The sequence below is a fragment of the Providencia sp. PROV236 genome (assembly GCF_033676985.1).
Lineage (GTDB): Bacteria > Pseudomonadota > Gammaproteobacteria > Enterobacterales > Enterobacteriaceae > Providencia > Providencia manganoxydans.
In genome coordinates this window covers 1,038,087-1,153,429 of sequence record NZ_CP096297.1, presented here as the reverse complement: position 1 = coordinate 1,153,429, position 115,343 = coordinate 1,038,087, and the positions used below count along the sequence as shown (strand labels likewise).

At 39.4% G+C, this 115,343-nt stretch carries 100 protein-coding genes, 1 tRNA gene, 2 rRNA genes and 1 pseudogene (2 of these 104 cut by a window edge); 42 read left to right on the top strand and 62 right to left on the bottom strand.

Annotated elements, in window-relative coordinates; all coding sequences use genetic code 11:
• On the bottom strand, positions 1-1,149 hold the 5' portion of the coding sequence (cueO, locus tag M1E96_RS05030; RefSeq protein ID WP_272580240.1) for a multicopper oxidase CueO. It extends 483 nt beyond the left edge of the window; the window shows 1,149 of its 1,632 coding nt (coding positions 1-1,149); the start codon lies at positions 1,147-1,149; its stop codon lies off the left edge, out of view.
• A 384-nt stretch (positions 1,150-1,533) separates the two neighbouring features.
• On the opposite strand from cueO, the gene M1E96_RS05025 reads away from it, so the two are divergent.
• On the top strand, positions 1,534-1,881 hold the full coding sequence (locus tag M1E96_RS05025; protein ID WP_272580241.1) for a YacC family pilotin-like protein: 348 nt from the start codon (positions 1,534-1,536) through the stop codon (positions 1,879-1,881).
• Between the two features lie 155 nt (positions 1,882-2,036).
• Here the strand turns inward: M1E96_RS05025 and M1E96_RS05020 are convergent, their stop codons facing one another.
• Positions 2,037-3,092 carry an AbrB family transcriptional regulator gene (locus M1E96_RS05020; protein WP_272580242.1) on the bottom strand — a complete coding sequence of 352 codons (1,056 nt, stop codon included), beginning with the start codon at positions 3,090-3,092 and terminating at the stop codon, positions 2,037-2,039.
• Between the two features lie 151 nt (positions 3,093-3,243).
• On the opposite strand from M1E96_RS05020, the gene M1E96_RS05015 reads away from it, so the two are divergent.
• Positions 3,244-3,663, top strand: coding sequence for a GNAT family N-acetyltransferase (locus M1E96_RS05015; protein ID WP_272580243.1), 420 nt, complete (start codon positions 3,244-3,246; stop codon positions 3,661-3,663).
• A gap of 165 nt (positions 3,664-3,828) precedes the next feature.
• On the opposite strand, the gene M1E96_RS05010 is transcribed toward M1E96_RS05015, so the two are convergent.
• Positions 3,829-4,455 carry a TetR/AcrR family transcriptional regulator gene (locus M1E96_RS05010; protein WP_272580244.1) on the bottom strand — a complete coding sequence of 209 codons (627 nt, stop codon included), beginning with the start codon at positions 4,453-4,455 and terminating at the stop codon, positions 3,829-3,831.
• A gap of 423 nt (positions 4,456-4,878) precedes the next feature.
• Between M1E96_RS05010 and M1E96_RS05005 the strand changes: the two genes are divergently transcribed.
• Together M1E96_RS05005 and M1E96_RS05000 are read left to right on the top strand one after the other, a co-directional pair.
• On the top strand, positions 4,879-6,099 hold the full coding sequence (locus M1E96_RS05005) for a Tm-1-like ATP-binding domain-containing protein (RefSeq protein WP_272580245.1): 1,221 nt from the start codon (positions 4,879-4,881) through the stop codon (positions 6,097-6,099).
• A 135-nt stretch (positions 6,100-6,234) separates the two neighbouring features.
• The gene (locus M1E96_RS05000; protein WP_070927751.1) at positions 6,235-7,062 is read left to right on the top strand and encodes a phosphoenolpyruvate hydrolase family protein; all 828 of its coding nucleotides are present in this window, start codon (positions 6,235-6,237) and stop codon (positions 7,060-7,062) included.
• A 50-nt stretch (positions 7,063-7,112) separates the two neighbouring features.
• On the opposite strand, the gene M1E96_RS04995 is transcribed toward M1E96_RS05000, so the two are convergent.
• The gene (locus tag M1E96_RS04995; RefSeq protein WP_070927753.1) at positions 7,113-7,844 is read right to left on the bottom strand and encodes a hypothetical protein; all 732 of its coding nucleotides are present in this window, start codon (positions 7,842-7,844) and stop codon (positions 7,113-7,115) included.
• Between the two features lie 153 nt (positions 7,845-7,997).
• Positions 7,998-8,894, bottom strand: a complete 897-nt coding sequence (locus tag M1E96_RS04990; protein WP_140185824.1) for a diaminopimelate dehydrogenase — start codon at positions 8,892-8,894, stop codon at positions 7,998-8,000.
• Between the two features lie 226 nt (positions 8,895-9,120).
• Between M1E96_RS04990 and M1E96_RS04985 the strand changes: the two genes are divergently transcribed.
• Both M1E96_RS04985 and M1E96_RS04980 read left to right on the top strand, forming a co-directional pair.
• Complete coding sequence (locus M1E96_RS04985; protein WP_070927756.1) at positions 9,121-10,467, top strand: MATE family efflux transporter; 1,347 nt, start codon at positions 9,121-9,123, stop codon at positions 10,465-10,467.
• Positions 10,468-10,672: 205 nt separating this feature from the next.
• Positions 10,673-11,986: a serine dehydratase subunit alpha family protein gene (locus M1E96_RS04980; protein ID WP_140181497.1), complete on the top strand. Its 1,314-nt coding sequence runs from the start codon at positions 10,673-10,675 to the stop codon at positions 11,984-11,986.
• A gap of 91 nt (positions 11,987-12,077) precedes the next feature.
• On the opposite strand, the gene yjiA is transcribed toward M1E96_RS04980, so the two are convergent.
• The 4 genes from yjiA to M1E96_RS04960 all read right to left on the bottom strand — a co-directional run bounded on the left by yjiA (position 12,078) and on the right by M1E96_RS04960 (position 16,337).
• On the bottom strand, positions 12,078-13,040 hold the full coding sequence (yjiA, locus tag M1E96_RS04975; RefSeq protein ID WP_369427403.1) for a GTPase: 963 nt from the start codon (positions 13,038-13,040) through the stop codon (positions 12,078-12,080).
• Positions 13,041-13,061: 21 nt separating this feature from the next.
• Positions 13,062-13,265 carry a YbdD/YjiX family protein gene (locus tag M1E96_RS04970; RefSeq protein WP_036955629.1) on the bottom strand — a complete coding sequence of 68 codons (204 nt, stop codon included), beginning with the start codon at positions 13,263-13,265 and terminating at the stop codon, positions 13,062-13,064.
• A gap of 77 nt (positions 13,266-13,342) precedes the next feature.
• Positions 13,343-15,493 (bottom strand): carbon starvation CstA family protein, encoded by a 2,151-nt coding sequence (locus M1E96_RS04965; protein WP_140181495.1) that lies wholly within the window; start codon positions 15,491-15,493, stop codon positions 13,343-13,345.
• A 352-nt stretch (positions 15,494-15,845) separates the two neighbouring features.
• Positions 15,846-16,337, bottom strand: coding sequence for a WG repeat-containing protein (locus tag M1E96_RS04960; RefSeq protein WP_272580248.1), 492 nt, complete (start codon positions 16,335-16,337; stop codon positions 15,846-15,848).
• A 314-nt stretch (positions 16,338-16,651) separates the two neighbouring features.
• Between M1E96_RS04960 and M1E96_RS04955 the strand changes: the two genes are divergently transcribed.
• Positions 16,652-18,259 carry a GMC family oxidoreductase N-terminal domain-containing protein gene (locus M1E96_RS04955; RefSeq protein WP_272580249.1) on the top strand — a complete coding sequence of 536 codons (1,608 nt, stop codon included), beginning with the start codon at positions 16,652-16,654 and terminating at the stop codon, positions 18,257-18,259.
• 116 nt (positions 18,260-18,375) lie between these two features.
• Here the strand turns inward: M1E96_RS04955 and purT are convergent, their stop codons facing one another.
• The 3 genes from purT to M1E96_RS04940 form a co-directional block, all read right to left on the bottom strand.
• On the bottom strand, positions 18,376-19,554 hold the full coding sequence (gene purT / locus M1E96_RS04950; RefSeq protein WP_272580250.1) for a formate-dependent phosphoribosylglycinamide formyltransferase: 1,179 nt from the start codon (positions 19,552-19,554) through the stop codon (positions 18,376-18,378).
• Between the two features lie 108 nt (positions 19,555-19,662).
• On the bottom strand, positions 19,663-20,589 hold the full coding sequence (rarD, locus tag M1E96_RS04945; protein ID WP_272580251.1) for an EamA family transporter RarD: 927 nt from the start codon (positions 20,587-20,589) through the stop codon (positions 19,663-19,665).
• Between the two features lie 218 nt (positions 20,590-20,807).
• Positions 20,808-21,752 carry an aminoimidazole riboside kinase gene (locus M1E96_RS04940; protein WP_272580252.1) on the bottom strand — a complete coding sequence of 315 codons (945 nt, stop codon included), beginning with the start codon at positions 21,750-21,752 and terminating at the stop codon, positions 20,808-20,810.
• Positions 21,753-21,959: 207 nt separating this feature from the next.
• Here M1E96_RS04940 and M1E96_RS04935 point away from each other — a divergent pair, with 207 nt between their 5' ends.
• Positions 21,960-23,414, top strand: coding sequence for a glycoside hydrolase family 32 protein (locus tag M1E96_RS04935; RefSeq protein ID WP_272580253.1), 1,455 nt, complete (start codon positions 21,960-21,962; stop codon positions 23,412-23,414).
• A gap of 36 nt (positions 23,415-23,450) precedes the next feature.
• On the opposite strand, the gene M1E96_RS04930 is transcribed toward M1E96_RS04935, so the two are convergent.
• Positions 23,451-24,446 carry a LacI family DNA-binding transcriptional regulator gene (locus tag M1E96_RS04930; protein WP_272580254.1) on the bottom strand — a complete coding sequence of 332 codons (996 nt, stop codon included), beginning with the start codon at positions 24,444-24,446 and terminating at the stop codon, positions 23,451-23,453.
• Between the two features lie 489 nt (positions 24,447-24,935).
• On the opposite strand from M1E96_RS04930, the gene M1E96_RS04925 reads away from it, so the two are divergent.
• Both M1E96_RS04925 and dhaM read left to right on the top strand, forming a co-directional pair.
• The gene (locus M1E96_RS04925) at positions 24,936-25,565 is read left to right on the top strand and encodes a response regulator transcription factor (RefSeq protein ID WP_272580255.1); all 630 of its coding nucleotides are present in this window, start codon (positions 24,936-24,938) and stop codon (positions 25,563-25,565) included.
• Between the two features lie 681 nt (positions 25,566-26,246).
• Positions 26,247-27,677, top strand: a complete 1,431-nt coding sequence (gene dhaM, locus M1E96_RS04920) for a dihydroxyacetone kinase phosphoryl donor subunit DhaM (RefSeq protein WP_319066366.1) — start codon at positions 26,247-26,249, stop codon at positions 27,675-27,677.
• 70 nt (positions 27,678-27,747) lie between these two features.
• On the opposite strand, the pseudogene M1E96_RS04915 reads toward dhaM, so the two are convergent.
• The 3 genes and pseudogenes from M1E96_RS04915 to rimO form a co-directional block, all read right to left on the bottom strand.
• Positions 27,748-27,888, bottom strand: a pseudogene (locus M1E96_RS04915) (helix-turn-helix domain-containing protein); the annotation flags it as partial.
• A 687-nt stretch (positions 27,889-28,575) separates the two neighbouring features.
• Positions 28,576-29,786 (bottom strand): IS3 family transposase gene (locus M1E96_RS04910; RefSeq protein WP_369427402.1). Its coding sequence is split into 2 segments (ribosomal slippage): positions 28,576-29,438 and positions 29,438-29,786, totalling 1,212 coding nucleotides; the frame shifts between segments, so codons are not numbered across the junction.
• 188 nt (positions 29,787-29,974) lie between these two features.
• The gene (rimO, locus tag M1E96_RS04905) at positions 29,975-31,309 is read right to left on the bottom strand and encodes a 30S ribosomal protein S12 methylthiotransferase RimO (protein ID WP_070926342.1); all 1,335 of its coding nucleotides are present in this window, start codon (positions 31,307-31,309) and stop codon (positions 29,975-29,977) included.
• 237 nt (positions 31,310-31,546) lie between these two features.
• On the opposite strand from rimO, the gene M1E96_RS04900 reads away from it, so the two are divergent.
• Both M1E96_RS04900 and M1E96_RS04895 read left to right on the top strand, forming a co-directional pair.
• Entirely contained in the window at positions 31,547-32,506 is a 960-nt protein-coding gene (locus tag M1E96_RS04900) for a hypothetical protein (RefSeq protein WP_272580257.1), read from the top strand.
• 271 nt (positions 32,507-32,777) lie between these two features.
• Positions 32,778-33,974, top strand: coding sequence for an aspartyl protease family protein (locus M1E96_RS04895; RefSeq protein WP_272580258.1), 1,197 nt, complete (start codon positions 32,778-32,780; stop codon positions 33,972-33,974).
• A gap of 60 nt (positions 33,975-34,034) precedes the next feature.
• Here the strand turns inward: M1E96_RS04895 and M1E96_RS04890 are convergent, their stop codons facing one another.
• Complete coding sequence (locus tag M1E96_RS04890) at positions 34,035-34,964, bottom strand: haloacid dehalogenase-like hydrolase (protein ID WP_319066369.1); 930 nt, start codon at positions 34,962-34,964, stop codon at positions 34,035-34,037.
• Positions 34,965-35,232: 268 nt separating this feature from the next.
• Between M1E96_RS04890 and M1E96_RS04885 the strand changes: the two genes are divergently transcribed.
• The 6 genes from M1E96_RS04885 to M1E96_RS04860 all read left to right on the top strand — a co-directional run bounded on the left by M1E96_RS04885 (position 35,233) and on the right by M1E96_RS04860 (position 42,375).
• Positions 35,233-35,790, top strand: coding sequence for an iron transporter (locus tag M1E96_RS04885; protein WP_070926348.1), 558 nt, complete (start codon positions 35,233-35,235; stop codon positions 35,788-35,790).
• A 442-nt stretch (positions 35,791-36,232) separates the two neighbouring features.
• Positions 36,233-36,568: a cupredoxin domain-containing protein gene (locus M1E96_RS04880; RefSeq protein ID WP_283126407.1), complete on the top strand. Its 336-nt coding sequence runs from the start codon at positions 36,233-36,235 to the stop codon at positions 36,566-36,568.
• A gap of 11 nt (positions 36,569-36,579) precedes the next feature.
• Positions 36,580-37,413, top strand: coding sequence for an FTR1 family protein (locus tag M1E96_RS04875; RefSeq protein ID WP_319066371.1), 834 nt, complete (start codon positions 36,580-36,582; stop codon positions 37,411-37,413).
• A gap of 52 nt (positions 37,414-37,465) precedes the next feature.
• Complete coding sequence (locus M1E96_RS04870; protein WP_319066373.1) at positions 37,466-38,305, top strand: EfeM/EfeO family lipoprotein; 840 nt, start codon at positions 37,466-37,468, stop codon at positions 38,303-38,305.
• Between the two features lie 11 nt (positions 38,306-38,316).
• Positions 38,317-39,606, top strand: coding sequence for an iron uptake transporter deferrochelatase/peroxidase subunit (efeB, locus tag M1E96_RS04865; protein ID WP_369427401.1), 1,290 nt, complete (start codon positions 38,317-38,319; stop codon positions 39,604-39,606).
• Positions 39,607-39,978: 372 nt separating this feature from the next.
• The gene (locus M1E96_RS04860; RefSeq protein WP_272580270.1) at positions 39,979-42,375 is read left to right on the top strand and encodes a beta-N-acetylhexosaminidase; all 2,397 of its coding nucleotides are present in this window, start codon (positions 39,979-39,981) and stop codon (positions 42,373-42,375) included.
• 64 nt (positions 42,376-42,439) lie between these two features.
• On the opposite strand, the gene M1E96_RS04855 is transcribed toward M1E96_RS04860, so the two are convergent.
• Complete coding sequence (locus M1E96_RS04855; protein ID WP_272580271.1) at positions 42,440-43,177, bottom strand: vWA domain-containing protein; 738 nt, start codon at positions 43,175-43,177, stop codon at positions 42,440-42,442.
• Positions 43,178-43,582: 405 nt separating this feature from the next.
• Entirely contained in the window at positions 43,583-44,485 is a 903-nt protein-coding gene (locus M1E96_RS04850) for a hypothetical protein (protein ID WP_272580272.1), read from the bottom strand.
• Between the two features lie 180 nt (positions 44,486-44,665).
• On the opposite strand from M1E96_RS04850, the gene M1E96_RS04845 reads away from it, so the two are divergent.
• A complete protein-coding gene (locus M1E96_RS04845) occupies positions 44,666-45,169 on the top strand; it encodes a DUF2165 family protein (RefSeq protein WP_283126400.1) in 504 nt (167 codons plus the stop codon).
• On the opposite strand, the gene M1E96_RS04840 is transcribed toward M1E96_RS04845, so the two are convergent.
• Positions 45,170-46,084 (bottom strand): LysR family transcriptional regulator, encoded by a 915-nt coding sequence (locus M1E96_RS04840; protein ID WP_272580274.1) that lies wholly within the window; start codon positions 46,082-46,084, stop codon positions 45,170-45,172.
• A 300-nt stretch (positions 46,085-46,384) separates the two neighbouring features.
• On the opposite strand from M1E96_RS04840, the gene M1E96_RS04835 reads away from it, so the two are divergent.
• Together M1E96_RS04835 and M1E96_RS04830 are read left to right on the top strand one after the other, a co-directional pair.
• Positions 46,385-48,178, top strand: coding sequence for an adenine deaminase (locus tag M1E96_RS04835; RefSeq protein WP_070926368.1), 1,794 nt, complete (start codon positions 46,385-46,387; stop codon positions 48,176-48,178).
• Positions 48,178-49,521 carry an NCS2 family permease gene (locus tag M1E96_RS04830; RefSeq protein ID WP_070926370.1) on the top strand — a complete coding sequence of 448 codons (1,344 nt, stop codon included), beginning with the start codon at positions 48,178-48,180 and terminating at the stop codon, positions 49,519-49,521. The genes M1E96_RS04835 and M1E96_RS04830 overlap by 1 nt, the downstream gene beginning before the upstream one ends.
• Before the next feature lie 32 nt (positions 49,522-49,553).
• Here M1E96_RS04830 and M1E96_RS04825 read toward each other — a convergent pair whose 3' ends face one another.
• The 7 genes from M1E96_RS04825 to tet form a co-directional block, all read right to left on the bottom strand.
• Positions 49,554-49,760 (bottom strand): hypothetical protein, encoded by a 207-nt coding sequence (locus M1E96_RS04825; protein WP_140181456.1) that lies wholly within the window; start codon positions 49,758-49,760, stop codon positions 49,554-49,556.
• Between the two features lie 69 nt (positions 49,761-49,829).
• Positions 49,830-50,987 (bottom strand): lactonase family protein, encoded by a 1,158-nt coding sequence (locus M1E96_RS04820; protein WP_349489791.1) that lies wholly within the window; start codon positions 50,985-50,987, stop codon positions 49,830-49,832.
• Between the two features lie 343 nt (positions 50,988-51,330).
• Positions 51,331-52,962, bottom strand: coding sequence for a benzoylformate decarboxylase (gene mdlC, locus M1E96_RS04815; RefSeq protein WP_070926377.1), 1,632 nt, complete (start codon positions 52,960-52,962; stop codon positions 51,331-51,333).
• 38 nt (positions 52,963-53,000) lie between these two features.
• Entirely contained in the window at positions 53,001-53,807 is an 807-nt protein-coding gene (locus M1E96_RS04810) for an AEC family transporter (protein WP_369427400.1), read from the bottom strand.
• Positions 53,782-54,990, bottom strand: coding sequence for an IS4-like element ISVsa5 family transposase (locus M1E96_RS04805; protein ID WP_369426974.1), 1,209 nt, complete (start codon positions 54,988-54,990; stop codon positions 53,782-53,784). The genes M1E96_RS04810 and M1E96_RS04805 overlap by 26 nt, the downstream gene beginning before the upstream one ends.
• Positions 54,930-55,277: an AEC family transporter gene (locus tag M1E96_RS04800; RefSeq protein ID WP_369427399.1), complete on the bottom strand. Its 348-nt coding sequence runs from the start codon at positions 55,275-55,277 to the stop codon at positions 54,930-54,932. Before M1E96_RS04800 ends, M1E96_RS04805 begins: the two co-directional genes overlap by 61 nt.
• A 437-nt stretch (positions 55,278-55,714) precedes the next feature.
• Entirely contained in the window at positions 55,715-56,905 is a 1,191-nt protein-coding gene (gene tet, locus M1E96_RS04795) for a Tet(A)/Tet(B)/Tet(C) family tetracycline efflux MFS transporter (RefSeq protein WP_070926379.1), read from the bottom strand.
• 84 nt (positions 56,906-56,989) lie between these two features.
• On the opposite strand from tet, the gene tetR reads away from it, so the two are divergent.
• The 5 genes from tetR to M1E96_RS04770 all read left to right on the top strand — a co-directional run bounded on the left by tetR (position 56,990) and on the right by M1E96_RS04770 (position 62,282).
• Positions 56,990-57,601, top strand: a complete 612-nt coding sequence (tetR, locus tag M1E96_RS04790) for a tetracycline resistance transcriptional repressor TetR (RefSeq protein ID WP_070926381.1) — start codon at positions 56,990-56,992, stop codon at positions 57,599-57,601.
• Between the two features lie 486 nt (positions 57,602-58,087).
• Complete coding sequence (gene gltS / locus M1E96_RS04785) at positions 58,088-59,293, top strand: sodium/glutamate symporter (protein ID WP_272580277.1); 1,206 nt, start codon at positions 58,088-58,090, stop codon at positions 59,291-59,293.
• A gap of 329 nt (positions 59,294-59,622) precedes the next feature.
• Positions 59,623-60,528 (top strand): LysR family transcriptional regulator, encoded by a 906-nt coding sequence (locus M1E96_RS04780; protein WP_140181447.1) that lies wholly within the window; start codon positions 59,623-59,625, stop codon positions 60,526-60,528.
• A 156-nt stretch (positions 60,529-60,684) separates the two neighbouring features.
• Entirely contained in the window at positions 60,685-61,926 is a 1,242-nt protein-coding gene (locus M1E96_RS04775; protein WP_140181445.1) for a D-amino acid dehydrogenase, read from the top strand.
• 2 nt (positions 61,927-61,928) lie between these two features.
• Positions 61,929-62,282: a RidA family protein gene (locus M1E96_RS04770; protein ID WP_272580278.1), complete on the top strand. Its 354-nt coding sequence runs from the start codon at positions 61,929-61,931 to the stop codon at positions 62,280-62,282.
• Between the two features lie 219 nt (positions 62,283-62,501).
• Here M1E96_RS04770 and M1E96_RS04765 read toward each other — a convergent pair whose 3' ends face one another.
• Positions 62,502-62,771 (bottom strand): DUF1471 domain-containing protein, encoded by a 270-nt coding sequence (locus M1E96_RS04765; RefSeq protein ID WP_140181443.1) that lies wholly within the window; start codon positions 62,769-62,771, stop codon positions 62,502-62,504.
• 1,200 nt (positions 62,772-63,971) lie between these two features.
• On the opposite strand from M1E96_RS04765, the gene M1E96_RS04760 reads away from it, so the two are divergent.
• Positions 63,972-64,589, top strand: coding sequence for a Fic/DOC family protein (locus M1E96_RS04760; protein WP_369427398.1), 618 nt, complete (start codon positions 63,972-63,974; stop codon positions 64,587-64,589).
• Here the strand turns inward: M1E96_RS04760 and M1E96_RS04755 are convergent.
• Positions 64,586-64,750 carry a hypothetical protein gene (locus M1E96_RS04755; protein ID WP_006536548.1) on the bottom strand — a complete coding sequence of 55 codons (165 nt, stop codon included), beginning with the start codon at positions 64,748-64,750 and terminating at the stop codon, positions 64,586-64,588. The genes M1E96_RS04760 and M1E96_RS04755 overlap by 4 nt on opposite strands.
• A 463-nt stretch (positions 64,751-65,213) precedes the next feature.
• On the opposite strand from M1E96_RS04755, the gene M1E96_RS04750 reads away from it, so the two are divergent.
• Together M1E96_RS04750 and M1E96_RS04745 are read left to right on the top strand one after the other, a co-directional pair.
• Positions 65,214-66,170, top strand: a complete 957-nt coding sequence (locus tag M1E96_RS04750; protein WP_369427397.1) for a hypothetical protein — start codon at positions 65,214-65,216, stop codon at positions 66,168-66,170.
• A gap of 490 nt (positions 66,171-66,660) precedes the next feature.
• Positions 66,661-67,380, top strand: a complete 720-nt coding sequence (locus M1E96_RS04745; protein WP_369427396.1) for a hypothetical protein — start codon at positions 66,661-66,663, stop codon at positions 67,378-67,380.
• A 246-nt stretch (positions 67,381-67,626) separates the two neighbouring features.
• Here M1E96_RS04745 and M1E96_RS04740 read toward each other — a convergent pair whose 3' ends face one another.
• The 3 genes from M1E96_RS04740 to M1E96_RS04730 form a co-directional block, all read right to left on the bottom strand.
• On the bottom strand, positions 67,627-69,132 hold the full coding sequence (locus tag M1E96_RS04740; RefSeq protein ID WP_369427395.1) for a hypothetical protein: 1,506 nt from the start codon (positions 69,130-69,132) through the stop codon (positions 67,627-67,629).
• A 356-nt stretch (positions 69,133-69,488) separates the two neighbouring features.
• Positions 69,489-70,556 carry a hypothetical protein gene (locus M1E96_RS04735; RefSeq protein ID WP_369427394.1) on the bottom strand — a complete coding sequence of 356 codons (1,068 nt, stop codon included), beginning with the start codon at positions 70,554-70,556 and terminating at the stop codon, positions 69,489-69,491.
• A 102-nt stretch (positions 70,557-70,658) separates the two neighbouring features.
• Complete coding sequence (locus M1E96_RS04730; RefSeq protein WP_047254922.1) at positions 70,659-70,856, bottom strand: AlpA family transcriptional regulator; 198 nt, start codon at positions 70,854-70,856, stop codon at positions 70,659-70,661.
• 315 nt (positions 70,857-71,171) lie between these two features.
• Here M1E96_RS04730 and M1E96_RS04725 point away from each other — a divergent pair, with 315 nt between their 5' ends.
• The gene (locus M1E96_RS04725) at positions 71,172-71,798 is read left to right on the top strand and encodes a hypothetical protein (protein WP_129467134.1); all 627 of its coding nucleotides are present in this window, start codon (positions 71,172-71,174) and stop codon (positions 71,796-71,798) included.
• Between the two features lie 9 nt (positions 71,799-71,807).
• On the opposite strand, the gene M1E96_RS04720 is transcribed toward M1E96_RS04725, so the two are convergent.
• The 5 genes from M1E96_RS04720 to M1E96_RS04700 all read right to left on the bottom strand — a co-directional run bounded on the left by M1E96_RS04720 (position 71,808) and on the right by M1E96_RS04700 (position 74,142).
• Entirely contained in the window at positions 71,808-72,329 is a 522-nt protein-coding gene (locus M1E96_RS04720; protein ID WP_369427393.1) for a hypothetical protein, read from the bottom strand.
• A gap of 70 nt (positions 72,330-72,399) precedes the next feature.
• A complete protein-coding gene (locus M1E96_RS04715) occupies positions 72,400-72,834 on the bottom strand; it encodes a DUF2787 family protein (protein ID WP_369427392.1) in 435 nt (144 codons plus the stop codon).
• A 256-nt stretch (positions 72,835-73,090) separates the two neighbouring features.
• Positions 73,091-73,408 carry a hypothetical protein gene (locus tag M1E96_RS04710; protein ID WP_369427391.1) on the bottom strand — a complete coding sequence of 106 codons (318 nt, stop codon included), beginning with the start codon at positions 73,406-73,408 and terminating at the stop codon, positions 73,091-73,093.
• Between the two features lie 9 nt (positions 73,409-73,417).
• Entirely contained in the window at positions 73,418-73,759 is a 342-nt protein-coding gene (locus M1E96_RS04705) for a hypothetical protein (protein WP_102780616.1), read from the bottom strand.
• A gap of 98 nt (positions 73,760-73,857) precedes the next feature.
• Positions 73,858-74,142 carry a helix-turn-helix transcriptional regulator gene (locus tag M1E96_RS04700; RefSeq protein ID WP_047254928.1) on the bottom strand — a complete coding sequence of 95 codons (285 nt, stop codon included), beginning with the start codon at positions 74,140-74,142 and terminating at the stop codon, positions 73,858-73,860.
• A gap of 137 nt (positions 74,143-74,279) precedes the next feature.
• On the opposite strand from M1E96_RS04700, the gene M1E96_RS04695 reads away from it, so the two are divergent.
• From M1E96_RS04695 to M1E96_RS04685, 3 genes are all read left to right on the top strand, one after another.
• On the top strand, positions 74,280-74,696 hold the full coding sequence (locus M1E96_RS04695) for a hypothetical protein (RefSeq protein ID WP_369427390.1): 417 nt from the start codon (positions 74,280-74,282) through the stop codon (positions 74,694-74,696).
• Between the two features lie 61 nt (positions 74,697-74,757).
• A complete protein-coding gene (locus tag M1E96_RS04690; protein ID WP_369427389.1) occupies positions 74,758-75,555 on the top strand; it encodes a DNA translocase FtsK in 798 nt (265 codons plus the stop codon).
• A gap of 203 nt (positions 75,556-75,758) precedes the next feature.
• Positions 75,759-77,165 (top strand): hypothetical protein, encoded by a 1,407-nt coding sequence (locus M1E96_RS04685; protein ID WP_369427388.1) that lies wholly within the window; start codon positions 75,759-75,761, stop codon positions 77,163-77,165.
• A 176-nt stretch (positions 77,166-77,341) separates the two neighbouring features.
• On the opposite strand, the gene M1E96_RS04680 is transcribed toward M1E96_RS04685, so the two are convergent.
• Entirely contained in the window at positions 77,342-78,631 is a 1,290-nt protein-coding gene (locus M1E96_RS04680) for a tyrosine-type recombinase/integrase (protein WP_369427387.1), read from the bottom strand.
• 230 nt (positions 78,632-78,861) lie between these two features.
• Between M1E96_RS04680 and mutS the strand changes: the two genes are divergently transcribed.
• Entirely contained in the window at positions 78,862-81,423 is a 2,562-nt protein-coding gene (gene mutS / locus M1E96_RS04675) for a DNA mismatch repair protein MutS (protein WP_369427386.1), read from the top strand.
• 1 nt (position 81,424) lies between these two features.
• Positions 81,425-82,186: a tRNA isopentenyl-2-thiomethyl-A-37 hydroxylase MiaE gene (locus tag M1E96_RS04670; protein WP_272580280.1), complete on the top strand. Its 762-nt coding sequence runs from the start codon at positions 81,425-81,427 to the stop codon at positions 82,184-82,186.
• Between the two features lie 62 nt (positions 82,187-82,248).
• Here the strand turns inward: M1E96_RS04670 and rpoS are convergent, their stop codons facing one another.
• The 12 genes from rpoS to cysG all read right to left on the bottom strand — a co-directional run bounded on the left by rpoS (position 82,249) and on the right by cysG (position 93,548).
• Positions 82,249-83,235, bottom strand: a complete 987-nt coding sequence (gene rpoS, locus M1E96_RS04665) for an RNA polymerase sigma factor RpoS (RefSeq protein WP_070926418.1) — start codon at positions 83,233-83,235, stop codon at positions 82,249-82,251.
• A gap of 54 nt (positions 83,236-83,289) precedes the next feature.
• Positions 83,290-84,354, bottom strand: a complete 1,065-nt coding sequence (nlpD, locus tag M1E96_RS04660; protein ID WP_070926420.1) for a murein hydrolase activator NlpD — start codon at positions 84,352-84,354, stop codon at positions 83,290-83,292.
• Between the two features lie 347 nt (positions 84,355-84,701).
• Positions 84,702-85,328: a protein-L-isoaspartate(D-aspartate) O-methyltransferase gene (locus tag M1E96_RS04655; RefSeq protein WP_070926422.1), complete on the bottom strand. Its 627-nt coding sequence runs from the start codon at positions 85,326-85,328 to the stop codon at positions 84,702-84,704.
• Positions 85,325-86,086, bottom strand: a complete 762-nt coding sequence (gene surE, locus M1E96_RS04650) for a 5'/3'-nucleotidase SurE (RefSeq protein WP_070926424.1) — start codon at positions 86,084-86,086, stop codon at positions 85,325-85,327. Before surE ends, M1E96_RS04655 begins: the two co-directional genes overlap by 4 nt.
• The gene (gene truD, locus M1E96_RS04645; protein WP_319069074.1) at positions 86,064-87,113 is read right to left on the bottom strand and encodes a tRNA pseudouridine(13) synthase TruD; all 1,050 of its coding nucleotides are present in this window, start codon (positions 87,111-87,113) and stop codon (positions 86,064-86,066) included. The genes surE and truD overlap by 23 nt, the downstream gene beginning before the upstream one ends.
• Entirely contained in the window at positions 87,079-87,591 is a 513-nt protein-coding gene (gene ispF / locus M1E96_RS04640; RefSeq protein ID WP_070926426.1) for a 2-C-methyl-D-erythritol 2,4-cyclodiphosphate synthase, read from the bottom strand. The genes truD and ispF overlap by 35 nt, the downstream gene beginning before the upstream one ends.
• A 12-nt stretch (positions 87,592-87,603) precedes the next feature.
• Positions 87,604-88,326: a 2-C-methyl-D-erythritol 4-phosphate cytidylyltransferase gene (gene ispD / locus M1E96_RS04635; protein ID WP_272580282.1), complete on the bottom strand. Its 723-nt coding sequence runs from the start codon at positions 88,324-88,326 to the stop codon at positions 87,604-87,606.
• A gap of 199 nt (positions 88,327-88,525) precedes the next feature.
• Positions 88,526-88,822 (bottom strand): cell division protein FtsB, encoded by a 297-nt coding sequence (ftsB, locus tag M1E96_RS04630; RefSeq protein ID WP_140182927.1) that lies wholly within the window; start codon positions 88,820-88,822, stop codon positions 88,526-88,528.
• Between the two features lie 317 nt (positions 88,823-89,139).
• Positions 89,140-89,754, bottom strand: coding sequence for an adenylyl-sulfate kinase (gene cysC / locus M1E96_RS04625; RefSeq protein ID WP_318710028.1), 615 nt, complete (start codon positions 89,752-89,754; stop codon positions 89,140-89,142).
• 2 nt (positions 89,755-89,756) lie between these two features.
• Positions 89,757-91,199 carry a sulfate adenylyltransferase subunit CysN gene (gene cysN / locus M1E96_RS04620; RefSeq protein WP_337979819.1) on the bottom strand — a complete coding sequence of 481 codons (1,443 nt, stop codon included), beginning with the start codon at positions 91,197-91,199 and terminating at the stop codon, positions 89,757-89,759.
• A 13-nt stretch (positions 91,200-91,212) separates the two neighbouring features.
• Complete coding sequence (cysD, locus tag M1E96_RS04615; protein WP_070926433.1) at positions 91,213-92,121, bottom strand: sulfate adenylyltransferase subunit CysD; 909 nt, start codon at positions 92,119-92,121, stop codon at positions 91,213-91,215.
• A 14-nt stretch (positions 92,122-92,135) separates the two neighbouring features.
• A complete protein-coding gene (cysG, locus tag M1E96_RS04610) occupies positions 92,136-93,548 on the bottom strand; it encodes a siroheme synthase CysG (protein WP_369427385.1) in 1,413 nt (470 codons plus the stop codon).
• Between the two features lie 312 nt (positions 93,549-93,860).
• Between cysG and treR the strand changes: the two genes are divergently transcribed.
• From treR to M1E96_RS04585, 5 genes are all read left to right on the top strand, one after another.
• Positions 93,861-94,826 carry a trehalose operon repressor TreR gene (gene treR, locus M1E96_RS04605; protein WP_140182931.1) on the top strand — a complete coding sequence of 322 codons (966 nt, stop codon included), beginning with the start codon at positions 93,861-93,863 and terminating at the stop codon, positions 94,824-94,826.
• A 121-nt stretch (positions 94,827-94,947) separates the two neighbouring features.
• A complete protein-coding gene (treB, locus tag M1E96_RS04600; RefSeq protein ID WP_337979817.1) occupies positions 94,948-96,369 on the top strand; it encodes a PTS trehalose transporter subunit IIBC in 1,422 nt (473 codons plus the stop codon).
• Between the two features lie 25 nt (positions 96,370-96,394).
• Positions 96,395-99,118: a glycoside hydrolase family 65 protein gene (locus tag M1E96_RS04595; protein WP_272580287.1), complete on the top strand. Its 2,724-nt coding sequence runs from the start codon at positions 96,395-96,397 to the stop codon at positions 99,116-99,118.
• The gene (gene pgmB, locus M1E96_RS04590; protein ID WP_272580288.1) at positions 99,111-99,758 is read left to right on the top strand and encodes a beta-phosphoglucomutase; all 648 of its coding nucleotides are present in this window, start codon (positions 99,111-99,113) and stop codon (positions 99,756-99,758) included. The genes M1E96_RS04595 and pgmB overlap by 8 nt, the downstream gene beginning before the upstream one ends.
• Positions 99,759-99,813: 55 nt before the next feature.
• Positions 99,814-101,202, top strand: a complete 1,389-nt coding sequence (locus M1E96_RS04585; protein ID WP_369427384.1) for a carbohydrate porin — start codon at positions 99,814-99,816, stop codon at positions 101,200-101,202.
• A 62-nt stretch (positions 101,203-101,264) separates the two neighbouring features.
• Here M1E96_RS04585 and M1E96_RS04580 read toward each other — a convergent pair whose 3' ends face one another.
• The 3 genes from M1E96_RS04580 to cysJ are packed head-to-tail and all read right to left on the bottom strand — an operon-like array spanning position 101,265 to position 105,531.
• Positions 101,265-101,999, bottom strand: a complete 735-nt coding sequence (locus M1E96_RS04580) for a phosphoadenylyl-sulfate reductase (RefSeq protein ID WP_272580290.1) — start codon at positions 101,997-101,999, stop codon at positions 101,265-101,267.
• Positions 101,996-103,726 (bottom strand): assimilatory sulfite reductase (NADPH) hemoprotein subunit, encoded by a 1,731-nt coding sequence (gene cysI / locus M1E96_RS04575; protein ID WP_140182937.1) that lies wholly within the window; start codon positions 103,724-103,726, stop codon positions 101,996-101,998. The genes M1E96_RS04580 and cysI overlap by 4 nt, the downstream gene beginning before the upstream one ends.
• On the bottom strand, positions 103,726-105,531 hold the full coding sequence (gene cysJ / locus M1E96_RS04570; RefSeq protein ID WP_140182938.1) for an NADPH-dependent assimilatory sulfite reductase flavoprotein subunit: 1,806 nt from the start codon (positions 105,529-105,531) through the stop codon (positions 103,726-103,728). The genes cysI and cysJ overlap by 1 nt, the downstream gene beginning before the upstream one ends.
• Positions 105,532-105,768: 237 nt before the next feature.
• Between cysJ and queD the strand changes: the two genes are divergently transcribed.
• On the top strand, positions 105,769-106,131 hold the full coding sequence (gene queD / locus M1E96_RS04565) for a 6-carboxytetrahydropterin synthase QueD (protein WP_070926449.1): 363 nt from the start codon (positions 105,769-105,771) through the stop codon (positions 106,129-106,131).
• Positions 106,132-106,166: 35 nt separating this feature from the next.
• Here the strand turns inward: queD and queE are convergent, their stop codons facing one another.
• Complete coding sequence (gene queE, locus M1E96_RS04560; RefSeq protein ID WP_349485397.1) at positions 106,167-106,838, bottom strand: 7-carboxy-7-deazaguanine synthase QueE; 672 nt, start codon at positions 106,836-106,838, stop codon at positions 106,167-106,169.
• Positions 106,839-107,107: 269 nt separating this feature from the next.
• On the opposite strand from queE, the gene M1E96_RS04555 reads away from it, so the two are divergent.
• Positions 107,108-108,490: an amino acid permease gene (locus tag M1E96_RS04555; protein ID WP_369427383.1), complete on the top strand. Its 1,383-nt coding sequence runs from the start codon at positions 107,108-107,110 to the stop codon at positions 108,488-108,490.
• Between the two features lie 93 nt (positions 108,491-108,583).
• Here M1E96_RS04555 and megL read toward each other — a convergent pair whose 3' ends face one another.
• The 8 genes from megL to M1E96_RS04515 all read right to left on the bottom strand — a co-directional run.
• The gene (gene megL / locus M1E96_RS04550) at positions 108,584-109,768 is read right to left on the bottom strand and encodes a methionine gamma-lyase (RefSeq protein ID WP_337979814.1); all 1,185 of its coding nucleotides are present in this window, start codon (positions 109,766-109,768) and stop codon (positions 108,584-108,586) included.
• 17 nt (positions 109,769-109,785) lie between these two features.
• A complete protein-coding gene (locus M1E96_RS04545) occupies positions 109,786-110,178 on the bottom strand; it encodes a hypothetical protein (protein WP_070926455.1) in 393 nt (130 codons plus the stop codon).
• A 13-nt stretch (positions 110,179-110,191) separates the two neighbouring features.
• Positions 110,192-111,379, bottom strand: coding sequence for an FAD/NAD(P)-binding oxidoreductase (locus tag M1E96_RS04540; RefSeq protein WP_070926457.1), 1,188 nt, complete (start codon positions 111,377-111,379; stop codon positions 110,192-110,194).
• A 229-nt stretch (positions 111,380-111,608) separates the two neighbouring features.
• Positions 111,609-112,136 (bottom strand): DUF1287 domain-containing protein, encoded by a 528-nt coding sequence (locus M1E96_RS04535; protein WP_369427515.1) that lies wholly within the window; start codon positions 112,134-112,136, stop codon positions 111,609-111,611.
• Between the two features lie 128 nt (positions 112,137-112,264).
• Positions 112,265-113,053, bottom strand: a complete 789-nt coding sequence (locus M1E96_RS04530; protein ID WP_337979813.1) for an endonuclease/exonuclease/phosphatase family protein — start codon at positions 113,051-113,053, stop codon at positions 112,265-112,267.
• A 307-nt stretch (positions 113,054-113,360) separates the two neighbouring features.
• A tRNA-Asp gene (locus M1E96_RS04525) sits at positions 113,361-113,437 on the bottom strand.
• Positions 113,438-113,493: 56 nt separating this feature from the next.
• A 5S ribosomal RNA gene (gene rrf, locus M1E96_RS04520) occupies positions 113,494-113,609 on the bottom strand.
• A 139-nt stretch (positions 113,610-113,748) separates the two neighbouring features.
• Positions 113,749-115,343 (bottom strand): 23S ribosomal RNA (locus M1E96_RS04515); it runs 1,307 nt beyond the window's last position.

Sequence of the window (115,343 nt, the reverse complement as noted above, 5' to 3'; positions counted from 1 at the left end):
CCCTGCCATGTTGCCCATTGCTTGGTCACCGTAGCGTTCACGCAGCATCATCATTCCTTGCATATCTAAACGCATATCCATCATCAGATGAAAACGCCGCCGAGTTAGACCGGCTAAAGAAGGGATAGCTGAAATAGTAGCCAATTGCTCAGGAAGTTTTCCTTCTCCTGTGCTCATCGTCGTTTCAATACGCAAAACGGGTAGCGGTTGGTTAAAGGGTGCGATCGTCATTCCCATTTGGTTCACAGGTAGTGTGACTAAATCAAAAGCACGCCCATCTCTCGCATCAATCAGAACTTCAAAGCGCTCCCCCATTAAAATAGGTAGCTCAGTAACAGCTATTGGCTCTGCTAATAACCCACCATCACTTGCGACAACATACATTTTTCGCCCATCGCTGGTAGAAATATTGAGGCTACGTGCGTTACAGCCATTAAGTAGTCTTAAGCGTAACCAACCTTTAGGCGCAACGTGTTTTGGAAATACTGCCCCATTGGTCAGCATGAGATCCCCAAACCAACCAACAGCAGCACTCATTACATCTAACTGATAATCAATCTGCCCATCATCTTTAAGGCGTTTATCTTGTAAGATCACTGGGATATCATTAATTCCCCAATCACTTGGTAAACCATGCTTATTACTTTCATCATCTTTAATAATGACTAACCCAGCCAATCCCATGGCAACTTGGTAACCTGTTTTTCCATGTGTATGAGGATGGAACCAGCAGGTTGCTTCAGGTTGATTGACCGTAAAATTTACCTGACGGTTAGCGCCTGAAGCGATAATAGCTTGTGGCCCGCCATCTTGTTCACCCGAGATTTCAAGGCCATGCCAATGCACGGTAGTTTCATCAGAAAGTTGGTTAGCGATATTAATATTGACGTTCTGCCCATTTTTCAGACTAAGTGCAGGGCCAAGCAGATCACCGTTATATCCCCATGTGGTGGTTTTTTTACCCGGAACAAACTGGGATACACCTTGTTTAATCGCTAATTGGATATTACCTTGTGCATCAGGCTCAATCAGTGGCGGGATAGCTAGAGCTGGGAAATTTTCCGCGGCGACCGCAATACGGCTCCACATAGGTAGCGCACTTGCGGCATAAGCTAGGGCACTTAACTTAATGAAATCACGGCGTAACATTGATAACCTTCCTTTTTATTTATCAAATCAATAAGATAATTAAACCAATAGCTCTACTTGAGATTATCGTTTAGAAACAAAATATGGTTTAATATTCTCTAAATAATTCGAGATCCAGCTAGACGCCCGTCAATAAGTCGCTTTGAGCACAGAAAACACGGTGACTAGCACGAGTGAGTGTAGTCCACATACCTTAGCGAGAGGCGTTGCAACTTGAATGATGATGAGAATATCTAAAAATGATAAAGCTTCCCCTTACAGGAAGGTCAAGGAAACCACAGAGTTATTATGGGTATATTACACAGATTTAAGAAAAATATACTTGACTAACAATTCTATTATTATGTTAACGTTACTTGACATAAAAAACAGATAGAATATTGAATGCGCAAATTTACCGTAATTTTTTACCTCATTACTCTGTTAGGGATAACACATTCTGCCAGAGCACTAAGCCCCAATGAAGCTGAAGATCTTGCTGATCTGACGGCGGTTTTCATTTATTTAAAATATGACTGTGGTTATTCGCAAATTCCCGATCGAGAAATTGAACGTGCCATTATTTACTTCGCTCGTAGTAACAAATGGGATCTCGGTGATTATGATTCCAGTAAAATGACCCAGTTAAATAAGGAAAGCTACAATGATCTCAAAGGGATCCCTCTTTCTCAGGAGTTTAAATGTCAATCTTTGGCTCGCGACTCACTAGGATTATTCGCTTACGTCAAATAACGAAACGCTAAGTCATTCAAGGAGCAACTAAAAGACCTGCCAATCAGCTGCTAGGGAACTTAGAAAACACAGTGACTGACATCAGAAAACGTAAGTCACCATGCCCCAATATAAAATGCAGTAACTTGAAACATGACGAGTCTCTATACTCCCCCTTAATCAGGGGAGCTACTATTCCTCTTCTTCGCTCTGCGCTCCTGCCAAAACATAGCAATAGATGGGATACTTTGAATGATCACCATTCTAATAATGTGATTCGACATCACGAACCCTGCGTCGAGATTCATGGTAATAGCCGCAAATGTCATCGCTTCCATGCTGCCTGGCGCCCATGCTAGCAACAAGACAGGGATAGGATATCCTGTTATCCAAGATGCAAATACCGTGATCAATAAGGTTAAAAAGATATTTATAATGACGACTTGCGCTGACGAATAAATATTTTTGATCAGCGATGAAAGTGGAAACACAATAAAATGGTTACCAATATTCATCCCAATCAGCACCATGCTAAGTTCAGTGATCAAAACAGGGAAATTGAGTTGTATATCAAGCCAACTCTGAATTAAGGTTGCTGCTCCCAAAGAAGTCAACATAAAGGGGGCGGGGACATGCATTCTTTGTAAAACCAACCCTAAGCCTAGCCCCGTTAATACAATTACCAATAGCCAAAATGATGATTGCCATGTTAAAGAAGGAAGTACCAAAAGAGGCTGTGGGTCTCCATCACTACCAACGACAACACCCGCTAATAAAATTAGAATAATCAAACGGATAGTATGTGAAATAACAATTTTTTGTGGTGGAGTATGGGTATGATCAGTCAGTGCTAATATCGCAGCCATTGCGCCAGGAACAGAACCTAACATAGCCTCTTGCTTTGTCCAGCCCACTTTACGATGAAACCAGAAGTAGCTAAATGAAAACTGTACTGCGAGGCAAACCACTAGCATGATTAATAACAAAAATAGGTTTTCAGCTTGCCCAAGAGAGACTTGATTAAACATCAAGCCAACAGAGGTACCGAGTGATATTTGTACAAATGTTAAGGTATATTTAGGAACTGCAAATTGGATCTTAAAACGGTTAAACACAATAACAGCGATGATAGGGCCAAACATCAGGGCAAGAGGTACGCCTAGGTGTGTCATTGTCCCACCAATTAAGGCACAAATAACAATCCCCAGTCCCATCTTCAATAATCTTATCATCACACAACCTTATTACTGCAAGAGCATTCAGTGCTTCGATTTATTTAGAGTATAATAGTATCGTTTAACTTGATTGGATTCATTACATTATTGATATATAAATAATCTATAAGTGCTTTATTACTGACCATCATATTAATAAGGAAAGCCGATGACACTGCGTATTACCACTTCCCCTTCCGAAGCCGAAATTGAGCAGATTTATCAGTCATTGCTTACCTATAATTTACAATTTTTCAATGAAGATATTCATAGTCCCCTTGCTGTTTTTTATGAGCGAGAGGGCAAAATATTAGGCGGAATTACCGGTTCTAAACTCGGTAATTGGCTTAGGATAAAATACCTTTGGCTTGATGAATCGCTCCGCAAACAAGGTATCGGAACACAATTGATTCAAGCAATGGAAGATAAAGCTAAACAGTTGGGGGCAAAATACGCTGAAGTCGATACTTTCAGTTTCCAAGCTAAGCCATTTTATGAAAAACAAGGCTACCAAATCATTTCAACGCTGATTGAATACCCCGTTCAACATGAAAAATATTATTTTATGAAAAAATTATCATGTTCTTAACAAAGAACGATAGCCCCCTACAGTTCTTTGTTGATAATTCGAGGTGCAGCTAGGCGACAAGTGAATGAGTCGCTAGGAGCATACATAAGTATGTGACTGACGCGAATGAGCGTAGTCACCATACCTTAACGAAAAGCGCTGCAACTTGAAGTATGACGAGTATCGTTACAACGTATTTTTATCTGCAATAGCTTGGTTAATAATCGCTTTTGCAATCCATTGTGTTAATTCAATCACTTCACTATCATTTTGCTTCCAAATATCTTTTAAGACTAAAAAGATTTCAGAACCATAAATCACTGAAAAAGCTTTAATCACTTTATCAATCAGTTCTGCGGGGAATTCACCTTTCATGGGTGCGGTGACCATAGCTAAAATATCTTTACGGTTCCCTCTTTCAAGGCGTTTTTCTTTTGGATCTAAATTCAATGAGCGTCCCTCTGCCCACTGCTGCAATGAAACCTGTAATGCGGCTCTTAATGCCCCTTCATGTTCAAACATTCTAGGCAAAGCAAAGGATAACAATTCTTTAATGCGTTCCTCTGTTTTTTCACTTTGTGGACGCCATGTTAAAATAGGACCAAGGCTCGCATTAACTGTTGCAGCGATCAGATCGCTTTGAGTTGGAAAATAACGATAAGCGGTCGCCCTTGATACCCCAGCCTCAATAGCCAATTCAGAAACAGATGGCATACCTCCTTTTTCAAACAGTTCTAATGCCGTATTAACTAATAATATATAAGTACGTTTCCTTGTCCCTTTATATTCATTACTAATATTTATTGATGACATCGTTCCCTCCTCCTGAAAACGTTTTGCGACAACAACGATTAACTCATCATGTCATTTTGCCGTAATGGCGGCTACTGCTTATTGAGTTATCTTGAGAACTTATCATTGAGATTGCAAAAACATGACATTTACTTAAAAAGTAAAAACGGCATAAAATTAAAATACTATTATTTATCAATAAATTATTATTATCACAATAAATTTATGTTAATAAAACCAAAAAATGAGACTGCAATCTCATTTTACATTTAACACAAATGATACTATAGTCTCATTCGGATGATAAATTAAACATCTACCTAACCTATATTCTAAATGATTCGAGGTGCAGCTAGGCGGTAAGTGAATGAATTGCTGAAAGTCACCATCGCTTACCCAAAAGCACTGCAACTGGAAGTATGACGAGTATATAAGGATTTTTCGATGAAACAGCATCAAGGATACATCTACATAGCATCAACGTTAGATACCAAAAGTGACGAATTGTTCTATGTCTGCGATTTAATTAAAGCAACAGGTTTGTCCGTTCGTACCGTCGACCTAACCACTCAGCCAAAACAACTTAACAGAAATGCTGATATTAGTGCCCAAACGATTGCCGAATATTACCCTGATGGTGCTAAGGCCGTATTCTGTGGTGATAGAGGAAAAGCGATAGAAGCGATGTCACAAGCTTTTAGTCTTTACCTTGCGGCTCAAACTGATGTTGCTGCGATATTAGGTTTAGGTGGTTCTGGTGGTACTGCATTGATCACTCCTGCAATGCAAGCGCTTCCCGTTGGTATCCCTAAACTCATGGTTTCAACGATGGCCTCAGGTGATATCTCAGGCTATATCGGAGCAAGTGATATTTCCATGATGTACTCCGTCACGGATGTTTCTGGATTAAATATTATTTCTCGTAAAGTCCTTAAAAATGCCGCTAACCAAATCGCAGGTGCAGTCTATTTTCATCGTGAAGACGATACAGATGAAATATTGAAACCAGCCATTGCCCTGACCATGTTTGGTGTGACAACACCTTGTGTTCAGCAACTCACTGAGCGACTTGAATCGCAATACGATTGCTTAGTGTTTCACGCTACAGGTAGTGGTGGTAAAGCAATGGAAAAATTGATTGATAGTCGCCTGCTACACTCGGTACTCGATATCACCACCACAGAAGTTTGTGACTATCTCTTTAATGGTGTTTTAGCCTGCGATGAAGATCGCTTTGGTGCCATTGCACGGACTGAGACCCCGTGTGTGCTTTCTTGTGGCGCACTCGATATGGTGAACTTTGGCCGACCTTCAACCGTCCCAGAGCAATATCGTGACCGATTATTTTATCACCACAATGCCCAAGTCACCTTAATGCGAACCACCAAAGAAGAAAATCAAATCATGGGCCGATGGATAGCAGACAAACTTAACCGCTGCGAAGGTGAAGTCCGTTTTATTGTGCCTACAGCAGGTTTCTCTGCTTTAGACATCGAAGGTGGGCAATTTTGGGATCCTGAAGCGGATCAAGCATTTATCGATGCATTAACTGAAAATATTATAACAACAGAAAAACGCAAACTTATTTTGAGTCCTTACCACATTAACTCAATGGAGTTTTGCGAACAAGTGATTGATTTACACTCTGAATTCGAGTGCAGCTAGGCGACAAGTGAGTGAGTCGCTAGGAGCATACATAAGTATGTGACTGGCGCGAATGAGCGTAGTCAACAACGCTGCAACTTGAAGTATGACGAGTAATACACCAGGAAATTTTGAACAACGAGTAGAGGTTCACCAATGAAACATAATCGCGAAAGCTTACTGAATAAATTCAAAGAGATGATCGCTAGAGGCGAGCCCATTATCGGCGGCGGTGCGGGTACTGGCTTATCAGCAAAATGTGAAGAAGCGGGTGGCATCGACCTCATTGTTATTTATAACTCTGGCCGCTATCGCATGGCTGGGCGTGGTTCACTGGCTGGTCTGCTGGCTTATGGTAATGCCAACGAAATCGTGATGGATATGGCAAAAGAAGTTCTTCCTGTCGTTAAACACACGCCTGTACTTGCTGGTGTGAATGGCACGGATCCTTTCTGCCAATTCGATCGCTTCCTTGATGAGCTCAAAGCTACTGGATTTGCTGGAGTACAGAACTTCCCGACCGTAGGTCTGATCGACGGTAATTTTCGTGCTAACCTTGAAGAAACAGGAATGGGTTATGGGTTAGAAGTTGATATGATCCGCTTGGCGCATGAAAAAGGCTTACTCACTACACCATACGTATTTAGCCGTGAAGATGCTATCGCGATGACCGAAGCAGGTGCTGACATTATTGTTCCACATATGGGGCTAACCACCGGTGGTAATATTGGTGCAGAAACCGCGTTAACACTCAAAGACTGTGTCCCATTGATTAATGATTGGGCAAAAGCAGCAAAAGCCGTACGTGATGATGTTATTGTGTTATGTCATGGTGGTCCAATCGCCACGCCAGAAGATGCAGAATATATTTTAGCAAATTGCCCTGAGTGCCATGGTTTTTATGGTGCAAGCTCAATGGAACGTTTGCCAACAGAAGTCGCACTAACCGCAACAACAGAAAAATTCAAATCAATTAAGCGTTAATATTTAGCCTACACCAGGGCATTTACTCAAAGCACCTAATTATAGGTGCTTTATTTTTGCTGCTGCCATTTCCACCGCGCTGTTTTTTTGCTTAATACTTTAAACAATAATGGCAATACGACGGGTAAACCAAAATACAATACACCAAAAGCAAAAGCGATATGCGGTTTTTCTGGGAACTCGCCACCTGAAGGGATTAAATTATAGTAATCAATGGCGTTTAGGTACTCAGGGGTCAAACCGCCATACGGTACTAACCAAGACATCATTAACACTAAACAGATGCAAAACATAAAGTTCATTGCCATCAATGCCGAATACCCCATGTTCTCTTGGCGCTCTTTATCGGTTCGGCTGCTTAGCCCATAGATCATGCGATTTAATACGGTAAAACTGTATAAATAAAGGATCAGTGGTGAATCCCCTAATACGGCAAAATTAATGGCAAAAGCAAATAGCCCATATAGCAATGCAAAAAAGATGAGTACTTTGATATTACGCGTGATCGACATGAAAACGCCTGAGTGCACTAAAATAAACTCAAAAATTAGAATTAACGTTAAATTATAAATTAGTGCGACATCATAATATTCAGGAAAAAACCAAACAGAAAGAATAAAGCCTACGTAAAATAACGAGAACCCAACGCCGATCATTTTTGACAACATACGCAGCACACTAAAAGCATGTTTGCTTTCTACTATGTTTTTAGCTGGTTTGTTGCTGGCAGAGAAAAAGGGTTTGGTATCTGCATTATCTTTTTTGTTTGGGCTTTTAGCCATGTTATACACTCAATGAAATACTGCAATTAAAAGCGTAAGCGGCATGAATGCATACTCTAGATAATTCGAGTGAGCGTAGTCACTATAGCTTAACGAACGACGCTGCAACTTGAAGTATAATGAGTATATTTATGGCAATCATGCCATCCAGTATTAGACTAACTTAGCAATCAAATTATCAAGATCACCTTGTAAGAAATTAACCGGTGGAATTTCAATGACAGTATAAGCACCTGACGTCTGTTTCATCGATGCTCTCGCCGCGGAAACCATAAATTGTGACGTCAGCGCAGGGTTATTTATACGCATCGAATATTCAAATAGTTGATTATGCGTAGCTCCAGACACCCCTTTATGAGTCATATGGACGCCATGACCAACATCTTTTAATTCATCCACACTATCAACTTGGCGAATATGTGTTTCATCAGAGGCGAAATAGCTGTCTGCTTTGATCGCTTTTGCAACATCATTAAAATTCGCACCCGCCTCTAACTCTATGTAAACCATACGGCGATGAACGCCCGTACCTAGAGGGATGGTTACTGATAATGCGTCTTTGACACCTGCAATTGCTTTAGCCGCTACACTGTGACCCATACTCATTCCAGGACCAAAGTTGGTGAATGTGACGCCTTTAGGAGCCATAGCTAACATTAATGTACGTAAAATTGAATCAGAGCCTGGATCCCAACCTGCGGAAACAACTGCTACACGATTATGTTGTTTGGCGACGTTATCGAGACGCTTTTTTAGTGCCACAATATCTGAATGCACATCAAAGCTATCCACCGTGTTGATCCCAAGGCTGAGGATCTTTTCAGCTAAATCACCAATGGCACGTGTCGGAGAGCACAGTAGTGCCACATCAACTTTACCGAGTTTTTCAATATCATCAACGACTGTATACGCTGCTAATTCAGTTGGGATATCTTGAATATTACGACGAACTACGCCAACCAGCTCAAAATCTTCCGCAGCTAGCACGGCTTCGAGTGCGTAACGGCCGATATTACCATACCCCACTATCGCAGCTTTAATTTTTGTCATTGTCACTCCTTTACCGTTCTGATGTTGTTTTTTGTATTGATATCAATCGTTACCAATCGCCTTAACTTAGCAGAATCATCAAAATTAAACAAAAGATTAACCTTCCAGCAAATAAGGATCATTAGACTCTGTTATCTAAGATAAAATGCGGGTAGAATCAGCCGGCTTTTCTGACTTATATAATTTTATCCAGATAACATTACTAATATTATTTTGAAGGTTCTCAATGCATCAATCTGATGTCACTGAGAGATCACTCTTTTCTCTCAGTTGGCCAATATTTATTGATATTTTTCTTCATTTGGCCACATTACTTATCAATACCTACATGGTTAGCCACGTTTCAACTGCCTACCTCGCAGCAATGGGGGTTGGGAATCAGGTATTTGATCTTTTTATTACCATATTTAGCTTTATTAGTGTGGGATGTAGTGTTGTTATTGCTCAATATCTCGGCGCAGGACGACGAGAAAAAGCCAATCAAGCTATCCATATTTCTATTGCATTTAACTTTATTTTGGGGCTTTCCAGTGCGCTGATTATCTTATTCTTTGGCTATAAAATTCTCAGCGTCATGAATATGCCTTCGCATTTAATGGATGATGGTTACGCCTATTTACATATTCTTGGCATCTGTTTGATCCCTGAAGCCATTTCCATCATTCTTGCAGCTTGCTTACGTGTCTATGGGAAAGCACAACCTGCAATGTGGGTAACATTAATTGCCAACGTAATCACTGTATTAGGTAATATCATTGTATTGTATGGCTTCTTTGGCCTACCACAATACGGACTCGAAGGAGTTGCATGGTCAACCGTAGTGGGTCGTATTGTCGCCGCTATTCTACTATTTTGCCTGTTATTCTATGGGTTAAGAATTAAGTTTACGCCAAAGCTGCTAATACACTGGTCACGCAATATGCTGGGCAAAATTTTGCATATCGGCTTGCCATCTGCAGGAGAAAACCTTGTGTGGATCCTGCACTTTATGACCGCCTCCGCATTTATCGGCTTAATGGGTGAAAACTCCCTTGCAGCACAAACACTCTATTTCCAGCTATCTCTGTTTATTATGCTATTTGGGATTTCCATTAGTATTGGTAATGAGATTATGGTGGGTCATCTTGTTGGAGCCAAACGCTTTAACGATGCCTATCATCGTGGCGTAAAAAGCTTAAAAATGGGCTTTTATGTCACCATTGGGGTTGTGTTTTTCTTTTGGTTATTCCGTGGGCCAATCCTTGAGAATCTGACCGAAGATCAAAATATTGTCAATCTACTACTCCCTTTGTTCTTATTATCTGTCTTTTTAGAACCCGGTAGAACGATCAACATCGTGATGGTTAACGCACTTAGAGCCTCTGGAGACGCTCGTTTCCCGCTGTGTACTGCAATCATCTTTATGTGGGGTGTGGCTATCCCATTAGGTTATTTCCTTGGTATCAAAATGGAAATGGGTCTACTTGGGATCTGGCTCGGTTTCTTCGCTGATGAGTGGCTACGTGGCTTAACCAATGCATGGCGTTGGCGCTCTCGTAAATGGCAAACTAAGCGTTTGGATTTGGAAAATTAATCTGTCCCATAATGAAAACCTACCTAATTGTATTAGGTAGGTTTTTTGTGATAAACATCAAACTCAAAAAAAATTTCTTCAATATAATAATATTGCAGCAAAATATTCTCTAAAATCATTCTTTCCACTCTAACATAATGAAAATTTTCTCCTGATTTTTATTTAAAATACCCCTATTAAATCGCTGTTTTTAAGGGTACTCACTATGCAAGCTCAATTTCCCCTGTGGCAATACTTTATTAATGCAGTAAAACAAGAAGTAAAGCCTGCATTGGGCTGTACTGAACCAATTTCTCTTGCGCTAGCCGCAGCGAAAGCCGCTGCGTGTGTGGGTGGTGAAGTGACCCGAGTAACCGCATTTGTTTCACCTAACCTAATGAAAAATGGTATGGGGGTTACCGTTCCGGGAACCGGTATGGTAGGACTACCTATTGCAGCAGCACTTGGCGCCATAGGTGGCGATGATAAAGCAGGACTTGAGGTGTTAAAATCAGCGTCCGCATCGGCAATAGAGCTTAGCAAAACCATGCTTGCTCAAGGCTTAATTACTGTTGATATTAAACAGCCTTGTGATGATGTGGTGTATTCAGAAGCAACAGTGTTTACAACACAAGGTTCTGCAACCGTCATTATTGCAGGCTCTCATACCCATGTGGTAAAAGTGATTAAAAATGACAAGGTGATTTTTGATCTTACTCAAAAAGAGCATTCAGAAGACTTCCCTGTTGACTGCGCCGCTGATGTGACACTTCCACCAATTACGGCGAAGGCGGTTTATCAATTCGCAACACAAGCCCCCTTTGAAGATATTCGTTTTATCTTAGAAGCAGCACAGTTAAATGATGCCTTATCACAAGAAGGCTTACGCAATGTGTACGGGTTACACATCGGCAAAACACTGCAAACACAACGTGATCGCGGTTTATTATCAAAAGACTTATTATCAGAGATAATGATCCGCACCTCCGCGGCATCCGATGCGCGTATGGGAGGAGCAATCCTACCGGCAATGAGTAATTCAGGATCGGGTAACCAAGGGATCGCAGCAACCATGCCAGTAGTCGTCACCGCAGACTATTTGCAATCTACAGAGGAGCAGCTTGCAAGAGCCTTAATGTTATCTCATTTAATGGCTATCTATATTCATAATCAATTACCCGCTCTTTCTGCACTGTGTGCGGCTACCACCGCAGCGATGGGGGCTGCCGCAGGTATTGCATGGTTGCTTGAGTCCCGTTATGAAGTGGTTGCCATGGCGATCAGTAGTATGATTGGCGATGTGAGTGGCATGATCTGTGATGGGGCATCCAATAGCTGTGCCATGAAAGTATCAACCAGCGCTAGCGCCGCTTATAAAGCCGTATTAATGGCACTCGATAATAGCTGTGTAAGAGGTTCTGATGGAATTGTGTCTGATGATGTTGACCAATCGATCAGCAATTTATGTTCTTTAGCAACAGGGTCAATGCGCCATACCGACGTACAAATTATTGAAATAATGGCAGCGAAAGCACGATAACTGATTAACTCCCCCCACTACAGGCAATTGTTCTACCTCAATTGCCTGTTTTTTATCTGATTTGGCGACAGCAAAATATTGCCTAAAAGTGTTAATTTATTTGTAATTGTGCAAATGTTTCACGAATTTGCTGTTCTGGCAAATTAACCCCAATGAACACTAACACGCTACGTCTAGGCTCATTTTGTTGCCAATCACGATCCCAGTCAGCACTATAAAGCCGTTGTACGCCTTGGAACAATAGCCGCTTAGGTTCATCTTTAATCGATAAAATACCTTTATAACGCAATAGGTTATCAGCGAAGCCTAAGAGTAATTCTTCCATGACTTGTGAAACCGCCATTAACTCTACAGGGTAATCAAATTCAACAACAATTGAACCGACTTCATTAGACTGTTTTGGGGTAAAACGGAACGTTGGCAGTGAGACTTTTAGTTGAGAATCGAGTAAGAAGCCTTGCACATTAAATAATAAATCAAGATTAATATCGCCATGGATCACTGGATAGATAGGCGCTCGTGCATTAATACGCTGTAGACGCTCTGTCAACGCTTCATGATCAGGCTGAATATCTGTTTTGGTAAGTAAAATACGATCTGCATAGCCAACTTGAGCTTGTGCAATTGCAAAATCATTCAATTGCTTATCAGCATGTACTGCGTCTACTAAGGTGATAATGCCATCTAATAAAAAGCGTTCGCAAAGGACTTCGTGTGAGAAAAAAGTTTGAGTGATCGGCCCTGGATCAGCCATTCCTGTGCATTCAATCACCAAGCGGTCAAAATTGATATTGCCGCTATCTAAACCATCAAGTAAATCTAACAACGCATTTTCCAACTCATTTGAACGACTGCAACAAATACAACCGTTACTGAGAGTGGTAATTTGCGTTGCACGATCACCAATTAATGCATTATCAATCGGCACTTCGCCAAATTCATTTTCAATCACCGCGATTTTATGGCCGTGATCCGCCTGCAAGATATGACGCAATAAAGTGGTTTTCCCCGCACCGAGAAATCCCGTTAAGATCGTTACTGAGATCGGTTTCATATCGTCCTCTTACATTATTTGTTAACAACAGCGAAATCCGCCTTTACCACTTCCACCATAACGTGCATCTTGGCGCTCACGAAAAAATTCTTTATACGTCATCACAGGTTTATCTGGATGGTTATCTTTCATATGTTGTACATAGGTATCATAGTCTGGGATCCCGACCAACATACGAGCCGCTTGCCCAAGGTATTTACCTGTCTTGCCTAAATTTCCAAACATCATATCACTCCAAGACAAATGCCCTGCATCGCGTTGATAGCAATGCAGGGCACCCTATTATCAATATCGACTAAAGATTAATGTGACGATGTTTTCACACCCTCTTTAGGAACTGGTACATACGGTGTTTCTGCATCAGTACGATTCGGGTTTTTATATGCCTTCATTGCCGTTCTAATACCATAGAAAATAATACCGTAGACAACAACTAAGAACAGAATACTCAGACCCGCATTAGTATAGTTATTGATAATTATGTGATTCATGTCTGTGATTTGTTGTGCTGTTAGATCAGCACCACCTGCTGCGATTTTCTCTTTGTAAGATTTTGCCAGATATAGGAAACCTTCAAGTTGAGGGTTATCACTGAACAATTTCAGACCTAGTGCCCAAGTGGTACAAATCAATAACCAAACCGCTGGCAACACAGTCACATAAATATACTTACTGCGCTTCATTTTAATTAACACCACGGTACTCAGAACCAATGCAACAGCCGCTAACATTTGGTTTGAAATACCAAATAAAGGCCACAGGCTCTTCACACCACCAAGTGGGTCAACAACGCCTTGGTATAACAGATAACCCCACAAGCCTACACAGCCTGCTGTACCTATGATACCCGCCAATAATGAATCTGTTTTTTTCAGAACTGGCACAAAATTACCTAACAAGTCTTGTAACATAAAGCGGCCTGAGCGCGTTCCCGCATCCAAGGCAGTTAAGATAAATAATGCTTCAAAGAGGATACCGAAGTGATACCAGAAGCCCATATTTGCCGCAGGTATAATTTCATGGAAAACATAAGCGATACCTACAGCTAGAGTTGGAGCTCCACCCGCACGGTTCAGAACAGAAGGTTCCCCAATATCTTTTGCTGTTTGCATAATTTGCTCAGGGGAAATCACAAAGCCCCACGAGCTGACTGTTGCAGCGGCATGGACAGAAACATCTTTCAGTTGTGCCAAGATTGCTGCGCCATCAGGGCCACCCAACTCATGCAGATTTGGCATAGTAATGCCCAAAGCAGCAGGAGGAGTATTCATCGCAAAATAGAGGCCCGGCTCAATAATTGAGGCTGCAACTAATGCCATGATCGCAACAAATGATTCCATTAACATCGCGCCATAACCGATATAACGCGCATCTTTTTCATTAGCTAGTAACTTAGGTGTCGTTCCCGATGCAATCAAAGCATGGAATCCAGATACCGCACCACAAGCGATAGTAATAAATAAGAATGGGAACAAGGTACCTTTCCAAACTGGGCCTGTACCATCAACAAACTGAGTTACCGCAGGCATTTTCAGCTCTGGGTTTAAAATCACAATACCTACAGCCAACCCAACAATCACCCCAATTTTCAGGAACGTTGCCAGATAGTCACGAGGCGCCAAAATCAACCAAACAGGTAATAATGCAGAAATAAAGGCGTAACCCACTAAAACATAAGTGATGGTAGTATCTTTGAAGGTTAGCGCTGGTCCCCAGTATGGGTCATGAGCAATCACACCACCGAACCAGATAGATAAGATCAGCAGTACAATACCAATAACTGAAACTTCACCGACTCGCCCCGGCCGTAGATAGCGCATGTATATCCCCATAAATAGCGCAATCGGCACAGTAGAACACACGGTAAACACGCCCCATGGACTTTCTGCCAATGCTTTTACTACGATAAGTGCCAGCACGGCTAATATGATGATCATAATGAGGAAACAGCCAAAAAGGGCAATAGTTCCGGGGATCGGCCCTAGCTCTTCCTTAACAATTTCACCTAATGATGCACCGTTACGGCGTGAAGAGATAAACAACACCATAAAGTCTTGCACTGCACCTGCCAGCACCACACCGGCTAATAGCCATAACGTACCCGGTAAGTAGCCGACTTGAGCCGCCAAAACGGGGCCCACAAGTGGTCCCGCACCAGCGATAGCCGCAAAATGGTGACCGAACAGAACGTTTTTATTTGTTGGTACATAGTTTAAGCCATCATTATTAATCACCGCAGGTGTTGCGCGTGTTTCATCAAGCTTCATCACTTTTTTAGCGATGTACAAACTATAATAACGATAAGCAATAAGATAGACCGCCACAGATGCAACAACAATCCATAGCGCACTAATATGTTCCCCACGTCTAAGTGCAACCACACCTAGACAAACCGCACCAATGATACCCAGTATCATCCACGGAATGTGCTTTAAAATACCATTTTTGTTCATAGAACACCCTTCTGAGGTAAAACGAACTTTTTTATGTTTTAGATTAAATAACAAATTGATTTTATTAGTTATTTAATGCTAAGCGAGTCTCTTTCTCATCACAGAACGACTATTTAATATTTGAGCTCTGCCATGGTGTCTATGTTACGAAATATCCATTTGTGAATGTCTAAAGAGAGGGCGAGCGGTTACATATGAAATTAAGCGGTCAGTTTTTCACTGTGAATGGTTTTATCAGAGGAAGAAGAACAGGAGAAGTGTGATTAACTTAACAATAATCATGCATTATCAATAAGTTAATCATATTAAATAAAATGATAATAATAAGGTTAATTGTTAATTAAATTAAATATTATGGTTTCTCACTCGATGTTATTACATGACCATGAGTATCGATCGATACCCAATCACCACCAACCCACCAGCTATGCTCTCCATCTGTTTCAAGCTGACACCCCGTACCAACATTGGCTTTACCATTTTCAAATGGATAAGCACAATCATATTTAGCTTCGATAACAATATTTCCTGTTTTCTCATCAGCAAAACCGATTTTATTACCCTGGCGAATGCGATAAACCCCATCTTTAGCTTCATCAGGCCAGTTATCAAAGTAATAAGGCTGATAGACTTTGTTTCCTTGCTTATCAATAACAAATAGCCCCTGATGAGGAATATTTTTTAAACAATACTGATAGTATGAGTCTGGTTCGAAACAACTGAGCTGTTGTTCGGGATCATCCAAAAGTTGAACATATTGTTCATGTAATGAATTCGCTAACAGCATAGAGGGCATCACAGATACCAGTAGAAATAGACGTTGAGTGACCGTATTAAACATCATGCTTTAACACCTATATTGATTTTTCAGTATGTAAGCAATATAGCGGATTTCTTAGTAAAAAAACTCGGAAAAAAATGAAAAAACAAATTATAAAATAAACAGTTATTCACTTATTAATAACCAATAAGAAAAAAAAACCTCAAATAAACCAAAATGAAAACAACACAGTATATAGCTCAACAAACATATACCTGACTAAATCATTTTGAACTCACTCACATAATCATCACATTATTCATACATTAATAAAACAAAACGTTATTGTTAATAACATGAAAAATAATTGTTGAATTAATGATTTTGCTGGGGGAAAAATGCGTATGGAAAACTATGACTATATTATTGTTGGAGCAGGATCCGCAGGTTGTGTGATCGCCGCAAGGTTGATCAAAGAAACACAATCACGAGTCCTACTCCTTGAAGCTGGTGGTAGTGATAATCATTTATATATCAAGATGCCAGCAGGTGTTGCAAAAATTATTGCACAAAAAAGTTGGCCTTATGAAACGGAACCAGAGCCACATGCCAACAACCGAAAAATGCAAATAGCTCAAGGTAAAGTACTCGGGGGCAGTAGCTCTGTTAACGGTATGATTTATATTCGAGGCCAACAACAAGATTACGATAATTGGGCGCAAGTCTATGGTTGTGATGGTTGGGGCTATCAAGATGTTTTGCCGTGGTTTAAAAAAGCAGAGAAAAATGAAAGCCTTTCCAATGAATACCATGGCACAGATGGCATGCTACCTGTCAGTGAAAACCGTTATCGCCATCCACTGTCAATGGCTTTCATACGTGCGGCCCAAGAGCAGGGATTACCTTATGTTAATGATTTAAACGGTGAAAGCCAACAAGGTGTCGGCTTTTATCAAACCACAACACAAAATGGCGAAAGAGCCAGTACATCCAAAACCTATCTAAAAAGTGTTGCACAAAGTGATAAGCTGACATTAAAACTAAACAAACAAGTTAATCGTATCATCATTAAAGATGGCATTGCTGTTGGTGTTGCTTATCAAGGCAACAATGGCCACGAAATAGAAGCTTTCGCAAACCAAGAAGTCATTATTTGTGCTGGAGCGATGGGTTCAGCAAAACTACTCATGTTGTCGGGTATTGGCCCTAAACAACATTTATCGTCATTAGATATCGAGACGATTGCCGATCTCCCTGTTGGCAAAAACTTTCATGACCACCTTCATATGTCAATTAACGTGACAACTAAAGAACCAATTAGCCTATTTGGAGCCGACCAAGGGGTAAATGCACTAAAGCATGGTTTTCAGTGGTTAGCTTTTCGCAGTGGGCTACTCGCTTCAAACGTACTTGAAGGCGCCGCATTCATTGATAGTTGTGGTCAAGGACGACCAGATGTACAGATCCACTTTTTACCGATATTAGACAGTTGGGACGATGTTCCCGGAGAACCGCTTCCAGCAGCACACGGCTACACGTTAAAAGTTGGCTACTTACAACCCAAATCTCGCGGTGAATTACTACTGCGCAGTAAAGATCCACAAGTCCCCCTAAAAATTCACGCCAACTACTTAGCAAGACAAGAAGATCTAGAAGGTTGTAAACGTGCAGTGAAATTTGGCTTACAAGTCCTTGACTCTGAAGCACTGCAAGCCGTCAGCCAACAGTTGCTTATGCCACCAGCAGAAGTTCGCCATGATGAGGTGGCATTGGAAGAGTTTGTACGTAATTTCTGTAAAACCGTTTACCATCCCGTGGGCAGTTGTCGAATGGGGCAAGATACAGAGACATCCGTCACTGATTTACGCTTACGTGTTCATGGAATTGATAAATTACGGGTTATCGATTGCTCAGTTATGCCTGAAATCCCAAGCGGTAATACCAATGCGCCAACGATTATGATTGCAGAACGCGGAGCTGCAATGATTATAGAGGATAATCATTGATCCTAATAATAGCCCGACTGAACTAAGCGGGCTATTTTTAGTAAAATCGTCATTAATGATTTGTTGCTCTAGTCTACCAATTCATTATTAGCTACATAAATTTTTAAATATCTGTATTAGCCCTTAACCTTAACAGTTGCAGCCGCTTTTTTTGCCACAGTTAACGCATCATCAATCGACTCGCCAATTGCTAGGGCTACGCCTAAACGACGTGTTCCTGCTATTTCAGGTTTACCAAACAAACGTAATTGAACATCGGAACCCAACGCTTCAGCAATATCATCAAAAATGACATTTTTACTGTGTAATTCAGGCAAAATAACGGCCGATGCACTTGGTCCATATTGACGAATACAGCCGATAGGAAAACCTAGGAATGCACGTACATGCAAGGCAAATTCAGATAAATTTTGTGAGATTAATGTCACCATTCCAGTGTCATGAGGGCGAGGGGAAACTTCATTAAAAATGACATCATCACCACATACAAACAGCTCAACGCCAAATAAGCCATGACCGCCTAATGCGGTAACAATTTTAGCGGCGGCATCTTGTGCATTTTTTAAGGCCGTTTCACTCATCTGTTGGGGCTGCCATGATTCACGATAATCCCCTTTTTCTTGCCGATGACCGACTGGTGCGCAAAAGTGAATGCCATCTACTGCACTGATGGTTAACAGAGTGATTTCAAAATCAAAATGCACCATTTTCTCTACAATGACACGGCCTTGGCCCGTGCGCCCACCCTCTTGTGAATAATGCCAAGCAGCTCCAAGTTCATCTTCATGACGAATAACACTCTGCCCTTTACCTGACGAACTCATAACGGGTTTAACAATACATGGGAACCCAATTTCATGAGCCGCTGCGATAAAATCCGTTTGAGTTTCAACAAACCGATACTCTGAAGTTGGCAATTTTAACTCTTCCGCTGCAAGCCTACGGATGCCTTCACGATTCATAGTTAAATAAACCGCGTTTGCAGAAGGGACCACTTTTTGACCTAGCTGCTCTAACTCCACTAATGTTTTGGTCGCAATAGCTTCAATTTCAGGCACAATAAAATCAGGCTTTTCTTTATCGACCAGTTGGCGAAGCGCATTACCATCTAACATATTAATCGTATAGCTACGGTGGGCTACATGCATCGCAGGCGCATTGTCATAACGATCAACGGCAATGACTTCAATCCCTAAACGCTGGCACTCGATCGCCACTTCTTTTCCTAGCTCCCCTGAGCCAAGTAACATAACTTTTGTTGCTGAAGGGCAAAGCGCTGTACCTAATTGATTCATGTTAGATAACCTTGTATGTAAAAACGCCAATTTAACAAACCGATTCCTATAAAGTATATACGCAAACGATTGCCTAAACCACTACAGATCGACAACATTCATTATTTATTATAATTGAGGCGTTTTATCACGCCCTGTCACATAAGCAACGCGCTTATGATACTGTGTATAACGTTTATGCAGTAAAGCAATCACACAGCATAATAACCCTAGCCAAATCAATGAGAAGCTAACACCTTTAATCCAATCAAATAATTCATTGAATAAAAATACAGCTAATAAAAATTGAATAGTTGGCTCGATATATTGTGCCAAACCGATGACAGTCAATGTAGTACGTTTGATTGCTGCCGTAAAAAACAGCAATGGAATAATGGTCACAGGCGCGGCTAACATATAGAGCATTTTAATAGACCAATCACCGGCAAAGACCGCACTCAAGTCATTTGCGGATAACCACCCAATAATCACAAAAGCAATTGGTAATAACCAAACCGCTTCAACAAACAAAGAAGTAATCACATCAAAACGGATAAATTTACGGATCAGGCCATAAACCGCAAATGCACTTCCCATAATCAAAGCAAGCACAGGCAGCTCACCATATTGCCAAATTTGAAAACTCACTCCTGAAAAAATCAGTAATACCGCCATTTTTTCAGCCACGACCAATCTTTCATGCAAAAACACCACACCTAATAAAATCGAAAAGAGCGGATTAATAAAATAGCCAAGGCTGGCGGCTAAAACCTGACCATGGGTTAATGCGTAGGTAAAGGCTCCCCATGAAATCGCCATAATTGATGAACTAAACAAACACAGAATAATTGAGCGCTTATCAGCCCAAACCTGCTTCCATAGTGTTTTATTTTTAATAATAAAGCGGATTAACAACAAAAAAGGGATCGACCAAATCACCCGCTGAGCCAGCAACTCTAAAGGCTCAGCGCCCGGTAACAAGCGATAAAAAAGTGGTGTGATCCCCCAAAGAATATAAGAAAAGATAGCCAATGCTATCCCTGATCTGAGTAACATATATAATCCAGAGCTTATTCATCAATATTAGGCGCTTGTTATACTTCAAGTTGCAGCACTTTGACTAAAGTCTGAGTGACTAGGTCTATTCACGACTCTCCACATACTTATGTATGACAACTAACCACACAGACACTTATCATCTAGCTGCACCTCGAATTATTTAGAATATATATGATACTCCTTTATTTATCTAAATGAATGATTGTTATCAAATTTTAAAGTTCACGAATATGTAATGGTGGTTGCTGACGAATAAACTCCGCTAACTCATCTTGAGAAGGGGCTGCACTGATCGCCCCCTTACGAGTGGTTGCTAATGCACCACAGGCTGCGGCTTGTGTGATGATTGTTAAAAAATACTCATCACTGTCATTAACGCCAAATTGAGATATCGCCGCGAGTAAACCTGCCATAAATGCGTCTCCAGCACCTGTCGTATCAATACTTTCAACGCGATACGCACTGATCGCAATCTGCCGCTTAGGTGTTAAAACGACACAACCTTTTGCCCCCTGAGTAATAATTTTTAAGCTTGCGGGATAACCCGTTAACTTTTCAAGCGCCATATCAAAAGAGACTTCTTCAGTTAACCATAACAGCTCTTCTTCCGACAATTTTAAGATATCCGCCTGATGAGCAAACCGTTCAACGGTAGTTTGCATTTCAATAGGATCAGCCCACATTTGTGGCCGGATATTGACATCAAAGCTCAATAGTCCCTCTGACTGTTTCATCTTATCCATAGCTTCGAGCAATGAACCTCGACAAACTGGATGAACCAGTGCTAGTGAACAAAAATGTAAGATACCTTTGTCAAAAATAGGTAAATTTTTATTACTGAGAAACTGGTCTGCGGAAGGTGAAACTAAAAAAGAGAATTCACGCTCACCATTTTCCTGTAAGGAGACCAGTACCGTGCTAGTACGATGTAATTCATCAAACTCCATTGATGAGGTATCAACGCCCAAATCAAATAAGGTTTTTTGCATAAAATGACCAAATGCATCTTCCCCTACTCGACCAATAAAACCACTAGGTTGCCCTAATTTAGCGATCCCAGCCGCGACATTTACTGGAGCCCCCCCCGCACAGGCCTCATATTGCATATTCTGTAAAGGGATCAAATCAACAACCGCATCACCTAAAGACCAAACTTTCATGATTTCTCCTTTCTAAGATCTAACTTAGCGATCATTTACGATAATTATCACTAGAAATACAAACTTGTTAACGTTAACATCAATAACTAGCAGTATAAATAAAAAGCAATATCAACGCACGTGTTATATCCCCCCTTCGTTATATTTAGGGATATACAAAGAAGTGAGCTTTGCCAAAAATTGATTTTGAAAATAAAAGGAATATTGATGAAACAGCGTATTGAACAAGCAACGATAGCACTTGAAACTGCTCGATTATCCCTTGATAAGCAGTTTTATCCTGAATATCACCTTGCGACCTACGCAGGTTGGCTAAATGATCCAAATGGACTTATTTATCATAATGGTCTGTATCATGCATTCTATCAACATCACCCCTACAGTGCAGACTGGGGACCAATGCACTGGGGACATGCTACGAGCAAAGACATGGTTCATTGGCAACACCAACCAATAGCACTCGCACCGGGTGAGCAGTACGATCGCGATGGGTGCTTTTCAGGATCTGCCGTCAGCCATGATGGAAAGTTGTATTTATTTTATACAGGACACATTTGGCTATCAGACGTCGGTGATGATAGCCAAATTTATCAGGCACAGTGCTTAGCAGTTAGCGATGATGGCATCCATTTTGAAAAAAAAGGTGTCGTGCTCCCCTCACCTGAAGGCTATATGCATTTTCGTGACCCAAAGGTATGGTATCAAGATTCGCGTTGGTGGATGGTTGTTGGAGCAAGAGATAGTTCTGACCTAGGGCAGGTCCTACTTTTTCATAGTTATGATCTATTTAATTGGTCTGAAGATTACCAAATACTTGCCAAAACAGACGATAAAAATGTCTATATGTGGGAATGTCCCGATTTTTTCCCACTTGGAGAGCAATTTGTCACACTATTTTCCCCACAAGGGAAAAAACCACAAAACCATCAATATCGCAATCGTTTCCAAAATGGTTATCTGGTTGGTAACTGGTCACCTAACCAATGTTACGAAGTGACAAATCAATTTAGTGAAATCGACTATGGACATGATTTTTATGCGCCACAAACTTTTTTATCTAAAGATGGACGACGTATTGCCATTGCATGGATGGATATGTGGGAAAGCCATATGCCATCAAAACCTCATGGTTGGTCCGGTTGTTTGACTCTTCCGAGAGAACTCACATTAAGCGATCAAGGCAAAGTCTACGTTAATCCAATTAAAGAACTCGCCACTCTTCGCCAATCGGCCATAGAGATTGAACCTTGTATATTTGAAAAAAACACCCAAATTATGCTACTTGAAGATGCGACAGCTTGTGAAGTTGAGTTAATTTGGGATTTAGAAAATAGCCCCGCGGAGAAATTTGGGTTTTGGGTTGGTAATGGTGCTCAATTTTTTATTGATGGCCAATCACAGCAACTTGTTTTAGCTCGCCACTACCCTGAGCATACAATCAGTGATTATCGCAGTGCGGCTTTACCGCAAACTCGCCAGCTAAAAATCCATGCATTCATTGACAAATCAAGTCTTGAAGTATTTATCAATGAGGGGGAAATTTGTTTTACTAGCCGTATATATCCACAAAAAAACCAACGTGCTTTAACATTATTTGCGATTAACCAATCGGCAAAATTACTCAAAGCGACTTTATGGCGACTCAACAAAGCTGTTGAATAATATTTTTAAGGGGGACGTTTGCTAATAAGCGTTCCCTTAAATTGATGACCTTTCTAATAAATCACATGCAACATATTGAGTACCATTATTTTTCCGTTGCTCAATGATATGTAATGCAGCTTGTTCCCCTAATTGATAATGAGGTAACACAACCGTTGTTAGTGGTGGATAAAATAACTCACCAACGCCAATCATATTGTCATATCCCAATACTGCCACATCTTTTGGAATGTGGATCCCTTTGCCCAATAACACTTGATAAGCTAAAAAAGCAATACGGTCATTACCACACACCACAACATCAAAATCAGGTTGGCCATTTTTACAATGATTATTAATCAATCCAACCACATCGAGATAATGCTCATCGCCCATCGCTAAATGATACTGTTGTAATACCTCAGTGGCGAACCCAGCATCACACCAAGCTGACTCAACTGCTTTTCTACGTATATTTCCGGCTAACGTTTCTTTTGGTATATATAAACATAATGGTTTCCGGTAACCTTTTTCGATTAATTTGCGCATAGCATTATATTGCCCGTTGTAATCATCAGGTATATACGCCGGTAACCGCTTTTGTACATCAATACAGTTAGCTAGTACTAAATGGTTTTTATGTAGCCCCTCAGGAATAGAAACTTCCCTTAACCCCATCGTAGTATAAATAATACCATCAGGCCGCTGAGATAATAATTGCCTTACTGCTCGCTCATTGTCTTCATTTGATGTGATGTTGACCACAAAGCTACTCCATCCAAATTGCCTTGCCGTCTGTTCTATTGACAGAATAATCTCAACAGAATAGGGTGTAGTCGCAGTATCGAGAGCTAAAACGCCTACTGTTGATACTTTTGATCCTTTGCCTCGAATTTTTCGAGCTGAAAAGTCAGGGACATAATTAAGGTTTCGAATGGCTTCCTGTACCTGCTTAAGGGTCTCAGGTTTCAGAAGCTCAGGGTTATTGATAGCTCTTGAGACTGTCATCAATGAAACATTAGCAAGTCGAGCTACATCTTTTAAAGAAGCCATTTAAGTATTTTCACTCAGCTATGTAATAGTAAATGAAAATTCTAACATGATAGAGATAAAAATCATCTACCATCTTATTCAGCAATCACGTAATCATTACAAATGAAACTACACAAAATCTAGCGCTAGTGCTTTTTATGACTACTATTTTGAGATATTATCATTCCAATGTGTAAAAAAATTTTATAACATATCTAAAATATTAAAGTAGCCAAACCTAAGGATAAGTAAAAACACTTACATATCCCGCTAGGTATTTATTATTTCTTACTTACTGACACAAATATTAACCATTAATTCTACTTTTATATTAAATTTATCTAGCTGTGAAATATAATATAAATTAAGGTCAGTAAAGGTTCATAAATACATTAATAATAAAACTAAAAAATTAGCGAGAAAATATTACCATAGGCTTACTTCGCTATCGGTTAAACGTATTTTTTTGAATTTATATGAATATCAAATCAGTGTAACAGGAGTATGGTGATGAATAACACCATTCACGTAATCATAGAAAGCGATAATGTCATTAAGAATAAGCTGAAACCAATGATGGAATCTTTTGGGTTCAATTTTAAGTTCTATAATGATGAAGATTTATTTACAAGTAATTATACGTACCCTGATGAAGAAGGAGCAAAAGAGTGCGTATTAATATTCTTAAATAGTGAAAGTAATCATATTGGTAGGTTGAGCAATATCAATACTTACTTCGGTATTATTCCCTTTATAGTTTTCTCCGAAAAGCCCTCTTTAGAGCTCTGTCGCGAAAGTTTTAAATCTGGTGCCTTCGACTTTTTCTCATTTCCATTTAAAGATTCAGATATTGCACACTCAGTAAGTAATGCTATGGAGCAATTCATGAGTGAATATGAAGAACTTAAAAAATTCACTGAGTTAACCGATAAATTTGACAGACTCTCTAATCGTGAAAAAGAGATTATGGATATGATTTTAGAAGGAAATACCAGTAAAGAAACTGCTGAGAAACTTGCTCTATCACCAAGAACCGTTGAAGTTCACAGGTCAAATATTTATACCAAACTTGGGATAAAATCTTTACCACAATTAATTCAAGAATATGAATACATAAACACTTACTCTAGATATTCATGAACCAATAATAAGTAAATCTACTGAAAAATATATTAATTTAGTTTTTTAGCTTTAATACATCAAAAAATTTAACTATTTGATGTAGTTTTATTTCGAATATTAAGATTTTTACAGTTTTAATAACTGTAATTAATTTACACAGCTAAATTAATATACTGGGCTGTCGCATGTTAAATTTAGCTGTGTCAGCCTTTTTTGTTTATTCATTAAGTTACTTAAGTTAATTATTAATTTCATACAGAAACTATTTCACACATTAGATTTAAGTTATATTACTTATTTTCGCCTTCAATTAACTCGAATGACACCTTCATCTTTACCACATTAAATTTAGGTTATGTCTTTGTGAAACAATATTATCTAAAAATTTTTCTAATCTAAAAAATTCAGCTCAAAATTAACATACTAGTATCAATATTTAGACCATAATTATGGTGTCTCTTCATTGTCCTTAATTTTTATTTCAATAAGAACAAACATTAGCGTTTTACTTAAATGAAATAAAATTTTTTCGCCTCTTTGTTGCCACACAACAAAATGCAAACATCTTTGAGCACAGTCAGCCGTTATGGCGCTTCATTGATATTTTTCAATTTTCTTGCAGAATATCCTCTGAAGCGCTCTCTTTTTTAGCGAAACTTCTCTATTATCAAATACACTGCCCAAGTAACGGAGAAGAATATGATCGGTCTTATTATTATTTCTCATAGCAAACAGCTCGCTGACGGACTGCTTCAACTCGCCGAACAAATGCAAAACAAGCAAAACTGCCAAATTGTGATTGCAGCAGGAGTTGATGATGAACAACACCCTATTGGTACAGATGCCATCAAAGTTATGGAAGCTGTTGAGCAGCTATCAGATGCAGAACACATTATCCTATTAATGGATTTAGGTAGTGCGCTACTGAGTGCCGAAACTGCTCTTGATCTTCTTGACCCCGAACTAGCAAAAAAAGTTCATTTATGTAGCGCGCCGTTAGTTGAAGGCACAATTGCAATTACAGCAGCAGCTTCGAGTGGAGCCACAATTGAAACTATTTTGAATGAAGCACATCAAGCGCTACATGCAAAACAGCAGCAACTAAATGACAAAGTTGATACATCAAACCAACAACCAACTCAAGCTAATGTTTTTACTCACCAAGCACTCAAAACACAATGGGTGGTACGCAATCCTTCAGGGTTACATATTCGCCCCGCAGCGAAACTTGCCTCATTACTCGCTGGATTTGATGCCAAAGTAGAACTACACAATAACGATAAGCGTGCAGATGCGAAAAGCATGAATCAAATTGCGTTATTACAAGTACGCAAAGGTGACAAAATTACTTTGATTGCTGAAGGTAGTGATAGCCAAGCCGCTATTAATGCATTTAAACAACTTGCTCAACATAATTTTGGCGACGATATCACCACCTCAGATGATAAATACTTAATAGGAAAAGCGGCTATGCTCCCTTCGGTGACAGGGTTTGCCTATCATAAACCTGTCAATACAGAATTTAGCTTGCCAACATATCAAACTAGTGAACAAGAGATCACTAAAGCGACTCAAGCACTTGAGCAGCTACAATCTCAACTAGCCACACTGGCGGACTCATTAAGTCAGCAGTATGGTAAAAGTATTTCTGATATTTTTAATGGACACAGCTTATTACTTGATGACGCTGAGCTGCTTGAATCAATTAAACAGCAGATCATCAGCCAGCATCGCACGGCGGCTGAGGCAATAATGTCTGTTTTTGCAGACATGTCACAACAATACCAGCAACTCGACGATACATATTTACAAGCGAGGTATATCGACATTGATGATTTAAAAAATCAGTTGCTGTTGTTGCTAAGTGCAACAAATCCGCTTAACCCAGCCTTAACTGAACCAACCATCTTATTAGCTGATAATTTAGGGCCTTTAGAACTCATGCGCTATAAAGACACACCTGTAGTTGGTATAGCGCTATCGAATGGTTCAGCGTATTCACACACCTGCATTATTGCTGCAAAAATGGGACTTCCAATGTTGGTAAACCTGGGTGAAGAGATACAATCTGTGCCGGAACATACAAAATTAACACTATCGGCTGATTCTGCAACATTGACGATGGGTTAGGTATAACGACTAAAACCATCGGCGGAAACCGTTGTCCGCTGATGGTTAACAATGAAATGGAATAACTCGCTTATTTATATTCTTTAATATTAATCTCATACTGTTTTAGCTTGCGCCAAAGCGTGGTTCTCCCCATATTCAAAACTTGGTACATTTCTTGAATTTTGCCATGACAAACTTTAGCCGCTTCAATAATGGCTGCCTTTTCGACCTCTTGAATATTAAGCTCACGGGGAGGAATATTGCTATGATTTTCAAACACAAGCCGCTGTAAGTACAAATGGTGTTTGATTTTTTCATTAATTTCACGGCTAACTGAATGGACTAACGCAAGTAAAATAGTACTATCCACCGTTTGAGAAACAAAAGCCACTATAGCAATCACATTTCTATGTTCACAAAAAACGGGCGCTAGATAATAGAAGGCATCAGGCAGTTTAATTGATTGAGAAAATAATCTAAATTGTGCTTCTGTGGAACAATTAGTAGAGAGTATAGGTGTCATAGCAAATGGCTTTGCTAACCCTTCACTTAGCCATATTGGCTCCCCATCAGGTGAAATTAAAGCGGCGTTGATAGTTTGATCATTGGTAGGAGCTAACGCATTTTCGATCGCTTGCCTCGAAAAATAAATAAGCAGTTCTGAAGAAATAGCGTTTTCTAGCTCTTCTGAACCCGATAAAACCACTGAAGGTAATAAATCAACAGACATAGCCATCCTTATACATTGATAAGTCATTCTGTGATTATGTCAATTTCTTATTAAATTTTAATATCACAAATCAAATAATGTATTAATAGATTTTTATCCTTTGATCTAGAACAATATCAGTAAACATATTGATAAACTAGACAGTCTCCATAATAATGACTAGTCCTGATATAGGTTGACAACTTTTCAGGTATAAAATGCTCGATGAACCTCATCGGGCGTTTTATAGTTTAATGATAAATGAGGTCGCCTTTCATTATAAATCTGTATTGATTCTTCAACCAACCTCCTAGCCTGTTCTAAATTTCTCGGCTTTATTAACAAATATTCCATTTTTAATATCCCATTGACTCGCTCTGCTAATGCATTTTGATAACAGTCATAGCCATCCGTCATAGAACATTGAATATTATGTTTTTTATGGATTTCCTGATATTCCGACGAACAGTATTGTAAGCCTCGATCTGAATGATGGATCAAGGTCGTGGTTGAACTTCGTTTTTTTAATGCTTGTACAAATGATTTCTTGACGGCTTTTGTTTTCATATTGTCATCAAGATGATAACCCACTATTTTTCGCGAATAAGCATCGGTGATCAGACTTAAATAAGTATCTCCTTCGTGTGTGGATAAATACGTAATATCAGCAACCCACAGTTGCTCCGGTTGTGAAGGGATAAACCCTGATTTAATTAAATTTGGATGTCGATGAAATCGATGATGACTCAATGTTGTTCGATGATATGACCGCTTATTAGGCACTAATAAGCGATGTTCTCTCAACAAAGAAAATAATCGGTCACGACCAATAATTAATTGTTTTTGTTTCAAAAGAAAGTGTAATTTTCTCACCCCAAGCCTAGGGTGAACTGTTCGCTCAGATTTCACAGCACAAACAATAATTGCATCTAATTTTTTCCGCTTATCAGACGTATCTTGACGTTTGTAATAGGCTTGCCGAGTGATTTTCATAAAACGACAAGCTTTGGTTACGGTGAGTTTTTCAACCGTTTTTTCCTTAATAACTCGGCTTTGCGCTTTTTTGAGAGGCGAACTCCAAAATCCCTATCCATCACTTTGACAACCACCTCAAAAAAATCAGCTTTGAGCTGCATCTCCTCAAGCTCTTTTTCAAGGGCTTTAATGCGTTGTTCAGGTGTTTGTTGCTCCGAGGTTTGGTTCATAGCAGCACCTTTATAAAGAGTATTGGGCGTACCTTCCGACCAATCTAATCTACCATGCTTACGTAACCAAACCAAAACAGTTGAACGCCCCTGTATGCCATATCGATATTGAGCTTGTTTATAGGTGAGCTCGCCTTTTTCTACTTGGTCAACAACCGCCAGTTTAAAGGCAAGAGAATAATCACGTTGAGTTCGTTTACCTATTGGTTTCATTACACTCTCCAATTTTAGATTGGAAAAGTGTCAACTTTATTTAGGACCGGTCATAAAAAACAAAAAAGCCTGCTAATCACTCATTAGTCAGGCTTTTATTTACAAATTTATATAGATGGCAATGTTAAATAAAATTTATTAGCTAACCAACCAGATTAAAAACCAAATAGAACAAAACACAACCAATATTATTCAGTAACAATTGTACCCCAAAGGTCATACTCATCAGCATGCTCAATCAGTACATTAACTACGTCCCCAGGTTTGACATCAAATTCACCATTTAAGTAAACCATGCCATCAATTTCTGGGGCATCAGCCATACTACGTCCAACCGCCCCTTCCTCGTCAACTTCATCAATGATAACAGGTAGCTGACGACCGATTTTCTCTTGTAATCTTTGTGTAGAAATTTGTTGCTGGAGCTGCATAAAACGATGATAGCGTTCCTCTTTAATCTCTTCAGGAACTTGATCAGCAAGCTCATTCGCTTTCGCACCTTCTACTGGGCTATATTTAAAACAACCAACGCGATCAAGGCGAGCTTCTTGTAAAAAATCGAGCAGCATTTGGAAATCTTCCTCAGTTTCCCCAGGAAAACCAACAATAAAGGTAGAACGCAAGGTTAATTCAGGACAGATTTCACGCCAACGTTTGATACGCTCTAAGGTTCTTTCTACTGCACCAGGACGTTTCATCAGTTTTAAAATTTTAGGGCTAGCGTGCTGTAATGGAATATCCAAATAAGGAAGCACTTTGCCTTCGGCCATCAAAGGGATCACATCATCAACATGTGGATATGGATAGACATAATGCAAACGAACCCAAACACCCATTGATGCTAACTGCTCACATAAACCAACCATACTGGTCTTCACTGGTTTGCCATCCCAAAAACCGGTACGGTGTTTGACATCCACACCATAAGCAGAGGTATCTTGTGAAATAACTAATAACTCTTTAACACCAGACGCAACAAGACGTTTTGCTTCATTTAATACATCACCAATTTCACGGCTATCTAAATCGCCCCGCATAGAAGGGATGATGCAGAAAGTACAACGGTGATTACAGCCTTCCGATATTTTTAAGTAAGCATAATGCTTCGGTGTTAGCTTCACCCCTTGTTCAGGGACTAAACTAAAAAATGGGTCGTGCTCAGGCTTTGGTACATAATGATGAACATGATTTAGAACCTGTTCATAACTATGAGGTCCAGTAATCTCAAGAACTTTTGGATGGACTTCGCGAATTTGATTTTCTTTTGCGCCAAGACAACCTGTCACAATCACTTTGCCGTTTTCATTTAATGCTTCGCCAATCGCTTCCAGCGATTCTTGTACCGCACTATCGATAAAACCACAGGTATTCACAATGACTAAATCAGCATCATCATAACTTGGAACAACTTGATAGCCATCTGTGCGTAGCTCGGTCAAGATACGTTCAGAATCGACAAGGTTTTTTGGACAGCCGAGGGAAACGAAACCAATTTTTGGCACCGCATTAGTATTTTGCGACATAGCTCACTTCTTTTATTGTTTTAAAAAATGGGCGAGATTTTACCTGAAGTATAGCGGAAATTGTACAAATTTTTAGCGATAAACCTGCATTTCTTCATATCATACGTTCTATCTTGAAGATTTTACGGCCATAAGAACAAACTTATGAATATTTTGTTATTTATCGTTATAAAATTTCACTTATGCTATTATTCTCCAGTCATTAGAACTACTAACACCAAATATTAACTACCAAAAATGAAGAAAAATAAGAGTAAGAGCAAGAAGCGCAGCCGAAATAGATATAACGATAACAGCCATGTCTCTTTTAGTGTTGATAGTGTTAGCAGCAACAGAAATATAACTAACGATAATAACCATTATGCTAACGTCGAAACGATAATTTATCCCTTACCAAATGCGCTGAAACTCCCTATAAACACAATAGTTGGCTATGGCAATCAAACATCTGTTTATTTTATATGGCTATTTTGTGCTTTGATATGTGCCTTAACGTCCTTCATTCTATGGGAAGTCATCTTAGAAAAAATACTGTTTATCGCCATTGAGACGATTCTATTAGTTTCATTTTATACTCTATTAAAACGATTTAATAAAACTGTTGGCTATTGCTCAATAGATAATGACGGATTTAGATTTATTTGTGTTCCCTCCCCAAAAATGAACGTTGAAATACTCTGGGAAAACATCTGCCCAGAATATGTTGCGCATATCGAAACAGGTGGTAGATATCGACCTGATTATCTTGTTTTTAAATATAAAAACACACTTAATGAGAGTAGGAAATATAAGTTACCCATCGAAAATTGGATTAACGGCTCACCATTATCTCCAATAGAAAAAAGAAAATTGATGCTGAAAACTATACTTAAAGGGTTAGCAAGAATTCCTAACATGAAAATCAACCAACATGTCTTTACTAAACTCGATGTAGATCCAAAGACATTTGAATTCTCTCCATCAAAGAGAAAGTCAGAAAACATGAATGGCATCATTTTCACCATCACCATTTTAGGTATTTGTTTTATGCTATGGGTATTTTTGTCTTCAATTCTCCCCCCTTCATGGGCTTTAGGCTTATTATTACTTTCTATCATCCCTATAGCTATAGGTTTGATTTTATTAATTAATTGGCTTGAACCAGAATCCGAAAACAATATTAGTTATAGCGATAGTATTAACAAGTCATCATCTTAACTATGACCGTTTTATCATGAAAGAAGTTCTAATCAGCAGGCATTCATCAAGCTACTGACTAAGTATCACCCAGCATTGGCCACTAAATTAGTCATTTGTTTTATATCTATAACTTAAAATATAAACGTCTATTAGATTGATTATTAAAATAAAAACAGCATCTTATATAGTTTGTTAACTATTCGTTTATTGTTTATAGATATTCCTATTGATATAACGAATTTCAATTTATAAAAAACCATCAAATATAATACATTAGGTATCTAATATAATGACCCCAAGACTATTTATCTCTAAAAAAACGATTTTAGTTGTGACATTACTATTATCAGGGTGTGTTAACCTCCCTAAAAAAAATGCTCCCATATTAGTACACTCATTTAAAAATCAATATGTGGAATATATTTTAGTTCCTGTATTAATCAAAGGGAAGAAATATACTTTCATGCTAGATACCGGTTCATCCTCCTCAATAATAGATAAAAACTTAGCAAGCAAACTTACAAAAAATATGAATGAGCTTCCTAAGCTCTATTATAAATATTTCAATACTGTTAACACCGTAAGTGGTCAAAAAAAATTAGAGCAAATTAACTTTGTTCACCCTATTCCTTTTTCTATTGGAACTAAGTATTTTGATGGAGGTGAATTTTGGGTGACAGATGATCTGAGTTTATTATCACAAGCGACCGGTGAGAATATTTCGGGGATCTTAGGCGTTGATATATTTAGACAGTTAAACTGGGAGATTGATAGGAAAAATAAAATACTCACTATCTATGACAACCCACCACCAATTAGTGAGTATCAGCAATGTAGCCCATATGATGATTATACCTTCGGTTCCCCTTATTTCCGTACTTACTTTGATGATGATATATATGTATCAACAAAACTCGATACTGGCTCTAGCTCAAATTATATCTCTAATGAGCTTATCGAGTATATTAATAACAATAAAACCAACGCTGTCCTAGAACCAGTTGAAAGTTTTAATAACAATATTTCTATAGAATTTTCAGGTATTGTTAAAAACAATAACAAAAATTATAAAATAAAACAATTTCAATTCAATAATAGTGATTTTTATGACAAAGAGTTTCACATCACTAATAATGATTCCTATGCAATAGGAATGTCAACACTTGAATCTTTTGATAAATATCTGCTATCACCAAATAAGATGTTATTCTGTTATAATATGGCAACAACCCAAAAAATTAATTTAAAAAACAACCGAAACATAAACTTTAGATCTTACAATAACCAAATCGAAATATTCTATAATAACGAAAAGGTCACTTCAGAGTTTTCACTTAAAAATGGTGATATATTAATTAGTATCAATGGTATAAAATATCCAGCAAATGCTGTCACTAAAGTTAAAAAGCTTATTGATACTTTACCTAAAGGACAAGTGGAATTAGTGATAAAGCGCCAAGGCAAGTTAATAAACATTCATTTTTAATTGATTAATTAGATTTCTAACGCAGAAAGCGATTTTAATAAATCGCTTTCTGCGCATAAATTAACGATTAATGGAGCGAGCAATTCGTGAATAGGTATGCCTCACACCGCGGATTACAATGCCATAATTTAAAATATTTTCAGGTAAAGCGATGCCGTTATACCCTGAATCACCAATATGGTGTAAATCAGTGCCCGCCATTTTACACATCAAGGCAATTTGACGAATAGTTTGTAAATCAGCACCCTCTTGTGAAGTACCAATTGCCGTCATCGTCAACACACCTTGTGAATGGCAGTAAGCAACCATTTTTTGCACAAATTCAGCAGAGATTCCCGGAACAGTACCCGGTGCTGGTAATAAAATCACATCGGCACCACTATCAATAAAACAACGAATATCACTTTCAGTGATCAGTTGCTCTGCCGATGCATTTAATACCCCAGCAGCATGCATTTTACCTGTAATCAATACTACTTCATCGCCAACAGCCGCTTTTAACTCTTTTAAACTCTGATTGATTTCTTGATTGGTCACACCATTACCGGGGTTGCCGGTTAGCACAATAATATCTACGCCCATCTCTTTTAATTTGATAGCATTTTTAACCGTGGCTAAACGCCCTTCAGAGATTTGCCATTGCGCATCCTGATTAGGATTATAAAAACCTGCCGGTACGGGTTCTAAATTAACGCCTATTGCGCGGCCTGTGAGGTATTTTAACGTACGAATAATGTCTTGAGGTGCCGTATCAACGGGCAGTCCTTGAATAACAGGATTATCCACATCGAAGATATTTAATAATAAAATATCTGCCCCTTGACTTGCTGCAAGCTCTGCATTGGTGACATTCATTAAAACAGGTTGGATGGTACCTATTGTTTCAGAAACCAATAACCTCCCCTCACTACCTTTGATTGCTTCTAATAAAGCTTTTTTACTGAGCAGTGATATTTCAGAAGCACTGCAATCCAGATAACGTTTTTGCATACCTAACCCCCTTAAAGATAAGTATTCAAAATGGTGATAAATTAATTTCAACCAATCTATCACGACCAGAGATTTCTCCGATAAATATTTTTGGCTGATAAAGATAATTTGCTAAAAATAATAACTTCTCTACATTAACTATTTTTTTAAAACTTTTCATATATTTGGCGATAAATGAAATTTTCAAGCTTAAAGTTTAACTTGAACAGCTGGAATAATAATGATTATCATTGGCGTTCCTATAATAAATAATGGTAAGGACAAAATAATGAGACTCGTTTATAAGGCTGCTGTTTCGAGTTTAGCTTTGTTTTCAATCACGGCTTTTGCTCAAGAATATCCACTGGGTCAACCCATCATTAAAAATGGAATGGAAATCCAAGGTGTTTATCTACAACCTATCACAATGGATACCGAAGAAGGACATCACGCAATATCACATCTTTCTGCCGATAAAGCTGACATCCATTTAGAAGCAGATATTCACGCCGTTGAAGATAATCCGAATGGCTTCGCTGAAGGTGATTGGATCCCTTATCTCAGCATCGAATACACCGTGACTAAACTCGGTGATAAACCACAAACCCAAACCGGTACATTTATGCCAATGGTTGCCAGCGATGGGCCTCACTATGGTGAAAACATCAAACTCGACGGCAATGGCCAGTATCGTGTGACCTATAAGATCTCACCACCATCACACAATAAACAAGCTGTTTTCGGTCGTCATATTGATAAAGAAACAGGTGTTGCGCCATGGTTCAAGCCCTTTGAAGTATCATGGGAATTTGATTATGCAGGTGTAGGGCGTAAAGGCAGTTACTAAATATGAGTCATACTTTAGCTAAATAATTCAAGGTGCAACTAGGTGACAAGCGATTAAGTCGCTAGGAGCATACAAAGTATGTAACTGGCGCGAATGAGCGAAGTCACCATATTTTAACGAAAAGCGCTGCAACTTGAAGTATGACGAGTAGATACTCTAAATAATTCAAGGTGCAGTTAGGCGACAAGAGAATGAGTCGCTAGGAGCATACATAAGTATGTGACTGGCGCGAGTGAGCGAAGTCACCATATTTTAACGAAAAGCGCTGCAACTTGAAGTATGACGAGTAGATACTCTAAATAATTCGAGGTGCAGTTAGGCGACAAGCGAATGAGTCGCTAGGAGCATACATAAGTATGTGACTGGCGCGAGTGAGCGCAGTCAACAACACTGCAACTTGAAGTATGACGAGTATATATGGTTAATGATTAGAGCCAACACAATGAAAACACTACTAGGTCTTACCCTATTGTTTTTTTCAACGCTAATACCGAATACGGTTTTTGCTGCTGAAAAATTTACTGTTGAATTAGAAATGAAAAATGGTGATTTGATCCCGAGAGTACTTGAGGTTCCGGCTAAGACCATCATTCGTATAAAAATCACCAATACGGGAACTGAACCCGCTGAATTTGAAAGTACCCAATTGCGTAAAGAAAAAGTGCTTGCACCGGGTGCCAGTTCTGTTGTGGTTATTGCTCCTCTAAAACCGGGTAGCTATACCTTTTTTGATGACTTCCATCTCTCTCACCCAAAAGGTGAGATCATCGCGAAATAGTAGGATAAGTTATGGGGCAAGTTCTATTTGTTGTCTGGCGTGAAAGTTTTGAAGCACTGCTGGTTATTGGCATTATTTATGCGTGGATCAAACGCCATCCAGACTCTCGTAACGGTATGAAGTTTTTGTGGGGTGGTGTTGCTCTCGGTCTACTGGTATCAATCCTACTCGCATTATTAATTTATGGCGTATTTAATGTCCTTGATGACACAGGGCAATCCCTATTTATGGTATTTATGGAGCTCCTTGCCTGTATTTTAATTGTCCAAATGGTGTATTGGATGAATAAACATGGCAGTTCCATGAAATCAGAAATCGAATCAGGCATAAATCGTAATGCCCAACATCATAATTGGTGGGGAGCAGCTTTAATTATTGCTATTGCAATAGCACGAGAAGGCAGTGAAATCGTCGTGTTTTTATCTAGCTTTATAATGTCTCTCAATGCTACAAATGCATCTGAATTTGCGATGGAAGTTGGCGGAGGTATTCTAATTGCAGGATTAACACTGTATATCTTTCTCCTCACCAATCGCATTGTCTCTTGGAAAATCTTCTTTAAAGTCACGGGCGTGATCTTACTGTTTCTTGCTTTATCGTTGCTCTTAAAAGGTGTCGAAGAAATCGCTAATTTACTGATTGAATATGATTATTCCATTCCAGAATTTTTGATTTACCCTGCATGGGACACAACAGCATTACTTGATGATTCAAATATTGCAGGCAACTTTATTTCATCGTTCTTTGCTTACCGTTCGCAACCTATTTGGCTAAGTGTAATTACGTTTATTATTTACTGGGTCGTGGTTATCACGTTGTTTTCTCGGAGCAAAAAACATGCATAACATGCATTCTTTAAAAACTATATTCTTTTGCAGTATGGCCTTATTGATAACAATGCCAAATATCGCATCGGCTAAAGCATTAAGGTCTCCTGTACAAACGGGGGATAACATTATTATTGCTAAGGGTGATATCCCCACTCCTGAAAAATACCATGCCGCCATTCAAAGCTATTTGCAATTTACTCAGAAACAACTGCAACAAATGGTTGTTCAATTAGAAGCCTTAGATGATTATCTCAAAAAAGGTGATTTAACTGGAGCACAACAAGCCTATATTCATGCTCATCAGTATTATGAATCTGTTCGTCCAATCATCATCTTATTTGGTAATACTGATCGAACAATTAACCCACGGGCAGACTATTTTCTTGATGGTGAAAAAGATTATCGTTTTAGTGGCTTTCACCTTGTGGAATACCAATTATTTGAACGTAAGGATCGTAAAGCGACGCTTATTGCAACTGATGAATTACTACTCAAAGCCCGTGACTTGGAGAAACGAGTTGCGAGCGAAACAGTTGAAATACCAAAGCTGGTGCAAGCTGCGGCTGATTTCATTGAGATGATCCTCGAAACCAAGCTGGCAGGTAAAGAAAACATATACAGTCAATCTGACTTGGCTGATATTGCGGCTAATTTACAAGGCTCTCAAGAAATAATAACCGTATTGCACCCTCTCATCCCACCTAAAACCTTACAAGCAATCCAACTAAATGACCAAACAACGGATAAAATTCTTAAACGTTATCGGTCATCTACAGGTGTCTATCAACCTTATAGCCAGTTAAGTCAACAAGATAAAATGGCACTTTATTCTGTGCTAACGCAACAAGCTGAAAACCTTGCACAGCTTAGATCTCAGCTCAGCGTCGACGTGTATTACAAATATTGAGGCAAACAGCCATGAAGGCAAAACCACAGGATCACGCAGCACCTGCCAGTTTTTCTCGGCGAAATGCATTAAAAACCTTGGCAATTAGCAGTGCTGTCATCGCTGCACCATCTTTAGCGGCGAACACTTTGAAAGCAAATAACCCAACCAATAATTGCCAACCTTCCTATGATAAAACCATTGCATTTGAAGGTTTGCATCAAGCAGGTGTACTAACACCAGAGCAAAAGAATGCCACTTTTATCGCCTTCAATGTCACCGTTGACACGATTGATAAGCTACAATCCCTATTTAAGATACTAACAAAACGGATAGCTTATCTTACCCAAGCGCAGACATCACCGAAAACGGCTAATGACCGCATGCCTCCTACTGAGTCAGGTATTTTAGGTACCCATATCCAACCAGACTCATTAACAGTTACCGCCTCTCTCGGTCACCGTTTATTTGATAACAGATTCGGCCTCGATAAAATCAAACCTTACCACCTTGTTGAAATGACCAGCTTCCCGAATGATAGATTGGAAAAAGAGTGGTGTGGCGGTGATATCACATTACAAATTTGTGCTAACAGCCAAGAAAGCGTAATTTATGCCGTACGTGATTTATTACGCCATAGCGCACCATTCATGTTCCCATTATGGAAAATAGATGGCTTCTTGCCTTCCCGTGATATTGACAACCATTCAACGCCAATTAACTTATTTGGCTTTAAAGATGGTACAGGCAATGCACCAACCAATGACAAGCAATTAATGGATGAATTGATTTGGGTAACGACAGGGAGTAAAGAGCCAAATTGGTGTACAGGGGGTAGCTATCAAGCTATACGTCTAATCCGTTTTAATCTTGAATTTTGGGATCGCACACCACTTGAAGATCAAGAAAATGACTTTGGACGCCATAAGAATAGCGGCGCCCCTATTGGTATGAAACAAGAACACGATGATCCTGAATTCGATAAAGACCCTCACGGTGATCGTATTTTATTTGACTCTCATATGCGCCGTGCAGAGCCTCGTAACCCTGAACGCTACACCGCAAAATTGCGCCGCCGTAGCTATAGCTACTCACTAGGCTTAACATCTAATGGTCTACTGGATATGGGGCTGATTTTTGTCTCTTACCAAAAAAATCTAAAAACAGGCTTTATTGATACTCAAAAACGCCTTAATGGAGAACCACTTGAGCGCTATATCAAGCCTTTCGGGGGCGGTTATTACTTTGTCCTACCGGGTGTCAAAAATGCTCAAGAATATTTAGCTCAAGGGATGTTTGAGGCCATAGAAAACGCCTCATGATATTCAGAAAATAGCGGGAGCCAGACACACTCTCGCTATCTTTGTTCTCCAATCCAACAACCTTCCATCTTTAAGCTAATCCATTGAAAGAGTTTATAAATCAATGCATTGAATGAATTTCACTTATAAATACTTATTTTGCAATAAAAAAATAGTGTGAACAATATCATTTTATTAATGATGTATGTTGGACTTCATCGTCTAATATATGCTCAATATAGCGTTCACAATAAACAATATACTCTAAATAATTCGAATTGCGGGTCAACGACAAGCGAAGATAGTCGGGGAAGCATAGATAAACACTGTGACTCGGCAAGCGTAACCTAGTCACCCTGCAACTTGAAAGAACGAGTATAATAAGGGAGCTCTATGCCTAACAAACTTACCTCTACTATCATCCTATCCTCACTTATTTATACGCTACCTTTATCCGCTCAAACCTTAGCGGAACTACCTTTAATGCCTTGGCCTCAACAGGTTGAAGTAAAAAATAGCGACGGTAAATGGATCCTTAATAACGAACTTGATATTTATATCGAAGGTGATGAATTAAACGACGCAACTGCTCGCTGGCGTGAAAGGATAGAGGCTCAAACTGGGTGGCAATTAACCCCACATCAAGCCCAAAATGCTCAGGCACCCATAAAAATTCTCATCGAGAAAAAAGTTGCTAACTTACCTTCAGTACAGATGGATGAAAGCTACCAACTTATCACTGATAGTAATGGCTCAACCATTAAAGCAGCAACACGTTTTGGGGCAATGCGAGGCATGGAAACCTTACTACAACTGATCCAAACCGATGGTGAAAACACCTTTGTTCCTTTAGTCACTATCAACGATAAACCACGCTTTGCTTGGCGTGGTGTAATGCTTGATTCAGCACGACATTTCTTACCAATCAATGATATTTTACGTCAAATAGACGGAATGGCTGCCGCTAAATTAAACGTATTTCACTGGCACTTAACCGATGATCAGGGTTGGCGTTTCGAATCACAGCGCTACCCTAAATTACAGCAACTCGCGAGTGATGGGCAATATTATACCCAGCAACAAATGCGTCAAGTTGTCGAGTATGCAAAAGAAAGAGGTATCCGAGTCGTCCCTGAAATTGATTTTCCAGGGCATGCATCTGCGATTGCGGTTGCTTACCCAGAGCTGATCAGTGCCGCTGGGCCTTATCAAATGCAACGCCACTGGGGCGTTCATCAACCACTTCTCGACCCAACCCAAGAGCAAGTTTATCAATTTACTGATGCGCTAATTGAAGAGTTAACCACCATCTTCTCTGATGAATATATTCATATTGGAGGAGATGAGGTTGATCCAACACAGTGGGAAAACAATCCGTTAATTCAGGAATTTATGAAGAAAAACAACCTGAAGGATACCCATGCTTTACAAGCCTATTTCAATCAGCGACTCGAAAAAATTCTAACCAGCCATCAACGTAAAATGGTTGGTTGGGATGAAATCCAGCATCCTACGCTTTCTAAAAATATCGTGATCCAATCATGGCAAGGCCAAGACTCATTAGGCCATAGTGCCCAAGAAGGCTTTCAAGGTCTCTTATCCACTGGGTTCTACCTCGACCAATCACAGAGTGCGGCCTACCATTATCGAAATGAAATATTGCCTCGCCCATTTACTGTTGATGTCAATGTTAAGCAAGGTGAACAAGCACAAAGTTGGCAGTTTGAAATTGAAAGACTTAAAGGTAGTCCGGTGAAAGGTAGCTTCACACTCATCAAAGGCAGTGATGGCTGGAGAGGTTTTATCGATTTTGCAGGAAAATCACGCCGAGCGGTGGATCATATAGAGTGGCTGTCACCAAGCCAAGTTACCTTCTCCGTGGATACTTGGATGGGGGAAACACGCCCAGTTGTGATATTAAACAAACAGTCACTAAGTGGTTATACGATGATTGGCAATACCCGCTATCCAACGACAGGGACTAGCTTAGCTGATACTCCAGAAGGAATTGCACCAACAACACTTGATGCAGATAAAATGAGCAATATTCGTGGTGGTGAAATCGCATTATGGGCAGAGAACATTCGAGCCCCCATTATCGATGTTAAGTTATGGCCGCGTGCTTTTGCTGTTTCTGAACGCTTATGGTCTGCGCAAAATGTTAATAATGAAGAGGATATGTATCGTCGCCTTAATGCCGCAGATGCTTGGTCAAGCGTTTCCGTGGGTTTGCAACAACACGCCCAAACTGCACGTGAATTTACTCGACTAGCAAATGGGGCTGAAATAGAACCATTGCAGATCTTGGCTGAAACTGTTGAGCCAGCACATTATTATACTCGCCATCATTTAAAATTCAGAGAAAACCAATATCACCAATATGAACCGTTGAACCGCTTTGTCGATGCCTTGCCAGCAGAAAGTACTCAAGGTCGTGCATTCAAACAACATATTGATACCTTAATGGCTAAACCAAATGATAAAACCAATCAGCAATGGCTCATAAATAAGTTAACACGTTGGCAAAATAATGTTCCTCAAGCTCAAGCGTTAATCAAACAAAATGTTAACCTAGCACGATTGGCTCCTGTTGCCGAAAATATGCAGCAACTATCGGCAATTGGCTTAGAACTTGTTGAACATTACAGTACAAATAAACCACTTACTGAACAACGTAAGACGACTATTTTTCAACAATTGGAAAAAAGCGCGGTATTACATGATGAAGTCGTGATTGCTATTATTGAACCACTGGAAACATTACTACGCCATATCCCAACCAAAGGATAATAAAAAAACACCTCCCAATTATTATACTGGGAGGTGTCAGTAGTTACTTTAACTCTATGTCACTTTATTTTTTAGCGCGATCCGTCGCATCTGCTTCGACTTCTTTTTTCCATTCCCCTGATATTGGTGCGGAATTTTTCTTGGATTCAACTGCATTATTTATCGCTTTATACGCTTTGTCATAACCTACTTCATCTTGTACATAGCCAGTCGCTTTTGAGCGACTAATCCCAATACTATCTGCTGCGGTGATCGCATCAATATTTGCACCAAGGAAAATGAAATCCCATTTATCCTCAGTTTCAGCTGATTTAATCATCGATTTAATTTTTGATTGGCTATATTTATGACTACTATTTTCTTCGCCATCAGTAATGATTACAAATAATACATTATTATTTTTGGTTATTTTTCTATTTTCTTGTATTTTAACAATGGTATCACCAACAGCATCTAATAATGCCGTATTATTACCTACTTTATAATCATCTAGTGTTAGGTTTTTAACTTTATTAATAGGTTCCCTATTATGCAATAAAGTTGTTTTATTATTAAATAACACTGTCGTAATAAATACATCGCCATTTTTATTACGATTTTCAGTTAATACACTATTAAAACCACCAATAGTATCTGATTCAAATCCAGACATTGAGCCACTTTTATCGAGTATAAAAACCAAATCTAATACTTCAGGCTGTTGTTTTTCTGCAATAATTGACTGGCTATTCGCCGTAATTGAAAACAACTGTAGACTCGCCATTAGAATAACACTAAACAATGACTTTAATATTGTATTCATTTTATTTATCCCATAAATAAAATAGAGTTTATATAAAGCTATCATCCAGTTATTCAGACTATTTCACATAAGAACTTTCTGGTTACAATATAAGCATATTCTTAAAAAGATATATCACCATCACACCTCAAGTAACGCGTTTTTCGTGTAGAAATGAGTACGTTGATTTATACCAGTCACAGTGTTTTCATCGTTAAAAATACCTAGAACTTTAAGAGGCTACAAAGTGTAGCCTCAGACTGTTGCCAAACATATCATGTTTGGCGGCAGTCATTAGGGGTTCTGAAATAAACGAGGAAAATCAATGAATTGATTTTCGGCTAATAACACGGAGCGGGAAAAACCACGCTTTTATCCCGCTTCATCAGCAACCTCAGGCTACAAAGTGTAGCCTGTTATATGGGTTTATCGTCCCCAAATGCCATAACCTCGTAATTCACCGATTTTGCTAACAAAATCATTATATTTTTCATTCTCTGCGACACCACTAGAAGAAGCACTATTCGCATGTATATCCACTAACTCCATCATCAATTGATGAGCTTGCTTATTCAATTTTTCATGAATATCAGTATCGTTAGTATCTTGTAGTGGTTTAAGTAGTGCCAGTAACTCTTCTGCTTTTGCTTGCAGCTTTGGATTCGCGAAATCGGCGATAGGAAGATCATAGTTAAATGGCATATTCACTGTATCTTGAGTGGCTTCATCAGCAGTGCTAGGCGAAATATTTTCATCATATTCTGTCGCAATGTACTGGACTAGCTCTGGCTTATCAAAGCACTTAGATTGAATATTACCTATTGATTTGCGATCATTCACCGTAATTGAATCAGGAAAGGCTTCACCGAGTGGATAATCACATTTAAATATATTGGCATCAATTACTGTTGCATTCGCACTTCTAACCGCCATTTCTAACTCATGTCCATTAATCACGACTTCGTAAGTTGCAGGTTTAAAGCGATCTGCCTTCCCCTCGACAGCATAAGCTTCTGAGAGGGTATAATAAACATGATTATCTGGATTGATAATACCACCATTATTATTATCAAAAACCATAAATGAAAAGATGTCACCTTGGCTATTTTCTAATTTATGTTTTCCCGATGAAAGTTTAATAATATCTCGTTGTCCAGGTAAAACCTCATAAGACTTATCATCAACCTTAAATGAAATATTATTCGTCGTTGGGTTACTATAATAAAACTCTCCTTTTTGACTCATAGGGTTAAAATCATCACAAGCCGAAAGTGTCAATGCTGCGATGACGGCGATTCCCCATTGAGCCTGCTTAATGCTTTTTTTCATTAGATAACCTTTTAATTGCACTTATTACGAATAATATTCTTTACTATTTCAATATTAATAGAGTTAATTAAACTTAAATTAGCTCTATACTCTAAATTTTGTCTGATAATACAGATACTCGTTAGAGAGATAAATCAAAGAGTGTTATTCTGCATGAATGATTATTTTTAAGGATAAAATATGATCACTCGCCTGTCAAAATCTCTATGCGTCTGTGCTATCGCCTTATTTATCTCTCTAGCCGTATTTAATAATTTAACAGACTACGCCACTAACTTTATCTTTATTCAACATGTTCTCTCCATGGATAGCATTTTTCCTAATGCAACCGTTGACTATCGAGCTATTAATGCCACTTTATTTCATCATGTCGCTTATATCATGATTATTATAATTGAAACTATTTGTGCTTTAATTTGTTGGTATGGAGGGATCACACTACTAAAAAACTGCAAAAAAAGTGCCTTTGAATTTAATCGTAGTAAAAAATGGTCTATTGCAGGGCTTACCCTTGCATTTCTGCTGTGGCATGTGGCTTTTATATCTATTGGTGGTGAGTGGTTTGCGATGTGGATGTCAAAAGAGTGGAATAGTATTCAAGCTGCTTTTCGCTTTTATATCACCGCCTTGCTGGTACTGATTTATGTTGCTTTACGCGATCACGATGAATCTATCCACCAATAGTTACCCTTTTAATGTCTTTAAAAGCAGGGTAAATACTGATTCCATCATGGGGGTTAATGTTTGATTAGCTCTCATCAATGATACAGTACGGGTAAGCTCGGGTTGCTGTAACTGTAGCACCACTAATTCAGGATCACGTAAGTGTGCCGTATACAACTGGGGCAAAATTGCGATAGCCAATTTTGAGCGAACTAAGCCATATAAAGTTTCAATATAATCAACTTGATAACGTACATTAAGCTTCAAACGGTGGCTTTCGATAGTGGCTAGTACTAGGCGCTGAATATTACCTTTAGAAAATATAGCGACATCACGACCATTCAGCAGTTTCCAAGGAAGGTGAAATCCTTCTGCTAGCAGATCTTGTCGGTGGATCACTGCCACAAATGGGTCATCCTGTAAGGCAAATAACTGTAATTCACGAGGTACCGAACTATCCAATACGCCAATACCAAAATCAATTTCGTTATTCATTAATTGAGAAACTAATGAATCATTGGTTTTATCGTAAAATTCAACCTTGAGCCGAGGAAAATTGAGGCTTAATTGAGTGGGGATATCAGGAAAAAGTAGCGAGCTAACAGAAGGCACTAAACCTATCCGCAATGTCCCGTCACCGCCTTCTTCCATAATTTGCTGAATATCACTAAAAGCACGCTGAGAAACACTCAATACACGCTCAGCATGCGGTAAAATAGCTGCACCAAGTTCAGTCAATGTCACGGATGACGCGGTACGATTTATTAATTTTCCACCAATCACAGCTTCAATTTGACGTAATGCACTGCTCAATGCAGGCTGACTAATCGATAATCGGCTTGCCGTTTCCGTAAAATGGCGCAAATGAGCCAATGTCACAAAATATTGTATCTGCTTTAACGTCAGTGCGGGTAGTCGTTGCCAAGGATTTATCATGATCTGCAATTACGCTTTATGAAGAACCATTAATAGAAGGATATACTTGTCATATTTCACGTTGAAGGGGCGTTGACTCCGCTTGATTGGCTTGGTCACAGTGTGTATCTATGTTCCTTACCTATCTTTGCTTATCGCCTATCCACACCTCGAATTATTTAGGGTATATCTGAAACAAAAATAACACCATCATTTCAATCATTATAACTATTTCTTATGCTCTGATAAGTTTTATCATCTTGGCAAACGTTTGCGTTGCTCATAAAGTAGTGGCAAAGAATCATTTAATGATGGTGTTTTATGAGTATAACCAATTATAGCCGACGTCGTGCAGTACAAGCGGCAAAAGGAGAAATTCCTTTTGATCTTCTTCTCACTCAAGCCAATATTGTCGATATGGTGACAGGGGAAATCCGTGCCGCAGACATCGGTATTGTCGATTCGTTGATTGCGAGTGTACATCCAACAGGTAGCCGCCTTGATGCGAACGAAATTCATAATCTCAATGGTTATTTTATCTCACCGGGTCTAATTGATACTCACGTCCATCTAGAAAGTTCACACCTCCCACCTAACCGTTATGCTGAAATTGTTCTCACTCAAGGTACTACTGCGGTGTTTTGGGATCCTCATGAGTTAGCTAACGTACTGGGTTTGGAAGGGGTACGCTATGCCATAGAAGCAAGCCGTAACTTACCACTGCATGTTATGGTTGCCGCCCCTTCATCTGTACCTTCAACACCAGGGCTAGAAATGTCCGGAGCCGATTTTGCAGGTGACGAAATGTCAACCATGTTAAGTTGGCCCGAAGTCCATGGTGTTGCTGAAGTTATGGATATGTTCGGGGTATTGCATGGTAGCGAGCGGATGGAAGGTATTCTAAACGCGGGTTTAGCATCTGGAAAATTGATTGAAGGGCATGCCAGAGGATTAAAAGGAGCCGATCTGCAAGCCTACCTTGCCGCAGGCGTTACCTCCGATCATGAACTCACCTCTGCTGAAGATGCATTAGAAAAATTACGCGCAGGTCTAACACTCGAAATTCGCGGTTCTCATCCATATTTGCTACCTGATATTGTGGCTGAACTGCAAAAACTTCCCCATCTGTCCTCCCAAATCACAGTATGTACCGATGATGTTCCACCCGATGTGTTAATTGAAAAAGGCGGTATTATCGCCCTGCTCAATTTACTGATTGAACATGGCATGCAAGCTACCGATGTATTGCGATTTGCCACTTTAAACGCTGCTATCCGTTTACAACGCCCCGATCTTGGCTTAATTGCCGCAGGCCGTCGTGCTGATTTAGTCGTGTTTGATTCACTGAAAAAACTGCAAGCAAAACATGTGTATGTTGCAGGTGAGCACATCGCGAAAAATGGTCAATTATTTAAAACATTAGCCACAGAGCAAGATGTATTGCCTCCTAGAGACACGATGCATTTATCGCCAGTCACAGCTAAAGAATGCACACTGCAAATAAAAAATATAACCGAAGGAAGTGCACGTTTACGTCATATCAGCGGTGCGCGCTTTACTCAATGGGGAGAAGTTGATGTACAGATCTGTAATGGTCAAGTACAGATCCCCGATGGCTTTAGTGTGATCCGCGTACAACACCGTCATGGCCGCCACCAAGCCAATCCACAAATCGCTTTATTAGAAGGCTGGGGAGAGCTACGTGGAGCGATTGCCACCAGCTATTCCCATGATTCACATAACTTAGTGGTACTCGGCCGTAATGCGGACGATATGGCACAAGCCGCTAATCTACTGATCGAAAGTGGCGGCGGAATGGCCTTAGTACAAAATGGTAAAGTGCTTGCCCATGTTGCCATGCCAATTGCCGGTATGCTATCTGACCTTCCAGCAGAACAACTTGCAAAACAATTTCGTCAATTGCGTGAACTCAGTAGCCAAATCGCAGATTGGGAGCCTCCATATCGTGTATTTAAGGCTATCGAGGGCACCTGTCTTGCATGTAATGCAGGCCCCCATTTAACCGATTTAGGGCTAACCGATGGCACAACTCGTGAAATTGTTGATGCCGTTATTGCAACCCATAACAACAATAATGACAGGAGAGCCAATTAATGGCTGACAACATGCTTAAAACGCCAACATCAGGGAGTTGGCTAGAAAAACGTTTTGCATTGCGTTCACGTGGTAGTACAGTCAGAACTGAATGTCTTGCTGGTATAACCGGTTTTCTTGCCGCAGCTTATTTACTGGTTGTTATACCGGGTCTGCTAGCTGCTGGTGGAATGGATAAAGGTGCAGCGACCACAGGAACGATTATTGTTTTTGTGCTTGCTAGCCTACTGATGGCATTCTATGCAAACTTACCTTTCGTGGTTGGGCCTGGGATCGGTGGCTCTGTGCTCGTCGGTATAACTCTAGCAGGCAGCGAGGGCATCGATTGGCAAATAGGTCTCGGCATTGCCTGTTGGTCAGGGATCTTATTTTTCCTTCTCACTAAATTTGGCTTGCGTGAAGTAGTGACGCGCTCAGTTCCACAATCAATTAAACTCGGTTTAACAGCCTCTATTGGGCTATTCGTAGCTATCTTAGGCTTTCGTAACGCTGGCTTAGTCTTAGCTAATCCAAAAACGAACGCATTAATGTTAGGCGATTTTCTATCACCGGGGGCGCTAGTGGCGTTAGCTGGCTTCTTTTTAGCCATTGCATTGCAAGCTCGCCGTATACCCGGCGCCATTTTATGGGCTATCTTATTTGCCACGGCTATTGGTATTCCGTTTGGTGTCACCAAACTACCAGATAGCTTTATTGGGATCCCCCACTCTGTTGCACCCGTTTTTGGTCAAGTGGATTTAATTGGGGCATTAAATATCGCCTTCTTACCCTTTTTATTTGTCTTCTTTGCCGCTGAATTCTTTTCTACCATGGGAACCACTCTTGCCGTTGGTGGAGAAGCAGGATTACTTGATAAAGAAGGCAACATGCCGAATATCAACCGTCCTTTTATCGTGGATTCAATCGCTGCGGCACTAGGCCCTTGGGTTGGTATTCCTGCCGCAACGGCTTTAATTGAGTCTTCAGCAGCGGCAGAAGCTGGTGGTAAAACAGGTATGACTGCCCTCGCCGCCGCTATCATGTTCTTACTGATGCTGTTATTCACACCAATTGCACTAATGATCCCTGCACAAGCAACCGCACCAGCGCTAATATTAATTGGCCTGAATATGTTTAGTGGATTACGTAAAGTTGACCTAGCGAACTTTACCGATGGATTACCTGTTTTAATGATGGTGATGATTACGTTAATTGCCAATAGTTTCGGGACAGGTATTGCAGGTGGATTACTGTTCTATATTTTAATTAAGGCAGTGGCTGGTAAATGGAAAGAGATCCCAATCAGTCTATGGGTGTTAGCTGTGCCATTGGTGTATTACTTTTCTACGTTGGTTAAACATTAATCTCCTATTAAGCACTCGATGCCAATCGAGTGCTAATTAACGTTAACTGAAAAACAATTACATCCGCAGTGAAAGCGCACCACTTGAGCGAGCTTAGGCTTTTTGCCTTTACGTTTACACTTAGCGTTCTCGATCTCAATTGCATGTTTAATTTCATTGATTTCAAAACGCGATAAACGCTTATTATTCCCTGTCGCACTACGGATCCTTTCACCACACAATTTATTTGATCCTGACATACTAATTCCTATATTGTTTTTTTTTAAAAAAAGTAGCGTAATCAAACGCTACTCTTAATCACTTAACCACTATTTTGCCTCATTGATCACCATTTGAGAAGGCGCACCTATCGATACATAATCATCCACAAATTTAAGTTCCCCTGAATTAGCATCAACACTAAAACGAGTGATATTGTCACTACGCTGATTCATGGCATAAAGATATTTACCATTTGGTGATAGCGTTAATGTTCTTGGATAATCACCGCGTGTCCATGTTTGCGTCGGTTTACTTAACGAGCCATCTTTATTGATGTTAAAGTGTGCAATGCTGTTATATAATCGGTTACCTACATATAAATGTTGACCATCTTGGCTTTCGACAATCCCTGAAATAAAATTAGTGCCTTTATAATTATCAGGTAATGATGATACTGTTGTTCCTTCCTGCAATAGGCCTTTTTGTTTATCAAATTGATATTGAGTTAAAGTTGACGCTTCTTCGTTAACTAACCAGACATGTCCATCAAGTTTAGAAAACACAAAATGGCGAGGTCCAGCGCCTTTCGAAGAAGCCATAATATATGGCGGATCATTGGCGATTAATTTGCCATTTTTTTGATCCAGCTTGTATTGATATATACGATCAAGTCCAAGATCGGTAGTGAACACATATTTACCTGAAGGATCGGTCGCTATCATGTGTGCATGCGGGCCATTATGATCGCTAATCGCAAAACTCCCTTCAACCGCAGCTTCAGGATAAGCTGCCCCCGCGGGGCCTTCATGCTGAATAATATCGCTTGCTGGCTGTAAACTACCATCATCTTGGATTGGTAATACAGACACCGCGCCGCTGTGATAGTTAGCAACTAATAGATAACGCCCATCTGGTGTTAGTGATAAATAAACTGGGCCATCGCCGCCCGAAGGTACGTTATTTAGCGCCTGCAATGAACCATCGGTATTGATTTTCCAAGCATGGATCGTGCCTTTTTCTGTCTCACTACCTGCATAAAGCACTTTACCATTATGAGAGAGTACCAATTGCGCTGCATTGGTTAATGGTGCAGCCAGCACTTTATTAGTTAATTGGCCAGTTTGATTATCCATATCAAAACGATACACTCCTTCTCCATTGGGACTATAAGTGCCAACCCATGCAAACTGCGGTGCAGCCATCAAAGAGGTACTAGCAAACATGACTGAAGCTGCCCAAATAGATAACTTTTTTGACATGATCAATTTCCTAATTAAATAGCGATGTGGAACTACTTTTTCACCGTAAAAAGTGAATATAAAATAACCATGTCAGACTAACGAAATCACTGATAACTGTGCAGGCACATTATTTCCATTTATTGATGGAAATAATTCAATAGCTAGAACTATAAATTTCCACTTAGCAGGCATTCCTTATTTACCACTGGCTTTTCAATCGATATTGAATTTTCGAGTTAGCTTGAATAAAAAATCTGGCTTTAGTGGACATTTCTTGTTTTGGGATGAGGATCGAGGTTTTGAGTAAAAAACCATCAATAATAGAAGAGTATAAACAGCCGACAGCAAATGCCGTCGGCTATCAAGATTAAATCAATGGTGGGATAGAAGGTAAAATAGGGACTTCTATCACTGTAGGCCCTTCTCGGTTAAACGCTTCTTTACATGCTGCTTTCACTTCCTCAACGGTCTCAGCCCTAACCGCTGAACAGCCATAGCCTTTCGCTAATGCGACAATATCAAGCCCCGGTATATCCAGCCCCGGTACGCCTGGAGTCTCTTCTAAAACCGCAAACGATTTTAAAATTGCATATTCACTATTTTTCGGAATAACAAAAACAATTGGCAGCTTTTGCTGCGCCGCACTCCATAAACCTTGAATTGAATACTGCATTGAGCCATCACCAATAATCGCTAGCACAGGACGATTACGACCACTGTCTTTTTCACCTAATGCAATACCAACACTTGCCGGTAAGTTCCAACCTAAAGAACCGCTCGCAAAGGTGTAGAATGAATCAGGCTGTTCAATCGGCCACTCACGATGTAACTCAGCTAAGTTAGAAGGCGATTCTTCAACTAATACTGTTTCTTTCGGTGAAACATCACGCAGTGCACGGAATAATTCTGCGGCACTTAATGTCGAAGACGTATTTACAGACTCCGCAGCTACCGGATGTGGAGCCATATTATGAGCTTGCTTAGTCACAGCTTGTGATTGTGCTGCTCTTGCTGCCACCAATTCAGTTAACCCTTCTACGGCAAGTACTGCATCACTCAATAAGCTGTCACCAACAGGTGCACGGCCAATCTCAACGGGATCATCAGTAATATGCAACAAACGCAATCCTTCAGGAATATAGCTACCCGCAACATAAGGGTAATAACGGAAAACAGGCGCACCAATCACCAATGCAAGGTCATGGCCTTCAAGTTTTTCTGAGAGTGACTTAATCGCAAATGGTAAACCACCAGCATACAACGGATGCGTTTCAGGGAAAGCAGGACGTTCCGACGCAGGTGCAGCCCATACTGGAATATTTAATTTTTCAGCCAGTTTGATCCCTGCATCCCAACCTTGTCCACGCGCAATTGCAGAACCATAAATCAATACTGGATTTTTAGCCGCTGTTAATGCATCTGCAAATTCTTTTAAACGAACAGGATCATAACCGATACGCTGAGGTATAGAACGAACCACAGCCTGTTCATCAAGCGCAGGTTTATCCCAATCATCTAATGGGATAGATAAAAATACAGGGCCTGCTGGTGGCTGTAATGCCATCGCATAGGCTCGCATAAACGCAGCGGGCACATCTTCGGCACGTGCAGGTTGATAACTCCACTTCACCCATGGCTTTGGTAAAGTTTCTGGCTCAATATTCGTTAACCATGGTTCCATAAGCAACATTTCACGCGTTTGGTTCCCCGCAGTCACGATTAATGGTGTTCTATTCATAAATGCAGTGAGAATATTACTCATTGCATTACTTAGCCCCGCCGAAGTATGGACATTAACCATTGCGACTTTACGAGTTGATTGTGCATATCCATCAGCAGCAGCAACCGCAGAAGCTTCTTGTAATGTTTGGATATAGCGAAAATCAGCCGGAAAATCTTTTAGAAAAGTTTCTTCGGTTGAACCAGGGTTACCAAAAACGGTTGTGATATCCAACTCACGTAATAAATCGAATGTCACTTGGCGGATGGTCTTTTTCATCTAAAAACTCCAATAAGCAAATAATGATTACGGCTCAATTAATGTAAATACACTAAAAACGCTGCCATGGTGGCAATGGATAATACCGTACTAAAAAAGAAGGTTGACGCCATTTCTTGCTCAGCAATTTTATATTGCATCGCTAATATTACACTGATTGTTGCTGCTGGTAATGCAATTGTCATAATAGACAGATCAGCTACTGTTCCCTTTATCGCCATCAGTAGACAAATACCGAGAGTAATAACCGGAACGATAATATTTTTTGTAATGACCGACGTCAAAATAGTCAAATTAAACGTCACTTTTTGACTATAGAGAATAATTCCTGTCGAAAATAGTGCTATTCCCCCTGTAGTGGTTCCTAATAATTTTAATGACTTTAATATATTCTCAGGGATTTCAAAATCCAAAATCAAAATAATAAAAGCCAGTACAGGCATCCAAATTATTGGCTCTTTGAGTGTATTTTTTAGATTAGAAGCTATACTTACCTTTGAATTACCACCATCTTTATTTGACGAGTAAGTGGATAACGAAAATAATGTAAATGGAACCAAAATTAAGTTAATAATTATTCCGCATAAAGAAACCGGTATCGAACTTAATTCACCATACAGAAAACCTAAAACAGGAATACCAATGAAAGGACCTGAAGGTGCAGCAACTGCCAATGCTTGTAATGCAGCGATTGGTTTACTACGGCGGAAAACAGAATGGGAAACAACGAATACAACAATGTAAGCTCCCACCATACTGATAAATAACACTAACGCCATATCACTTTGCTCTAGCAATACTGAGCGCTGAGAGATCCCCTCATAATTTCCCCAAAGCGTAACCATGTTTGAATAGATTTTGAGTAAGCAGGGTTGCAGCCACGAGTAAGTCTTCCCTTGTTATTGTGTAGCCAGAATGCCGCAAAACTTCCATGCCTAAGCGAACTGTTGAGAGTACGTTTCGATTTCTGACTGTGTTAGCCTGGAAGTGCTTGTCCCAACCTTGTTTCTGAGCATGAACGCCCGCAAGCCAACATGTTAGTTGAAGCATCAGGGCGATTAGCAGCATGATATCAAAACGCTCTGAGCTGCTCGTTCGGCTATGGCGTAGGCCTAGTCCGTAGGCAGGACTTTTCAAGTCTCGGAAGGTTTCTTCAATCTGCATTCGCTTCGAATAGATATTAACAAGTTGTTTGGGTGTTCGAATTTCAACAGGTAAGTTAGTTGCTAGAATCCATGGCTCCTTTGCCGACGCTGAGTAGATTTTAGGTGACGGGTGGTGACAATGAGTCCGTGTCGAGCGCTGATTTTTTCGGCCTTTAGAGCGAGATTTATACAATAGAATTTGGCATGAGATTGGATTGCTTTTAGTCAGCCTCTTATAGCCTAAAGTCTTTGAGTGACTAGATGACATATCATGTAAGCTGCTGATAGGTTTCCAGTTTTCCGCTCCTAGGTCTGCATATTGTACTTTTCCTCTTACTCGACTTAACCAGTACCAACCCAGCTTCTCAACGGATTTATACCATGGCACTTTAAAGCCAGCATCACTGACAATGAGCGGTGTGGTGTTACTCGGTAGAATGCTCGCAAGGTCGGCTAGAAATTGGTCATGAGCTTTCTTTGAACATTGCTCTGAAAGCGGGAACGCTTTCTCATAAAGAGTAACAGAACGACCGTGTAGTGCGACTGAAGCTCGCAATACCATAAGTCGTTTTTGCTCACGAATATCAGACCAGTCAACAAGTACAATGGGCATCGTATTGCCCGAACAGATAAAGCTAGCATGCCAACGGTATACAGCGAGTCGCTCTTTGTGGAGGTGACGATTACCTAACAATCGGTCGATTCGTTTGATGTTATGTTTTGTTCTCGCTTTGGTTGGCAGGTTACGGCCAAGTTCGGTAAGAGTGAGAGTTTTACAGTCAAGTAATGCGTGGCAAGCCAACGTTAAGCTGTTGAGTCGTTTTAAGTGTAATTCGGGGCAGAATTGGTAAAGAGAGTCGTGTAAAATATCGAGTTCGCACATCTTGTTGTCTGATTATTGATTTTTCGCGAAACCATTTGATCATATGACAAGATGTGTATCCACCTTAACTTAATGATTTTTACCAAAATCATTAGGGGATTCATCAGTACTGAGCGTTTAACACCTAGCATTCCAGAAAATAACGTTAATGGTAGTGCATACAACATAACCAAACGGTTTAAAATGGTACTTTGATCTGAATTAAAATCTTTGTGCCATGCTGCAAAATAACCTAAAGCCAATGTGACAACAATAGGTAATAATGCAGATATAATTATCTCTAACATATCATCCCCAAAAAACAGATAGTAGATAAAAGTAAAGCTCTGTTATTACCTTTTGATAATAACAAAAAGCAATAGCAAAATAAAAAACCCAAAAATATAGAAACAACTTTAATGCTATTCTTTAATTGAATAGTTTTAAAAATAAAAACATTTAAATTCAAGGCAATCTAAATTTATAATCATAAAAAGTCAGTGAAAATGCATTCAAATCAAACAATAATCAAAATAAAGTAACGAGGTTTGAATTTAATAACCGCGTTAATATTAATGTAATAAAGCTAACAACATAGAACAGTTAACAATTAAGAAACATATATTCCCTTTAATCTATTTACATTCGGTTTTATGAATATGATTCTATTTTTCCCGACCTAATTAGGTCATTGTCAAACAATCCCATAAAATAAACTTTATATAATATATTCGATACAATGCTTTTACTCACTCAATAGTTTTTGTGGGTTAAACATAAAAATAACCGATAGTAAAACAACCACTAAATAACATATCAAACCAATTATCCAAACCCAACCATCCCAGATTGCTAATGTGTGATTATAGATTAATGCAAACAACACAGGACCAATGACCCCTGTTGCATTAGTCAAGCTGACTAATAAGCCTTGTAAAGCCCCTTGTTGCTGACTATTTACCTGAACGGACATCAATCCTTGCAATGCAGGTAGTGCAATACCACCAGCCGCTAATAGGATTAAAATTGGGAATACTAACCAACCTTCAGAGATAATCGCTAATAAAGCAAAAGCACTACTATCAGCAACAAACCCAACAATTATCGCGGTTTTTTCTCCCCATATTGAGGCGATACGTCCGGCTACAAACGCCTGAAAAAGCGCATGCAAGCATCCTAGCCCAGCCAAAGAGAAACCGACCATCATACTATTCCATGCAAAACGGTTTTCAGTAAACAATACCCATACCGTTGCGGGTATCTGCCCAATTAACTGTGCTGAAAAATAAATAATTAATAAAATGGGCATACTTTTTATTAATGTTATATATACCGAATTTGATTTTTGCTTAACCGCCGTATCAATATCTGTACTCTCTGTTATCTTTCGGGTTTCACCAAACACTGACATCACGACAAAGAAAGTCACTATATTCAAAAATGCAGCAATAAAGAATGGACTATGAGCAGAAATAGAGCCAGCAAAACCACCAATAATAGGGCCTGCAATTAATCCTACACCAAAACTTGCACCTAATCGTCCAAACCATTTAACACGCTCGGAGACCGATGTAGTATCTGCGATAACGGAAGCAGCAACCGCTCCTGTAGCTCCAGTGATCCCTGAAAGTAATCGGCCTAAATACAGCATCCAAAGCGCACTAGAAAATGCCAACAATAAATAATCTAGCGATGCGCCAATTAATGACAACAACAAAATAGGTCGTCGTCCAAAACGATCCGACATCTTACCTAACCATGGTGCAAAAATAACCTGCATCAATGCATATAGCGCTAACAACACACCAAAATGATTAGCAATATTTTCAGTTGTAATAAATTCACGTAATAGTGTTGGTAAGACTGGCATTATCAATCCAATCCCCATGGCATCTAGCAACGTAATCACTAGTGCAATACTGGTTGATTTCTTCATTCCGCAATTTCTCTATCAGTGATAGGGTGGTGGTAAAATAACTCTATCGGTGATAGAGTGTCAACCATTAAATAGGAGTCGAACATGGCAAAATTAGACAAAAGCAAAGTCATTAGTAGCGCACTCGAACTACTCAATGAAGTAGGTATGGAAGGTTTAACAACACGAAAATTGGCACAAAAGCTGGGTGTCGAACAACCGACACTGTACTGGCATGTTAAAAATAAGCGGTCATTGCTTGATGCATTAGCCGTTGAAATGTTAGAACAGCACCATACGCATTTTTGCCCTTTAGAAGGGGAAAGTTGGCAAGATTTTTTGCGCAATAATGCCAAAAGCTTTAGATGTGCACTATTAAGCTATCGTGATGGCGCTAAAGTACACTTGGGAACTCGACCAACAGAGAAACAATATCAAACCATTGAAAAGCAGTTAGCATTTTTATGTCAGCAAGGCTTTTCATTAGAGCATGCATTATATGCCCTTAGTGCAATTGGCCATTTTACATTAGGTTGTGTATTAGAAGATCAAGAGCATCAAGCAGCCAAAGATCAACGTGAGAATTCAGATATCAACCTGACTCCGCCACTATTACAACAAGCTATTACATTACTAGATAAACAAGGCGCCGAACCTGCGTTCTTATTTGGGCTTGAAATGATTATTAGTGGATTAGAAAAACAGCTTAACGTTTAAAATATATTTTAAATATCACACTCACTTTTTTATAAGTGATCGTTTCTCGATAGCCTGCTCGTCGGGTTATCTTCCCTTTCAATGACGACGAATAAAAAATCACACACCGATAAATCACTAAATAAAAGCATCATAGTTTTATGTCGTACTTCACAGTTCTTTAAATTAGTGAGGCATACCGAGTAATTAGCCTCATCACATTGGCAATGTTTATTATTTATTCAACCCTGTCGTACATATATTGTGAGAGGTCTTACCTGAGCCGCATGGTAACTAGGATTATCGAGTTAAATAGAAAAATAACATTTCAACCAACTAAGTAAAACTCAACAAACACATTCCGATTAAATTATACCTCTATTAACCAAAGGTTATGGATACCCAAACAAAACTCATTGTTAAAAATTGGTTAAGCAAAGTAATTTCATTTTTCACTAATGTTAAATTGTTATGGTGAAAATCTGGTAAACTACTTGAGGTAAAATAATGACTTTAGATGCCAGTTATACATTATTAGTCGCTTGTGTCGCGCTACTGATTGGGATGTTTGTGGTCAAATTTACACCATTTCTCCAAAAAAACCACATCCCTGAAGCCGTCGTTGGGGGCTTTATTGTTGCTATTATTCTGTTAATTATTGATAAAACATCAGGCTACACATTTATATTCGACTCTTCATTACAAAGCTTATTAATGATCGCATTTTTCTCTTCGATTGGATTAAGTTCCGATTTTTCACGATTAATTAAAGGCGGAAAACCCCTTGTTTTATTAACCATCGCCGTAACTATTTTGATCGCGATTCAAAATACCGTAGGAATGGGAATGGCAGTAGTAATGAATGAAAGTCCATTCATTGGTTTAATTGCCGGTTCAGTAACTTTGACAGGTGGTCATGGTAATGCGGGTGCTTGGGGACCAATACTTGCAGATAAATATGGGGTTGAGGGTGCCGTAGAGTTAGCAATGGCTTGTGCAACACTCGGTTTGGTATTAGGCGGACTTATTGGTGGCCCAGTTGCACGCCATTTATTAAAGAAAGTCACTATTCCAAAAGCGACTGAGCAAGAGCGCGACACTATTGTTGAAGCTTTCGAACAACCGAGTGTTAAGAGAAAAATTAACGCAAATAATGTTATCGAAACCATTTCAATGCTAATTATCTGTATTGTTGTGGGCGGTTATATCAGTACCTTATTTAAAGATACTGTATTCCAATTACCGACTTTTGTATGGTGCTTATTTGTCGGTATTATTATTCGTAATACTTTGGCTCATGTATTTAAACACGAAGTCTTTGAGCCTACCGTCGATGTACTGGGTAGCGTTGCTTTATCACTGTTTTTAGCCATGGCATTAATGTCATTAAAATTTGGCCAACTCGCCAGTATGGCAGGGCCGGTACTGATAATTATCGCAGTACAAACCGTGGTTATGGTGTTATTTGCTTGCTTTGTTACCTTCAGGATGATGGGGAAAGACTACGACGCCGTCGTAATTAGTGCGGGACATTGTGGATTTGGTATGGGGGCTACACCAACAGCTATTGCTAATATGCAAACGGTGACCAAAGCATTTGCACCATCACATAAAGCCTTCCTCGTTGTTCCCATGGTTGGTGCTTTTATCGTAGATATTGCCAATAGTATTCTAATTAAAATATTTATTGAGATAGGAACCTACTTGAATTAACGCTTTTCTCTCAGTGTGTACCTCATAAACCATTGTTATGGATGATGGGGTATACACTGAGCTATTTCGTCATCAAAAATCTAAAATTAATCCGCTCCCACCTAATAAAATAAAATCATCCATATTCTAAATAATTCGACGGCAGTTAAGCGGCAAGTACATCAATCGCGGGAACCATAAAAAGATGTGACTAGCGCGAATGAAGAACACCAACAACATTGCAACTTGAAGTATGACGAGTATAAACCGTGAATATTGACCTACTTGCCTGAATATTTGTAATTTATTCGCTAGAATAGCGTTTGAGATAAAAATTTAAGGCTCATAGAATGAAATTACGACATCTTGATATTTTTTACGCGGTAATGACTTGCGGCTCATTAACTCGTGCAGCTGAGGTTTTACACATATCTCAACCCGCAGCAAGTAAGGCACTTAAACACGCAGAGCAGCAATTAGGGCTAGTATTATTTCAACGGATCCGCGGTAAATTATTACCCACAGATGAAGCGCTGTTATTGTTTGATGAAGCCAAAGAAGTATATCGAAATTTAGATCGCCTGCGAATTTTGGCTCAAAATTTATCAAAAAACCCACAAGGTAAATTAGCTATTGGTTGCTTACCAAGCCTCGGTTTAAACTTGGTGCCTGAAGTGACTGCACAATTTATTAAAAAACACCCTAATATTAAACTCACTATTGGTACTCACCATACCGTTGATATTCTGCAATTGTTAACCCAACAAGATTTGGATATTGGGATCGGCTTTAACCTTGCTATTGAAGGCGGCATTACCGTATTACCGATCGCCGAAATTCCTTTGGTTTATGTTGATACCGAAAAACACCAAGGACCCATTTCACTCGCAGATATTGATCAAGAACGCTGGATCCACCCAGGTTCAGACTCATTATCGCAATTATTACAGCGATACCATGAGTTTTCTGTCTCAAATATTAGTGTACACACCTACCATATGGCAGCAGAATTTGTTCGGGCGGGTTTGGGTTGCAGTATTACCGATATTTTCTCAGCTGAGCATACATTGCCAAAATCAATGATCTATCCGCTCAAAGAAAACCTACAGCTGGCTGTTTCTGTCTTCCATCGTGCAGACAGACCATTAACTAAAGCCGCACAAAATTATGTAAACACCTTGTCACAAACCCTCGAAAAAAGAAATAAAGGAGTTAACCAAAAGTTATACTCCAGCAATGAAAACTCAATTGTTTAGTTAACTCATTCGCCGTTAAATAATAACTCTTCCGTTATTATTAGCTGCGAATACTCTCATCACTCGAGGAACAGCTAAGCGGTAAGTAAATGAATGATTAACGCGAGTTAGCGTAATCAACAATACTGCAACTTGGAGTATGACGAGTATATAACGATGAAAAAACATGTGGTGGTCATTGGTGCAGGCGTTATCGGTCTTAGTACTGCATATGCGTTAATAAAGGCTGGTCATGCAGTCACTTTATTAGAATCAGAATCCGATGTGGGTATGCAAACCAGTTTTGCCAATGGTGGTCAACTTAGCTACCGCTATGTATCCCCTTTAGCTGATGCAGGTGTACCATTACAAGGTTTAAGTTGGATGGGAAAAAATGATTCTCCACTCAATTTAAAAATACAATTTTCACTCCAACAATGGGCTTGGCTAGCACAATTTACATTAGCCTGTAATCGAAAAACAAATAAAATTAATGGTGCTCACCAATTAAGATTATCATTATTAAGCCAGGAAATAATGAATACATGGCGCACTAATGGTGATATTGGTGATTTTGCTTGGGAAAAATCAGGTAAATTAATTATTCATCGTGACAAAAAAAGCTTTAATAAAGCCTGTGAAACGGTTGATCATCAATTTCAACAAATTTTAAATGCAGATGAAATTAGTACTCTTGAGCCTTCACTCAAAAATATTCAATCACAACTCGTCGGAGCAATTTATGCACCTGATGATGAAAGTGCGGATTGTTATTTATTCTGTAAAAACTTACTTCAATATTTATCGACACAAACTGATTTTAAATTATGTTTACAACACTCTGTCATTTCATTTATTAAACAACAAAAACGTATCACAGGAGTTGTAACCAATCAGGGAAATATTTCTGCTGATGATGTGATTGTTTGTGCTGGTAATGGTAGCCGCCAATTACTACAGCCTTTAGGCATTCATATTCCAATGTTGGGATTAAAAGGCTATAGCCTTTCTATTCCTTATCCTGAACAGCCGCATGTTGTCCCTAAAGTGAATGTGACCGACTATGGTAATAAAATTGTCTATGCAAAACTCAACCAACAGCTACGCGTCGCTGCTATGGTTGATATTGGCTATGATAAATTTGGCTTACGTAACAATCGAATTGTCGCGCTAAAAAACATTATTAAAAAAACCTTCCCTCGCTTAGAAAGCATTGATGATGCTGAAACATGGTGTGGTTTGCGCCCATCAACCCCGAAAGGCCCTCCAATGTTAGGTAAAACCGAATACAACAACCTTTGGTTAAACATTGGTCATGGTAGTTTAGGATTCACATTAGCGGCAGGCAGTGCTGTAATACTCAGCCAACTAGTCACAGGGCAACATTCACCAATATCTTTAACTGGATTAACGAGATAACTATGATGATCAAACGTAATAACCCAAAACCACGTTTAGCTGACAGTGTTGAGTATGCAGGTTTAGTCTATCTGTCTGGTCAAGTTCCTACCGATCTGACTGGCGATATCACCGCCCAAACGCAAGAGGTACTTGCTAAAATTGATACATTACTCGCCGCCAGTAGTAGTGATAAATCACGGATCCTTTCTGCTCAAGTGTGGATTAAAAATATGGAGCGTGATTTTGCAGCGTTTAACAGCGTTTGGGAAGCCTGGATGCCAGCAGAAAGTAGCCCCGCTCGCGCAGCTGTAGAAGCCAACATGGCTCGTGATCAAGTGCTTGTTGAAGTTATGGTGACCGCAGCTCAAGCTTAACTGCGTAACCTTTGGTTTAAATGATTAAGGTCGCAAATATATGTTATAAAAGCGACCTTAAATTTATCTTTCAAACATTCATGCTTGAAATATAAAAAATCTATTCTAAATAATTTATCGTACCGCTAGTCAACGAGTCACTAGCAACATAGAGCCTATAAAACGAATGCGCGTGAACTCAGTTAGCAGCACGACAACTTAAATTATAACGAATATATATTAGTTCTTATATAAACTCGCTGTCACTGAAACATTATTACCACTACCTTCAGATTCAACTGAAGTAATCACAAAATATTGCGCACCCTTTTCATCCGCTTTTTGTGAAATAGCTTCTACATAATTATTAACAACCCCTTCATTCATAACAACATTGACAGTACCTGCAAATTTTAAATCAAGGGATTTAGTATAATTAATTTCAGTAGCCGCAAATGCTAATGGGCTTAATAAAGCTAAAGATAAAACTGCTGATTTTAATTTATTCATTTTAAGAGCACCTTGAGTTATATTAGTTAATAAGATAATAGTAACCTTAGTTATTTATAAATAGTCTGTCAATAGCTTATCAGCATAGTATAAAAAATCAAACCACAGAGCAGCCCTTACTTATTAATAAACAAGGGAATATTTATTATTTCATTTTCAGTTTTAATAAGTTTAATTTTAAAGATTTTTATGCATCAATCTATTAAATCAAAATAAGGTCATCTACAAAAGATAATTTAATTAAAGATTACATTGATAAAAGAATGAAGTTAGCTGTTATATAATATTTATTATCAAAATGAGATAAGTTAGGGATTGATGATATTTTTATGTTATAGCAACTATTCATTTCCTTTTAATAATATTAAATACGTTGGGTTGGTAATTGTAATGAATTAAATACGGATTATGCTGCTAATAGTTATGCTTAGATTAAAGCAATGGCTGTAGTATAGCAGAATTAAGTACAATTAATGTGTTAACTGAAACATATACGGAATATTTATCCATTTTCCATTTAGTTCGCATGCCCCCTCATAAAAAATAAGTGAGTTAAAACCAGAAAATTACACACTAAACGACAGAGATTTCAATGTTCTCGGCAGAATGTTTCACTTTATTAGCTGAGGTTGCAATAACATCTGTGTAGCCTAACGTCCTATCATACTGCCCAACGACCTAACTTACAGCTAAGTACATTTGATTTCTGCGAAGCTGTTCCTAAATTTTAACCAAACATCTATGTTTGCTAATGAAATTCTACTGAAACGATATACAATACAGAGACTTTAAACCCTCATTAGGCGAATTCTTTGGTATTTTATCAGTACTAAGTAAAATATAATCAAACGCATCATACTCGTAGAACGCCATCACTTAATCAGTAATAATAGATAACGCTATGACAGATAAACAAAACTTCGAATCCCACACACCAATGATGCATGGGTGTGTTAATATTGATATATAACGATATTTATTAATTTTTTAATAAAACCTATAATTTGACCTACACTTAATTAATCCGTTGATTTATAGATAGTTATTATTTTCTTTAACCTAGCCTGTGCTTATACTCTAAATAATTCGAGGTGCAGCTAGGCGACAAGCAAATGAGTCGCTAGGAGCATACATAAGTATGTGACTAGTGCGAATGAACACAGTCAACAACGCTGCAACTTGAAGTATGACGAGTATAAAATGAATAGATATGATGTATCTAATAGCGAAGGAAAATTTGCTGATGATTCTGATGAAGAAGTGCTAGCTAATAAGCTAGGGCTTTCAAACGTTGATGATATCAATGATGCTGAGCTTGTCCTGTTAGAAAAACTGTATCAAGTCATTTTTGAAGAACAATTCCCCACAGAGCAAATTACCGTATCACTTATTCAGCGTTGGCACCGCCAATGGTTAGGGAATGTTTACGAGTGGGCTGGTCAATTACGTACGGTGAATATTAGCAAGGGTGGCTTTATGTTTGCCCCTGCGGGACGTGTTGCAAAGTTACTTGCTCAATTTGAGAAAGAGTTTCTAGCGAAGTACACACCCTGCACCAATATGAGCCGAGAACAAGTCATAGAAGCTATAGCAACAGTACATGTGGAACTAATTCTGATACATCCGTTTAGGGAAGGAAATGGGCGCTTATCGCGACTACTCGCTGATGTGATGGCAGTACAAGCAGGGTTTCAGCCGTTAGACTATGAAAGTTGGACTCAACACCCCGAGCAGTACATCGCAGCAATCCACGCAGGGTTAAACCTTAACTATGAACCCATGAAATATTGGGTTAACGAAGCCTTGAAAGCGAACTAAATCGCCAGTTTCAAATGCCCAAACTTCTCACGCTTTGCTTTCATTTCTTCTTCAAGGCGACGGGACTCCTGCCCTGTTTCAATCGCCGTAGAGGTTGCTACCGAGCGAATGAGTTGAGTACGAGTTGGTCTTGTTGCTTGAATTAATTCATTCTTTTTCATGGTAGTCTCACTTCAAACTGGCGATAGTTCATTTTATCATCGTTGGTTTATATGGCAACATAGATTACTTTTCTAGTTAAAAATTTTACAGCACAATGTTGTTTCATTTCAGCTTGATTTGAGTGAGGTGCGAAAATACGAAATATCAAATTAGCCATACGTTCGATATCAATGATGACCAATTCTTTCCACCACTTCGTATAAATTTTGAGTGTTTCCATACTTATTTTTTTACGTACCATCTCCTCAGATTAGAACCAAAAAATTCATTAAAATCAAATTGATAAAATTTTCAAATTAGTTAGTGGTTTTGAAAAATCTGCATGTGCATTTTTCCAGATGGCGTATTTGATAGAAAACTGATAAATTCTTTATATACAAGTAGTTAACTGTGCGTATTTTCACTGTTCTAATAAGGTAAACGCACTCATCACTAATAAACTGTTAGGCCACTTGGTACTCCATGCAAGAAATGACATATAGATTAACTGCGGACTTACGCAGGCTTTCATCTGAAAATCATGATCACTGCGTCTCCTGTGGTCATTTATTTAAAGAGGGTAATACTTCTCACTTAGGCTATAGTCAAAATGATGAGCCACTATATGTATGTGATAACTGCTGTCACAGTCTCAAAGAAACAGCTATAAGGCATTACTTTAGCCCAAGGCCATACGAAATTCCTGCCCAAGAAACAAAGCTATGGCGCTACATGGACTTCACTAAATATGTAAGCTTACTATCTTCGAAGTCTATATATTTTACTCGCACAGATTGTTTTGATGACTTGTACGAAGGAGCCAAAGGAATTAAGAAGAACAAAGAACGATGGGATTCCCATTATTTAGAATTCTTCAGACGTGCAATTATGAATCCCCCTGAAGGGTATGTATGTGAGCTTTCCAAAGAGGAAATTGAAAAAGATGCTCTGCGCTTACTAAAAGAAATGGAGATGGGGGGGAAAGCTGGCAAGAAAAGCACTTTCGTAAACTGCTGGCATGAAAGCGAACATGAATCTGAAGCTATGTGGCGCTTATACTCCAGTTTTCTTCCTAATGCGATTGCAATACGAACATCTTACAAAGGGTTGTATGAGTCACTTGGTCGTGATCCATCCATAAATATTGGGCGGGTGAAATATATTGATTTTAATCAAAACTATGCTGGCCCAAATAATGCCTTTTGGCGAAAAAGGAAATCTTTCGAGCATGAAAAAGAAGTCAGAGCACTTTTAACGGATATGAAATGCAATGAAAAAGGAAAGCTTCTCCCCTGTGATCTAGACCTACTTATTGAAGATATTTTTGTTTCACCTTATGCGCCTGAATGGTTTCTTCACTTGCTAAATGATATTAACGAAAAATTTTCAATAAAGATTAAACCCAGAAGATCTGAACTTATAGAAGAGCCGTTCTTTTGATAAAGTAAGGTCTGACAAAAGTATCGATTAATGTCTCGCTAGCTTTCGCCTATTACGTATACGTTATATTCATTAAGATCGCGTTGAGGAAACAAAAAATGATTAGTCACGGAGAATGATAAGTGGAAGCATTTATACTGCCTGCACTCCTTGTGCTGCTAAGTGCCATCTTGCGGAGCTTCATTGTTAACAAAAAAAGTACTCCTTCAGTGTTAGGGGATATCGCTTTGGGGTTACCTGTAGACTTAACCTTTGTTGCTCTCTCTGTAGCAATATCGTCAACTGCATTGATACAATATTGGCTCGATCATAGGGGAACTTTAGTCATCGAGATTTTGGTGATAGCTGTTTTTCAGCTCGGAGCGTTATATAAGCCTTGTAAAGAGTACATTGATGAAGACAGATATTGGTGCTCGTTCTGGCTCTGGGTCTTAAATATAGCTTTCACTTTCGCTGTATTCTGCTTCTTAGTTATTAAGGTGGTGAAGTAATGGCTGGTATGACCTCATTTGAATTCATAGTTTCTTTTGCTATTCTTTTGCTTGCAATGACCGCGGTAATGGCATTGATGTTTTACACAATGCAAAAGAAAAGAGAATCACGATATGACGAAGAGAAAAAGCGCATAGAGCTAGATCTTCTTCGCCATAACGTAGAATCAGAAATTTATGGACTGAATAAGCGCCTTAGTAAAACCGTATCAAGATTCGAAGATACCTATCACCTTCAACTTGATGGGAACTCTAAAAGCCCGCTCATTGAAAAATCTGAACTTAAACTAAATGATTTTCTGAAAAATGCAGGACTTAAAGAATCCGACTTACAAGAAAAAGATTTTGTTTTTGTTCTCACGCCGTTCCATAGTGAATTTGATGGTGTCTATGAAGCAATCAAAAACATATGTGATAAGGCTGATATCCGCTGCATCAGAGGTGATGAACAGAATTTTAAAGGTGATATATTCTCACATGTGCTAAAGAATATTGTGCAAGCTAAAGTGGTGGTTGCTAATCTAGGAGGTAGGAATCCCAATGTTCTATATGAGCTAGGCCTAGCGCATGCTTTAGACAAAACAACAATTCTAATATCTCAGCTACTGGACGACTTGCCCGTAGACATTAAATCCAAAAGAATCATTACTTATAAGAAATTTTCTGATTTGGATGACATTTTACCACTTGAGTTACTCAAGGTCATGAAAAAAAGGTAACAAGTCAAAACACTCGGACGAAGTAATGCTGCGTCACTATTTGAGATGTTATCCCATAAAAATTTTAATCCTAAATAAGCGAGTTAAAGTTAATGCTTTAACTCGAAAATGATCTGAAATATGTTTCAGCGAATAGTTAACTTAGTATGGTGCCTACATTTGGTGGATAGGGAACCTGTAAATAATTCTATGCTATGGAGATAATATAAACTAATCCCCAAAATTAATTTTAGCTTCGATTCACGGCTAACCGCTATGTTTCAGCACTATCTTCAAATACTCATGCTGCCAATCACCATCAGACAGCTCATATAAACTAACAAACCCATCGTGTTCTAGTGCACAAACACCGCTGTGCGAGCTTACATAATCATAGACTGCTCTGCTCTCTAAGCCTTGAATCATGTGGGCGAGTAGCTTACGTCGCATCACATCACGACGCCATTTTTTCCACTCCCCATTTTTTGTTTTTTGCTTTGTGGTATTGAATGGTTGCCCAACCTCATTCACGACAGAAAGCCCATGCCTATTTTTCTTTCCTATTTTTAGATACTCGTCAATGAGTTGATTTATGCTTTCGCATAGCTCTGTCGTTTCTAATTTCCAATGTTCCAGTATTTCTGATACATAATCGTTAGAATAGAGCTTTTGTAGCTTTTTCACCATACTTCCTTTCGCTGACAAACTGACAGAACCTGCATTAAATATAGTACCGTAGCGGATAGTTTTAACGAGATTCTCATCAACCCCTAGCGTATCTTTGATAAAGTCGGTTTCTAATACAGATAGTGAATCGGTGCTAATTCCATATTTATTGAATTCTTGCTCTAGAATAGCCAACTGGCACCCTTTAATATCATAATTGTACCCGTTGGCTAAACATGCCCATTTCATCTTGCTAGGTAAATATTGAAACCCTGTACCTACCTCAAAAGAACGGCTACCCACTTTAGCTGTTTTATACGCTTGTCGATATTCAACTATTAGCGGCGTTTCACTTATCACCTTGACACCTACCTCCATCAAATGAGAGATAAAATTAAAATAAAAGCTCTTATTCTTTGCAGTAGGATGGTCATTACAATATTCTTGTAGTCTATCAAGGTTGATCGGTAATGCTTCGAGTTGTTGATACACACCGATAACACGCTGTCTAAAATTGGCATTTTCGATGGCTCGTTTCGATGTTTTATGCTTAGGCGCCTTTACGCTGTATGAGCTTTTTAACATCAATTCATACAGTGTTTCGGGTTTCTTGCGCTTATCAAAAATATTCGTCAAATAGGTATAGCGATCTATACGTTTAAGATAATCCTTTCGTTTACCGGGAAATAGAGCTTTAAGAACACTTTTTGATAACGCGAATTCTCGGCATTTATGGATTCCGTGGCTATGTTGGATAATTTTAATAATTTTAGCTTGTTCTAAGCACTCTAAAGCACGTTCTAAGCCTAAATCACGGCTTTGCTTAAAAACCATAGGGACTTTTTCTTTCCCCAGTCCAGCGGGAAATGGTACTGAATACGTCCACTTTTTATCTCCTTTAAACCTCGCTTTTTTCTTCGTATTTTTGCTAACCGTCGCACTACAGATAATATGCTGTAAGAACAAGCCAATTTCACCGTAATATTGGGATTTATGACGTTGAACGACGGTATTATCAAAGGGAACGCTCAGAACAATCGCTTTATAGACTTCAACTGTAGCTTCTGTGACAAGAATGTTATCTTTGGTGATATATGCTGCTTTCATTTCAATTTACCATGTTGTTAATAGTAAATTGAATTACGCAAATACCTTTTTTAGTGGGGTTAACCCCTAAACCCATTTTTTAGTAGGTAATTAGAAAAACCGAGAAAGCGTCAAATACCCGTGCCAGCTACTCAAAGCGATCAGTTAAGACCAACAACTCGCGGTCTAGACGAAAATAGCTAATCCCAATATCCCCATACTATAGCCATGTTATATTCATAGCCATTATGCTTATGATGCTTGCTAAGCTATTGTTATGCTGGTAACCAGCATTGATATATACATGATATTGTTATGTTGAGTCGCCACACTATACCGCCGCAGCGACCCAACACCATTACCCGTGATACAGGCTACTAATAACCGTGTTTGCGAGCCCATTCTTCACGCAAACTCTTCTGCCAAAGAGCTGGAACGCCAAGAATGCCGAGCTTATCAATCAGCAAATAAAGCTTACCCCATAGCTTCTTATTATTAATTAGACTCACATTGTGTTTTTTTAATAAACGATCAAACTTTTTCAATACCTTATTCGGGTATTTCTCTTTAATGTATGCCTTTATTTCTGGCAACGTCAGCTCTTTATAGTCAGGAACTAACGCGGATAGTTCAGATATCACCTTAGTGTCAATGAAGATCACTTTTTCGAGTAAATTAGTCATACTATTAATCTTACTTAATAACAGTTTTTGTTTTTTTGGCTGGTAACGTAACTCAATGCGTAAAAATTTCGGATACTGTTCTACATCAACCAAGACATTACCGAGTTCATCAACTTCCTCTGCAATATCTGATATATCGTCACCCACATCACATTTAGTGTAGACAGATGCATAAACTTCAGAGTTGCGGCTGCCCAAATTAATACCATACCCACCATCTGATGAATTCTTATTAACCTTACCTTTACTCGCACTTTTTAGGTGAATAAAGTAATCATCGATGTTAAGTCCATAAGTATCTAGTGCATAATCTATACGCGTCACCCACGCTGATTTTAAGAGCTTAAATAAATATTCGCCTAATAACGGTTCACTACCTAACCACATAAAGAGAGCATTAAGCTCTTTTTTACGAAAGTGTTGAGGACTGAATTCAACGCGAAATTCCCCCCTCTTCCCCTTTCCTGTTGGGTGATAATGAATAACGACATATTGATGAGGTTTTTTCTTGTTCTTGATGTAAATAGCCGAATGATACAACTCTCCCATATCACCAATAGGAATATAGGTTTTTACTTGAAAAACATCATTAGTAATCACCCTCTCCAGAGATTTATAAATACGCTCCAAATATTTAGGTTCACAAGTCGTGACAAAAGCCAATTTGTCGAACCTAGCGACCATCTTTTGCCCTACTCGATTTTTACCTAACTTGACCGAACGAATGAGATTATCAATCTGTTCAATAGATACCTTACGCATGATGCACCTCCTCAGAGGCACTAATCATGTATTCAACTAGATACTGGTATAATGAATATATTGATATCAATTGGGTATATAACTGGCTTATAGAGGAATACATTAGCATCCCCCTTTTTTTACGCATTTTTCACACCATTGAACTATTTCGCTACTTTTCCAACGAGCAGTACGCCCTGATACGGTCAATGAATATTGAGCTGGAAAATCGCCTGCCTTTATCCAACGATATAGTGTCGCGCGTGAAACCTTCGTGATTGCTAAAACGTCTTTAATAGTTAAAAAGTGTTCGTGTTGCATAGGACATAACTCCAAATAGTTAAGGAGCTGTTCCTTTACAAGTTGACCAATCAGCTTAACGTCGAAATACTAAAAAAAACCCAAAAAATCACATAACAAATTGATATTAAATGAGAAAAATATTTTATTTTTTCATGAGAAATTGAGACTCAACTACATTAAATAGATTGAGTCTCAATGAGTACAAAACTTAAATGTCACGTAACCATTTGTTAATATTGAACATTAACGTTGAGACTCAATAAAAATAGTTGAGACTCAACTATTCGGTTATAATGACCATCAAAATAGTAATCACATATTTAAAGGCTACCGATGGCAAAAATGAAAAAAGAAGCATTAACTCAAAAGGTTAACCAGAACGATACTAATAGCCCAAGCGCTAAATCTCATTTAGATCGAAATACATTTATGGCAAGCGTTGGACTTCCACTAAAAAAAGTATATCTAAGTCATGATAGTCTAAAAAAACTCGCAAAAATTAGTGAAAGTAGATTCGGTAAGGACTTCGATGAAGAGGAGCTAGTTACGGAATATTTGAGTGAGTTAATAGATTTTTGCATTAACAAATGCTATAGAACAGAAGAGAATATCCCTAAAAAAGAACACTCACTACCAAGTTTAACGGTACCAAAAACAATTGAGGGGCTGACACTATCCAAATATCACCAAATGGCAACTTACTTTAAAAATAACCCTCCTAGAGGGTCTGATGGTGATCATGAGTGTATTGCAAAAGCATTTAACAATGCTAAACGTAGAGTTCCTTATACTGAATCAATAGCCGACTACGTATCCGACTATTACAAGAATAAAACTCCACTTCAAGCAGGTAAAGACTGGGAACCTAAGGATATTCAAGCCATTCTTAACAAAAAAAGAATCAATAAATACATTAATTCTTTAAACGAAGACAGAGAATGGGAAAAAGGATGGGAATAAACACATAACTCAAATATTTTTGATTTCAATCCAATATATTGATTCACTATACAACCGCCGTACCTTGTTTCCTCGTAACCCATAGCTGGCGCGGCTTACTCTCTCTTGCTGGTGGCTATCAAAGAAATAGAGATATTCACTGTCCATATGTTCCACCAGCGACCAATGCCACTGATCACCCAGAAGAATAAGCCGACGTGACGTTGTATGAGCACCTAAGAATGCCTGACAAGCAGACAGTATTTTTTGTGTGGTAAGTCCATCTCTGTAACGAAATGGCGTGGTGACGCGTAGAGGGGCTTGTGATGGGTATTTTGAGGTTAGGCGCTTAATCAAGTAATCCATTTCAGGAATATCAATACCTTGGGTTAAACACTTGTACAGTGACCAGTATTCGCTGTATTCACGCAAAAGATAATTAAATAACGGGCGGGGCTTAATGCGGTCGCCATAGAACCATGTACTCATATTCACCAGACTGTAAATCCCACAGAGGCAATCTAAATCCCCTTGCTTGGACGGTATCAACATCAACTCAAACCTTCTATTGATTGTACTGTACTTAATGGAATCACCAGCGCTGGTATTATTTTTTACTTAATTAGTGGGTTTCCCACTGAATACTGACTTCATAACATTTCATTTTGTGGTATTGAATAAAATTGCGTTGCCACAGTTCAAACAGTGCTCCGCCCTCTTCTTCATCAATATCCCCCATCAAAAAATGATAAACATAACCTTGCGACCAACAAATATCGAGTTCCTTTTCAAGCTCAGGATAATAGCTTCCCATGTATGAAAAATCTGTCACATAATCAAACTGCCATTGCTCATGCAGCCGTAACAAACGTATTTCGACAGGATGGAAACCGCCTGTTTCAGCACTATACAATGGGTCTCGAAAATTTAAGGTAACCGCCCTAACAGTGGTTAAATCAATCGCTGAGTTAATCACTGAATTATTCAGTTCATGTAATAACAATTGGCTAAAAGCTTGTGCGATAGGCAAGCGTAGCCCTGACTGATGAATAGTCATATAAAGTGGCCTTTAAATAAAAAAGTGGAAATAAACTGTTAAGCACAACCCAATCATATTTTATCATAAATATTAGCAAAGTAAAGCATTTTATTGTTTATAATCATGCAGTTACATGCATTTAGCCATCATTGCTATTTTGATATACGTACCGTGATTTTTATTTATGGCGGGGGAATATTGACGTGGAAAGTGAATGAAAGAATAGAAACGTCAAATGATAAAATGCCAACCTAATAATAGGCTGGCATAGCGATTAACCGTTGAGTAACGTAACTACAAAACTTTTTTTATCATCCGTGAGCTGCACGGAATAAATTACCGTGACAGAACCCGCTTTTCCCGTTGCTTCGGCAGCACAGAGATAAACGCCTCGTTCTGCATTTTGACGTTGCGTTCGCACATTCTCAAGCTGCTCATACATCGCCCAACCGACATGTTGATTGACCACTTGTAACGCTAATGCTTTTGCACCATCACTATTACAATTAACGGTACTCTCATTACATCCCGTTAAACCAACCATCGCCGTTAATACGCTTAATTTCATCCACTGGTTAAGTTTCATTTTCACATTGTCACCTTACAGCAGAAAATTCACGGTTATTCCTGCTAATATATCGAGCGCAATCACAACCAACGCCACGTAATACCAAGCACGACGATTCGGTATTTTCACGATAAAGTAAAAACAGCAAACATCCCAAATGAGAATCAATGCTTCCACTTTATTCAATGTCACCTTTTTAGTAATAAAAAATTCAACGATATTTAAGAATAAAATCGGTAAAAACCAAAATAGCCAAAAGGTTTTTGCTAATCCAAAACCACCGCTTAACAAACGCTGTTTAAATAAAGCCGGATCATTTAATCCTTTCGCTTCGTTTTCTTCTCGAATTTTTTGCAATTTATTTTTGATAGACATGACTGTTCCTTCAATTAAATGAATTAAGGGTTTTTTCCATGGTGTTGACGCTAGAACGGGGGCAATACCTTACCGATAGGCAAGGGTAAATATTTAGGCTATTTCAATAACCTTCTACGATTATTAGAGGGTGGCTTATTGATGTAACGACTCGGCCATATTGTTTCAGGAGCCGTGCCAATCACATCCGCAATAATCTGTTCAGCTCTTGGGTACGCTCGCTCTAGCGCATTATTTAACGTCCGAGAAGAAAGACCATGCTCACGAGATAATTGCGCTAATGTGACCCCTTTTTTATGCAAAGCCGCCACAATATCCGCACGGTGCCAATCCGCAGCGCTTCCTTTTCGGGGCTTTTTTTGAGATGCTACAGGGTTAGACATAGTAATAACTCCACTGTTTAATTCCTCGTCTATTAAAAACCAATTAAAGGGAATTATCAATAGATATCTTTATGATTTTAACATCTTTCTAGTGCGGTTATTTTATCCTTTTGATATGTATGGAATTTATAAAAATCATGACTGATAAAAAACAACTAACTGAAACGGATAACGTACCCAAACTCTGGTTTACCAGTGGAGAGCTTGCAGCTATAGGAAAAGAAAAAACTGACGATCCAACACGTTACCCTGAATATAAAGATATGGATATCCCTACCACCGCGAAAGGCGTTAGAGTCCGTCTAGAGTCAATCACGGCTCTTCATCCCCACTTTCGCAAGAAGAACCCTAATAAGCGTGGCGACCTCTATCATATTGATGCATTTAAAGTCATCCTAAACACGGATGAAAAAGAGCTCATCAAGCAAAACACGCTATCCGTAGAAAGTGCAGATCTTAACCTTTTGCTTGAAATCTACAAATCACTGTCAGTTGAGAAAAGAAAAGCGTTATTAAAAAATGCACTCACTATGAAACAGGAAGAATTAAATTAGTATCTTTTAATATCTTTTGTTATTTTGATAACTGTATTTTCGTCACTGACTCAGAGGCACTATGCAGTTATCTCATCACAACACGCTAGACAGCAGCTATGACCCATTGACAGCTAAAGCCATTGATTATGTCATTCTCATTAACAGAGCGTCACCGAGACGTTTACAGCATCATTTCCGAATAGGATTTCATCGTGCTGAGCGCATTATTTATCAACTTGAATATTTGGGTGTGATTACGCCTTTGAATCAGTATGATTATCGTGAAGTGCAGGGATACCCAACTCACTACCGATCTTTTGATGCATCGGCCTTTGCAGCACCTATTGAAACAGCACAGACACCGTTATTCACTGATTCACCACTGGATACGCAATCCCTAGAATACCGTTGCTTGATTCAGGCTATCGTCTGGCAACGTATCGTGGTCTGGGTTGAAGAAATCGAGATTGAAGGAGGTACAGCCAATATATTGAAATCTGTTTCCCCCTTTGAATACCTGACTGATACTGACAGCGATGACATTTATCAGGATCCCCTCCGCAATAACGCTAGTTCCTACCGCTTCCTTGCCACGCTGCGCCCTGAAACTCCATTGGACGTGTTACGGCAACATGGACGAATTAGTTATCAGCCCTGTTGGAAACTTCCTCGAATAGCACAAGAAGAATGGCAAGGTTTATGGGTACCAAATGAAGCAGGATGGGAAAGCCTAAGTGAAGAAAATATTTATCAGCCCAGAGGAATTGGCGAGTGGCCTGACTTACCCAATAAAAGCATGAAACCGTTGATGCATGGGCTGCAAGAGGATGGAGGGGATTATTTGCGGTATTTGATTTATTGGAAAAGTCAGTATTAACAATAAGCCTAGTTCGCATATTTACCTTCCATAAACAATAATTTTATAATAGGGTCTCTAGGTATACTCGAAATACTTCAGGTTGCAAGGGGGTTGGACTAGGTTCAATTAGTCGAGTCACAATATCTACCAATGCTTTCCGTCAACCTTCGCTTTCGAACATTTTATATAGAGATAGTTTAAGGAATTTAGGGAAGTAAATTATGGAACAACAATTAAGTTATCTACATGATTGTAAACTAAAAATAAAAGAGCATACATTAAGCCACCTTCGTTCTTCTATAGAAAAAATAGGAGAGGAGATGACTTCACTAACCAGAGAAATTTCGTCAACAGAACGTATGCTAAGCTTCAAAACCATTGCAGTCATAGAAGGCCAAAAAGTAAAACTTGATATAGAGTTTAAACTTGATGAGCATTATATTAATGGAATGCGACTATCTATCAATGAACGAATTAAAGATATTAACTCATATACCTTAAAATTTTTTAGTTTAAATCTCATCCATGACATTCTATCAAATGATCACAATGAAGAATTAACAAAATATACTATTCGTACATATTCAAGATACTATTGTTGTTATCCAATAAAGAACTCTATATTAATAAAAAGCGAGCCCAAGTTTTTAATAAAACCTATATATTTACCGCCTAAGAATGAGCCATTAACTGAACAAATACTTATGTTTGATATTGAAGTTTATGCTGTTAATATTGAGCATGCTCGCAATATTGCATACAATCACACTAGTAATGTTAATGCTTACCTCTCTATACTTCTCGACTGCGGTTTTGAAATGGTAAATTCGGAATTTAGACTTTTTACTAAAAAAGGTGAAAATGGTATATTAGAATGCTATCGGTATCGAACAGGTTTTGTTGATTACGAACTGGGACTAGCAGTAAAAGATAATCACTATGGGCTAAAGGATTTATATGATAACGAGCAGATTGATACTAATAATTTAGGTGTAATGTCTGTAAACTTTGCAGGAGAAAAAGAAGACGGAAGATTTGAATGTTACTCTACATCAACTATTAAAATTTCTCCAAATAGTATTTTTCTTGATGAAAAATTTAGAGAGCATAATATTATCTCTCCTTCAGGTTCAAAAGATCGAACTGCCTCTCCAAATTTATCAGATGAACTCAATTTCCTTACCAACCAAATGATATTCCCTGCTGAAATACGCATTTTCTTTAAAAGTTTAATCTCGCTTGACATAAAAAAGAAGGATGCATTTCTTGCTTGTTCTCGTCTTTACAACCTCGCGCTAACAATGGCAGCATATCATCCGACTGCGGCTCAATCATACAAAGTTTGTGCCATTGAAGCTCTAGCTATTGGTGAAGGAATGAAGTTCTCTGAGTTCATGATTAAATACAGTAAAGATGGATTCGATAAAGAATTAACAGACTATTTTTACAGTATCCGCTCTAAACACTTCCATGCTGGCCAATTCCACTTTAATGAATACAACATAGAATTTCAGCGAGAAATTGCTTTTACATTCAATGAGCAAGTTACAGACATTATAAACTTTAGTAAATTAATCAGAATTGCCATAATTAATTGGGTTAAATTAAATCTAATTAATAAGCCCTAGTTCTTATTATTTAATAATAAAGTATCAAATAATAATCTCATAAATGGCTGCCTCTATATAGAGATGGTCATTTATTGCTACATACAAGTATGTTTATTGTCTTCTAACAAACATGTTTTTGAGTAAAAGCAAAAAATAACTCAATTTAAATTCAATATCACAAACACCCTATTTATTTAGTGTTCCAATAATAAACGTTTCATATGATCCGCCCACTTCTGCAACCACACTTTGCATTCACTCTCATAACCATATAAATCATACGTTCCTTCGATACCGCTACGTGAATGCCCAAGTATCGCCTCGCCCACTTCATTAGGGCAGCCCAATTTAGCCAACCCAGTACGCACGGTACGGCGTAAATCATGAGGTGACCAATCAGGGATATCTAACATTTTGCCTTCTTTACGTAAACGCCATGCACATTCTGTTAGATACTTTTGTTGGATAGGTAGTTTTGTTACTTGAGATGGAAAAAGGTATTTATCGGAGTTCATGCGCATTGATTTCAAGTAAATGATTGCTTGATGCGGCAATTGCACGTAACGTTCAATTCCTGTCTTGGTTTCTTTCAGATGAATAGTCCCTTTTTCAAGATCCACATCATCCCAAGCCATTGCGCACACTTCACCAGTTCGGCAACCCGTCCAGAGAGTCAAACGGAAAACATTTTTCACGACATTGGTATAAGCAGAACTAGGCAACCATGCTAAAAATTTCTTGAGTTCATTATCATCTAAATAACGAGTACCTTTGTTACTGGTTAGTTTAAACTTAGCTTGCTGCAAGCTCGATTTAGCCAATAAAGCAGGGTTAGCGAAATTATCTTCGAAATACTCTAGACCGATTGCAAACTCATAGGCTGCTGACAATTCACGTAATACATTACCCGCTTGAACCTTAGCACCTCGCCCATCAATTTCACGTACAAGCTCTATCACATCTTTTCGAGTCACCTCATGCGCCATAAGCTCACCTAAAACACGAACAACATCGGCTTCAAGCATACGACGAACTTCCATTTGCCCTTTCTTCTTTCTTGAGCCAAAAATCGTTTTACCATCTTTGCCTTTGCGATCTTCAATTCGTTCTACCAAATAAAGCTCAACAAGTTCTTTTACTGTTAACTGTGTTTTTTGCGGCTGGAGTTGTTCCTGTTTTTTATATTGCTTTTCTTCTTTCATCTCAGTCGCGGGGCATCGGCCTAATTGACGTAACTGTTTCAACTCTTGTAACTTAACTCTCGCCTCACTCAGTGAAATTTGAGGAAAATTACCGATCTTTAGCTGTACAAGTTTATGTGTAACTGGGCTACTATAACGGTAGAAAAATGTCTTAATGCCTGTTGCACCACAGAATACACGTAAACCTGTATTTTCACCTGTATCAGACCTATTTTTACTATTAGGTTTCATTGCCTCAATAGCTTTGGTTGATAAGGGTTTTGCTGGCTGCTTTTGGCTCATAAGTGTTACCTTGTTTAGCGCTGACTATAAGATAATTAAAGATTTTTAGTGAAAAGTGTAGGTTGTCAGTTTTGTTATGCCCATTATACCATATCACCGCCAACAACCTACACTTTAACCTACACTTATATATGGGATTCTGTGATATTTTATAAGATATAATGAGATCTTATGAGACAATGAAAAAACATAGAATCAAGTTAATTCAATAAGTTAATATAGACAACCCCATGACTGACAGCCAAAATTTAGAATCCCACACACCAATGATGCAGCAGTATCTAAAACTAAAAGCACAACATCCAGATATACTGCTGTTCTATCGTATGGGGGACTTTTACGAACTGTTCTTCGATGATGCAAAAAAAGCCTCTCAACTGCTAGATATCTCACTCACCAAACGAGGCCAAACAGCGGGACAACCCATCCCAATGGCGGGTGTTCCTCACCATGCAGCAGAAAACTATTTAGCAAAATTAGTGCAAATGGGCGAATCTGTGGCAATTTGCGAGCAAATTGGCGATCCCGCCACCAGCAAAGGGCCAGTTGAACGGAAAGTGGTTCGAATTGTCACTCCAGGTACTATTACTGATGAAGCCTTATTGAATGAGCGGCAAGATAATTTGCTGGCAGCGATTTGGCAAGAAGCTCAAGGTTATGGGTTTGCAACACTGGATATCACATCAGGTCGCTTTATTATCAGTGAAATAGACGATGAAGAGTCATTACGAGCTGAATTACAACGTACTCGCCCTGCTGAATTACTTTATTCAGAAGATTTTGCCAGTATGGCTCTGATTGAAGGCTGTAAAGGTTTACGCCGCCGTCCATTATGGGAATTTGAATTAGAGACAGCGAAGCAGCAGTTAGGTCTACAATTCGGCACAAAAGACCTTATTGGTTTTGGTGTAGAAAATGCGACAAGAGCACTACGTGCTGCGGGCTGTCTTCTTCAATATGTCAAAGATACACAACGCACCGCATTGCCGCATATCCGCAGCATTGTAATGGAAAAACAAACAGATAATGTCATTCTTGATGCGGCAACACGCCGTAATTTAGAAATTACACAAAATTTATCAGGTGGAACAGAAAACACTCTCGCATCCATATTAGATTTATGTGTCACGCCAATGGGTAGCCGCATGTTAAAACGCTGGCTTCATACCCCACTTCGTCATATTCAAACACTGAATAATCGCCAACAAGCAATCAAAGCTTTGCAAGAGTGTGGTTTAGAACTGCAACCTTTGTTACGCCAAATTGGTGATTTAGAGCGCGTGTTGGCGCGTTTAGCATTACGTTCAGCACGCCCGCGTGATTTAGCGCGAATGCGCCATGCCTTTGAGCAATATCAGGATATTCATCAAATTCTAAGCCAATCAAACAGCGAATATCTGCAAAACTTACAAAAGCGTATTAATCAGTTCGATGAGCTACAAGATTTGCTACAACGCGCTATTATTGATGCACCGCCTGTTCTAGTACGAGATGGCGGTGTTATTGCCCCCGGATATAATAGCGAACTTGATGAGTGGCGAGCACTTGCCGATGGCGCAACTGACTACTTAGATCGCCTTGAAATTCGCGAAAAAGAGAAGCTTGGCATTGATACATTAAAAGTTGGTTACAACGCGGTTCATGGCTATTTTATCCAAGTTAGTCGTGGTCAGAGCCATTTAGTGCCGATCCACTATGTGCGCCGCCAAACCTTGAAAAATGCTGAACGCTATATCATCCCTGAATTAAAAGAATATGAAGATAAAGTGTTAACCTCAAAAGGCAAAGCGTTAGCAATCGAAAAAGCGCTTTACGATGAGCTATTTGATATGTTATTACCACATCTAGCTGATTTACAGCTTAGTGCGGAAGCATTGGCTGAGCTCGATGTACTTAATAATTTAGCAGAGCGCGCTGAAACGCTGGGCTATCATTGCCCACAATTAACAGATAAGCCCGGCATTCAAATTACTGAAGGGCGTCACCCTGTTGTCGAGCAAGTGTTGAGTGAACCATTTATTTCAAACCCGCTTTCTCTGTCACCACAGCGACGTCTACTCATTATTACAGGCCCAAATATGGGCGGAAAAAGTACTTATATGCGCCAAGCTGCATTAATTACTTTACTGGCTTATATTGGTAGCTTCGTCCCCGCGACTAAAGCCATCATCGGTCCTATCGATCGTATTTTTACACGAGTCGGCGCATCCGATGATTTAGCATCTGGGCGTTCAACGTTTATGGTTGAAATGACCGAAACAGCAAATATCCTACATAATGCGACGGAGCAGAGTTTAGTGTTAATGGATGAAATAGGTCGAGGAACCTCAACCTATGACGGCCTATCTCTCGCTTGGGCCTGTGCAGAAAATCTCGTCAACCGCATAAAATCGATGACCTTGTTTGCAACCCACTATTTTGAGCTCACTAATTTGCCCGAAAAATTAGAAGGTGCCGCTAATATTCACTTAGATGCGATGGAGCATGGTGATACCATCGCATTTATGCATAATGTTCAAGATGGCGCAGCTAGTAAAAGCTATGGTTTAGCCGTCGCTTCTCTGGCTGGTGTACCTAAAGATGTCATTAAACGTGCGAAACAAAAACTTAAAGAATTAGAACTGATTTCAAATAATACCAACTCTAGTCATGTCGACAGCGCACAGTTAAGTTTCTTAGCGCAAGAAGAACCATCACCTGTGTTAAGTGCTTTAGAGAATATCGATCCTGACAAATTAACCCCAAGGCAGGCGTTAGACTGGTTATATCGCTTAAAGGAAATGGATAAGTAGTATGCAAGATCACGCTGAATTACTTGCCCCTATCAGGCAATTTTTACATTGCGAAACGCCCGATAGTTGGGTTGAAAAAGCCAGTAAACCAGAAAATTTGCCTATACTGCTAAAAGACCATTTATTATGTGAATTGAAGGCTGCGCAAAGTGCGATGTTTTTAATTCGCAAATATGCGGTAGATAAAGAAAGTGCCGCAGTGTTACTTGCATGGTTTAAGCCTTATGAGGACTTTGCCTACGATCGTATTGGTGATATTCATTCATTGAAAGATAAAAACCAAATTTCAAAACAGATTTTAGCTAAAAAACAATCACCTTACAGCCAAGATCTGATCGATAAAATGGTACTTTTAATCAAAGAAGAGCTGCATCATTTTTATCAAGTACTTGAAATCATGCATCAAAGAAATATTAGCTACGATGGCATTACAGCAAGCCGATATGCAAAAGGCCTATTCAGCCATATGAGTGGTCACGAACCACAAACCTTGGTCGACAAACTGATTATTGGGGCTTATATCGAAGCTCGCTCATGTGAGCGTTTCGCTAAGCTAGCGCCTTTCTTAGATGATGATTTAGCTAATTTTTATATTTCATTGTTGCGCTCGGAAGCAAGACACTATCAAGATTACTTAAAGCTAGCTCAATCAATTAGTAAGGTAGATATCAATGAACGAGTTGATATGTTTGGAGCTGTGGAAGCCGAACTAATTTCCTCAATGGACAGTGATTTTAAATTTCACAGTGGTGTCCCTGCTTAAAATAGAAAGAAGCCCTTAACTAATGGTGTTAAGGGCTTCTTTATTAACATTCTAAAAATATCTTACATATTAAATAAGGCTTCTAAAGACAAATCTTCGCCTTGTAAAATATCTTTTAACCGCCTCAACCCTTCTACTTGGATCTGGCGTACTCTTTCACGTGTTAAACCAATTTCCCGACCAACCTCTTCAAGAGTTTCAGCTTCATAGCCTAGCAAGCCAAAACGGCGAGCGAGTACCTCTCGCTGCTTTGGATTCAATTCAAATAACCACTTAACAATGTTTTCTTTTAAGTTGTTATCTTGAATTGTATGTTCTGGCCCTGATTCATTTTCATCAGACAGAACTTCTAGCAAGGACTTCTCTGAATCACCAGCAATAGGCGTATCAACCGATGTAATACGTTCATTTAAACGTAACATACGGCTGACATCTTCTACTGGTTTATCGAGCTGCTCAGCGATTTCCTCAGCACTAGGCTCGTGATCTAACTTTTGCGCTAGTTCGCGGGCGGTTCTAAGATAAATATTGAGCTCTTTGACGATATGAATAGGGAGACGGATCGTTCTCGTTTGGTTCATGATGGCTCGTTCAATGGTTTGACGGATCCACCATGTCGCATAAGTTGAAAAACGGAAACCTTTTTCAGGATCAAATTTTTCAACTGCACGAATTAGCCCCAAATTACCTTCCTCAATGAGATCAAGTAAAGCGAGGCCCCGATTATTATAACGTCGAGAGATCTTAACAACTAATCGAAGGTTACTTTCTATCATGCGCTGGCGTGATGCAATATCACCACGTAGCGCCCTTCTTGCATAGAACACTTCTTCTTCAGCTGTTAGGAGTGGAGAGAATCCAATTTCACTGAGATAAATTTGTGTGGCATCCAAAACACGTTGACTTGTGCTCTGGAGTAAATCCATTTCATCATCTAGTTCAGCAACCAGATCCTCTTCTTTGAACTGACTTTCATCGAAAGCATCTTCTATTGTGCTCTCTTCGAGGTCATCATATAACTCGTTAGCTTTCAGCGAACTTTGGCTCATCAGTGACTCCTACCCTTGATAATGAGGACAGAATGTCATTGCACTCTGCCCAGTTTATCGCTGCGGTAAGTAACGCAGCGGGTTTACTGATTTTCCCTTGTAACGAATTTCAAAATGTAATCTAACCGAGCTTGTACCGGTGCTACCCATAGTGGCTATTTTTTGACCCGCAGTAACATCCTGCTGATCACGCACAAGTAACGTATCGTTATGTGCATAAGCACTTAGGTAGTCATCGTTATGTTTTATTATTATAAGATTTCCATATCCGCGCAGTGCGTTACCTGCGTAAACCACTTTTCCTGGAGCAGAAGCAAGTACAGGCTGACCGCGTGAACCCGCAATATCAATGCCTTTATTTCCACCTTGAGCGTCGGAGAAACCTTCAATCATTTTCCCTTCAGCTGGCCAACGCCATTTTATCGATGAACTGTTAGTACTGCTTCCTGTCGTCGGAGAGGTTGTAGAAACTGCCGTGGTAGTTGTTGCCGTAGAAGTCTGTGTTGCAGGCTTCTTATTGTTAGGCAACATCTTACCTGAAGTTTGACCACTTCCATTTGCAGGATACGCATTAGTTGTTCGAAGATCAACCGGTTGCTGGTTACTATTTGATGAATTTGCAGCCAATTGCCCGTTCGAGTTCACATTTCCATTACCAATATTAATAACTTGACCAACATTTAAGCTATATGGCTCAGCAATATTGTTTCTATCTGCTAACTCACGGAAATCATTACCCGTTATATAGGCAATGTAGAATAGGGTATCACCACGCTGGACCGTATAGCTACTACCGTTGTAACTACCTTTAGGGATACTACCGTAATCACGATTATAGATAATACGCCCTTGGCCATTCATGTTAACAGGTGCAGAGTTGGTCACTGAAGGTGATGTATTTGAAGACAAATTAGGTCGAGAAGAAGGCATCGCCGTACTTGTACCACCAGTTACTGGAGCAGTTCTTTGAACGGTCTGCTGGCGAGTCGTTTGGCCATCATTTACACTCGAAATGGGGGCGGCTGTATGATACGGCGTGGAACAACCTGCTAATAAAGCGCCACCAAATGAAAAGATCACCGCCCATCGAATTTTGCTTATTGGGCTAACAATTTTCATGCTTCTTCTCCCGTGAAGAAAAATCTGACATAACAAGCTAATTTATGTTGCGTCAGTAAACATCAGAGCCTGTGATATTCGCCATCCTCCAAGTTGCATGTAGGTTGACTCCCCTCAACTACTCTATAGGGGTAACTTCGTTGATCGCCTACATACGCCTTGAATTATTTAGAGCACAGCTCTCGTAACGAAAAGTATTTTGCTTATTAAAGCAGAAATATAAAATCTTGGACAAGCCAAATGTATCAAAAATATAACAATTTGAGATTATGACTTAATAGAAAATGCGAGTTTCCCGATTTTGGAGCCATAAATTATCAAAATTAGCTAGACAATTCAAAATGAAATTAAGCTAAATCCCCAGCAACCAGAGGAACAAAGCGAACTTTCTCTATCACATTTGAGTGATAATCATTCCCTCTACGCGTAATGAGCTTCAACGCCTGATCTTGATCACCAACAGGTAATACCAAGCGCCCTCCTTCTTTTAATTGCTCTAAAAGCTTTGAAGGGATTTCACTAGGTGCCGCTGTAACAATAATGGCATCAAAAGGCCCTTTTGATTGCCACCCTTCCCAACCATCACCATGTCGTGTAGAGATATTGTGCAAATCGAGCTGCTTAAAACGGCGTTTTGCAGTCCATTGTAAACTTTTCACTCTTTCGACGGAATAAACATGACTGGCTAAATGGGCTAAAACCGCGGTTTGATAACCTGAGCCTGTACCTATTTCAAGCACATGGTCATTTGCAGAAATATCAAGTAGAGCAGTCATTTTAGCAACAATATAAGGTTGAGAAATAGTCTGCCCATAGCCTATTGGTAACGGTATGTTATCATAGGCTTTGTGTGAAAGCGCCTCATCAACAAAGCGCTCACGAGGAACCTGTGATAAAGCTTCTAACAAGCGCTCATCGTGAATTCCCTGTTGGCGTAATTGTGCCAAAAGTTCTTTCATGAGGCCTGTTTTCATTTTACGGTCACTCCTGATTTCTCTAACCACTCTTCAATTAATGAATGTGCTTTATATGCCGTTAAATCAACTTGCAAAGGTGTTATTGAAACATAACCTTGAGAAACAGCTTCAAAATCACTTCCAGGCCCTGCATCACGGATCTCGCCAACAGGCCCTAACCAATACAGCATATTCCCTTTAGGATCTTCAAGGTTATAAACTTCAGATGCGGCATGACGACTACCACAGCGAGTCACTTTTATGCCTTTTATTTCCTCATAGGGAATATCAGGTACATTAATATTCAGAATATTGCCTGCACGCAATGGATTTTTGTGCAATAAATCCAGTATGTCGCAAGTGACTTTTGCTGCGGTTTCATAATGAGTTTCCCCATCAAGTGAAACAGCTACGGAAGGTAGACCTAAATGTCGCCCTTCCATTGCCGCAGCAACAGTACCTGAATAAATGACATCGTCCCCTAGATTAGGACCACAATTGATCCCAGAAACTACAATATCCGGCCTTGGCCTCACAACTTTATTAACGCCAATATAAACACAGTCTGTTGGCGTACCTTCTTGTACAGATAAATCACCATTAGCCAATGTTTGGATCCTTAACGGTCTATCCAACGTTAATGCATTGGATGCACCACTACGGTTACGATCAGGCGCAATCACTTGCACATGATAGTGTTGTCGTAATGCCGCGGCTAATGTTTGGATCCCCGGCGCCGTCACGCCATCATCATTACTCAATAAAATTTTCAACATCGGCACTTTCCTGATTAATGATTTCTCGAACAAGACTGGTTGCAAAACACCCTGAACTTAAAAAGAAATTAAGCTTCAGTGTATTGGCATCAAGCCATTGCCAATGAAAATTTTGTGGTTTCACGATTGCAGCTCTGCGTGCTGGTGAAACTCTTTCACTTTTCATTAACGCAATAAAAGTATTATAGTTTTCTAAACACTTTGTCTCAAAACTTAATGCATCAAATTGAGTTCCAAGTTCCCCATCGCCGGGTAAAGCAGCCGTAATAGTCAATTCAGATGAGTCAACACGAGGTTGTAAAGTCGATAGCTCTTCCTCTGTGGCAACAAACCAGCTTCCACGCCCTGTTAATTGTAATGCGTCACCAAGTAGTACTTTATTTTCAGTTTGGTTGGCAATCCGTTCGCTAACAATATGATTAAACATAGCACTTCGAGCCGCAGAGAGGTAGAAACTACGTTTATTTCGTTCACGAACCGTAATTTCTTGATTTGCCCATCGTTGAGCTTGGACTAAGTTTTGTCCATTTCGCCCAAACCGTTGCTCACCAAAATAGTTAGGAACGCCCCCCTCAACGATTTTATCTAAACGTAATTCGACATCCTCAGGTGCTGAAATATCGCGAATGATTAGCTCAAAGTGATTGCCTTTCAGTGTGCCAATACGCAACTTTCTTTTTTGTCTAGTTGTTGCAATAACACGACAACCTTCAAGCATCCATTTTGAAAAATCAGGGGTTTCTTTACCTGGCATCTGTAAACAGAACCATTGTTCAGTAACCGCATTGCGATCTTTTAAACCTGCGTAACTGACTGCTCGTGCTGAAATTTTTGCAAATTTAGCCAATTGTTCAGCCACAAATAAGGTGTTATACCCCGTTTTTTCAACACGAACCATGACATGTTCGCCCTCACCATCAAGCTCAAAGCCAAGGTCTTCTTTAACAATAAAATCTTCAGGTTGGCTTTTTAACTTACCTGATGAGAGTGGTTTACCATGCAGGTACTGTACATTCATGACTTTCATTACCATTATCTTTCACTAACAATACCACTGCGGCACAAGCAATCCCTTCTTTACGCCCAACAAAACCGAGTTGCTCTGTGGTTGTTGCTTTAGCATTCACATCATCCATATGACATTCAAGATCTTCTGCAATATTGACACGCATTTGTGGAATATGAGGTAACATTTTAGGTGCTTGAGCCATAATTGTAATATCAAGGTTACCAATGCTATAACCTTTTTCACGAACGTGGCGATAGGCTTCTCTGAGTAAAACGCGGCTATCTGCACCTTTATACGCAGGATCAGTATCAGGGAATAATTTACCTATATCCCCCAGTGCCGCAGCCCCTAAGATGGCATCAGTGACAGCGTGTAGCACCACATCACCATCAGAGTGAGCAAGTAGGCCTTGTTCATAAGGGATACGTACGCCACCAATGACAATAGGTCCTTCCCCGCCAAACTTATGTACGTCAAAACCGTGTCCGATTCTCATTATTTGATCCTTTTATTTCATTCTAGAAAGGTAAAATTCAGCCAAAGCGAGATCTTCTGGGCGAGTTACCTTTAAATTATCAGTGCGACCTGAGACTAAAACAGGCTGATAGCCACAATATTCCAATGCAGATGCTTCATCAGTAATAATAGCATTTTCTTTCAATGCTTTACTCAAACAATCACGCAACAAAATTAAAGGAAAAAATTGTGGTGTAAGTGCGTGCCATAAAGCATCACGCTCAACGGTATGATCAATCACATCTGACGTTTTGGCACTACGCTTCATGGTATCTCTTACAGGAGCAGCAAGAATGCCACCGCAGTAATCCATTGTTGATAACTGAATAATTTTATTTAAATCATCTTGATGTAAACAAGGGCGCGCGGCATCGTGTACCAATACCCATCGATTTTGCATCTGTTCATTCTGAGCTAAAAAGTTTAACCCTGCCAGCACGGAATCTGCACGCTCTTTTCCACCATGAACAGTGGTAACTCGCGGGTTACTTGCTACCTCAAGCGAAGCAAAATAATTATCATCAGGGCTTAAAGCGACAACAATATTAGAAACAAGAGGATTCAATAACAATGCATTAATAGTGTGTTCAATGATTGTCTTCCCAGCGACCTGCAAGTATTGTTTTGGACAGTCCGCATTCATACGACTACCAATACCGGCTGCTGGAATTATCGCAACAACGTTTGGGGCTCCCCCAGTGATTGAATTATTCATTATTTTGGATCTTACATCGAAATTTGTGGGCTAGTAGAGGTAATCAATTTCATAAACGTAAACACAACCTGTAATATTTTTAGTTTTTGTACATAGCATAATCATATACTTGAACACTATATGATTGATGTTGTTACTCATATAGCGTTTATCTATACAGTGCCTATCGAACTGCAACCTACCGTATGACAAGTAATATTTAATTATTTGTTCTCTGATTATTACTCTCTTTCACCATTCTATAAAATGATTCGCCAGGCTTAACCATACCAAGCTCTGTACGCGCCCGTTCCTCAATAGCGTCTTGTCCATCATTCAAATCATTAATTTCAGCAAACAGCTGTTCATTACGCACTTTTAAGCGAGAATTGATGATCTCTTGCGCCGCAACATCGTCTTTCACTCGGACATAGTCGTGAATGCCATTCTTACCTAGCCATAAAGAATATTGTGTCCAAGCCAATACTGCGATTAATAGAAGCGTTAATTTGCCCATTCTGCCCCCTGAAATGATTTGCTAATCATCCCATAACTCAGCTCATCGCGCTACTATCAAGAAAGTAATGTATCAAAACTAGGACAAAAACAGGGCATTCCTGTTCAAAAATCAACCTAAGAAATATGCTGTGATTAATTGGATACTATCTTGAACTGGTTTACAGAACTATCACCTAAGCGAGTGAATTTGTTTAATAAAATTACGAGCAGCTACGCAAAATACTCAGTTAATCCGTAATTTGTTTACAAAAACGGCTCCAGAGGCGTAGACACACCCAAGGAGCCGTTAGGCAAAATTCATAAAAAGTTATCGTACTAATTATGAGTTTTGATGATTTTTTTCTCACCCAGTAATTGAAGAATTTGTGTTACTGAATCAGGTATCGCCTGCCTTCCATCTATACGTAATTCAGGTTGTAAAGGCTCTTGATATGGAGAGTCAATCCCAGTGAAGTTTTTTATTTTCCCCGCTCTTGCCTGCTGATAAAGCCCTTTTGGGTCGCGCTGTTCACAAACTTCAACAGGGGTTGCAATATGCAATTCAAAAAACTGGTTCGCCCCAAATAGCTCACGAACTTTCTGTCTATCTTCACGATAAGGCGAAATAAACGCTGTCGCAACCACCAGCCCAGCATCAACCATCAATTTAGCGACCTCACCAATACGGCGAATGTTTTCTTGTCTATCGGATTCATCAAAACCTAAGTCTTTACATAACCCATGACGGATATTATCGCCATCAAGCAAATACGTTTTTACCCCTAATGAAGCCAGTGCTTGCTCGCAAGCCCCTGCTAAAGTAGATTTACCCGAGCCAGACAGTCCAGTAAACCATAACACCGCGCCTTTATGACCATTCGCATTTTCTCTAAATTGCCGAGTGATCGGATGGTCGTGCCAAACGATATGATTATCTGTCGTACTCGCCATACTTATTTACCACCTAATAGATCTCGAGCTCCCCAATGAGGGAAATGACGGCGAATTAATTGATTTAACTCTATTTCAAATTCACTAAAATTATCATTTTGCTCAGTAAATCGCTCTGTCACTTCACGCACTAACCCCGCTCCAGCTGTCACATTCGTCAGCCTATCAATTAGGATCATGCCACCTGTTTCTGCGTTTTGCTGATAATTCTCAAGTAGCAATGGCTCATCAAATGATAATTCAACTAAACCAATACCATTGAGGGGCAGCTCAGTCGCTACTTTTTGAGTAAGATTGTTGATATCAACTTGATATTGAATATTTTCTACCTTAGCGCGGCTTCTTTTTCCAGCAATCTTAATATCAAGCTGTTGCCCCTGCACTAACGGTTGCTCTGACATCCAAACGATATCAACCAATGCCTCACGAGAACACTGCAACGTATCGTTTTCTGTAACAATCAAGTCTCCACGGCTAATATCAATTTCATCTTCTAATACTAATGTGATCGCCTCACCGGGTATCGCGAAGTCTTGTATGCCATCAAAAGTGACAATTTCTTTTACTTTCGAGATCTGACCCGAAGGTAATACTTTGACGGATTGCCCCACTTTCACTATCCCAGAGGACAAAGTTCCACTGTAACCTCTAAAATCCAAATTAGGTCTATTCACGTATTGAATTGGAAAACGTAGTGCTTGCTCCGATGCTTTTGGTTGAACCTGAACTGTTTCTAGAATTTGTAACAGTGTTTCCCCCTGATACCAAGGCAATTGAGAGCTTTCATTGACGATATTATCGCCATCTAGAGCTGAAATAGGTACAAACCAAATCTTGAGGTCAACAGGCAATTCAGCCGCAAATCTCTGATAATCTTGCTTAATTTTTTCAAATACCGCTTCGCTATATTCGACCAGATCCATTTTATTGACTGCAACGATCAAATGGCGAATACCTAGCAATGTACTAATAAAACTGTGGCGTCGAGTTTGTTCTTGAACGCCTTTTCGAGCATCGATCAGCAATATAGAAAGTGAGCAAGTTGATGCACCTGTCGCCATATTTCTCGTGTACTGCTCATGCCCTGGAGTATCTGCGATTATAAATTTACGTTTTTGAGTAGAGAAATAACGATAAGCAACATCAATGGTGATCCCTTGCTCTCTTTCTGCGGCAAGCCCGTCCACTAATAAAGCAAGATCCAGTTTTTCACCTTGAGTTCCTATACGCTTACTGTCGGTTTGCAAAACAGATAACTGATCTTCATAAATTTGTCGCGTGTCATGCAATAAACGCCCGATTAACGTGCTTTTACCATCATCCACATTACCGCAGGTGAGAAAACGTAATAAGCCCTTTTGTTGCTGAGCTAACAAATAAGCTTCAACACCACCTTGCTGCTTAATTTGTTCCGCAATTGTTTCGTTATATGCTAAATCTGCCATGACGTTTTCCCCCTTAAAAATACCCTTGGCGCTTTTTCTGCTCCATGGAAGCCGATTGGTCACTATCGATTAATCGACCTTGTCGCTCACTGGTCGTTGAAATCAACATTTCTTCAATAATTTCTGGTAACGTTTCTGCTTGTGATTCAACAGCACCTGTCAGAGGCCAGCAGCCTAGGGTTCGGAATCGAACCTTTCGCTTAGCGATAACCTCCCCCGCTTTTAAATCAATACGGTCATCATCTACCATCAATAATGTGCCATTTCTCTCTAAAACAGGGCGCTCTTTTGCAAAATAAAGAGGGACAATATCGATATTTTCTAAGTAGATATACTGCCAAATATCGAGTTCCGTCCAGTTTGATAAAGGAAATACTCGAATACTTTCTCCTTTATTGATTTGGCCATTGTAGTTATGCCACAACTCAGGGCGTTGATTTTTGGGGTCCCAACGATGAGAGCGATCTCGGAAAGAATAAATGCGCTCTTTGGCTCGAGATTTTTCCTCATCACGCCTAGCACCACCAAATGCTGCATCAAAACCATATTTATCAAGCGCTTGTTTTAGCCCTTCCGTTTTCATAATATCAGTGTGTTTCGCGCTACCATGAATAAATGGGTTGATCCCTAATGACTCACCCGCTGGATTGCGATGAACCAGTAATTCAAAATCATAGTTTTTAGCCGTTTTATCACGAAACTCATACATCTCACGAAACTTCCATCCGGTATCAACATGTAATAACGGAAATGGCAGTTTTCCAGGGTAAAAAGCCTTGCGTGCCAAATGCAACATAACAGATGAATCTTTGCCGATGGAATAAAGCATGACTGGGTTTTCAAATTCAGCCGCCACTTCACGGATAATATGAATGCTTTCTGCTTCCAACTGCTGTAAATGGGTTAATCGTTTCTCATTCATGATGGCCTCCTTAATTAAGCCAATTCCAACACGGCTGAACGCCATCTGTTTTTTTCAACCTGATCACCGAACCAAGCCAATTGCTGATGCAAAGCGGCAACCTCACCAATCACCAATAACGCAGGCGCTGGAGCCTGATGAGCCAATTCAGCCAGCTCATACAGCTTGCCACTCAACACGTGTTGGTTTTGCCGAGTGCCACAGCCGATCACGGCAATAGGCGTTTTTGGTGAGCGTCCAAAGTGGATCAGTTGTTGGCTGATATGCTCAGCTTTTACTGTTCCCATATAGATGGCTAATGTTTGATTGCCTCGTGCAAGTGCTGGCCAATCAAGTTCATTTCCTCCCTCTTTGCAATGACCCGTGATAAATGTCACGCTCTGAGAGTGCTCACGATGTGTCAGAGGAATACCGGCGTATGCAGTTGCCCCTATTGCCGCGGTGATCCCAGGAACCACCTGAAATGGAATACCAGCCTCCGCAGCAATTTGCAGCTCTTCACCACCACGCCCGAAAACAAATGGATCACCACCTTTTAATCGGACTACTTTCTTCCCTTGCGATGCAAACGTCACGATTAAAGCATTGGTTTCTTCTTGTAAGACCGAATGCGCTTTAGCACGTTTCCCAACACAAATTTTGTCTGCATCTCGTCGCACTAACTCAAGGACTTCATCACTGACAAGATGGTCATATAAAACGACATCGGCATTTTGCAAAACTTGTAAGCCTTTAAGCGTTAATAACCCAGCATCTCCAGGACCCGCTCCGACTAAAACCAGCTCCCCCGTATTATCGGGTTCATACAATTGCTTTTCTAATTGCAATTCGGCTTGTGATAGCTGGCCTTTTTCGACCAATGAGGCAAAGTGGCCACTGAAACTTTTTTCCCAAAAACGTTTGCGCTCACGCATGCTGCTAATTGATGATTTCACTTTTTCTCGCCACCGCCCGGCTATTTCAGCCATATGGCCCAAATAACTTGGTAGCATCGTTTCTAATTTTTCACGTAATAAGCGAGCCAAAACAGGCGCGGTACCACCAGAAGAAATCGCAATCACGACAGGATCTCTATCGATGATTGAAGGGACAATAAAAGAACACAACGGTTTATCATCAACAACATTGACAAAAATTTGTTGTTTCTCTGCATCATGAAAAATTTTCTTATTCAATTCAGCATCGTCAGTGGCAGCAATCACCAAATAAGACTTCTCAATATGTTGTGGATGATATTCCCCCTCAATCCACGTGAAATATTGTTGCTCACAAAGTTGTTGTAAAGCTGAATTAAGTGCCGGCGCAATAATCACCAAAGCCGCATTAGCGCGTAACAATAGTTCCGCTTTGCGTGCGGCAACATCGCCTCCCCCAACCAAGACAACCTTGCGGGAACGTAAATCCACAAATAATGGTAAATATTCCATCTTGCTCTTCCGGTGTTATATAACTTTTTTAAAACGACTATTTAAATTGACTATATGGCGTGCAAGTGGGGTTATGAAATGCTAAAAGTTTATTAGATGTAACCTAAAGGAATAAGTCAGCCTAATGAGTTATGAAGAAGAAATACTCATAATGACATCAAAGCAAAACGCAATTTCACGACTAAGATAAATATTGTTCGCTTCTTTTCTACAGATGCCTTGAAAAAAATGAGTTAGACTAAGCACATAAATAGAAAATAAATATAAATGACCAAGCCCTTATAAGTATTTAGCTAATAAAGACAAAACATTATGATAAAAACGGATAAAAAGAAACTCACCATTAATGATATTGCAAAGCTATGTGGCGTAGGTAAATCAACAGTTTCAAGGGTGATTAATCAAGACCCAATGGTTAATGAAGAGACTCGGCAAAAAGTTAATCAAATAATTGAAAAATACCAATTTACTCCCTCAAAATCTGCACGTGCAATGCGAGGCTATTCAAACCGCTCTTTCGGCATCATCATGACGCGTTTAGATTCTTATGCTGAAAACCAAGCAGTCAGTTCCATGCTACCTATTTTCTATCAAAATAATATCGACCCTATTATTTTAGAGAGTCAATTTAAACCGGAAAAAGTTGAAGAACATATTAAAATGCTTACTCGCCAAAAGGTTGATGGGATTGTCTTTTTTGCTTTTTCAGGCATTGATATCAATAAGCTCTCCAATTGGAAACAAAAAATGGTTGTTATTGCGCGACCATTAGAAGGTTTTGTCTCTATTTGTCACGATGATGAAAGTGCGGTTAAAAACCTTATGCACTATTTTCATAAACAAAAAAATTACCAACAAATAAGTTATATCGGGATCAATGTTCACGATGAAACAACGGGCCTACTCCGTTACCAATCTTATCTACACTATTGTCAGCAGCAAGGTTTAACCCCTCACGCACAATTAGGTGAACTTAATTACCAAAGTGGCTATATGCTTGCTAAAGAGATCTTAACCACATCACCACAAGCCATACTGTGCGCAACAGACTCATTAGCATTTGGTGTACAAAAGTATTTATCCGAACAAAACATGAACCATATCGATGTGGCCTGTATTGGGCGAAATGATTTACTGGCCTTTTTATTTCCTCAAACCAAATTCTACCGTTTAGGCTTTAGAGAAAGTGGGAAAGAGGCTGCTAATATATTGATTAAAATGGCAAAAGAAGATGTTCCGCCACAAAAAATCATTATCTCCAGTGATAAATTAAATTAATAACTTAAGAAAGTAATTATTATTACTTGTGATCATCGTCTAGTTATGGGAACGTTCCCGTTCAAATAATGACAACAAGGATATATATTAAAAAAAACATAACTACGATGAGAAAATAAATATGCCTAGTGCCAAAGATTTAAAGGCCATTGAAGAACTTGTTGCACTGATTGGCGGTAAAAATAATATTATTAGTGTTTCTCACTGCTTAACAAGGCTGCGCTTTGTTCTTAATGACCCTAATATCACAGAAATAGATAAAATAAAACAAATCCCTTTTGTTAAGGGGTGTTTTAATAATGCCGGACAGTTCCAAGTTATTATTGGTGTCGATGTTGACCACTATTATCAAATTCTTTCAAAGCATCTTGAGTTACAAACAAAAAGTAAAGATGAAGTAAAGTCTGATGCCAAAAAAAATATGAGTTTTTGGCAAAGGCTTATCGCAAATTTGGCAGAGATATTCGTACCACTATTACCTATTTTAATTTGTGGTGGTTTACTTTTAGGTTTGCGTAACGTTATTGGTGAGATGCCTGTATCGGATAATAAACCTTTAACCTATTTTTATCCTTGGTTAAAGCCTATTTATGATTTCCTATGGTTACCTTGTGAAGCAATATTCCACTTTTTACCTGTTAGCATCTGCTGGTCTGCAACTAAAAAGATGGGGGGTACTCCAGCCCTAGGTTTAGTATTAGGGATCACTTTAGTTTCTCCTCAGCTAATGAATGCCTATAATTTAGGCTCACAAATCCCTGATGTTTGGAACTTTGGGCTGTTTACAATTGAGAAAGTCGGTTATCAGGCGCAAGTCATCCCTTCTATCTTAGCAGGTTTATTCCTCGGCTGGTTTGAAACCCGTTTACGCCGTTACATTCCCGATTATTTAAAATTGGTTATTGTTCCAATCGTCACATTGATTATCTCAGTCTTCGTCGCACACGTTATCTTAGGCCCTATTGGCAGAAGCATTGGCAACGGTATTGCCGAAGTCATCAAGCTATTAATGCTAGGTGACTTTGCGCCTATTGGCTCAGCTATCTTCGGTTTTTTCTACTCGCCAATGGTGATCACAGGGTTACATCACACAACCTTAGCGATCGACTTACAGATGACTCAAAGTTACGGCGGCACCCCTATTTGGCCTATTATCGCATTATCAAATATTGCCCAAGCTTCAGCGGTTGTCGGTATCATTATTGTTAGCCGTAAAGCAAATGAACATGAAATTACTATCCCAGCCGCTATTTCAGCCTATTTGGGTGTAACAGAGCCGGCTATGTATGGTGTTAACCTAAAATATGGCTTCCCAATGCTATGTGCGATGGTTGGTGCCTCACTCGCAGGATTGGTTTGCGGTTTAAACCATGTTCTATCTAATGGTATTGGCGTGGGTGGTTTACCTGGCATTTTATCGATACAACCAACTTATTGGTTAGTTTACCTGTTCGCTATGGTCATCGCCGTTGTCGTTCCCATTGCATTAACCGTTATCGCCTATCGCTATAAAGAAAGAAAAGGCACGCTACAAACTAATTAATATATCATCAAATTTAAGGTTTATTATGAATTACTTATACATTGCTTTTACAGATATCAGCGTGTCTGTTGGGTACAATAATAATAAATATGATTACACCTTTGACACCGTAAATAGTACTTATCATGACTGGTTAAATATTGCTAAGAAAATAAATAGCGACTTTCAATTGATTGACGGTGGCGTTATACAACGGCCAGTCGATGGCGATGGAAAAAAATCTTATGTGATAAAAACACAAGATAATAAAACTATTGATGTCGCAAATTTATTTACTGAATCTCTTAATAAGCCATTTATTATTGAAAATATCAGGGAAGTAAATCAACAGAACAGCTTAGAGAGGAAATTCATTCATCGGGAAAAAGAACTTACTTGGTCAATTGAGTATTCCGGTTTAACGTCAGGGAAAGATGAGTATTGCCAAGAGTCACTACTAACGGTGGCAAATGGGTATATTGGCCTGCGCGGTACATTACCGGAGATGACAGCTAGTCATGATTATTACCCTGCAACTTATATTGCAGGCCTATATAATCAAGCAACCTCTCAAGTCAACGATCACCAAGTGGTCAACGAAGACTTTGTTAATGCACCTAATGGCCAGTTTATTTCGCTTAAAATCGGAGATGGCGACTACATTCATCCAAATAATGTAACCACACTTGCTCTAACCCGCCATTTAGATTTTAAAACCGGTGTCCTATCTTCTGACTGGCTTATTGAAACAACAGACGGGAAACAACTGAATATTCGCTGTTTCAAATTTGCCAATATGGCAAATATGTCTCATTACTGCCTACATTACCAATTTATTCCGTTAAATTTTTCTGGCGAAATGACCCTTCTCACTCGCTTAGAAGGGAACACTTGTAATGCGGGAGTAGAACGATATCGTAGCCTAAATCAAAACCATTACAGTGTGTTAGAAGGTGGTGCAAAGCAACAAAATGCTTATCTGTTAGCTCAAACTCATCAATCAAAAATAGGGATTGGCTTAGCATCCTCTCTTTGTGGTGATTTCTTTTCACCACAAGACATTATTTGCCATTTTTCTGACTCAGTTGTTGAGCAAAGTATCATATTCAATGCTCAGAAAAATACCCCCTATACTGTTGAAAAAAGTGTCGCGCTAACCACATCTACGGCTTACCCCGATAATTGGCAAGATATTACAAAATGGGAACTTCCCTCTTGGCAAACCCAGTTAGCAGAAACAAAACAAGCATGGCAAACTTTATGGGATGAAGCTGATATTGCAGTATCAGGGGATTTAATGACGCAAAAATTATTACGTCTACATACCTACCATTTACTTTCATCAGCGTCACCGTTTAGTAACGAAAAAAATAAACTTGATGTTTCCGTCACCGCACGAGGGCTACACGGAGAAGCTTATCGAGGGCATATTTTTTGGGATGAGATCTTCATTTTCCCATTTTATATCATGCATTTCCCTGATACCGCTCGCCAACTTTTACTCTATCGCTATCGTCGATTAGAAACTGCCCGACTCGCAGCGAAGGCCGCTGGTTTCCAAGGCGCTATGTTCCCATGGCAGTCAGGTCACGATGGTACAGAGCAAACTCAAGTTCTGCATTTAAATCCATTATCTGGTCAGTGGGATCCTGACCACAGTTGTCGCCAACGCCATGTTTCATTAGCCATCGCTTACAACGTGTGGCTATATTGGCGTAATACCCTTGATAACCCATTTATGAAAGAGTATGGCTTAGAGCTGCTCAATGACATCACGTTATTTTGGCTTGGCCTATGTCAGTGGGATGAGCAAGACCAACGTTTTCATATCAGTGGCGTCATGGGTCCCGATGAATTTCATGAAAAATATGCCGATGCTCAAGAAGGTGGCCTAAAAGATAATGCCTATACCAATTTAATGGTGGCGTGGCTTTTCAATGAGATGACGACTCTGTATCGCGATAAACGTTTTACTGACAAATTATCTGAATTTGGTTTTTCTGCAAATACGCTCGACAAGCTCTGCCAAATTAAAACGCAGCTCGCTGTCACGCTAAATCAAGATGACGTTATTGAGCAATTTGCAGGCTACTTTGCGTTAGATGATCTCGACTGGGAAAGTTATCGCCAGAAATATGGCAATATTTATCGAATGGATCGGATCCTACGTAAAGAAAATAAATCAGCAGATGATTTCAAAGTCGCTAAACAAGCCGACACACTCATGTTGTTTAATAACTTAGATAAAACAACTGTGAAATCTTTAATTGAATCTCTGGGCCACTCATTATCTGAAAGCTTTGCAGAGAAAAATCTACATTATTACCTTAAACGCACCTCTCATGGGTCAACCTTATCACGCATTGTTCATGCTTATTTAGCCGAACAAATACAGCTCCATGACCTATCGTGGCAACTTTATCAGGATGCTTTGTACTCAGATTACAACGATATTCAAGGTGGAACGACAGCTGAAGGCATACATACCGGAGTGATGGCTGCGACTTTAAATACTACGATCATGGCTTACGCTGGTGTCGATATTCGACAAGATATTCTTAATATCGCACCATCGTTACCTAAACAGTGGCAAGGCCTAAGTTTTAAATTAAGGCACCAATGTGCTTTGTTTCACATCAAGGTAACTTATAACAATATTACCGTTATGAGTGATAAAGCATGCACAATATCAATCAATAACCACCTCTATAGCCTTGTTCCTAACACACCTTTATCCTTAAATTCTAAGGAGGGTAACGCTAATGGTTAAAGGACTCATATTTGATCTTGATGGTGTTATTGTTGATACCGCCGGTTACCATTATTTAGCTTGGAAAAAGCTGGCTAGCGAAATCGGGATTGACATTGATGAACAATTCAACCAATCCTTAAAAGGAATTAGCCGTGTAGAGTCATTAGATAAAATTTTACGTCATGGTAATAAACAAAATTCATTTACTATTGAAGAGAAAAATATGCTCTCTGAAAGAAAAAATGAATATTATTTAAAGTTACTCGATAACATTAGCCCAAAAGATATTTTACCTGGCGTATTAGATTTAATTAAGCAGGCTAACCAATACAATATACCTTGTGTTATTGCCTCTGCATCCCAAAATGCGCCAACGATATTGAAAAAATTGGCTATAAAGCACTATTTTCAATCTATTGTTGATCCTCAGTCATTAAAACAAGGTAAACCCGATCCTGAAATCTTTTTAAAAGCAGCGCGGCTCATTGATGTGCCTGCTCAGTATTGTGTTGGTTTTGAAGATTCAATGGCAGGAATACAAGCTCTTAAAAAAGCGAGAATTTATGCTATTGGTATTATCGCTGAAGGCCCACTGCATGAAGCTGATCGTGAAGTGTACTCATTAACTGAAATAAACATACATACACTAATCAAATAATAAATTATCGGATGGAAACTCTGTTTTCCATCCAGATATAAACAAGGAATAAAGAATGAAAACAAAACTATTAGCTACTGCTGTTAGCTTAGGATTAGCTATGCCTGTTATAACCGAAGCTAATACAAGCTCTCTATCAATAGAGCAACGTTTAGCGCTTTTAGAGCAAAGAACACTTGCTGCTGAAAAAAGAGCAGAACTTGCTGAACAAAAAGCAGCTAATTTAGAAAAAGCATTACAAAATCGTCAAGTTATTAATCAACCAATCAATAATACAACAGCCACAACAAATCATACTGAAGCCCCACATTTAATCGAAACCAATAACCAATATGGCAAACTTAAACTTTACGGTGATGTCGAATTTAATACTGATATTGCCAGTAAAAAAGGACAATTGACCTCAGTAAATACTCAGGCAGGAAAAGATAAAGATTTTGGTGATTACGATAAATGGGGAATTAATGGCCGTATTCTAATTGGACTTGATGGTGAGCGTTCCTTAGAGAATAACAACTACGCAGGCTTTTCCGTTCAACCACTCGCTAATATTAATGGACAAATTGGTCTAGATGATGCCAATTTCTATTTTGGTAAAAAAGAGAGTTGGCAAATAAAATTAGGCCGCTATGAAGCCTACGATATGTTCCCATTAAATCAAGATACCTTTATTGAGTATTCAGGTAATACCGCGAATGATACCTATAGCGATGGCTTTGGCTATATCTATATGATGAAAGAAGGCCGAGGAAGAAGCAATAGTGGCGGCAGCATGATGTTTAATACTAAATACGATAATTGGTATTTTGAAACAAATCTATTAATTGAAGATGGCACCAGTATCTTTACCGATGGCGAATACCATGGGCGAAAACAAATCAATAAGAAAAATGTTATCTATGTTCGACCTGTGATCGCTTGGAATAAAGACAACTTTAAAGTAGCCGCCGCTATTGAAAGTAATGTTATTCAAAATGCTTATGGCTATGAAGATAAAAATACAGATGAGTTTAAAAACCAATCTAAGCGTAATGGATATGGTTTAACTCTAGGTTGGAATAGCTTAAAAAATGATCCAACAAATGGTATCGACGTAAACTGGAGTACGGCTTATTTAGATGCTAGCAATGAAACAGATTTTACTACTGGTGCTAATATTTTATGGCGCCGTTTACAGCTAGGTTATATTTACGCTCATAATGATATCAAGTCCTACGCATTAAATTATGATAGTGATATTGATAATGAAGTCATTTTTGGTCCAGGAAAATATGATATTCATACTTTATATACTTCATATGAGTTACCAAACATACTTGATATGGATAATTTTAAAATTTATATTGGCGCTTACTACTCTGTAATTGATGGTAAAGATATCGAAGTGAAAAATAGCGATAAAGATCGTTATGGCTCCAGAGTCAGATTTAAATACTTATTCTAAAATTGAATTAAACATTGAGTGGCTGATTTATCTGGTCAGCCACTCAAGTTATTTGCAGTAACTTACCCTTCATGCAGCCCACACTCTCGCTTTAAACCAAAAAAACGGGTTTCTTCTTCACTCATACCCGGTTCCCATTTACGAGTTGTGTGAGTATCACCAACAGATAGGTATCCTTGCTCCCAAAGAGGATGATAAGGTAAATCATATTTGGTCAAATACTCGTGTACTTGACGATTATTCCAATCAATCACTGGCAAGACTTTGAAGATCCCTCGACCAATACTCAACACAGGTAATGTGGAGCGACTTGCCGATTGCTCTCTACGTAGCCCTGAAAACCAACTTTGTGCATTTAATTCATGCAAAGCGCGCTCCATTGGCTCAACTTTATTGAGCTGATTATATTGTTCTATACCGTCTAGCCCTTGCGCCCATAATTGACCATAGATAGCTTCCTGCCATGCAGGTGATTTTGCAGCCCGATAAACCTGTAAGTTTAAATTAAGCTTCTCTGTTAACTGTTCAATAAAATGATAAGTTTCAGGAAATAGATACCCAGTATCAGTTAAAATAACAGGTATATCAGGCAATGCTTGTGTCACCATATGCAACGTTAGTGCAGCTTGTATACCAAAACTGGATGATAATACAAATTGATTGGGTAAATGCTCTAGAGCCCATTCAATCCTTTTTATTGCATCCTGTTTTTCTAACTGAGCATTAAAATCAGATAAATAGGCAGTTTGCTGTTGCTTATCTAAATTTAATACTTCAGTAAGTTCAAGCTGACTCATACTGCCTCCTTTACCTCATAGAAATCAACCGCAGAATTAAGCACCGGTTTCACAACATCACTACGAATTAAATAATCACCAAATCCTTCTTGATCCTCACGCTCTTTTGCCCAACGGCCTATCAAGGTATCAAGTATAGATAAAATTTCTGCTGAACTAATATTTTCTCGGTACATACGAGGGATGCGTGTTCCTATACGATTTCCCCCTAAATGTAAGTTATATCGATCAAGGGCTTTCCCCACTAACCCAACTTCAGCCAGCATTGCACGACCACAACCATTTGGGCATCCGGTGACACGTAATACAATGTGTTCATGGCCCACACCATGTGATGACATGATCTGTTCAACTTGCGTAACAAATTCTGGTAAAAAACGTTCCGCTTCTGCCATCGCTAATGGGCACGTCGGAAAAGAAACACAGGCCATTGAATTTTCACGCTGTGAAGTGATTTCATCACTGATTAAACCATGTGCACGCGCAATCGACTCAATCCGTGATTTTTCTTCTTCAGGCACACCCGCAATAATTAAGTTTTGATTTGCGGTTAAACGGAAGTCACCTTGGTGGATCTTGGCTATTTCAGCGACCCCCGTTTTTAACGGTTTATTAGGAAGATCAATTAAACGACCATTTTCAATAAACAACGTGAGATGCCAACGATCGTCTATCCCTTTTAGCCAACCAATCTGATCCCCTCTATGAGTAAATTGATAAGGTTGGATATCACCGAATGTGACCCCTGAACGTCGCTCCACTTCCTGTTTAAACGCCTCAACACCGACCCGTTCAAGGGTATATTTGGTTTTTGCGTTTTTACGTTCAGTTCGATTACCCCAATCACGTTGAGTGGTCACTATCGCTTCAGCAATAGCCAAAGTGTCCTTCAATGCAATAAACCCAAACTCGCTAGCTAATCGAGGAAAGGTCGCCGTATCCCCATGGGTCATAGCAAGGCCACCGCCCACCAGCACGTTAAAACCAATCAGCTCACCATCTTGTGCTATTGCGATAAAGTTCATGTCATTCGCATGTAAGTCCACATCATTAAGTGGTGGGATCACTACCGATGTCTTAAATTTTCGAGGCAAATAAGTTTTACCTAAAATGGGCTCTTCATCTGTCGTAACCACTTTCTCTTTATCAAGCCAAATCTCTGCATAAGCACTTGTTTTCGGTAATAAGTGCTCAGAGATTTTTTTAGCCCATTCATAAGCCTGTTGATGTAATTCTGACTGTACAGGGTTAGATGTACATAACACATTACGGTTGACATCATTCGCTGTCGCTAATGCATCTAAACCGACATGAGCCAACATTTGATGAGCAGGCTTCACGTCACCTTTTAAAATACCGTGAAACTGAAATGTCTGCCGGTTAGTGATACGCACACTGCCATATAACGTGTGTTCCGATGCAAATCTATCGATATCAAGCCACTGTTTCGGCGTGATAATGCCCCCAGGTAGCCGACAACGCAGCATCATTGCATGACGAGGTTCTAACTTTTGTTCCGCTCGTTCAGCTCTAATATCCCGATCATCCTGTTGGTACATGCCATGAAAACGGATCAGCAAGAAGTTATCTCCCTCAAAACCACCGCTTAATCCATTTTTTAAATCTTCTTTAATCGTTCCGCGTAAATAATTACTGTCATTTTTCATCCGCTCACTATCAGCGAGCTTGCCTTCTACGACCAAAGGCCCATATTTTTTTTCGCTCATTAGTAGACATCCCTCTGATACCGGCGCTCTACGCGCAGCTCACTTAAAAATTCATCCGCCGATTCGTTATCCATATTTCCGTATTGGCTGATGATATCCAGTAAAGCCTGTTCAACATCACGTGCCATATGATTAGCATCACCACAAACATAAATATGCGCACCTTCTTCAATCCAACGCCATACCTGTTCACCTTCTTCGCGTAGCTTATCTTGCACATACACTTTTTGAGCTTGATCGCGCGACCAAGCTAGTGAAATATGAGTGAGTAGCCCATCTTTCACGTAACGTTGCCATTCCACCTGATATAAAAAATCTTCAACAAAGTGTGGATTACCAAAAAATAGCCAATTCTTTCCTGTTGCTTGATCATTATCGCGTTGCTGCATAAACGCTCTAAAAGGGGCAATACCAGTACCAGGGCCAATCATAATCACAGGTTTTGAGGTATCACTGGGAAGGCGAAAGTTATCATTGTGCTCAATGAAAACACGTAACTCATCACCTTCTTTTAAACGATCCGCTAAAAACCCTGAAGCGCCGCCAGTACGCGCACGACCATCGATGTCATAACGCACGACTCCCACGGTGACATGAACTTCATCTTCTGTTTCTGCCTGTGAAGAGGCGATAGAATATAACCTTGGAGTCAATGGCCTTAAAATATCAACAAACTCTTGAGCCGTCGGTTGCGCCGCTGCATGCCTTACCATGTCCACGATCGGCGTATTTTGCGCAAAATGCAAAATAGCTTGTTTATCACTGATCAAACCCAACAATGAATCATCTTTTGAAAGATGTGCATATTTTTCAACAATTAAATGGGTGTTCTGTGTGAGCTCTAAATGATGAGTCAATGCTTCACGAAGAGTATAAGTATTTTCACCTACATGAACACTTTCATCACCTTTTAACCATAAGAGCTGTACTAACTCATCAACAAGCAAAGGATCGTTATCAAACCATACCCCTAGCGCATCCCCCGGCTGATAACGCAGGCCTGAGTCCCCCAAATCAATTTCTATATGACGAACATCCTTTAATGAATTACGGCCTGTGATTTTTTGATTTACAGACAAGGATGCTGTAAGAGGTGCGGTTTTTGTATAAGGTGATGTATGGATTTCATCAACCGAACCAGTCTGAGCCGCGATTAACTGGCTAGCAGTTTGTGATGGAACTCTTGCTTTAAGCAACTGCGTTAATTCTTCAACCCACCTTTCAGCCTCAGCTTGATATTCTACGTCTGCATCAATTCTATTAAGTAATGATTGCGCACCTAACTTCGCCAATTGAGTATCAAAATCTTTACCTGCTTGGCAGAATTTTTCATAGGACGAATCACCAAGTGCAAAAACAGCATAGGCGGTATCATTAAGAGCTGGTGCCTTTTTCGAATACAAATATTTATATAGAGCAACAGCCTCTTCAGCTGGTTCTCCTTCACCTTGCGTTGATGCAACAATGACTAATACTTTTTCTTGAGCGATTTGCTTAAATTTATATTCCCCCGCATTCACTAAGTTTACATTAAGCTTTTCGCTTATTAACCGTTCTCTTAATTGTTCAGCTAAACGACGTGCATTTCCTGTCTGTGAAGCAGAAAGGATGGTTATCGTTTCATTTTGTGGGACAGGTGCACTAGTCGGTACACTTGTCACCGTATTTTGATTGACCATTCCCCACAAATATCCAGACAGCCAAGCAAGCTGGTGTGATGAAAAGTCATCAACCGCTGTCTGCAAACGAGAAAGTTGCTCCGTTGATATTGGCAATGCCGATATTGGAGGCTGTTTATTTGTCATTATCCTGTAACCCCAGAGTTGCTTACCATCAATGACTACCCCGATAGTTTGTCAGGTTATAACACCCTCCAATAATGGGATAAGAAAGTATTGCCATAAGTAATAGCTAAAAAGCCTAATGAAATTCGTTTGTAGATCATACTCATAAAAACGGTTATTGATAATTCGGTAAAATAAGTAGCTTGAAGGACAAATTACAGTAGGATACGCTGCGTTTTGATTTATTAGGAGTGTATTATGACAACAAGTATCTATAAAGATTTTCATTTTGAAGCCGCTCACAAGCTACCTCATGTACCAGAAGGCCATAAATGCGGTCGCCTTCATGGCCATTCTTTCATGGTTAGATTAGAGCTAACGGGTGAGGTTGACACAAAAAGTGGTTGGATTATTGATTTTGGTGACGTCAAGCAAGCCTTTAAACCCATTTTAGATCAGCTTGATCACTATTATTTGAATGATATTGATGGCCTTGAAAATCCAACCAGTGAAGTGCTAGCAAGCTGGATTTGGCATAAAACCAAACCCCTCTTGCCACTCTTAAGCGCTGTTACCGTTAAAGAAACCTGTAATGCAGGCTGTATTTACCGCGGTGAGTAATGCTATGACTGATATGCCGTGAGCATCGCGGCACATCAAGCAATATGCAAATATTTATGTGTTTGAATTGAAAGCCGCCAATTACGCTCAATACACGTATCAATACACAGTTTAGTTGCTGAAGCTTTTTGACTAATCGGTTGTAATGCAACAATCGGAGTATTCAGTACAGTACGCCTTGCGAGTAAGCTATCCAAATCATCAATATCTCTTGCACGTGCCACTGGGTGCTTAATTTCATTCGCTCGATTGATTGAATCCGTAAGCACCTGTAACCCCCCCTTCATACCCACTTTAGGAGAAACTGTTACCCACGTTTGAGCAGAGCATTGGATCGGATAAGTTCCACTGGTTTCAATTTGGCATTGATAGCCTTGTTTTTCTAATTCGCTGGTTAAAGGAACTAAATCATAAATACATGGCTCCCCACCGGTAATGACAATATGCTTTGCTGTATAACCTTTTTCATTCATCAGGTTAATCAGTTCATTACTGTTAGCTAGCGCCCATCTGTCTGTATCAATAGTTTTTAGTGCAATATCACCAAGCGTTGCTTCTTTATCCTTTTCTTTTTCCCACGTGTGTTTGGTATCGCACCAACTACAACCCACAGGGCAACCTTGTAAACGAATAAAAATGGCAGGAACACCGGTGAACACACCTTCACCTTGTAATGTTTGAAAAATTTCATTAATTGGGTAATTCATCGCACTCTCTAACGCTGTCAGCATAATGTGTATTGTATACTCTAAATAATTAAGGTTGCAGCTAAGCCAATAAGCTGCATAGAAAATTATGTAGCTGGCATACGTGCACATCGCCACTCAAAGACCTTCAACTTAAAGTATGACAAGTATATCGTAGATATCTTTCTCTGGTTATCCTACTTTATGGTAATGTAACTAGCTTGGATTAGAAGAAGTACATCAGATAAAAAAACCGAAACAATATTCGGTAGATCACGACAGGAAAAAACATGCAAAGTAGTAAAACAAACCAACTTAGAAAGGGATTGAGTGTCCGGCACATTCGCTTTATGGCGCTTGGCTCCGCTATTGGTACGGGCCTGTTTTATGGCTCAGCCTCTGCAATACAAGCGGCTGGCCCCGCTGTTCTTATTGCCTATATGGTTGGTGGCGCAGCCGTTTTTATGGTTATGCGTGCCTTAGGTGAAATGGCAGTTCACCACCCAGTGCCTGGCTCATTCTCTCACTACGCTAGCCATTATATGGGGCCATTAGCAGGTTTCCTGACTGGCTGGAACTATGTTTTTGAAATGCTTGTTGTCTGCCTTGCCGATATTACTGCATTTGGGATGTACATGGGCTTTTGGTTTCCGCATGTAGATCAGTGGATATGGGTACTCAGCATTGTTTTATTTATTGGCGCACTTAATCTCTGCCACGTGAAAATTTTTGGCGAAATGGAGTTTTGGTTATCCATCGTCAAAGTTACCGCAATCATTGCCATGATTGTTGGTGGTGCCTTTCTTATGTTTTATGGATTCGGTAAAGAAACGGATCATGCTGTTGGTATTCAAAACCTCTGGGAGCATGGCGGTTTTATGCCTAATGGTATAGCTGGGGTGATAGCCTCTTTAGCTATAGTGATGTTTGCCTTTGGTGGTATTGAAGTGATTGGTATCACAGCAAGTGAAGCTCAAAATCCAGAAAAAACAATTCCTAAAGCCATCAATGCCGTTCCTATTCGTATTTTATTATTTTATGGATTAACACTATTTATATTGATGTGTATCTATCCATGGAACCAAATTGGCCAAAATGGTAGCCCATTTGTCCAAATTTTTTCTAGCTTAAACATTTCCTCTGCTGCAAACATTCTAAATATCGTCGTGATAACCGCAGCCGTTTCCGCTATTAACAGTGATATTTTTGGTGCTGGACGTATGATGTATGGTATGGCTCAAGATAAACAGGCACCTAAAGTTTTCACTAAGCTCACACGCAATGGTGTGCCATGGGTCACTGTTTTAGTGATGTCAGTTGTTATGTTACTCGGTGTTTACCTCAATTACCTGTTACCTGAGCGGATCTTCGTTATTATTGCATCAATTGCTACCTTTGCAACGGTATGGGTTTGGTTAATGATCTTACTGTCTCAAGTAGCGATGCGCCGTAAAATGAGCAAAGAAGAAGTTAAAAAATTGAAATTTCCGGTGCCATTTTGGCCTATCGGCCCTGCGATCACCATTGCATTTATGGCGTTCGTTATCGCATTACTCGGGTTTTTTAAAGATACTCAGATAGCCTTAATTGTTGGCTGTGTATGGGTAGTAATACTGACAATAACTTTCTTTATTATGCGCTCGTTCCAAAAAGGTGACGCCTCTCAGAATTAAATTGAAACATCAGTTGCTTGATTTTCAACTAATAACTTAATATCAAAAGCCTGCGCCCCAATTTAATCCGTTGGGGCGTTTTTTATCCACTTATTATTGGAGAGCTTGCTCAAGATCTTCAATCAAATCATTAACATCTTCCAAACCAATAGATAATCGAAGTAGTCCATCACTGATCCCATAAAATTGGCGCTCTTCAGGCGTATAGGTTGAATGCGTCATACTGGCAGGGTGCTGCGCTAAAGATTCACAATCTCCTAAACTAACAGCTCTAGAGAACAAATTAAGACGGTTTAAAAAATGCTTACCTGATTCTAGTCCCCCCTTTATTTCACAGGCAATCATTCCACCTGCAAGTTTCATCTGCTTTTTCGCAAGCTCATATTGTTTAAAACTGGGTAAACCTGGATAAATAACAGAGGCTATTTTAGGGTGTGACTCTAAATATTGTGCAACAATTTGAGCATTCTTCACAATACGTTCTAAGCGCACGGGTAAGGTCTTCATTCCTCTCATCACTAAACTAGCATCATGTGGTGACAAACAAGCGCCAGTCATATCTTTTAGGCCTACCATTCTAATTTTCGCGGCGATTTCTTTGGTTGTAATCACAGCACCCGCGACTACATCACCATGACCACTCATATATTTTGTTAATGAATGAATGGCAATATCTGCTCCTAAAGTGAGAGGTTGCTGCATGTAAGGTGTACAGTAGGTATTATCAACTATCACGATCACATTGTTACATTTAGCTATTTGGCTAACTGCTTGTATGTCCACTAAACGCATATCAGGGTTAGCTGGCGACTCAAAGAAAATAGCGCGGGTATTTTCAGTTATTGCATTAGCCACATTTGTTGGGTCACTCATATCAATATGACGTACTTTAAGACCAAACCGCTCAAGACCACCATGGAAAAATGAGTAAGTACATCCATAAACTGTCATATCCACTAATATTTCGTCACCAGGAACTACTAAGGACCAAAAGGTTGATGTTATTGCTCCCATTCCTGATGAAAATACAATGGCAGCTTCTCCACCTTCTAAATCTGCAATCCTTTTCTCTAATAAATCTAAAGTAGGATTATTGATCCTTGTATAAATATAACCATCTTTTTCTCCACTGAAGCAAGCAGCCCCTTCTTCTGCACTACTAAATGAGTAGGTAGATGTTTGATATACAGGAGGTACCAATGCACCTTTATTTTCTTGTTGGTTATAAAAACTATGTATAATCCTTGTTTCGAAAGCATTAGTTTTATTTACGCTCATACCACTCTCCTAAAAAATTACTTTTCATTGGATAGAGGTACCCTTGAACCCATAATTTGCAATGTTCTGAGTAGGATACTTATTCCCCGTAATGTATTTGGATCCTTCAATAAGCTATAAACTGAACGAAAGTTTTGTTTTTTATCATCATATACCGATTCCATTTTAGCCATGTTATACGCAGTACTTAGCTCCCAAACTGGCGATAACGTATCTTCAAATGAATTCGCTAATTTTTCTACTGTAGCCAAATCTAAAATATCAACGAGATCAGATATCAAAGAAAGTAAATCAACAATATTATCTAAACGTTTTAATTGTAATAAAGGTGATAATTTATCAGCAAGGTGAGCCGCAGATTCAGAGTTAATTAACTCGATTAATTTAGATTGTGCATTATCATTTGACATAATTAATCTCCCTTTACACTAAACCACGAATAGCGGCCCAATAGATACCTCTATTAAAACCATTTCTTAATAGTCCTCCCACTTTCGTCGCAGGAGTAGGTATCACATCGTGTTTGTAATCATACTGTAATGGCATACCTGCATTTAATCCCATTTGCGCAACAGCTTGTACACGCCCATCATAGATAGCAGCTGGATACCCATAAGTTAATTCACCACAAATATTATCCGCTATAATTGATGCTTGATTGTGACAGCTACCTCCAGCCTTACTAATTGGTAAGTCAACTGTATCACCGATAACATAAACACCTTCTGTACCATAAACTTGCATAGTCTCATGATCAGTTGGCAACCAGCCTTCACCATTATTGTGTTCACTTAAACCTGTATTAATAACAGCTTCTACCGCAGTAATTGGTGGGGTACTAATTAAAATATCAAAAGGTTGTTCATCACCTTCTTTTGAATAAGCTATTTTTTTATCAGGATCAACCTTATTTAAAGTAAACCCACGTTGGGCTTTAATATTCTTCATATCAAAAATTTCAGGGATAGCTTCACAAACGGGTTGCTGCATGAAAAGACAATTTCGTAATAGCTGGGAGACGGTTGGGTAGGTATAAACAATTTCAATATTGTCTCTCACACGCCGCTTGCGCAAAAACTCATCCAACATCAGCGTTGTTTCCATTGGAGCAATGCCACATTGATGAGGTACATTAGGCGTTTCTGGAAATGAAACCGTGATAAAAATTCGTCCTTTTTCTATTTTAGATAATTGATCTGCTAATTTTCGTGCAGGCTCATAAGCGTAAAAATGATTACCTATCTCTTTTAATCCTTCGATTCTATCGGGTCTAGGTACACAACCTGTCGCAATAACCAAATAATCATAATTCAATATTTTACCACTATGGCCTCTTAACTCTTTATTCTTAAAGTCAAAAGAATCAATTTTATCTATGACTAAATTAATTTCTGGTCGTAATAATGACTGTTGATCGCGACTTAATTCATCCTTAAAGAATAAGTTAAATGCAACATACATAAAGGCTGGTTTATAATAATGAATGGGGTTATCTGTAACTAGTGTTATTTTTATTTTTTTAGAAAAAATATCTTTATTTAACTTCCTAGCAAGGGTGTTTGCTAGCATTGTGCCACCAGTTCCACCACCAACGATGATAATATTTTTCATTCTATAGCCGCCTATATTTCAATGAGTTTCAAGTAAATAACGCTTGATTGAATAAATATAGCTTAAATTAAATAATTTGCCATGCATTTATTTGACAATTAATACTAATAAAACAAATGAAATTAATTACGAAAATTAAAATATCAAAAATTTAAAATAAACAAAATTATAATTACGCACATTATTTATCACTTACTGAAAATAAAATAGTCTTTTTTTTGATTATCTTTTACTTTAAGTATGAGTAGTGACCAACAATACTCCATCGAAATAATATATCTTCAGATACTTGTCCATATCCAATGTTATGCATAATTAAATACCGTTTATTATCTACCGTTCTATGTGTAGTCACTATCCCAATATGTGGACGCCCATTATCTAAACGCCAAGAAACGATATCTCCCGGTAAATAATCTTCTGCATTTGATGTAATCGGTTTAGTAATACCTTTACGTGAAAAGAAAACTTCTAAATTTGGTACTCGACGATGGTCAATATTTGTATCGGGCTTACTTAAACCCCATATTTTTTGGCTAGGATATTGGCTAAAATTATTCTTAATATCCTCATGTAGAAGTTGCTGTAAATCGATACCTATTTTGCGATAGCTTCGTATAACCACATCAGAGCAAACTCCATAGCCTTGAGGAACATCCCCATTTGGATAGTTAATTTGTCGATAAGAAGGGTCGTAAATAACAATTCGAGGAAGTTGTTCTGCTTGCCTAGCGAGAAGTAGATTGTTATCTGCCATAACGTAACTAGATACAAACAAGAGAATGAAAAATACACGCATTGAATTGCCCTCTAACATCTTGAGAATCAGATCAAAATGTAAGACAAAGCGGCAACCCAAAAAAGGTTAGCTAATCTTAAATATCTCTATACCAGATCAAATTGTGTAATTATCGGATTATGATCTGATGCATCAGTGTTTATCACATAACTATCTTTTACCTTGAGACCTTTATAAAAAAAGTAATCTAAAGGTCTACCAAATGCTTTAGTCCTTTGGTCATTATTATAACTCACTTCCTTTAAACCTACGCTTCTTACAAAGCGTTTCAATACATTTACTCTTTGACGGCTCCATGCATTAAAATCACCAGCTAAAAGAACGGGACCAACGTGTTTAGCAATATGTTCACCGAGTTTACTTAATTGCCTAATGTAAACATCCACACCAAAGCTAAAATTAATGGCATGTACATTCGCTACCATAAGGTGCTTTCCATTAGGTAAAGGGTAAACAGTGATCAATGCAGATTTAACTAGCCGTAATAAAGGTTCTTTTTCTCGCAGAGGGCAACAATAAATAGGGTGTGAAGTAGCTAATGTCATAACCCCAGCAGGGTGTGGTGAAAAAGGTAAAGCAGGAACCTGATCAGCGATAAGTTGGTGTGATGCTGCAAAAGAAATCAATTCAGGTGACATTTGAGCCTCTTGCAATAGGATAAGCTTTTTATCCTTAACCAGCTCATTAAGTACTGCTTTCCAGTTAGAGCGCTGTTGTTTATAAATATTCCAAGTGACAACATCTAAGGTTTCCCCCGCAGCAAACAAAGGCAAACCTACGGGTAATGAATCACCTAGCATATGCACAGGCATTGGCTGAATACGTTTAGCGGGCTGACCTGCAATATATCTTACTGAATAGGTTCTTTTCGCCACGTTTCGGATCCCTACAATTATTGGAAATTAAAAGCATTTTAGCAATTTCATAAACTATCTGCCCTGTAGTATATCAAAGCCGGCATGTTATATCTTATGAAGTTAATACAGAGTTGGCGTGATAATTAACTACTCATTCATCATTAATGAACGATAAGTAGTGTTTACTATCACCGATAGCATTTTTGATACAATAACTTGATTTTAATAAGAATTATAAATAGAGATTAGATAAATGAGTTGTAATACAAAGAGTAAAAATTACATAGTAAAAAGCCCCGTGAGTTATCTCACGGGGCTTAATAAGTGGCGGAACGGACGGGACTCGAACCCGCGACCCCCTGCGTGACAGGCAGGTATTCTAACCAACTGAACTACCGCTCCACTTATTCTTTCACCTTTCGGCTGCTTATCGCATTGCAATAAGTCTTTAATTTAATGTCTGGCAGTTCCCTACTCTCACATGGGGAGACCCCACACTACCATCGGCGCTACGGCGTTTCACTGCTGAGTTCGGCATGGGGTCAGGTGGGACCACCGCGCTATTGCCGCCAGACAAATTCTGTTTCGTTCCCGTTTGCAGTTATCTCACCACAAACCAGAACCTCAATCTCAAACAAGCTGCGTGTCCTTCACCTTTCGGCTTCTCACTACTCAAAAACAACTCAATCTCTCTAAAACACCTTCGGTGTTGTCAGGTTAAGCCTCACGGTTCATTAGTACTGGTTAGCTCAACGTATCGCTACGCTTACACACCCAGCCTATCAACGTCTTAGTCTTAAACGTTCCTTTAGGACCCTTAAAGAGTCAGGGAAGACTCATCTCAAGGCAAGTTTCCCGCTTAGATGCTTTCAGCGGTTATCTCTTCCGCACTTAGCTACCGGGCAATGCCATTGGCATGACAACCCGAACACCAGTGGTGCGTCCACTCCGGTCCTCTCGTACTAGGAGCAGCCCCTTTCAATCTTCCAACGCCCACGGCAGATAGGGACCGAACTGTCTCACGACGTTCTAAACCCAGCTCGCGTACCACTTTAAATGGCGAACAGCCATACCCTTGGGACCTACTTCAGCCCCAGGATGTGATGAGCCGACATCGAGGTGCCAAACACCGCCGTCGATATGAACTCTTGGGCGGTATCAGCCTGTTATCCCCGGAGTACCTTTTATCCGTTGAGCGATGGCCCTTCCATTCAGAACCACCGGATCACTAAGACCTACTTTCGTACCTGCTCGAGCCGTCACTCTCGCAGTCAAGCTGGCTTATGCCTTTGCACTAACCGCATGATGTCCGACCATGCTTAGCCAACCTTCGTGCTCCTCCGTTACTCTTTGGGAGGAGACCGCCCCAGTCAAACTACCCACCAGACACTGTCCGCACCCCGGATACGGGGCAACGTTAGAACATCAAACATTAAAGGGTGGTATTTCAAGGTTGGCTCCATGCAGACTGGCGTCCACACTTCAAAGCCTCCCACCTATCCTACACATCAAGGCTCAATGTTCAGTGTCAAGCTATAGTAAAGGTTCACGGGGTCTTTCCGTCTTGCCGCGGGTACACTGCATCTTCACAGCGAGTTCAATTTCACTGAGTCTCGGGTGGAGACAGCCTGGCCATCATTACGCCATTCGTGCAGGTCGGAACTTACCCGACAAGGAATTTCGCTACCTTAGGACCGTTATAGTTACGGCCGCCGTTTACTGGGGCTTCGATCAAGAGCTTCTCCTTACGGATAACCCCATCAATTAACCTTCCAGCACCGGGCAGGCGTCACACCGTATACGTCCACTTTCGTGTTTGCACAGTGCTGTGTTTTTAATAAACAGTTGCAGCCAGCTGGTATCTGCGACTGGCTTCAGCTCCATGGGTAAACCACTTCACCTAGCGCCAGCGTGCCTTCTCCCGAAGTTACGGCACCATTTTGCCTAGTTCCTTCACCCGAGTTCTCTCAAGCGCCTGAGTATTCTCTACCTGACCACCTGTGTCGGTTTGGGGTACGATTAATGATAATCTAGAGCTTAGAGGCTTTTCCTGGAAGCGGGGCATGAGCTACTTCATCACCGTAGTGACTCGTCATCAGACCTCAGCATAGTGAACCGGATTTGCCTAATTCACCTGCCTACATCCTTAAACCGGGACAACCGTCGCCCGGATAGCCTAGCCTTCTCCGTCCCCCCATCGCAATTATCACCAGTACAGGAATATTAACCTGTTTCCCATCGACTACGCATTTCTGCCTCGCCTTAGGGGTCGACTCACCCTGCCCCGATTAACGTTGGACAGGAACCC

Coding starts and splice junctions, on each gene's coding strand:
- M1E96_RS05025 (WP_272580241.1), top strand. CDS start 1,534: ATGCGCAAATTTACCGTAATTTTTTACCTCATTACTCTGTTAGGGATA.
- M1E96_RS05020 (WP_272580242.1), bottom strand. CDS start 3,092: ATGATAAGATTATTGAAGATGGGACTGGGGATTGTTATTTGTGCCTTA.
- M1E96_RS05015 (WP_272580243.1), top strand. CDS start 3,244: ATGACACTGCGTATTACCACTTCCCCTTCCGAAGCCGAAATTGAGCAG.
- M1E96_RS05010 (WP_272580244.1), bottom strand. CDS start 4,455: ATGTCATCAATAAATATTAGTAATGAATATAAAGGGACAAGGAAACGT.
- M1E96_RS05005 (WP_272580245.1), top strand. CDS start 4,879: ATGAAACAGCATCAAGGATACATCTACATAGCATCAACGTTAGATACC.
- M1E96_RS05000 (WP_070927751.1), top strand. CDS start 6,235: ATGAAACATAATCGCGAAAGCTTACTGAATAAATTCAAAGAGATGATC.
- M1E96_RS04995 (WP_070927753.1), bottom strand. CDS start 7,844: ATGGCTAAAAGCCCAAACAAAAAAGATAATGCAGATACCAAACCCTTT.
- M1E96_RS04990 (WP_140185824.1), bottom strand. CDS start 8,894: ATGACAAAAATTAAAGCTGCGATAGTGGGGTATGGTAATATCGGCCGT.
- M1E96_RS04985 (WP_070927756.1), top strand. CDS start 9,121: ATGCATCAATCTGATGTCACTGAGAGATCACTCTTTTCTCTCAGTTGG.
- M1E96_RS04980 (WP_140181497.1), top strand. CDS start 10,673: ATGCAAGCTCAATTTCCCCTGTGGCAATACTTTATTAATGCAGTAAAA.
- yjiA (WP_369427403.1), bottom strand. CDS start 13,040: ATGAAACCGATCTCAGTAACGATCTTAACGGGATTTCTCGGTGCGGGG.
- M1E96_RS04970 (WP_036955629.1), bottom strand. CDS start 13,265: ATGTTTGGAAATTTAGGCAAGACAGGTAAATACCTTGGGCAAGCGGCT.
- M1E96_RS04965 (WP_140181495.1), bottom strand. CDS start 15,493: ATGAACAAAAATGGTATTTTAAAGCACATTCCGTGGATGATACTGGGT.
- M1E96_RS04960 (WP_272580248.1), bottom strand. CDS start 16,337: ATGATGTTTAATACGGTCACTCAACGTCTATTTCTACTGGTATCTGTG.
- M1E96_RS04955 (WP_272580249.1), top strand. CDS start 16,652: ATGCGTATGGAAAACTATGACTATATTATTGTTGGAGCAGGATCCGCA.
- purT (WP_272580250.1), bottom strand. CDS start 19,554: ATGAATCAATTAGGTACAGCGCTTTGCCCTTCAGCAACAAAAGTTATG.
- rarD (WP_272580251.1), bottom strand. CDS start 20,589: ATGTTACTCAGATCAGGGATAGCATTGGCTATCTTTTCTTATATTCTT.
- M1E96_RS04940 (WP_272580252.1), bottom strand. CDS start 21,752: ATGAAAGTTTGGTCTTTAGGTGATGCGGTTGTTGATTTGATCCCTTTA.
- M1E96_RS04935 (WP_272580253.1), top strand. CDS start 21,960: ATGAAACAGCGTATTGAACAAGCAACGATAGCACTTGAAACTGCTCGA.
- M1E96_RS04930 (WP_272580254.1), bottom strand. CDS start 24,446: ATGGCTTCTTTAAAAGATGTAGCTCGACTTGCTAATGTTTCATTGATG.
- M1E96_RS04925 (WP_272580255.1), top strand. CDS start 24,936: ATGAATAACACCATTCACGTAATCATAGAAAGCGATAATGTCATTAAG.
- dhaM (WP_319066366.1), top strand. CDS start 26,247: ATGATCGGTCTTATTATTATTTCTCATAGCAAACAGCTCGCTGACGGA.
- rimO (WP_070926342.1), bottom strand. CDS start 31,309: ATGTCGCAAAATACTAATGCGGTGCCAAAAATTGGTTTCGTTTCCCTC.
- M1E96_RS04900 (WP_272580257.1), top strand. CDS start 31,547: ATGAAGAAAAATAAGAGTAAGAGCAAGAAGCGCAGCCGAAATAGATAT.
- M1E96_RS04895 (WP_272580258.1), top strand. CDS start 32,778: ATGACCCCAAGACTATTTATCTCTAAAAAAACGATTTTAGTTGTGACA.
- M1E96_RS04890 (WP_319066369.1), bottom strand. CDS start 34,964: ATGCAAAAACGTTATCTGGATTGCAGTGCTTCTGAAATATCACTGCTC.
- M1E96_RS04885 (WP_070926348.1), top strand. CDS start 35,233: ATGAGACTCGTTTATAAGGCTGCTGTTTCGAGTTTAGCTTTGTTTTCA.
- M1E96_RS04880 (WP_283126407.1), top strand. CDS start 36,233: ATGAAAACACTACTAGGTCTTACCCTATTGTTTTTTTCAACGCTAATA.
- M1E96_RS04875 (WP_319066371.1), top strand. CDS start 36,580: ATGGGGCAAGTTCTATTTGTTGTCTGGCGTGAAAGTTTTGAAGCACTG.
- M1E96_RS04870 (WP_319066373.1), top strand. CDS start 37,466: ATGCCAAATATCGCATCGGCTAAAGCATTAAGGTCTCCTGTACAAACG.
- efeB (WP_369427401.1), top strand. CDS start 38,317: ATGAAGGCAAAACCACAGGATCACGCAGCACCTGCCAGTTTTTCTCGG.
- M1E96_RS04860 (WP_272580270.1), top strand. CDS start 39,979: ATGCCTAACAAACTTACCTCTACTATCATCCTATCCTCACTTATTTAT.
- M1E96_RS04855 (WP_272580271.1), bottom strand. CDS start 43,177: ATGAATACAATATTAAAGTCATTGTTTAGTGTTATTCTAATGGCGAGT.
- M1E96_RS04850 (WP_272580272.1), bottom strand. CDS start 44,485: ATGAAAAAAAGCATTAAGCAGGCTCAATGGGGAATCGCCGTCATCGCA.
- M1E96_RS04845 (WP_283126400.1), top strand. CDS start 44,666: ATGATCACTCGCCTGTCAAAATCTCTATGCGTCTGTGCTATCGCCTTA.
- M1E96_RS04840 (WP_272580274.1), bottom strand. CDS start 46,084: ATGATAAATCCTTGGCAACGACTACCCGCACTGACGTTAAAGCAGATA.
- M1E96_RS04835 (WP_070926368.1), top strand. CDS start 46,385: ATGAGTATAACCAATTATAGCCGACGTCGTGCAGTACAAGCGGCAAAA.
- M1E96_RS04830 (WP_070926370.1), top strand. CDS start 48,178: ATGGCTGACAACATGCTTAAAACGCCAACATCAGGGAGTTGGCTAGAA.
- M1E96_RS04825 (WP_140181456.1), bottom strand. CDS start 49,760: ATGTCAGGATCAAATAAATTGTGTGGTGAAAGGATCCGTAGTGCGACA.
- mdlC (WP_070926377.1), bottom strand. CDS start 52,962: ATGAAAAAGACCATCCGCCAAGTGACATTCGATTTATTACGTGAGTTG.
- M1E96_RS04810 (WP_369427400.1), bottom strand. CDS start 53,807: ATGGTTACGCTTTGGGGAAATTATGAGGGGATCTCTCAGCGCTCAGTA.
- M1E96_RS04805 (WP_369426974.1), bottom strand. CDS start 54,990: ATGTGCGAACTCGATATTTTACACGACTCTCTTTACCAATTCTGCCCC.
- M1E96_RS04800 (WP_369427399.1), bottom strand. CDS start 55,277: ATGTTAGAGATAATTATATCTGCATTATTACCTATTGTTGTCACATTG.
- tet (WP_070926379.1), bottom strand. CDS start 56,905: ATGAAGAAATCAACCAGTATTGCACTAGTGATTACGTTGCTAGATGCC.
- tetR (WP_070926381.1), top strand. CDS start 56,990: ATGGCAAAATTAGACAAAAGCAAAGTCATTAGTAGCGCACTCGAACTA.
- gltS (WP_272580277.1), top strand. CDS start 58,088: ATGACTTTAGATGCCAGTTATACATTATTAGTCGCTTGTGTCGCGCTA.
- M1E96_RS04780 (WP_140181447.1), top strand. CDS start 59,623: ATGAAATTACGACATCTTGATATTTTTTACGCGGTAATGACTTGCGGC.
- M1E96_RS04775 (WP_140181445.1), top strand. CDS start 60,685: ATGAAAAAACATGTGGTGGTCATTGGTGCAGGCGTTATCGGTCTTAGT.
- M1E96_RS04770 (WP_272580278.1), top strand. CDS start 61,929: ATGATGATCAAACGTAATAACCCAAAACCACGTTTAGCTGACAGTGTT.
- M1E96_RS04765 (WP_140181443.1), bottom strand. CDS start 62,771: ATGAATAAATTAAAATCAGCAGTTTTATCTTTAGCTTTATTAAGCCCA.
- M1E96_RS04760 (WP_369427398.1), top strand. CDS start 63,972: ATGAATAGATATGATGTATCTAATAGCGAAGGAAAATTTGCTGATGAT.
- M1E96_RS04755 (WP_006536548.1), bottom strand. CDS start 64,750: ATGAAAAAGAATGAATTAATTCAAGCAACAAGACCAACTCGTACTCAA.
- M1E96_RS04750 (WP_369427397.1), top strand. CDS start 65,214: ATGCAAGAAATGACATATAGATTAACTGCGGACTTACGCAGGCTTTCA.
- M1E96_RS04745 (WP_369427396.1), top strand. CDS start 66,661: ATGGCTGGTATGACCTCATTTGAATTCATAGTTTCTTTTGCTATTCTT.
- M1E96_RS04740 (WP_369427395.1), bottom strand. CDS start 69,132: ATGAAAGCAGCATATATCACCAAAGATAACATTCTTGTCACAGAAGCT.
- M1E96_RS04735 (WP_369427394.1), bottom strand. CDS start 70,556: ATGCGTAAGGTATCTATTGAACAGATTGATAATCTCATTCGTTCGGTC.
- M1E96_RS04730 (WP_047254922.1), bottom strand. CDS start 70,856: ATGCAACACGAACACTTTTTAACTATTAAAGACGTTTTAGCAATCACG.
- M1E96_RS04725 (WP_129467134.1), top strand. CDS start 71,172: ATGGCAAAAATGAAAAAAGAAGCATTAACTCAAAAGGTTAACCAGAAC.
- M1E96_RS04720 (WP_369427393.1), bottom strand. CDS start 72,329: ATGTTGATACCGTCCAAGCAAGGGGATTTAGATTGCCTCTGTGGGATT.
- M1E96_RS04715 (WP_369427392.1), bottom strand. CDS start 72,834: ATGACTATTCATCAGTCAGGGCTACGCTTGCCTATCGCACAAGCTTTT.
- M1E96_RS04705 (WP_102780616.1), bottom strand. CDS start 73,759: ATGTCTATCAAAAATAAATTGCAAAAAATTCGAGAAGAAAACGAAGCG.
- M1E96_RS04700 (WP_047254928.1), bottom strand. CDS start 74,142: ATGTCTAACCCTGTAGCATCTCAAAAAAAGCCCCGAAAAGGAAGCGCT.
- M1E96_RS04695 (WP_369427390.1), top strand. CDS start 74,280: ATGACTGATAAAAAACAACTAACTGAAACGGATAACGTACCCAAACTC.
- M1E96_RS04690 (WP_369427389.1), top strand. CDS start 74,758: ATGCAGTTATCTCATCACAACACGCTAGACAGCAGCTATGACCCATTG.
- M1E96_RS04685 (WP_369427388.1), top strand. CDS start 75,759: ATGGAACAACAATTAAGTTATCTACATGATTGTAAACTAAAAATAAAA.
- M1E96_RS04680 (WP_369427387.1), bottom strand. CDS start 78,631: ATGAGCCAAAAGCAGCCAGCAAAACCCTTATCAACCAAAGCTATTGAG.
- mutS (WP_369427386.1), top strand. CDS start 78,862: ATGACTGACAGCCAAAATTTAGAATCCCACACACCAATGATGCAGCAG.
- M1E96_RS04670 (WP_272580280.1), top strand. CDS start 81,425: ATGCAAGATCACGCTGAATTACTTGCCCCTATCAGGCAATTTTTACAT.
- rpoS (WP_070926418.1), bottom strand. CDS start 83,235: ATGAGCCAAAGTTCGCTGAAAGCTAACGAGTTATATGATGACCTCGAA.
- nlpD (WP_070926420.1), bottom strand. CDS start 84,354: ATGAAAATTGTTAGCCCAATAAGCAAAATTCGATGGGCGGTGATCTTT.
- M1E96_RS04655 (WP_070926422.1), bottom strand. CDS start 85,328: ATGAAAACAGGCCTCATGAAAGAACTTTTGGCACAATTACGCCAACAG.
- surE (WP_070926424.1), bottom strand. CDS start 86,086: ATGTTGAAAATTTTATTGAGTAATGATGATGGCGTGACGGCGCCGGGG.
- truD (WP_319069074.1), bottom strand. CDS start 87,113: ATGAAAGTCATGAATGTACAGTACCTGCATGGTAAACCACTCTCATCA.
- ispF (WP_070926426.1), bottom strand. CDS start 87,591: ATGAGAATCGGACACGGTTTTGACGTACATAAGTTTGGCGGGGAAGGA.
- ispD (WP_272580282.1), bottom strand. CDS start 88,326: ATGAATAATTCAATCACTGGGGGAGCCCCAAACGTTGTTGCGATAATT.
- ftsB (WP_140182927.1), bottom strand. CDS start 88,822: ATGGGCAAATTAACGCTTCTATTAATCGCAGTATTGGCTTGGACACAA.
- cysC (WP_318710028.1), bottom strand. CDS start 89,754: ATGGCGAGTACGACAGATAATCATATCGTTTGGCACGACCATCCGATC.
- cysN (WP_337979819.1), bottom strand. CDS start 91,199: ATGGCAGATTTAGCATATAACGAAACAATTGCGGAACAAATTAAGCAG.
- cysD (WP_070926433.1), bottom strand. CDS start 92,121: ATGAATGAGAAACGATTAACCCATTTACAGCAGTTGGAAGCAGAAAGC.
- cysG (WP_369427385.1), bottom strand. CDS start 93,548: ATGGAATATTTACCATTATTTGTGGATTTACGTTCCCGCAAGGTTGTC.
- treR (WP_140182931.1), top strand. CDS start 93,861: ATGATAAAAACGGATAAAAAGAAACTCACCATTAATGATATTGCAAAG.
- treB (WP_337979817.1), top strand. CDS start 94,948: ATGCCTAGTGCCAAAGATTTAAAGGCCATTGAAGAACTTGTTGCACTG.
- M1E96_RS04595 (WP_272580287.1), top strand. CDS start 96,395: ATGAATTACTTATACATTGCTTTTACAGATATCAGCGTGTCTGTTGGG.
- pgmB (WP_272580288.1), top strand. CDS start 99,111: ATGGTTAAAGGACTCATATTTGATCTTGATGGTGTTATTGTTGATACC.
- M1E96_RS04585 (WP_369427384.1), top strand. CDS start 99,814: ATGAAAACAAAACTATTAGCTACTGCTGTTAGCTTAGGATTAGCTATG.
- M1E96_RS04580 (WP_272580290.1), bottom strand. CDS start 101,999: ATGAGTCAGCTTGAACTTACTGAAGTATTAAATTTAGATAAGCAACAG.
- cysI (WP_140182937.1), bottom strand. CDS start 103,726: ATGAGCGAAAAAAAATATGGGCCTTTGGTCGTAGAAGGCAAGCTCGCT.
- cysJ (WP_140182938.1), bottom strand. CDS start 105,531: ATGACAAATAAACAGCCTCCAATATCGGCATTGCCAATATCAACGGAG.
- queD (WP_070926449.1), top strand. CDS start 105,769: ATGACAACAAGTATCTATAAAGATTTTCATTTTGAAGCCGCTCACAAG.
- queE (WP_349485397.1), bottom strand. CDS start 106,838: ATGAATTACCCAATTAATGAAATTTTTCAAACATTACAAGGTGAAGGT.
- M1E96_RS04555 (WP_369427383.1), top strand. CDS start 107,108: ATGCAAAGTAGTAAAACAAACCAACTTAGAAAGGGATTGAGTGTCCGG.
- megL (WP_337979814.1), bottom strand. CDS start 109,768: ATGAGCGTAAATAAAACTAATGCTTTCGAAACAAGGATTATACATAGT.
- M1E96_RS04545 (WP_070926455.1), bottom strand. CDS start 110,178: ATGTCAAATGATAATGCACAATCTAAATTAATCGAGTTAATTAACTCT.
- M1E96_RS04540 (WP_070926457.1), bottom strand. CDS start 111,379: ATGAAAAATATTATCATCGTTGGTGGTGGAACTGGTGGCACAATGCTA.
- M1E96_RS04535 (WP_369427515.1), bottom strand. CDS start 112,136: ATGGCAGATAACAATCTACTTCTCGCTAGGCAAGCAGAACAACTTCCT.